The 114329-nt window shown below is 37.0% G+C and carries 104 protein-coding genes, 3 tRNA genes and 1 riboswitch; of the genes, 45 read left to right on the top strand and 62 right to left on the bottom strand.

Translation table 11 applies throughout. The features are described from left to right. Positions 1-581: 581 nt before the first annotated feature. From IW16_RS20195 to IW16_RS20175, 5 genes are all read left to right on the top strand, one after another. A complete protein-coding gene (locus tag IW16_RS20195; protein ID WP_131327947.1) occupies positions 582-1205 on the top strand; it encodes a toxin-antitoxin system YwqK family antitoxin in 624 nt (207 codons plus the stop codon). 172 nt (positions 1206-1377) lie between these two features. Beyond that, positions 1378-2283, top strand: coding sequence for an arginase family protein (locus IW16_RS20190; RefSeq protein WP_034748825.1), 906 nt, complete (start codon positions 1378-1380; stop codon positions 2281-2283). After that, positions 2283-2885: an HPP family protein gene (locus tag IW16_RS20185; RefSeq protein ID WP_034748822.1), complete on the top strand. Its 603-nt coding sequence runs from the start codon at positions 2283-2285 to the stop codon at positions 2883-2885. Before IW16_RS20190 ends, IW16_RS20185 begins: the two co-directional genes overlap by 1 nt. A gap of 6 nt (positions 2886-2891) precedes the next feature. Beyond that, the gene (locus IW16_RS20180; RefSeq protein WP_034748819.1) at positions 2892-3236 is read left to right on the top strand and encodes a hypothetical protein; all 345 of its coding nucleotides are present in this window, start codon (positions 2892-2894) and stop codon (positions 3234-3236) included. 25 nt (positions 3237-3261) lie between these two features. Then, entirely contained in the window at positions 3262-4167 is a 906-nt protein-coding gene (locus tag IW16_RS20175; RefSeq protein ID WP_034748816.1) for a TIGR01777 family oxidoreductase, read from the top strand. A 34-nt stretch (positions 4168-4201) separates the two neighbouring features. Here the strand turns inward: IW16_RS20175 and IW16_RS20170 are convergent, their stop codons facing one another. Next, a complete protein-coding gene (locus tag IW16_RS20170; protein WP_034748813.1) occupies positions 4202-4624 on the bottom strand; it encodes a MarR family winged helix-turn-helix transcriptional regulator in 423 nt (140 codons plus the stop codon). Between the two features lie 49 nt (positions 4625-4673). Between IW16_RS20170 and IW16_RS20165 the strand changes: the two genes are divergently transcribed. The 6 genes from IW16_RS20165 to IW16_RS20140 all read left to right on the top strand — a co-directional run bounded on the left by IW16_RS20165 (position 4674) and on the right by IW16_RS20140 (position 10330). Further along, a complete protein-coding gene (locus IW16_RS20165; RefSeq protein WP_034748874.1) occupies positions 4674-6929 on the top strand; it encodes an ATP-binding cassette domain-containing protein in 2256 nt (751 codons plus the stop codon). 156 nt (positions 6930-7085) lie between these two features. Further along, a complete protein-coding gene (gene nudK, locus IW16_RS20160; RefSeq protein ID WP_034748810.1) occupies positions 7086-7667 on the top strand; it encodes a GDP-mannose pyrophosphatase NudK in 582 nt (193 codons plus the stop codon). Positions 7668-7674: 7 nt separating this feature from the next. Beyond that, positions 7675-8358, top strand: coding sequence for a hypothetical protein (locus IW16_RS20155; protein ID WP_034748808.1), 684 nt, complete (start codon positions 7675-7677; stop codon positions 8356-8358). Positions 8359-8416: 58 nt separating this feature from the next. Further along, entirely contained in the window at positions 8417-9088 is a 672-nt protein-coding gene (locus tag IW16_RS20150) for a DUF2306 domain-containing protein (protein WP_051890510.1), read from the top strand. Between the two features lie 232 nt (positions 9089-9320). After that, the gene (locus IW16_RS20145) at positions 9321-9872 is read left to right on the top strand and encodes a hypothetical protein (RefSeq protein ID WP_034748806.1); all 552 of its coding nucleotides are present in this window, start codon (positions 9321-9323) and stop codon (positions 9870-9872) included. A 71-nt stretch (positions 9873-9943) separates the two neighbouring features. Further along, positions 9944-10330 (top strand): VOC family protein, encoded by a 387-nt coding sequence (locus IW16_RS20140; protein WP_034748803.1) that lies wholly within the window; start codon positions 9944-9946, stop codon positions 10328-10330. 8 nt (positions 10331-10338) lie between these two features. Here the strand turns inward: IW16_RS20140 and IW16_RS20135 are convergent, their stop codons facing one another. Further along, the gene (locus IW16_RS20135) at positions 10339-12795 is read right to left on the bottom strand and encodes an SEL1-like repeat protein (protein ID WP_034748800.1); all 2457 of its coding nucleotides are present in this window, start codon (positions 12793-12795) and stop codon (positions 10339-10341) included. A gap of 268 nt (positions 12796-13063) precedes the next feature. Here IW16_RS20135 and IW16_RS20130 point away from each other — a divergent pair, with 268 nt between their 5' ends. Then, positions 13064-13828 (top strand): hypothetical protein, encoded by a 765-nt coding sequence (locus IW16_RS20130; RefSeq protein WP_034748868.1) that lies wholly within the window; start codon positions 13064-13066, stop codon positions 13826-13828. A 76-nt stretch (positions 13829-13904) separates the two neighbouring features. Here the strand turns inward: IW16_RS20130 and IW16_RS20125 are convergent, their stop codons facing one another. Beyond that, a complete protein-coding gene (locus IW16_RS20125; RefSeq protein ID WP_034748797.1) occupies positions 13905-14366 on the bottom strand; it encodes an Lrp/AsnC family transcriptional regulator in 462 nt (153 codons plus the stop codon). Between the two features lie 153 nt (positions 14367-14519). Continuing rightward, a riboswitch (cobalamin riboswitch) is annotated at positions 14520-14704 on the top strand. A gap of 372 nt (positions 14705-15076) precedes the next feature. Here IW16_RS20125 and metE point away from each other — a divergent pair. Beyond that, complete coding sequence (gene metE / locus IW16_RS20120; protein WP_034748794.1) at positions 15077-17392, top strand: 5-methyltetrahydropteroyltriglutamate--homocysteine S-methyltransferase; 2316 nt, start codon at positions 15077-15079, stop codon at positions 17390-17392. A 355-nt stretch (positions 17393-17747) separates the two neighbouring features. Here metE and IW16_RS20115 read toward each other — a convergent pair whose 3' ends face one another. Beyond that, positions 17748-18125: a helix-turn-helix domain-containing protein gene (locus tag IW16_RS20115; RefSeq protein ID WP_034748792.1), complete on the bottom strand. Its 378-nt coding sequence runs from the start codon at positions 18123-18125 to the stop codon at positions 17748-17750. Positions 18126-18521: 396 nt separating this feature from the next. Between IW16_RS20115 and IW16_RS20110 the strand changes: the two genes are divergently transcribed. Continuing rightward, positions 18522-18968 (top strand): KTSC domain-containing protein, encoded by a 447-nt coding sequence (locus tag IW16_RS20110; RefSeq protein ID WP_034748789.1) that lies wholly within the window; start codon positions 18522-18524, stop codon positions 18966-18968. A 314-nt stretch (positions 18969-19282) separates the two neighbouring features. Here the strand turns inward: IW16_RS20110 and IW16_RS20105 are convergent, their stop codons facing one another. The 4 genes from IW16_RS20105 to IW16_RS20090 form a co-directional block, all read right to left on the bottom strand. Next, positions 19283-22471, bottom strand: a complete 3189-nt coding sequence (locus IW16_RS20105; RefSeq protein ID WP_034748786.1) for an efflux RND transporter permease subunit — start codon at positions 22469-22471, stop codon at positions 19283-19285. A 6-nt stretch (positions 22472-22477) separates the two neighbouring features. Continuing rightward, positions 22478-23539 (bottom strand): efflux RND transporter periplasmic adaptor subunit, encoded by a 1062-nt coding sequence (locus IW16_RS20100; RefSeq protein WP_034748783.1) that lies wholly within the window; start codon positions 23537-23539, stop codon positions 22478-22480. A gap of 9 nt (positions 23540-23548) precedes the next feature. Next, the gene (locus IW16_RS20095; protein WP_051890509.1) at positions 23549-24901 is read right to left on the bottom strand and encodes a TolC family protein; all 1353 of its coding nucleotides are present in this window, start codon (positions 24899-24901) and stop codon (positions 23549-23551) included. A gap of 96 nt (positions 24902-24997) precedes the next feature. Continuing rightward, the gene (locus IW16_RS20090) at positions 24998-25591 is read right to left on the bottom strand and encodes a TetR/AcrR family transcriptional regulator (protein WP_034748780.1); all 594 of its coding nucleotides are present in this window, start codon (positions 25589-25591) and stop codon (positions 24998-25000) included. 184 nt (positions 25592-25775) lie between these two features. On the opposite strand from IW16_RS20090, the gene IW16_RS20085 reads away from it, so the two are divergent. Next, positions 25776-29792, top strand: a complete 4017-nt coding sequence (locus IW16_RS20085; protein ID WP_034748777.1) for a DUF7948 domain-containing protein — start codon at positions 25776-25778, stop codon at positions 29790-29792. A gap of 39 nt (positions 29793-29831) precedes the next feature. On the opposite strand, the gene IW16_RS20080 is transcribed toward IW16_RS20085, so the two are convergent. Next, the gene (locus IW16_RS20080) at positions 29832-30656 is read right to left on the bottom strand and encodes a CvfB family protein (protein WP_034748774.1); all 825 of its coding nucleotides are present in this window, start codon (positions 30654-30656) and stop codon (positions 29832-29834) included. Positions 30657-30793: 137 nt separating this feature from the next. Between IW16_RS20080 and IW16_RS20075 the strand changes: the two genes are divergently transcribed. Continuing rightward, positions 30794-31243: a hypothetical protein gene (locus IW16_RS20075; protein ID WP_034748772.1), complete on the top strand. Its 450-nt coding sequence runs from the start codon at positions 30794-30796 to the stop codon at positions 31241-31243. Between the two features lie 47 nt (positions 31244-31290). Here the strand turns inward: IW16_RS20075 and IW16_RS20070 are convergent, their stop codons facing one another. From IW16_RS20070 to recQ, 8 genes are all read right to left on the bottom strand, one after another. Then, positions 31291-32133 carry an arylamine N-acetyltransferase family protein gene (locus IW16_RS20070; protein WP_051890507.1) on the bottom strand — a complete coding sequence of 281 codons (843 nt, stop codon included), beginning with the start codon at positions 32131-32133 and terminating at the stop codon, positions 31291-31293. Positions 32134-32303: 170 nt separating this feature from the next. Beyond that, positions 32304-33164, bottom strand: a complete 861-nt coding sequence (locus tag IW16_RS20065) for a DUF4476 domain-containing protein (RefSeq protein ID WP_034748771.1) — start codon at positions 33162-33164, stop codon at positions 32304-32306. 97 nt (positions 33165-33261) lie between these two features. Then, positions 33262-34665: a dihydrolipoyl dehydrogenase gene (lpdA, locus tag IW16_RS20060; protein ID WP_034748769.1), complete on the bottom strand. Its 1404-nt coding sequence runs from the start codon at positions 34663-34665 to the stop codon at positions 33262-33264. Between the two features lie 102 nt (positions 34666-34767). Beyond that, complete coding sequence (locus IW16_RS20055) at positions 34768-35250, bottom strand: hypothetical protein (RefSeq protein ID WP_131327946.1); 483 nt, start codon at positions 35248-35250, stop codon at positions 34768-34770. Positions 35251-35318: 68 nt separating this feature from the next. Beyond that, a complete protein-coding gene (locus IW16_RS20050) occupies positions 35319-35669 on the bottom strand; it encodes a hypothetical protein (RefSeq protein WP_034748763.1) in 351 nt (116 codons plus the stop codon). 77 nt (positions 35670-35746) lie between these two features. After that, positions 35747-36829: a glycosyltransferase gene (locus IW16_RS20045; protein WP_034748761.1), complete on the bottom strand. Its 1083-nt coding sequence runs from the start codon at positions 36827-36829 to the stop codon at positions 35747-35749. A gap of 9 nt (positions 36830-36838) precedes the next feature. Next, on the bottom strand, positions 36839-37156 hold the full coding sequence (locus tag IW16_RS26470) for a hypothetical protein (RefSeq protein WP_131327945.1): 318 nt from the start codon (positions 37154-37156) through the stop codon (positions 36839-36841). Positions 37157-37383: 227 nt separating this feature from the next. Next, a complete protein-coding gene (recQ, locus tag IW16_RS20035; RefSeq protein ID WP_034748757.1) occupies positions 37384-39588 on the bottom strand; it encodes a DNA helicase RecQ in 2205 nt (734 codons plus the stop codon). Positions 39589-39746: 158 nt separating this feature from the next. Here recQ and IW16_RS20030 point away from each other — a divergent pair, with 158 nt between their 5' ends. The 5 genes from IW16_RS20030 to IW16_RS20010 all read left to right on the top strand — a co-directional run bounded on the left by IW16_RS20030 (position 39747) and on the right by IW16_RS20010 (position 49145). Further along, complete coding sequence (locus IW16_RS20030; RefSeq protein ID WP_034748754.1) at positions 39747-40706, top strand: KpsF/GutQ family sugar-phosphate isomerase; 960 nt, start codon at positions 39747-39749, stop codon at positions 40704-40706. Positions 40707-40932: 226 nt separating this feature from the next. Next, positions 40933-41760, top strand: a complete 828-nt coding sequence (gene tatC, locus IW16_RS20025) for a twin-arginine translocase subunit TatC (RefSeq protein WP_034748752.1) — start codon at positions 40933-40935, stop codon at positions 41758-41760. Between the two features lie 570 nt (positions 41761-42330). Beyond that, complete coding sequence (locus tag IW16_RS20020) at positions 42331-45312, top strand: reprolysin-like metallopeptidase (protein ID WP_034748750.1); 2982 nt, start codon at positions 42331-42333, stop codon at positions 45310-45312. Between the two features lie 145 nt (positions 45313-45457). Then, positions 45458-47089 carry a M1 family metallopeptidase gene (locus IW16_RS20015; RefSeq protein ID WP_034748748.1) on the top strand — a complete coding sequence of 544 codons (1632 nt, stop codon included), beginning with the start codon at positions 45458-45460 and terminating at the stop codon, positions 47087-47089. Positions 47090-47288: 199 nt separating this feature from the next. Continuing rightward, positions 47289-49145: a M61 family metallopeptidase gene (locus tag IW16_RS20010; protein WP_034748746.1), complete on the top strand. Its 1857-nt coding sequence runs from the start codon at positions 47289-47291 to the stop codon at positions 49143-49145. 59 nt (positions 49146-49204) lie between these two features. Here the strand turns inward: IW16_RS20010 and blaIND are convergent, their stop codons facing one another. The 4 genes from blaIND to pepE all read right to left on the bottom strand — a co-directional run bounded on the left by blaIND (position 49205) and on the right by pepE (position 53461). After that, complete coding sequence (blaIND, locus tag IW16_RS20005; protein ID WP_034748744.1) at positions 49205-49936, bottom strand: IND family subclass B1 metallo-beta-lactamase; 732 nt, start codon at positions 49934-49936, stop codon at positions 49205-49207. Between the two features lie 188 nt (positions 49937-50124). After that, on the bottom strand, positions 50125-51276 hold the full coding sequence (locus IW16_RS20000; RefSeq protein WP_034748742.1) for a sensor histidine kinase: 1152 nt from the start codon (positions 51274-51276) through the stop codon (positions 50125-50127). A 9-nt stretch (positions 51277-51285) separates the two neighbouring features. After that, positions 51286-52656 (bottom strand): D-alanyl-D-alanine carboxypeptidase/D-alanyl-D-alanine endopeptidase, encoded by a 1371-nt coding sequence (dacB, locus tag IW16_RS19995; RefSeq protein ID WP_034748740.1) that lies wholly within the window; start codon positions 52654-52656, stop codon positions 51286-51288. Between the two features lie 112 nt (positions 52657-52768). Beyond that, positions 52769-53461, bottom strand: coding sequence for a dipeptidase PepE (gene pepE / locus IW16_RS19990; protein ID WP_034748737.1), 693 nt, complete (start codon positions 53459-53461; stop codon positions 52769-52771). A 195-nt stretch (positions 53462-53656) separates the two neighbouring features. Here pepE and IW16_RS19985 point away from each other — a divergent pair, with 195 nt between their 5' ends. After that, complete coding sequence (locus IW16_RS19985; protein ID WP_034748734.1) at positions 53657-54220, top strand: tetratricopeptide repeat protein; 564 nt, start codon at positions 53657-53659, stop codon at positions 54218-54220. 166 nt (positions 54221-54386) lie between these two features. Here IW16_RS19985 and IW16_RS25850 read toward each other — a convergent pair whose 3' ends face one another. After that, positions 54387-55841, bottom strand: a complete 1455-nt coding sequence (locus IW16_RS25850) for a serine hydrolase (RefSeq protein WP_051890504.1) — start codon at positions 55839-55841, stop codon at positions 54387-54389. 91 nt (positions 55842-55932) lie between these two features. On the opposite strand from IW16_RS25850, the gene IW16_RS19975 reads away from it, so the two are divergent. Continuing rightward, positions 55933-56766 (top strand): helix-turn-helix domain-containing protein, encoded by an 834-nt coding sequence (locus tag IW16_RS19975; protein ID WP_034748731.1) that lies wholly within the window; start codon positions 55933-55935, stop codon positions 56764-56766. Positions 56767-57269: 503 nt separating this feature from the next. Here the strand turns inward: IW16_RS19975 and IW16_RS19970 are convergent. The 4 genes from IW16_RS19970 to IW16_RS19955 form a co-directional block, all read right to left on the bottom strand. Continuing rightward, positions 57270-57680, bottom strand: coding sequence for a hypothetical protein (locus IW16_RS19970; protein WP_034748728.1), 411 nt, complete (start codon positions 57678-57680; stop codon positions 57270-57272). A gap of 1 nt (position 57681) precedes the next feature. Further along, positions 57682-58086 carry a hypothetical protein gene (locus tag IW16_RS19965; protein WP_034748725.1) on the bottom strand — a complete coding sequence of 135 codons (405 nt, stop codon included), beginning with the start codon at positions 58084-58086 and terminating at the stop codon, positions 57682-57684. A 9-nt stretch (positions 58087-58095) separates the two neighbouring features. Then, complete coding sequence (locus IW16_RS19960) at positions 58096-59460, bottom strand: hypothetical protein (protein ID WP_131327944.1); 1365 nt, start codon at positions 59458-59460, stop codon at positions 58096-58098. A 173-nt stretch (positions 59461-59633) separates the two neighbouring features. Next, positions 59634-60155 (bottom strand): hypothetical protein, encoded by a 522-nt coding sequence (locus tag IW16_RS19955; RefSeq protein ID WP_034748720.1) that lies wholly within the window; start codon positions 60153-60155, stop codon positions 59634-59636. A gap of 655 nt (positions 60156-60810) precedes the next feature. On the opposite strand from IW16_RS19955, the gene IW16_RS19950 reads away from it, so the two are divergent. Next, positions 60811-61176 (top strand): helix-turn-helix transcriptional regulator, encoded by a 366-nt coding sequence (locus IW16_RS19950; protein ID WP_034748718.1) that lies wholly within the window; start codon positions 60811-60813, stop codon positions 61174-61176. A 131-nt stretch (positions 61177-61307) separates the two neighbouring features. On the opposite strand, the gene IW16_RS19945 is transcribed toward IW16_RS19950, so the two are convergent. From IW16_RS19945 to IW16_RS19935, 3 genes are all read right to left on the bottom strand, one after another. Then, the gene (locus IW16_RS19945; RefSeq protein WP_034748857.1) at positions 61308-61517 is read right to left on the bottom strand and encodes a hypothetical protein; all 210 of its coding nucleotides are present in this window, start codon (positions 61515-61517) and stop codon (positions 61308-61310) included. A 167-nt stretch (positions 61518-61684) separates the two neighbouring features. Then, entirely contained in the window at positions 61685-62452 is a 768-nt protein-coding gene (locus IW16_RS19940; protein ID WP_131327943.1) for a hypothetical protein, read from the bottom strand. Further along, positions 62433-62921, bottom strand: coding sequence for a YdeI/OmpD-associated family protein (locus IW16_RS19935; RefSeq protein WP_034748715.1), 489 nt, complete (start codon positions 62919-62921; stop codon positions 62433-62435). The genes IW16_RS19940 and IW16_RS19935 overlap by 20 nt, the downstream gene beginning before the upstream one ends. A 187-nt stretch (positions 62922-63108) precedes the next feature. Between IW16_RS19935 and fsa the strand changes: the two genes are divergently transcribed. Next, positions 63109-63762: a fructose-6-phosphate aldolase gene (gene fsa, locus IW16_RS19930; RefSeq protein WP_034748712.1), complete on the top strand. Its 654-nt coding sequence runs from the start codon at positions 63109-63111 to the stop codon at positions 63760-63762. Between the two features lie 55 nt (positions 63763-63817). On the opposite strand, the gene IW16_RS19925 is transcribed toward fsa, so the two are convergent. The 5 genes from IW16_RS19925 to IW16_RS19905 form a co-directional block, all read right to left on the bottom strand. After that, a complete protein-coding gene (locus IW16_RS19925) occupies positions 63818-64684 on the bottom strand; it encodes a GLPGLI family protein (protein WP_034748707.1) in 867 nt (288 codons plus the stop codon). 27 nt (positions 64685-64711) lie between these two features. Continuing rightward, on the bottom strand, positions 64712-65269 hold the full coding sequence (locus IW16_RS19920) for a sugar O-acetyltransferase (RefSeq protein WP_034748704.1): 558 nt from the start codon (positions 65267-65269) through the stop codon (positions 64712-64714). A 96-nt stretch (positions 65270-65365) separates the two neighbouring features. Next, on the bottom strand, positions 65366-66271 hold the full coding sequence (locus IW16_RS19915) for a GLPGLI family protein (protein WP_034748701.1): 906 nt from the start codon (positions 66269-66271) through the stop codon (positions 65366-65368). A 63-nt stretch (positions 66272-66334) separates the two neighbouring features. Beyond that, the gene (locus IW16_RS19910) at positions 66335-68356 is read right to left on the bottom strand and encodes a M56 family metallopeptidase (RefSeq protein ID WP_034748690.1); all 2022 of its coding nucleotides are present in this window, start codon (positions 68354-68356) and stop codon (positions 66335-66337) included. A 6-nt stretch (positions 68357-68362) separates the two neighbouring features. Then, entirely contained in the window at positions 68363-68728 is a 366-nt protein-coding gene (locus IW16_RS19905; RefSeq protein WP_034748855.1) for a BlaI/MecI/CopY family transcriptional regulator, read from the bottom strand. A gap of 471 nt (positions 68729-69199) precedes the next feature. Between IW16_RS19905 and IW16_RS19900 the strand changes: the two genes are divergently transcribed. Together IW16_RS19900 and IW16_RS19895 are read left to right on the top strand one after the other, a co-directional pair. After that, on the top strand, positions 69200-70069 hold the full coding sequence (locus tag IW16_RS19900; protein WP_034748687.1) for an ATP-grasp domain-containing protein: 870 nt from the start codon (positions 69200-69202) through the stop codon (positions 70067-70069). Positions 70070-70391: 322 nt separating this feature from the next. Beyond that, positions 70392-70973: a hypothetical protein gene (locus IW16_RS19895; protein ID WP_034748684.1), complete on the top strand. Its 582-nt coding sequence runs from the start codon at positions 70392-70394 to the stop codon at positions 70971-70973. Positions 70974-71467: 494 nt separating this feature from the next. On the opposite strand, the gene IW16_RS19890 is transcribed toward IW16_RS19895, so the two are convergent. Continuing rightward, a complete protein-coding gene (locus IW16_RS19890) occupies positions 71468-71926 on the bottom strand; it encodes a GNAT family N-acetyltransferase (protein ID WP_034748851.1) in 459 nt (152 codons plus the stop codon). 88 nt (positions 71927-72014) lie between these two features. On the opposite strand from IW16_RS19890, the gene IW16_RS19885 reads away from it, so the two are divergent. From IW16_RS19885 to IW16_RS19875, 3 genes are all read left to right on the top strand, one after another. Continuing rightward, a complete protein-coding gene (locus tag IW16_RS19885; protein WP_034748681.1) occupies positions 72015-73463 on the top strand; it encodes an aminotransferase-like domain-containing protein in 1449 nt (482 codons plus the stop codon). Positions 73464-73547: 84 nt separating this feature from the next. After that, the gene (locus IW16_RS19880) at positions 73548-73790 is read left to right on the top strand and encodes an Ada metal-binding domain-containing protein (RefSeq protein WP_034748678.1); all 243 of its coding nucleotides are present in this window, start codon (positions 73548-73550) and stop codon (positions 73788-73790) included. Positions 73791-73859: 69 nt separating this feature from the next. Then, the gene (locus tag IW16_RS19875) at positions 73860-74630 is read left to right on the top strand and encodes a GLPGLI family protein (RefSeq protein WP_034748675.1); all 771 of its coding nucleotides are present in this window, start codon (positions 73860-73862) and stop codon (positions 74628-74630) included. Positions 74631-74703: 73 nt separating this feature from the next. On the opposite strand, the gene IW16_RS19870 is transcribed toward IW16_RS19875, so the two are convergent. The 3 genes from IW16_RS19870 to IW16_RS19860 all read right to left on the bottom strand — a co-directional run bounded on the left by IW16_RS19870 (position 74704) and on the right by IW16_RS19860 (position 75001). Further along, positions 74704-74776: transfer RNA gene (locus tag IW16_RS19870), tRNA-Met, on the bottom strand. Positions 74777-74815: 39 nt separating this feature from the next. After that, a tRNA-Met gene (locus IW16_RS19865) sits at positions 74816-74888 on the bottom strand. 40 nt (positions 74889-74928) lie between these two features. Continuing rightward, a tRNA-Met gene (locus IW16_RS19860) sits at positions 74929-75001 on the bottom strand. Positions 75002-75102: 101 nt separating this feature from the next. Here IW16_RS19860 and IW16_RS19855 point away from each other — a divergent pair. The 7 genes from IW16_RS19855 (at position 75103) to IW16_RS19825 (ending at position 80816) form a co-directional block, all read left to right on the top strand. Beyond that, complete coding sequence (locus tag IW16_RS19855; RefSeq protein ID WP_034748672.1) at positions 75103-75714, top strand: L-threonylcarbamoyladenylate synthase; 612 nt, start codon at positions 75103-75105, stop codon at positions 75712-75714. A gap of 44 nt (positions 75715-75758) precedes the next feature. Then, positions 75759-76460, top strand: a complete 702-nt coding sequence (locus tag IW16_RS19850) for a CPBP family intramembrane glutamic endopeptidase (protein ID WP_034748669.1) — start codon at positions 75759-75761, stop codon at positions 76458-76460. A gap of 4 nt (positions 76461-76464) precedes the next feature. Continuing rightward, positions 76465-77223 carry a peroxide stress protein YaaA gene (gene yaaA / locus IW16_RS19845; RefSeq protein WP_034748666.1) on the top strand — a complete coding sequence of 253 codons (759 nt, stop codon included), beginning with the start codon at positions 76465-76467 and terminating at the stop codon, positions 77221-77223. After that, positions 77224-78075: a peptide chain release factor N(5)-glutamine methyltransferase gene (gene prmC / locus IW16_RS19840; RefSeq protein WP_034748663.1), complete on the top strand. Its 852-nt coding sequence runs from the start codon at positions 77224-77226 to the stop codon at positions 78073-78075. A gap of 27 nt (positions 78076-78102) precedes the next feature. Beyond that, positions 78103-79122: a serine hydrolase domain-containing protein gene (locus IW16_RS19835; RefSeq protein ID WP_034748661.1), complete on the top strand. Its 1020-nt coding sequence runs from the start codon at positions 78103-78105 to the stop codon at positions 79120-79122. Between the two features lie 6 nt (positions 79123-79128). Then, positions 79129-79488 carry a DUF4180 domain-containing protein gene (locus IW16_RS19830; protein ID WP_034748658.1) on the top strand — a complete coding sequence of 120 codons (360 nt, stop codon included), beginning with the start codon at positions 79129-79131 and terminating at the stop codon, positions 79486-79488. Positions 79489-79568: 80 nt separating this feature from the next. Beyond that, a complete protein-coding gene (locus IW16_RS19825) occupies positions 79569-80816 on the top strand; it encodes a hypothetical protein (RefSeq protein ID WP_034748655.1) in 1248 nt (415 codons plus the stop codon). Positions 80817-80891: 75 nt separating this feature from the next. On the opposite strand, the gene IW16_RS19820 is transcribed toward IW16_RS19825, so the two are convergent. The 7 genes from IW16_RS19820 to IW16_RS19790 all read right to left on the bottom strand — a co-directional run bounded on the left by IW16_RS19820 (position 80892) and on the right by IW16_RS19790 (position 89600). Next, on the bottom strand, positions 80892-81884 hold the full coding sequence (locus tag IW16_RS19820; RefSeq protein ID WP_034748652.1) for an NAD-dependent epimerase/dehydratase family protein: 993 nt from the start codon (positions 81882-81884) through the stop codon (positions 80892-80894). Beyond that, positions 81881-82666 (bottom strand): SDR family NAD(P)-dependent oxidoreductase, encoded by a 786-nt coding sequence (locus IW16_RS19815; protein ID WP_034748648.1) that lies wholly within the window; start codon positions 82664-82666, stop codon positions 81881-81883. Before IW16_RS19815 ends, IW16_RS19820 begins: the two co-directional genes overlap by 4 nt. Before the next feature lie 142 nt (positions 82667-82808). Continuing rightward, entirely contained in the window at positions 82809-83918 is a 1110-nt protein-coding gene (locus tag IW16_RS19810; RefSeq protein WP_034748645.1) for a helix-turn-helix domain-containing protein, read from the bottom strand. A gap of 30 nt (positions 83919-83948) precedes the next feature. Further along, complete coding sequence (locus tag IW16_RS19805) at positions 83949-84602, bottom strand: rhomboid family intramembrane serine protease (protein ID WP_034748643.1); 654 nt, start codon at positions 84600-84602, stop codon at positions 83949-83951. Positions 84603-84613: 11 nt separating this feature from the next. Next, on the bottom strand, positions 84614-87202 hold the full coding sequence (locus tag IW16_RS19800) for a DNA gyrase/topoisomerase IV subunit A (RefSeq protein ID WP_034748641.1): 2589 nt from the start codon (positions 87200-87202) through the stop codon (positions 84614-84616). 7 nt (positions 87203-87209) lie between these two features. Then, positions 87210-87686 (bottom strand): hypothetical protein, encoded by a 477-nt coding sequence (locus IW16_RS19795; RefSeq protein WP_034748638.1) that lies wholly within the window; start codon positions 87684-87686, stop codon positions 87210-87212. Between the two features lie 30 nt (positions 87687-87716). Continuing rightward, on the bottom strand, positions 87717-89600 hold the full coding sequence (locus IW16_RS19790; protein WP_034748635.1) for a DNA topoisomerase IV subunit B: 1884 nt from the start codon (positions 89598-89600) through the stop codon (positions 87717-87719). Between the two features lie 220 nt (positions 89601-89820). Between IW16_RS19790 and IW16_RS19785 the strand changes: the two genes are divergently transcribed. Continuing rightward, entirely contained in the window at positions 89821-92679 is a 2859-nt protein-coding gene (locus IW16_RS19785; protein ID WP_034748631.1) for a sensor histidine kinase, read from the top strand. Further along, entirely contained in the window at positions 92648-93379 is a 732-nt protein-coding gene (locus IW16_RS19780) for a LytR/AlgR family response regulator transcription factor (protein WP_034748628.1), read from the top strand. Before IW16_RS19785 ends, IW16_RS19780 begins: the two co-directional genes overlap by 32 nt. A 26-nt stretch (positions 93380-93405) precedes the next feature. On the opposite strand, the gene IW16_RS19775 is transcribed toward IW16_RS19780, so the two are convergent. Further along, on the bottom strand, positions 93406-93942 hold the full coding sequence (locus IW16_RS19775; protein ID WP_034748848.1) for a DUF2867 domain-containing protein: 537 nt from the start codon (positions 93940-93942) through the stop codon (positions 93406-93408). Between the two features lie 299 nt (positions 93943-94241). Between IW16_RS19775 and IW16_RS19770 the strand changes: the two genes are divergently transcribed. Further along, on the top strand, positions 94242-95054 hold the full coding sequence (locus tag IW16_RS19770; protein WP_034748624.1) for a hypothetical protein: 813 nt from the start codon (positions 94242-94244) through the stop codon (positions 95052-95054). Positions 95055-95164: 110 nt separating this feature from the next. Then, entirely contained in the window at positions 95165-96313 is a 1149-nt protein-coding gene (locus tag IW16_RS19765) for a methionine aminotransferase (RefSeq protein ID WP_034748845.1), read from the top strand. 4 nt (positions 96314-96317) lie between these two features. Here the strand turns inward: IW16_RS19765 and cls are convergent, their stop codons facing one another. The 3 genes from cls to IW16_RS19750 all read right to left on the bottom strand — a co-directional run bounded on the left by cls (position 96318) and on the right by IW16_RS19750 (position 99762). Continuing rightward, positions 96318-97781, bottom strand: coding sequence for a cardiolipin synthase (gene cls, locus IW16_RS19760; protein ID WP_034748842.1), 1464 nt, complete (start codon positions 97779-97781; stop codon positions 96318-96320). Between the two features lie 179 nt (positions 97782-97960). Further along, positions 97961-98725, bottom strand: coding sequence for an SDR family NAD(P)-dependent oxidoreductase (locus IW16_RS19755; RefSeq protein ID WP_034748621.1), 765 nt, complete (start codon positions 98723-98725; stop codon positions 97961-97963). Positions 98726-98823: 98 nt separating this feature from the next. Then, entirely contained in the window at positions 98824-99762 is a 939-nt protein-coding gene (locus IW16_RS19750) for a helix-turn-helix domain-containing protein (protein ID WP_034748618.1), read from the bottom strand. A 133-nt stretch (positions 99763-99895) separates the two neighbouring features. Between IW16_RS19750 and IW16_RS26380 the strand changes: the two genes are divergently transcribed. The 4 genes from IW16_RS26380 (at position 99896) to IW16_RS19745 (ending at position 100899) form a co-directional block, all read left to right on the top strand. Then, positions 99896-100057, top strand: coding sequence for a bacteriocin (locus IW16_RS26380; RefSeq protein ID WP_117590667.1), 162 nt, complete (start codon positions 99896-99898; stop codon positions 100055-100057). Positions 100058-100248: 191 nt separating this feature from the next. Beyond that, positions 100249-100446 (top strand): bacteriocin, encoded by a 198-nt coding sequence (locus tag IW16_RS26375; RefSeq protein ID WP_073174502.1) that lies wholly within the window; start codon positions 100249-100251, stop codon positions 100444-100446. A gap of 17 nt (positions 100447-100463) precedes the next feature. Beyond that, on the top strand, positions 100464-100679 hold the full coding sequence (locus IW16_RS26370) for a hypothetical protein (RefSeq protein WP_117590666.1): 216 nt from the start codon (positions 100464-100466) through the stop codon (positions 100677-100679). A 52-nt stretch (positions 100680-100731) separates the two neighbouring features. Beyond that, positions 100732-100899 (top strand): hypothetical protein, encoded by a 168-nt coding sequence (locus IW16_RS19745; RefSeq protein ID WP_223878186.1) that lies wholly within the window; start codon positions 100732-100734, stop codon positions 100897-100899. Positions 100900-100981: 82 nt separating this feature from the next. On the opposite strand, the gene IW16_RS19740 is transcribed toward IW16_RS19745, so the two are convergent. The 13 genes from IW16_RS19740 to IW16_RS19680 form a co-directional block, all read right to left on the bottom strand. Continuing rightward, entirely contained in the window at positions 100982-102058 is a 1077-nt protein-coding gene (locus IW16_RS19740; RefSeq protein WP_034748612.1) for a hypothetical protein, read from the bottom strand. Between the two features lie 84 nt (positions 102059-102142). Beyond that, positions 102143-103234, bottom strand: coding sequence for a redox-regulated ATPase YchF (ychF, locus tag IW16_RS19735; RefSeq protein WP_034748608.1), 1092 nt, complete (start codon positions 103232-103234; stop codon positions 102143-102145). A 195-nt stretch (positions 103235-103429) separates the two neighbouring features. Next, a complete protein-coding gene (locus IW16_RS19730) occupies positions 103430-103981 on the bottom strand; it encodes a ferritin (protein WP_034748604.1) in 552 nt (183 codons plus the stop codon). 359 nt (positions 103982-104340) lie between these two features. Further along, positions 104341-105951 (bottom strand): glycoside hydrolase family 10 protein, encoded by a 1611-nt coding sequence (locus IW16_RS19725; protein ID WP_034748602.1) that lies wholly within the window; start codon positions 105949-105951, stop codon positions 104341-104343. A gap of 152 nt (positions 105952-106103) precedes the next feature. After that, complete coding sequence (locus tag IW16_RS19720; protein WP_051890498.1) at positions 106104-107516, bottom strand: MFS transporter; 1413 nt, start codon at positions 107514-107516, stop codon at positions 106104-106106. Positions 107517-107551: 35 nt separating this feature from the next. Then, a complete protein-coding gene (locus IW16_RS19715) occupies positions 107552-108877 on the bottom strand; it encodes a DcaP family trimeric outer membrane transporter (protein ID WP_034748599.1) in 1326 nt (441 codons plus the stop codon). 259 nt (positions 108878-109136) lie between these two features. Then, entirely contained in the window at positions 109137-110942 is a 1806-nt protein-coding gene (gene typA, locus IW16_RS19710) for a translational GTPase TypA (protein WP_034748596.1), read from the bottom strand. A gap of 179 nt (positions 110943-111121) precedes the next feature. Continuing rightward, positions 111122-111391 carry a DUF1294 domain-containing protein gene (locus IW16_RS19705; protein WP_034748836.1) on the bottom strand — a complete coding sequence of 90 codons (270 nt, stop codon included), beginning with the start codon at positions 111389-111391 and terminating at the stop codon, positions 111122-111124. A gap of 115 nt (positions 111392-111506) precedes the next feature. Further along, the gene (locus tag IW16_RS19700; protein WP_034748593.1) at positions 111507-112184 is read right to left on the bottom strand and encodes a YceI family protein; all 678 of its coding nucleotides are present in this window, start codon (positions 112182-112184) and stop codon (positions 111507-111509) included. A gap of 530 nt (positions 112185-112714) precedes the next feature. Continuing rightward, positions 112715-113053 (bottom strand): CRISPR-associated endonuclease Cas2, encoded by a 339-nt coding sequence (gene cas2, locus IW16_RS19695; RefSeq protein WP_034678328.1) that lies wholly within the window; start codon positions 113051-113053, stop codon positions 112715-112717. Beyond that, a complete protein-coding gene (gene cas1, locus IW16_RS19690; protein ID WP_034748590.1) occupies positions 113050-113943 on the bottom strand; it encodes a type II CRISPR-associated endonuclease Cas1 in 894 nt (297 codons plus the stop codon). Before cas1 ends, cas2 begins: the two co-directional genes overlap by 4 nt. Positions 113944-113948: 5 nt before the next feature. Beyond that, entirely contained in the window at positions 113949-114146 is a 198-nt protein-coding gene (locus tag IW16_RS27010) for a hypothetical protein (protein WP_034748587.1), read from the bottom strand. A 25-nt stretch (positions 114147-114171) separates the two neighbouring features. After that, positions 114172-114297, bottom strand: a complete 126-nt coding sequence (locus IW16_RS19680; protein ID WP_262485519.1) for a hypothetical protein — start codon at positions 114295-114297, stop codon at positions 114172-114174. Positions 114298-114329: the final 32 nt, after the last annotated feature.

Below are 114329 nucleotides of genomic sequence, written 5' to 3'. Positions count from 1 at the left end.
TGACTGCAATTCCGAGTTCTCGTGCGAGTTCCGAGATATTAGTTCGCTCATTACTTAATTGAACGGCTTTGGTTTTAAAAGCTGGATCGTAGATTTTTCGCTCTCGTTTCATAAGTTAAAATTAAGGTTTTATGCTTAACTTTAACTGGAAGCTAAATTAGGATATCCAGAATATCTTTAAACACAGGCACTTTCAAAAAAGGCACTTGGTATGAGTTTGATGAACAAGGAAATTTAATCAAAGAAACAGACTATGACCAACCATTTACATTCACTTTTGAAGATATTTTAAAATTCTGCGAAAAGCACGGAATAAAAATAGATATAGGCCCTATTTTACCGAATACAGGCTGGCATAATGATATTTTCAGAGATATACAAAATGGCAAACCCATCTGGAGGATCGAACATTTAAAAAAAACTAATCTGGTGGAAGTTATTAAAATAGATGGGGTCACGGGTAAGGTTTTAGAAACAAGCAGTTATGAATATATTAACAACTAATCTCATCATTTAGAAAAACAAAGATACTGCCTTTGGAAATGGCAATGGAAAACAGCAAATTCTAAAATAACAAGCTTATGAAAAAGTGTGTTTTTATATTAGTTCTGGCAATAAACATTTCCTGTAATGCCCAAAATAAACCTCTAATGATACCAGAAATAGATAATAAATTTGAAAAATTTGATAGTGTTAAATATAATAGTAGATCTAATCTGGATTCACGTGTTTTAAGGGAAAATAAATTAGATGGTTGTTATCTTGAAATGGATAAAGATAATACATATGGCTGGTATGGAATGACTCTAAAAGATTCTTATTATAGAATTACTAAAATATATTATCCCAATGGAAACATCAAAAAAAAAGGTTTATCTGCCAATACAGGAAACTTTCAAAAAGGTGTTTGGTATGAGTTTGATGAGCAAGGAAATTTAATCAAAGAAACAGACTATGACAAGCCTTTTACATTCACTTTTGAAGACATTCTAAAATTCTGCGAAAAGCACAGAATAAAAATAAACAAAGGTCCAATCTTACAAAGCACAGGCTGGCATAATGATATTTTCAGAGATATACAAAATGGCAAACCCATCTGGAGAATCGAACATTTAAAAAAAACTAATCTTGTGGAAGTTATTAAAATAGATGGGGTCACGGGTAAGGTTTTAGAAACAAGCAGCTATGGTTATATTAATAACTGATTAATTCGTAAAATCAAGACCATCTATTCTTTTAACAAAGGTTAAAAAAAATCATCAGGTATTCTCATCATTCAGATTGGTAATGGGTTGTTATCTGCAAGTTCCGATTTCGTATTGGATAAACCAGCCGTTTGCAAACGCATAATTCCGTATCTTTGTGCAAATATCTTGTATGAAAAGGGATATCAATATTTTTGAGTTTCCTCTCAATCTTGGGCTGAAAAAAAAGGAGCATGAACCCGAACCCGGTGTCAGAAAACTTCCGGACTGGCTCAGAAAATTGGGTTTTCATCAGGAAATTGACCCTGTCAGTATTTTAAGACTGGAAGCTCCACAGTACTCCATGAAACCTGATCGGGAATCAGGGGTTCTAAATGCAGAGGCTATCATTGCATATGCTCAAAAACAGTCCGATTTTATTTTAAGCCATCATCAGAAAAATACATTTCATATCGTGCTTGGAGGCGACTGCAGCATTTTGATCGGAACAGCTGTCGCTTTAAAAAAATTGGGCAGCTTTGGTTTATTTTATCTGGATGGACATACTGATTTTATTCCCGTCAGTCTTTCCGAAACCGCCGCTGCAGCAGGAATGGATCTCGCGATCATCACCGGAATGGGGCATGAAAAGTTAATCAATGTAGACGGCCTTCAACCCTACTTTTTAGAAGAAAACATCTACTGTGCAGGAAATGCAGAAACTGATGACGAAGAATATGTAAAGCAAATAATGAATTCTGATATCCATTATTTTGATCTGGAGCACCTGAGAAAAAAAGGATTTGAACATACCGCTGAGGATTTTCTGCAAATGATCAAAAGTAAAGGGCTGGACGGATTTTTCATCCACCTTGATGCAGACGTTCTGAAAGATGAATTGATGCCTGCCGTGGACAGCCGCATGGAAGATGGGATTGACTACCAAAATCTCAGAGAAATCCTGACACCACTGGTCCGGTCTCCTCTGTGCTTTGGAATAGAAATCACCGTCCTCGATCCCGATTATGATGAAACCGGAATTTATACGAAACCTTTTGTGAAGAATTTAATTCAAATAATAAAAAATAAAGAAGATTAATGAAGAAGACTATAAAAAGAACTTTCAGAGTATCAAAATATGTGATCTATAAGGAAACGCTCGTAGATTATAAGGAGCATTTCTGGTCATTTCTGGGAGCATTCGTTGGAATTGGACTTATTGCCTTCATCCAGTCCCATTCTGTATCGGCCACCGAAAATATATTTCTGATCGGTTCGTTCGGAGCGTCCAGTGTTTTGATCTACGGGGCTATCCAAAGCCCTTTGGCTCAACCCCGAAATTTGGTGGGCGGACATGTTATTTCAGCTATTGTAGGGGTTACCATTTATAAAATTGTTCCTGACATCATCTGGCTTTCTGCGCCCCTGGCTGTCGCCTTTTCTATCGTTATGATGCAGTATACCAAAACCCTCCATCCGCCAGGCGGAGCTACCGCCCTTATCGCAGTGAGTTCTGTAGGAAAGATTCCTGAGCTGGGATATTGGTATGTACTATCTCCTGTTTTGTCGGGATGTATTATCCTTCTGCTTACGGCTCTTTTATTCAATAATTTGACTCCGAACAGAAGCTACCCTTCCCACAGCAGATTCAAAAGGCTGTTAAGAAAAAAACATGAGCATACCCACAAAATGAAAAAATAAAAAACCATGAACTGTCTTGAATGTGGCGAAAAAATTATCGGAAGGTCTGATAAAAAGTTCTGCAATGATGCCTGCCGCAATGCCTATAATAATAAGCAGAATAAAGATTCTACCAATCTGATGCGGAATGTGAACAATAAGCTCCGCAGGAACTACCGTATTCTGCTCGAACTGAATACAGACGGAAAAGTAAAAATTGCCAGATCCAAGATGGATGGCTTGGGTTTTGATTTCGATTACTTTACCAATCTTAAAGTGTATAAAAATGGTTCTGAATACAGATTTATTTATGACTATGGATATAAACTTCTGGAAGAGGATTTTGTGCTGATCGTGAAAAATCAGACCTGATCTTAAATCAAAAAAATATAGTATTATGAAAGAAATCGTTCTGATCACCGGTGCCGGCGGCATGATTGCCCGAAAGCTCTCCAAAAAATTAGAGAATGAATACACCGTAAGATTCCTTACCCGAAAGAAAAAACATGACAATGATTTTGAATGGGATATCCAAAAAGGAACGATGGACGAGACTGCATTAGACCATGTTTCTCACATCATTCATCTGGCAGGAGCCAATATTTCTGAAAAGCGCTGGACCAAAGAAAGAAAACAGGAACTGATTTCCAGCCGTGTAGATTCTGCAGCCTTACTTCTGAAAACACTGAGAAAGAAGAATATAAAGCTTAAATCTTTCATTTCTGCATCGGGAATCAATTATTATGGTACTGTAACTACCGATAAAATCTATACGGAACATGATCCGCCCGGAAATGATTTTCTGAGCGAAGTTGTCGTGTTATGGGAAAGATCGGCAGATGATTTCAAAGAACAGAATCTGGCTGAAAGAGTGGTTAAGATCCGTACTGCTGTCGTTCTTTCGAAAGAAGACGGAGCCTTAAAGAAGATGCTTCCTACCATACAGTATGGCATCGGATCTGCCTTGGGAAGCGGAAAACAATATATGCCGTGGATTCACATTGATGACATCTGCTCTATTTATGAAACCGCTTTGAAAAACCCAGAAATCAGCGGAGCTTATAATGCTGTTTCACCTCAGCATACCACCAATGAAAACTTAACAAAGAAAATCGCTGAAGTTCTTGACAAACCCCTTTTCATGCCCAATGTACCTGCATTTGTTTTAAAGCTGATATTCGGTGAGCTTGCAGATGCTTTGTTGGAAGGTTCCAGAGCTTCTTCAAAGAAAATCGAGAACACAGGATTTCAGTTTAAATTTCCGGATTTGAAACAGGCTTTGGAACATCTGCTGAAAAAGTAGCTGGTACCAGAACTTTAAACTTCCTGAATGTATTTTAGATTTTAATCTGATGTAAAACTTTATTGAGCAAAACGGTTAGCGTCTCTAATTCTGCTTTGTCTAAAATAGCTGAAGCCTGATCAGCGACCGTTTTCCGGAAATCTTCAGAATTGTTGATTAAAAATATGCCTTTTTCCGTAGCGGAGAGATTAAATATTCTTCTGTCGGAAGAACTCTGTTTCTGTTCAATGAGACCGTTTGCAATTAAAAATTTAATTTGTTTGGATACAGCAGCCTGGCTTACTTTAAATGCCCCGGAGATCTCCTTTCCGGTGACCTCCGGCTTTCGGTAGACATATTCTATGATATTATAATGGGTTGCGGTAACTCCATTGATGTTTCCTTTATTCATATTGGCCAGAATAAAACACTGCAAATCTGTAAAGGCATTAAAAAATTGATCGTTATGTTGTTTCATGAAAAATACTTAACTTAGTTAACTGTTAACAAAGTTAATGAAAATTATCATGAAAGAAATTATTATTACCCATGCCAGACAGAATAATTTGAAGAATATTTCATTACGCATTCCGAAGAATAAAATAACGGTTTTCACTGGAGTTTCCGGATCCGGGAAATCATCTTTGGTATTTGAAACTATCGGAGCTGAAGCTCAACGCCAGATCAACGAAACTCAGAATAGTTTTATCAGAAACCGTTTACAGCATTTCGGTGTTCCTAATGTTGATAAAATCGAAAACCTGAATGTTCCCTTTATCATCAATCAAAAAAGATTAGGAGGAAATGCACGTTCAACGGTAGGAACCGCAACAGACATTTATGCTTCTCTCCGACTCCTTTTTTCCAGAATTGGAAAACCTTTTGTAGGATACTCCAATGTATTTTCATTTAACAATCCCCAGGGCATGTGTCCTGCGTGTGAAGGACTGGGGTATGTACAAACGGTAAATATTGACTGCCTTTTTGATAAGAACAAATCTTTGAATGAAGGTGCCATACAATTTCCTACCTTTCAGCCCGGTGGATGGAGACTGTCACGGTATATCCATTCCGGTTACTTTGATAACGACAAAAAACTTAAAGACTTTACCCAAGATGAATGGGAATTATTACTGAATGCAGAGGAGCACACTCCCAGGAATCCATCCGAAGAATGGGGGAAAACCGTGAAATATACCGGAGTGATCCCAAGAATTGAAAAATCATTTTTAAAAAAGGATTCTAAAGAGAATCTAACCCGAAAAGAAACCTTAAAGAGAGTCATCACAACAAAAGAATGTCCTTCCTGCAAAGGACAGCGTCTCAATTCAAAAGTTCTTTCCTGCAAAATAAACGGTAAAAATATTGCCGGCTGTACTGCCTTATCTATCGACGATCTCCTTTCATTTATACAGGAAATACCTGCCGGAAGCTATGCTTCTGTCATACAGGAACTGGAAAAGAAGCTTCTGAGCCTTATTGATATAGGCTTGCAGTATCTTACATTAGACCGACAAACCGATACGCTGTCGGGTGGAGAATCCCAAAGGATAAAAATGGTTAAACAGCTTGGAAACAGTCTTGTGGATTTACTGTACATATTTGATGAACCGAGTATTGGCCTTCATCCCAAAGACATTGATCATATTGTAGATATCATCAGGAAAATAAGAGATAAAGGAAATACAGTACTGATTGTCGAGCATGATCCTGACCTCATCAAAATTGCAGACCTCATCATCGATATGGGCCCTGACTCTGGCAAGAATGGCGGTGAAATTATGTACCAGGGAACCTTCAGGAATTTAAAAAATGCCAAAAGCAAAACAGGCAGCTATTTCAGTAAGGCAAGAACTTATAACAAATCTCCCAGATCCGCAAAAGGCTATCTCGAAATAAAAAACGGCCATCTTTATAACCTTAAAAACATCAGTGTAAGAATACCGAAAGGCATTATGAATGTTGTAACCGGAGTTGCCGGCTCAGGAAAAAGCACACTGATCAATAAAGTTTTACCACTATCCTATCCGGAGATTACGGTGATCGATCAGTCAGTTTTTACCGCCAGCAGCCGTTCAAATTTATTGACGTACCTCAATCTTTCCGATAAGGTCCGGAAGCTTTTCTCAACCACAAATAATGTCTCTGAAAAACTGTTTAGCCGCAACGGAGAAGGCGCCTGTCCCAACTGCAGAGGATTGGGTGTTGAGAAAATAGATCTTGCTTTTATGGATGATATCGAACAGCCTTGTGAAGTATGCCATGGATCAGGATTCAAACCAGAGGTTTTACAATATCAATACAAGGATAAAAACATCGCTGATATTATGAATATGACGGTTTTGGAAGCACTCTCCTTTTTCCCGAAATCTGATTTTGAACATGAACTCAGCCTCATGATCAAATTAGGCCTTGATTATTTAACGCTCGGCCAGCGGCTGGACAGTTTTTCGGGCGGTGAAAGACAGCGTCTGAAACTTACCAAAGAGCTGCATCATACCGATAAAATTATTGTATTGGATGAACCCAGTACCGGACTCCACCCTATTGACAATGAAAAACTGCTTTCCTTCTTTGACGAACTGGTACGCCAGGGAAATACACTTATCGTTATTGAACATAACCTGGATATCATTGCTCAGGCTGACTGGATCATTGATATTGGGCCTGGAGCCGGAAAATCAGGTGGTACAATCGTATTTGAGGGAACGGTAGAAAACCTTTTGTCTGATAAGCATTCTGCTACTTCAGCCTATTTGAAGAAACATCTGAACGGTAAATAAGAGTATAAACAAGGGCCTCAGCATCAACTGAGGCATTCCTCTCACACATCTCGGGATTTTAAAGGGATTTTAAAGGCTTGTTGAAAAAGAAATATTAATTTAGCATTCAGATAACCCCCATCCGGGGTATAACCATTAATACAGAAGATATTCCCAATGCAGAACCCTAACGTTAGTATTCTTTCAACAGAAATTTTATCAGATAACTGGTATACCTTAAATAAAGTCACTTACAACATCACAAAGAAAGACGGAACCACAGACACCCAAAGCAGAGAAGCTTATGACAGAGGAAACGGAGCTGTGATCCTGCTCTATAATAAAATTTCGCAAACAGTGATCTTGACGAGACAGTTCAGACTGCCGACTTACATCAACGGAAATGCCTCAGGAATGCTTATTGAAGCCTGTGCAGGACTTCTTGACAACGATAATCCTGAAGAATGTATCAAAAGAGAAACCGAAGAGGAAACAGGCTATAAAATCTCCAGGGTGGAAAAGATATTCGAATCTTATATGTCGCCGGGTTCCGTAACCGAGATTCTTTACTTTTTCATTGCAGAATATTCTCAGGAAATGAAAATCGCAGATGGCGGCGGTCTTGAAGAAGAGGGTGAGCACATTGAAGTCCTGGAACTTCCTTTTGAAGATGCGCTTGCCATGATCGATTCCGGAGAGATTAAAGATGCCAAGACGATCATGCTTTTGCAGCATTTACGCATTAAGAATATTCTATAAAAAACACATGAAAAATCTAGTCCCTGCATTAGCTTTGCTCAGCCTTGTTTATTGTAAAGAAAAACCTCAGCAGGAACAAAAAGCACCTGTACAAAAAGTGCCAGCAGAAGCTCCTCAAGCTGAACTTATCAAAGACACTGTATACACAGAATTTAAACCTGAAATCATTCGCAATTTAAATATCAAAGGTTTTGATGTTGGGCATGCATTTTCTCTTGAGGGATACAAAATTGCATCAGGAAATTACAAACCTGTTGATGGCAATATTACTTTACCTGACACTGAGGAGGACTGGGGAAACAGGCTTTTGCTGCTGAATGATAACAATCAAGTAACCTATCAATCAAAAGGATTTGGTGAAGCATATCTGTACGAGCCCTATTTTTATAAAAACAGCCAGAATGACAACATCATCATCGTCTGCCAGCAGGCTTTTGAATACTTTTTTGGGGGAGAAGCTTTTCTATTTGAAAAGGGAAAAATGAAGTATCTGGGAAATTTGGATATCGAGCCCAATAATATGGAAATCAAACTAACGGATATATTAAAAATCAAAGAATCAAAAGATGGAATTACGTTCACGTTTGATTCTGATTCGTTGGTCCTGCAGCCCGGAAGTAAAGATAGGGTGATCAAAAACAACAATGTGAAATATGTGTATGATCATCAGTCCCTGAAATTACATCAATAAAGACTGGACATTCTATATTATTGAAATTTAAATACAGCATTAATAGAATTTACAATCAATGAACCGGCTTCCTGGGACAAAAATCATCAGGGTACTTGCCATCCCTGCTATCTTGATTTTCAGTATACTGATGCTGAAGACAATTTCCCAATATACAGGATTCGATAAAAATGTGGGCTTCTTGATGTTTAAACAGAAGGTGGTTGGCAATCCTTACTGGCTTGTATTCTTCTACATCCATATATTTTCGATCACCCTTTGTCTTCTGGCTGGACTCACCCAGTTTTCGAAACGGTTTTTAACGGAAAACAGAAAACTACACCGCTGGATCGGAAGGATATATGTTTATAATATTCTGATCATCAATGTTCCGGCATGCTTTGTACTGGGACTGTTTTCAAATGGTGGAATGATCGGGATTACCGGATTTTTAGTACAGGACATTCTTTGGGCTTATTTCACACTTGCTGCTGTTTTCTTTATAAAAAAAGGAGATATTGCCGGACATAAAAAATACATGATCTTAAGCTACGCCGTAACGACCACCGCTATTACGTTCAGGATCATTAAAAATGTATTCTATCAGGAAAACCTGTATGATTATGAGCTTTTTTACGGACTGAATGTCTGGCTTTCGCTGGCAATACATCTTTCAGCAGCTTTTTTGATCATTAGAAATCAAAAACCATTACCTGCCCAAATTGACATTCATCATGAAGATAATAAATGAAATAAAAAACAGTAATGCAAAGGAACCAACAAAGATCAATACATTCCAGACTGTTTTGTATTGGGATTTTGAAGTCCACCGGTTAAAGAACCTCATCACAAGATAAGATATTCCCGCTAAGATCAGTAAAGTAAACACTAGAAAAAGTAATCCCCAGTCCATAGATCGTAATTTTTATCAAAACTATTATTTTAAAATTAAAAAACAATAAGAAACCTACAAATATTAAAACATGCCAGTACCTGAAAAAATAAAAGCATTTGTTTCAAAACCTTATATCATTCTTTTCGTTATATTGGCTCTGTTATTCTGTCTTGATGATTTCATTTTAAAACCTTTCATCACAGATCATTATTTAGAGGAGGATTTGATAAGCTTTAAAGATTTCTCCTGGAAATACTTAGCTATTATTGCCGTTCTTCTTGCTATTGTTTTAATCATCATTTCAAAAGCAAAAAAAATTCTCCCAATCCTTATTTTATTTGCATTTTCCGTATTCTTGGTCTTTTTTGGATTGATAACATTACTTACTCATATTCTGTTATATATTAACATTCAAACCGAAAAAGAAGATGTTATCAATACGTATGAAGTAATCCATCACCACGAAACCTTTTGGCTCCATGCGGGTGAGGAAAATTCTATCCATGGTAATAAAGCAATACAATTGATCGACAAGAAAAGAAAGGAAAAAAATCAGAATTCAATGCTTGAATATAAAACAGGTGATACTGTAAAGGTTACATTTAAAAAAGGTATTTTTAATGTAAATTATCTTGATTAGATATATGATCATGAACAAACTTTGCACCAGCCATTTCCTTATATTTCTAACCTCTTTTTTTAAATAAAATTATGGAAATCCAGAACATAGACCACATTGTACTTACCGTTGCAGACATTGATGCGACCGTTGAATTTTACACCCAGATTCTGGGGTTCCAGGCAATTACATTCGGTGAAGGCCGCAAAGCCCTCACTTTCGGTAACCAAAAAATCAATCTGCATCATAAAGGCCATGAGTTTGAACCGAAAGCAGAAAAACCAACCTGTGGTTCTGCCGACTTATGCTTTATAGCGAAAACAGATATAAACGAAGTCATGCAGGAACTGAAGCAGAAAAACATTCCCATCATAGAAGGCATCGTTGAAAGAACCGGAGCTATGGGAAAAATCAGATCCGTTTATTTCCGCGATCCTGATATGAATCTTATCGAAGTAAGCAATTACAACTTACAATAAATTAATTTTTAAATATCCATATCATTGTCTTTCGCGAAAGCTCTCCAGTACTCCCATTTTTCAGGATCTGCAAAAGAGGGATCATCCTTATAATAATAAAGAAGTCTTTCGAGGGCATAATAGTAAGTACTATGATCCAGGGCTTTTTCATAGTACCCCATTGCCTTTTTAGTATTCTGCTTTACACCATAACCATGGTCATACATAATTCCATAATAAATAAGAGAATAAGGTTCGTCTCTGTCCTTTTTCAGATATCTGTGAAGATCAGCATATGCTCCTTTTTGGTAATATATTTCTGATATATTCTGCCCGTTGAAACTGTATTTTTTTTCTGCCTGTTTGTAGTATTCGAGGGCCCGATCATAGTCTTTCAGCAATAGTTCCCCATAAAAATAGAGATCTCCAAGGTTTCCCATAGCAGTTGCGTTGCCCAAGTCTGCAGCTTTTTGATAACACTTCAATGCCTTTTTTACATTTTTGGGATATCCAATTCCATTCTGATAATGATACCCCAGGTTATTCCACGCATAGGACTGATCTTTCTGCGCTGCTTTTTCGTAAAGAGAGAGCCCTTTTTGCAGATCATAGAATTTCGGAATACCGGGATCGGTCAAAATAAAACTAAGTTCCAGCATCATATCTGCATTATCGCGGTCGGCGCCTAATGAATAAAGCCTTACCGCATCTCCTGTTTTGCCTTCTTTGAAACAGGCAGCTGCGGCAGACATTAAAGTCTCGTCATCAAAGTAAGCTTCGTATCCTTCTCCTTTTCTATTCTTCCATAACGTATAAAAATTCAGAAAATAAGCCTGATCTTTTCCCCTGAGATTATGTTTTTTTCCGTACATCATGCCCATCTGGAAATCAGAAACCTCATGTACCTTTCTCATTTTATCAAGAATAAACATATCCTCATTTCTGAAAAGACATAATAGCTGAGTTTCGTAATCCAATCCTTCACAGATATAATCATACTTCAGGCTTTTAGTGTCTGTTTTCTGATCATAATAAAACATTCCGTCCCTTACCGAGATCCTGAAAATTTCCTGATTGCAGGCTTCAATTTTTAGATTGCCGGCAGAAAGAGGAATCAGCCAAAATCCTTCACCGGCATCATAAAGCCCGGTCCCATCAGGTCCTGAGATCACAAACACGTTTTTCATAAACTGAGGATACCAACCCATATGAACCTGATCTAAAACCTCATCATCCAGTCTGAAACCGGAACTTACCATGTCATAGATTTTCCATTTCCTGTCTTTTAGGTAAGCCAGCGATGTGTAATTATCGAGAACAATGATTTTATCGATCTCAGAAGCTAAAAGACAGCCATCCGGTTGTATGATGCTTATCTTTTTCTGAAATTTATTTGGGCTTACCCAATAATATCCGTTGGTAATCTGAGTAAGAGTATCCTCCGGAAATTCTCCCAGATATATTCCTGTCAAGGTATAGTAAACTCTTTTGGAAGAACCCGGCTGTTTTCTGAAAATAAGTTCATGATAATCAAAATCAAATGTAGTTTCAGAACGGTCTGCTATGATTTCCCGGTTATGCACATCGATTACCCTGAAACCATCTGTTTTTTTAGCATTAAACAATCCGTCATACAGGAATTCGAGCTGATCATATTCATTGGGAACAGTCCATTCTCCGGTATTGATATCGATAATTCCCAAATGATTATCAGACTGAACAATTCCATATTCTCTGTCGTGTATTGATAAAGCATCAAAAGCATCCTGATACATACATTCTACCGCAATACTTCCATCGTTTCTTATATATCCGAACAACCCGTTCTTCTGAACGAGTGCTGTTCCTTCGTCACTGAATATAAATATTTCGTCATAGACCGCAGCAAGAATACTATTTCCTTTACTGTCTTTGAGTCCGAAAAGTCCATTTTCTTCAAAAGTTTCTGTGGTATCTTTATACGCTGCATCATTCCAATATCCTAATCCATAGTTGATCCAATCTGTTTCCAGCATTTCTAAAAATGAACCGTATCCGGATCTTTTCAAAATTTCCTCCTGAAGAATATTTACATCACCGCTTTCTATGGATCTTTGATAGAGCTGAATACTTTCCCTGATCTCTTCAATCCATTCTTTAGCCTGGCTGGTATGACTTTCTTCATTCATATTGAAAACATCCCAGGCATCCATTACGAAAGTATCATAAGGGAGTGATTCCAGAAACTCAAACATTTTACCCACCGGTTCCTCATAGAATTTTTTATGATGCAGCTCATGATGATCAGCGAGCAATTGATAAAACAGCCTTAGCTTTGAAACCCCTTCTTCTTTATCGAAATACATAAGTTTTCCTTTTGATCTCGGATTTCCTGAAAATAAAGGAATGAGTAAGGGAGGAATTTCATAACTCCATTCTCCAAGGTAGTGCGGATATTGTTCTTTAGTTTTTAAATCACTATTGTAGAGATAAATACGATGTGCCAAAGGGGTTTACTTTTGTTGTTGAAAATTATATTTTAACAAAGGCCTTGCTGCAGGGATGTATACTCTTCATATGTTAACCTTGCAACAAGGGAATGCAAAATAAAAAAACAAAATGGAAAATGGGGGTTGGTCTGTATAAAATCAGGAAAAATTAACACTGAAAAATATTTTATCAATCCGGATTTCAAATTTAAAATATTAATTTTGAGCCGTCAACCGGAAAAGCTGACGGATTACGATCTGTCTGATGAATTCCAAAACCCAATATATGAGAAAAGTAATCGTAACTCTTTCAGTGATTTTTTCTGTAACGGCCTGGGGACAGAAAAAAAACACGAAGACCAATAATCTGGTACTGTATACCTACCAAACCTTTAACTGTGAAAATAAAGGGTATTTCGATCCCGGAAAATATAAGAAGGAAGAAATAGACGGAGTTAATAAACTTTTGTATCAGTTCAGTAGCGGTTTGTTTGACAGTCACACTGTTTTTAAACTTTCTGATCTTGACGATGTCCGAAAAAATAAAGACATTTATCTTCAGAACCTGGAAAAACAATATCAGGAAAAGAAAAAAGAGCTGTACGGTATACAGGTTATCAATCTTCCTGAATGGAAAAAACTTCATCAGGAAACGATTCAGACTTTTGAAAACGAATATCAGCTGAAAAAAGAAGATCTTACCGCCTATTCTGATCCTGCATCATTAAAAAACAGCAAATATTACACTGCCTGCAAAGAATATATTGACGCGGTTTCTTCTCCTGACAAACAAAAAATGTACACCGTTTGGAAAACCTTTGTAGAAGCCAAAAGTAAGGATAACGCTGATCCTAAATTAGTCATGGATAAATTCAAGTCCCAATTCAGCGATCCAAGGAAAGATGATTATGCATTGATTCAGTTGATCGGCTTTGGATTCTATAACTGTGCCAACGGCAGTTTCAGACCCGATCCCAATGATGAAGGAGCACTCTATGAAAAATTTGATAAAGTCTTTGTCAAATTAAAGCAGGATTGTGACGAGCCATAACATTTTAGTGTAAAGATTTAATAATTTGAAAATGTAAATAAGATAACAGCAGTATCCATCGGGTACTGTTTTTTGTTTAGATACTTACGCCATGGATATTCTTCACTTCAGCCATTACAAAGGTACTGTGTGCACTTCCGATGGAATCCAGCGACCCCAGCTTATTGAATACAAAATCCTGATAATGCTTCATATCCCTTACCTGAACTTTGAGCAGAAAATCAAAATCTCCGGAAATATTATAGCATTCAGCCACTTCATCAATCTGTAGAATATCTTCAACAAACTGATTGCCAACGGAACGGTCGTGCATTTTAAGTTTAATCTGGCAAAAGACCGTGAAGCCTCTATTCAGTTTTTCAGCCTCTAAAACCGCTGCATAATGCTTGATATATCCTTCCTGCTCCAGTCTTTTCATCCGTTCGAAAACAGGTGAAGGAGAAAGGTTTACTTCTTTAGCAATCTCTTTTACAGTCAATTTCGCATTTTTTTGGAGGATCCTAAGCAATTGGAGATCCCTTTCGTCGAGCCTTTCCACAGAATAATATTCTTTTTCGGGTTATATTTTTTAAATATACAGAATGTTTAACTTTAAACAACCAGTTAAACCAAATAAAATTCTTAATTTATATCATTAAGCCAATCAATACACTTTAATCGATACCTTTACGGCAGATTTGTTCTTTAACATACTTCATCAAACAGAAGAGGTTTTACTTAAGGTAAATTAATAGGGAATCGTGTGAGAATCACGAGCTGTCGCGCAACTGTAAGTAACACACCAAAGGTTTTTGTCCACGAGTATCCACTGCCAAAGCGGGAAGGATGATAAAAACCGTTACAAGTCAGGAGACCTGCCTGTTCTGAATGGACGATGCTTTCGCGGTTTGAAGCTTTAGGTCATACAGATGATACTTTTTGAACGTTTAATTTTGAATAGCTTTGATTTTAAACGCAAAGATTTTTTATACTAATGCCTTATTTTAGGTTGCAAAGAACTGCGGTAAATCGCTGATGAGCTTATGGATAAAATATTAGCTTTATAAAATCAATTTATTGATTGCTCTTTGCTTTCTTAACATATAAAGGAATTTAAATTAAAACTTTGCATTAAAAACTTTAAACCAATTCTCAAATTACGTCCTTACTGTATCTACTCTATCCCTCAAAATTTCTCTCTTCGACAGCATTCCGAAGCATTAAAAAAGGACTTTACAATTAATATTTAATTAAAAAGTTGAAAAGAAAATGCAAACACACGTACTTGGCTATCCGCGAATTGGTAGCAACAGAGAACTGAAAAAAGCCTGCGAACAATATTGGCTGGGCAAGACTTCATTAAATGAACTTTCTGAGATCGGAAAAACCATTACCCTGCAAAACTGGAAACTGCAGCAGGAAGCAGGAATAGACCTTATTCCCTGCAACGATTTCTCGTATTACGACCAGGTTCTGGATATGACTTTGACCGTTGGAGCTATTCCGGAACGTTACCAGGAAATTGCGTTCAAAAAATCTGAACTTGATCTCTATTTTGCCATGGCAAGAGGGTTCCAGAAAGACGGCTTGGATATCACCGCTATGGAAATGACGAAATGGTTTGATACCAATTACCACTATATAGTCCCTGAATTTCAGAAAAACCAGGAATTCAAATTATTCTCCAATAAAATTATCCAGGAATTCATCAGTGCAAAACAGGCCGGAATCAATGCCAAACCTGTCATTATCGGTTTGCTGACCTATCTGTTACTGGGAAAAGAAAAAGAAGAAGGTTTCGACAAACTCGACTTAGCCCAAAACCTGCTTCCCGTTTATATTCAGATTTTAAAAGAACTTGAAAATCACGGTGCAGAATATATTCAGTTTGACGAACCTTTCCTTGCATTGGATTTAAATGAAAAAGCAAAAGAAACCTATCAGATAATTTACAGTGAAATCAGGAAACAGTTCCCTGATCTAAAGTTCATTGTGGCTACTTATTTTGACGGATTAAAAGATAATCTTTCTCTGGCAGCTTCTCTCCCGGTTGACGTTTTGCATATCGATCTGGTTCGTTCTCCGCAACAGCTGGATGATGTTTTAAATGCTATTCCGCAGACACTGAGTCTTTCCTTAGGTGTTATAGACGGAAGAAACATCTGGAAAAATGATTTTGAAAAATCTTTATCTTTTATAGAAAAAGCGGTTAAAGCCATTGGCTCTGACAGGGTCTTCATTGCTCCGTCATGTTCCCTGCTCCACTCTCCTTTTGATCTTGATCTGGAAACGAATGAAAAGACCTTATCTCCTGAGATCAAACAATGGATGGCTTTTGCCAAACAAAAGGTATATGAAGTGGTATCCTTAAAAAAACTGGCATCCGGAAATGCAGATTATCAGGCCTTGCAGCAATATGCAGAAAATAAAAAAGCCATCGACAACCGCAAGATTTCTACGCTCATCCACAATCAGAAAGTAAAAGACCGTGTAGAAGTTACAACAGAAGATGATGCAAAGAGAAACAGTCCTTTCAGCATCAGAAAGGAGGACCAGCAAAAGGTTCTTCAGCTTCCTCTGTTTCCAACCACCACTATTGGGTCGTTTCCGCAGACCAAAGAAGTAAGAACATGGAGAGCAAAATTCAAAAAAGGGGAACTGACCGCTGAACAGTATGATACTCTTCTTAAACAGGAAACAGAAAGAACAATACGCTGGCAGGAAGAGATCGGTATCGATGTGCTGGTGCATGGTGAATTTGAACGAAATGATATGGTGGAATATTTCGGGGAACAGCTTGCCGGATTCGCTTTTACTCAAAACGGATGGGTTCAGAGCTACGGAAGCCGTTGTGTAAAACCTCCGGTAATTTATGGTGATGTGCACCGACCGCATCCCATGACGGTTTACTGGTCTCAATATGCCCAATCACTCACTCAGAAATGGGTAAAAGGAATGCTTACAGGTCCTGTAACGATTCTTCAATGGTCTTTTGTACGGGATGATCAACCAAGATCTGTAACCTGCAAACAGATTGCACTTGCGATCCGTGATGAGGTAAAAGATCTTGAAAAGGCGGGCATCAGAATTATACAGATCGATGAACCGGCTATCAGAGAAGGACTTCCGCTCAGAAAGTCTGAATGGCAGCAGTACCTGAAGTGGGCTGTGGAAGCTTTCAGAATTTCGGCTTCCGGTGTGGAGGATACCACACAGATCCACACGCATATGTGCTATTCCGAATTCAATGATATCATTCAGAATATTGCAGATATGGATGCTGATGTAATTACTATAGAATGCTCCAGAAGCCAGATGGAATTGCTTCAGGCCTTTGCAGATTTCAAATATCCGAACGAGATCGGTCCGGGAGTTTATGATATTCACTCGCCGAGAGTTCCTTCAAAAGAGGAAATGATTGATCTGTTGAAAAAAGCACAGGCCGTAATTCCGGCACAACAGCTTTGGGTAAATCCGGATTGTGGTTTGAAGACCAGACATTGGGATGAAACGGAGAAAGCGTTGATTGCAATGGTGGAGGCATCAAAAGAAGCCGCTGCAGCTTATGTGTTGCAGGAAAGCTAAAGAATTCATTATTACAATTTGTAAGCAGGAGTTTTGGCTCCTGCTTTTATGTTTTGGCTAAAGCCAATGGCCTGGAATGGAATGGTAAGCGGTCTAAAGCCCGCTCCTGGTGAATGTGCAAGAGAAAACGTATTTCATTGGTTCAATCTGAGAAAGATTTAAGCAAAAGGATTAATTGAAAATTGATCGATCAAGCAAATGGGAAAAAGAACATCATAATATCAACCTCCATATTCAATAGAAATAGGCTTTATCCGATTTTAAAAAATTACATCAAAACCCGTACAATGGCGTTTATACGAATAAAAAGCGCACCAGAAATATGATGCGCTTTTATATTGTATTACTCTTAGAATTACTTCTTGGAGTTATTTTGCTTCTCGCTGAGCCTGCTGATTTCTTCTTTTAGCAGGACAATATATTCCTGTAAATTCTTAATTAAAGAAATGCTGAGCTCATTATTGAAGGTATTAATATTTGAACCGGCACCAGGGCTGTCATTAAATGTCGAATTATTATTATTAATGATCGTTGTCACTTCTTCCTCTTCATAGATCTCTTCTACTGGAACATCAAGAAAACCAGCAATCTTATCCCATTCCCGCTGTACAATTTTCACCTCACCACTTTCTTTTCTGCTATAATTGGAAACATCTGTAGCAATGATATCAGCAATTTGCTGCTGAGTGTAGCCTTTTCTCTTTCTTACTGTACGTAATTTTTCTTTTTGCATAATCTCTGCTTTTTACAAATATAAAAAAATAAGAACTTCTAAAATAACGAATTATTCCTATTTCAAGCAAATACCAATTATAATCTTTGTGGTAAAATAGTTAAAGAGAAACAAATAGAAAGTCTTTGTGAGTCACTTCATAAAATATTTCAAAGCGATATTATCTTTAGCTGTCAGCCATTTATCGTATTAAAAACATTCGATTTCAATACATTTTTGGGGAGCAAATAAATTAATAATGAATAAGTTATGATTTTTAAGATTAAATTGCCTAATTTTGCACCCCGAAATAAGGATTCAGATTATGAAATCGCCAATAGCAGTGTGGTACCAATCAATGCCCATAAAGATAGCGATTGCATATGACCCTAAAAATCAATAAATATCTATCTACATATGAAAAGAGTTGGTGAACACAGAAAGCTTCTTGGAGTTGATAAAAACGTTACTTTAAAGGAATTAAAGACCATTTACAGGAATACGATGAAAGATTCGCATCCTGATAAATTTGCTAATGACGAAGCCGGGAAACTGGAAGCAGAAGAAAAAAGCAAAGCAGTGATTGAAGCGTACCACTTTTTGGTAAGCATCAATGAAGAAACGCAGGAAAAGTATAAAGAGGAATACACGGAAACGATCACAAAATCTAATATTCAGGATTTTTATCTTGAGAAGGCGGTTTTAAAAGTTCAGCATCTTAACGGAAATATGTATGAATATATTGGTGTTCCAAGAAATACCTATATAAAAATGGTCAATGCTGATTCGCCAAGCCGTTTTGCAAGAAGACACATTTACGGAAGTTTTATCTACAGAAAAGCTGGTGAGGCTATGGCAGATTAATTTTCTGTATAAACAATACTAAGCAAAGGCTTTCAGTTCATTCTGGAAGCTTTTTTCATGACTGAACTTTAATTTTGAGGCTTAATTGTAACGCAGAGAACTCAAAGGTTTTGTTAAAATTAAATGAATGTATTTTCGGGCGCAAGGGTCCTTCACTCAGCAAAATCATATTCAACCCGTCATGCGGATGATTGTAGCAATACAGTATTTGGATCACTTTGAAATAACAATTGAGCGGAAAATATTTTATTATATGAAAATCAAAAAGCGCATCAGAAATCTGATGCGCTTTTGGGTTAATTAAGGTTGTTATATTAATCTACGTGTTTCGGAGTATATCCGTCTTCACTTAGTTCTTTGTGTACATATTCAGCTTTCATTTCAGCATCGTAGTCTACTTTTTCACCTTTGCCCATTCTTCTCAGAATAGAGTCAAATAACGAATAAACTACCGGTACAATGATCAGCGTCAGGAATAATGATGATGTCAGACCACCGATGATTACCCAAGCCAATCCGTTGTTCATCTCTGCTCCAGCTCCTTTTGCAATCGCAATCGGGATCATACCGAAGATCATCGCAATCGTTGTCATCAGGATCGGACGAAGACGTGCGTGGTTGGCCTGAATCAAAGCGTCATGCGTACTTGCACCTGCTTCTTTTCTCATATTCGCAAAGTCGACAATCATAATCGCGTTCTTTGCTACCAAACCAATCAACATGATCATCCCCAGCATCGTAAAGATGTTCAATGAATTTCCGGTGATGGCAAGAATGACCATTACCCCGATCAATGCCAGCGGAATGGAGAACAGTACCACAAACGGATAGACAAATGAATCATACAGTGAAACCATTACCAGGTAAACCAATACGATAGCGGCCATCAATGCAATTCCTAAGGTACCGAAACCTTCGGTCTGGTTTTCCATATCACCACTCCAGATATAGCTTACTCCTGCCGGTTTGGTCTTCGCGTTATCCATGAACTGAGCAGCCCATTCGTTGGCAACATCCCCTACAGGACGACCTACAACTTTAGATTTTACCTTTACAGAAGGAGACTTATCTCTACGTTCCAGTAAGCTTGGTCCGGAACCCATTTTCACATCAGCAAACTGGCTCAGTCTCACCTGCTCTCCTTTAGGATTGGTAAACATCAGATTTCTTACATCATCAATCGACTGCCTGTTAGCATCACCAAAACGGATGTTGATATCATATTCGTATTCTCCGGCTCTGAATTTCCCGTCTGTATTTCCACTGAATGCAGTCTGCATCGTTTGTCCTACACTGGAAAGATTTAAGCCTAAAGAAGCCATTTTATCTCTGTCTATATTCACCTGAACTTCCGGGTTTCCAGAGTCAGTTGACAATTCAGCATCTACAGATCCCGGTACTTTTTTAAGCAGTTCAAGAATTCTGTTTGCTTCTTTATTAGCGGTTTCGTTATCCTGAGCTGTTACCACCATTTCAATTGGTGCATTATCTGCTCCCATTAGTCCGATTGGTGCTGTTTTGAATTCAACTCCTGTGAATTTCTCTTCTAAAGCTCTCTTGATTTTTGCAGATTTGATATCTGTACTTTCGTTACGCTCAGATTTATCTACCAAAATCACCTGGATCTCTGACTGGTACAATGTAGCCTGTGCCCCACCAAAACCTGATGACTGCTGACCCACTGTGGTGATCATATCCACTACATCTTTATCATTTCTAAGGTATTTTTCTACCGCTAAAGTAATCTGATTGGTTTTTTCTACGGAAGCATCTTTTGGCAATTCCATCTGAACAAGGAACTGTCCTCTGTCCATTTTAGGGAAGAATTCCCCACCAATAAATCCGAAAGCGACCAACATGAAGGAAGAAATCAGGATAATGAACGTTACGATTACGGTCATCACTCTTCTTAAAGTAGATTTCAACGCCCATTCCAAAATTCCGGTGATCCAGTGCGTGAATTTTTCCAACTGCTTTTCAAACCAAAGGATAAATTTCTCAAAAGGATTTTTACCTGTCAAATGCACCAGTTTACCATATCTTGAAGATAACCAAGGAATGATGGTAAATGAAGCTAATAATGAAAATAGTGTCGCAATAACTACCGTGACACAGAACTGCGCCAGGATATCAGATACCAATCCGGAACTCATTGCAATCGGTAAGAATACCACCACGATTACCAGGGTAATAGCCGTTACTGTAAATCCAATCTCTGAAGCTCCATCGTAGGCTGCACGAATTCTGCTTTTCCCCATCTCCATATGACGGTAAACGTTCTCCAAAACTACAATCGCATCATCCACAAGGATACCTACCACCAGTGAAAGTCCCAATAAACTCATCAGGTTCAGGGTATATCCCATCAGGTACATCCCGATTACCGTCGCAATCAATGACATCGGAATAGACACCATTACGATAAATGCGTTTCTGATGTTGTGAAGGAACAATAACATTACTACCGCTACCAGGATAATCGCCAGGAATAAATCGAAAATTACGTGGTCTGCAGCTTCAAGTGTAAAGTCTGTAGTATCATCTACAATATTGATTTTAATATCCTGAGTCTTATAATTGTCCTGAACATTAGCAATTGTTTTCTGAATGGCTTCTGAAACAGAAACGGCATTGGCATCAGACTGTTTTTTAACCTGAAGCAAAATCGTTGAATTCTGATTGTATCTTGCCACTTTCTCTACATCTTTCTGTGTATCGAAAACAGTTGCAATATCAGACAAACGCACCTGAGCTCCATCCTTATTGGAAACCACAAGGTTGTTCATTTCCTCTACATTTCTGTATTTTCCCGAAAGTCTGATCGTAGATCTTGAAGTTCTCGTCTTCAAAGCTCCCGTCGGGAAATCTAAGTTGGATGAAAGAATCGCCTGCTGTACATCTGCGATGGCAAGACCATACCCTTGCATTTTCTTTTCATCTAAACTTACCTGAATTTCTCTCTCCTGCCCACCTACAAGGTCAACCTGAGCCACACCGTTTACACGGGAAAAAATAGGTTCTATTTTTTTATCTAAAAGGTCATAAAGATCTTTATTGTTCAGTTTATTACTGGAAATACTCAAAGTCATGATCGGGAGATCATCCAATGAGAACTTTTGCAGAGAAGGAGGATCTGCATCGTCCGGTAAATCTGCCAAAATAGCATTTACCTTTCTCTGTGCATCATTCAAAGCATAGTTTACATCGGCGCCGGTATTCAGCTGCACCATAATAACCGATAAACTTTCGTAAGATGAAGATTCTACTTTTTTTACGTTTTCCAGGGAACCCACGGCATCTTCAATCTTTCGGGTGACCGAAGTTTCCACCTCTGCAGGCGAAGCTCCCGGATATACCGTAGAAATGGTTACCATATTGGTTTCAAACTTCGGAATCAACTCGTACCCCATCATGGAGTAACTTAATAAACCACCCAGCGTAAGTATCGTAAACAATACGATAACAAGGGACGGCCTTTTAATGGATATTTCTGCTAACTTCATCTTCTGTTACTTTACGATATTGATTTTCGAACCGTTATCAAGGTTGATCTGTCCGCTGGTAATTACCTGTTCGCCGCCATTCAGTCCGCTTAAGATCTGAACTTTATCACCATATACTTTTCCGGTTTGTACTTTGATCAGTTTAGCAGTTCCGTTGCTTACGATAAATAATTGTCCAGAGCTTACTCCGTTTACAAAAGCTTCAGCAGGTACCGTCAGCATATTTTGAGTTTCGGCACCGTGATTGGTTTTAAACAAAGCCGTTGCATACATACCTGCCTTTAGATTTCCTTTGTTCTGAACTTCAATTTCAACCGGGAAATTCAAAGAGGCATCACTTTTAGGAGCAATAAATGTAATTCTACCGCTGAATGAATCTTCCGGTAAAACATTTACATTAATGGAAACTTCCTGACCTAATGCAATTCTTCCCACCTGGCTTTCGTCTACCAATACAGACAATTTAAGGCTGTTGATATTAACAATTTCAAACATCGAAGTTCCGATAGAAACTACCGTTCCCGGCTCGACCATCTTTTTGTTGATTGTACCACTTATTCCGGCACGGATGCTTGCATCGTTAACTCTTACTCCCTGAGCTCTTACTGCTGCCTGTGCATTTTTCAGCTGAAGTCTGGAGTTGTCCACCTGCTGTTTGGTAACACCTCCTGTTTTAAAGGCATTTTCATAACGCTGATTATCGATAATAGCATTCTGCAAGTTGTTTTGAGCCTGTGCTACATCCACTTCAATGGCATCTTTCTTAATGGTTGCCAAAGTCTGTCCGGCAGAAACTCTGGATCCTTCTTTCACCAAAACGTTTACGATACGTCCTGCAATTTCAGAAGACTGATTCATTTCCTGCTTTGGAATGAAAGTTCCGTTGGCTGAGTAATCTGTATCGATATTTTCTCTTGAAACCGTTACTACATTCACGTTGATCTTATCAACCTGTTTTGCAACTTCCTTAACTTCTTTGGTCTGTTTCTCTTTGTTATCTGCAATCTTGTAAGCCGCTAAACCGACTAAGACCGCTGCTACGATGATATATATTAAAGTTTTTTTCATTTTAGTTTATTATAAGTTTTGTAGTGTGTTCAGTTCTCCTTTAGCTTTGATCAACTTGATTTCAGCCTGTTTGTAATCCAGCAGTGCATTTGAATAGTTCTGTTTTGCCTGTGTTAAGGCATTTTCAGAATCAAGTACTTCTGTAAGTGTTGCTAAACCATACTGATAGTTTGACTGTGTATTCTTCTGAACTCTTTCTGCAAGTTCAACGTTATCTTTCATGCTCTGGATATTGATAATGGCATTCTCCATATTGGTAATAGCATTTTTATGATCCAAATCTAAAGTCAACTGTTTATTCTGGATATCCTGATCTAGATCCTGAATATCGATTTCTGCCTGCTGAATTTTAGCTTTTGTAGCGCCACCGGTAAAAATCGGCACATTGATATTCAGACCGATTGCAGAATAGTCACTCCAAAGTACGCCGTTATTAAGACCATTGGTTAAAGGAAATTTTTTCCCCATACCAGCCCAGCCATAGTTTGCTGTAAGGCTCACTGTAGGATAAAGATAGGCCTCTGTCGCTTTTTTGTTAAACTCCAGAAGTTCTCTGTTTTTATTCAAAACTTTAATTTCTGTACGGTTATCTAAGTTTAAAGTACTGGCTATGAGTTCAGGTTTTGGCTCTATTGTTTTTTCTTCAAGTGTGATATCAGTACTGATCGGAACTCCCATATAAAACTTCAAAGCATTCTTGGAAAGCTCTACCGAGTTAATCAACTGTTGTTTATTTGAACCGATATTGGTAAGCTGTACATTGGTACGGTCTAAGTCGATACCTTTTGCCAGACCATTATCTACCAAACTTTTAATAACATTTCTTACTCTCTCGGTATTGGCGTAGCTTGCTTCTACCGTTTTTAGGTTTTCCACCTGAACAAATACCTGATAGTAAGCTGTTGCTACATTTTCAATGATCTGTTCGTTGGTCAGCTGAGCATTCAGAACATAGAATTCTCTGGTAGATTTTGCGGCCTTAAGGCCTGTAAAAACTCTTTGATCAAACAAAGCCTGCTGAAGCTGTACAGAAGCGGTAGAACTCCATGGCTGTCCCAATTGAGCTCTGATTCTCTCTCCACCAAATTCAAGCAGAGACTCCTGAATAACAGGATTATAGGTTAAACCTGCCGTCGCAGTGATCTGTGGCAGAGCTCCTGCTCTGGCCTCATCAATCTTGTATTCAGCTTTTTTGATCTGCAATGCTGCTTTTTTGGCCTCTGCTTTATTCTGCAGTGCCTGCTTGATGGCTTCCTGTAAAGAAACCTGCTGCTGGGCAGATACCGATGAAAAGCCGAAAATCATAAATGCTGCAGCTATCCCAATTTTTAGCTTATTAGCAGTTATACGTTTTCTTTTCATAATAGTATACTTCGTTTATTTTTTTAATGTAATTTTTCCCGTCAAGGTTTTTGTTTCTAAAGGACGAATCATTTCCCAAAATACTTTAACATTTTTTTAATTTTTAAAAAGCATATCGATAATGATCTCTTTTCTTTCAGAAATAATCTGGTCATACTCTTTATCGCTGATCATAAGATTCTCCATAAAAAGAGGTCTTACAGCACTCGGGAATACGAGTAATGAAACCATATTCAGGATAAACTGAACCGGTGCCATTTTTACGATATTACCCAGTTCCATCTCTTTTTCGTATTCTTTATAAAGAGTTTCCAGTACATCTTCTTCTATCTCTCTCTGATGACAGTTTCCTTTATTGATCTGTGAAACGATATAGGTTTCCAGATAAGGATACTGAAGACTGGTAGATAAACTGCTTTCTACGAACTTGCTGATCTTTACTTTAAACGGAAGATCTGCATCCTGAATAATCTTGGATTTTTCCTGTTCCACTCTCTGAGCTTCATCGAAGATGATCTGAATCAGATTATCCCTTGATCGGAAATAATAGTTGATCAACGTTCTGTTTACTCCGGCTTCATCGGCAATCTCCTGGGTAGTAGCATCAAACTTCCCCTTCACAAAGAATAAATTCTTCGCTGTCTCCTTGATCAATTCCTGTGTTTGGTCTTTTTTCGCTTGATTTGACATTATTGTTAAACAATTTTGTGCAAATGTAAATCAAATTCTGTTTTTGACAAAATTGTTAAACAAAATAATTAAACAAAATTGTTATGATTTGCATCATGTTTTTGATGTTCAGTTTGAGATTATTATGAATAAATCATCAGCGGAAAGGGCATTTTTATATCTTTGCGGCAAAAATTAATAACTGATGCAAAAAATTTTATTTCTGTTCACAATCTTTAATTGTGCACTCTTATTTTCCCAAAACAAATCCTTAAAAGACACTGAGTATTTTTTTTACGAAAACAAAGGACAGATCATTGATCAGGATGGAAAGAATAATCCTGCCGTGAAATACCTTTTCCATTCAAATGGTCTTAATGTTCAATTAAAGAAAACCGGATTTTCTTATGATGTTTATCAGATAGAAAAGATAAAAGAAAATAATTCCGATAAAAAACAAAATTTATCTGATCAAAAGCAGGTAAAAGTAAAATACAAGTATCACCGAGTTGATATCGATTTAGTTAACTCAAATCCAAATGTTGAGATTGTTCCTGAAGATCAATCTCCCGATTATGAAAACTTTTATACTATTCCAGGCACGCCCAACGGAGTAACCCATGTTTACAGATTTAGAAAAGTTACTTATAAAAACATTTACAGTAACATAGATCTTGTATTTTTTAAGCCAGCAGATACTTTAAAACCAATAGAATATAATTTCATTGTAAAACCGGGTGGAAAAGTTTCAGATATTAAAATGAAATTTAATGGCATCAAAACATCGTTAAAAGATAATAAAATTGTGATGAATCTACGTTTTGGAGCAATGCAGGAAAACATTCCTCTTTCATGGCTCATTGATAACAATTCGAAACGGGAAACCACCATAAAATTCAGAGAAATAGAAAAAGACATTTATGGATTCCTGGGGACCCAGAATTCATATGACAAAACACTAATTATAGATCCTGTACCAACACCTTTGTGGATCAAAAATTTACCTAACTGGGTTTGGCATTCAGAGAATTCATATTATAAAATCTTTGCCAATGCAAATCAGGAAGTTTATACCAGTCTTACGACCATAGCAGCATTCAATGTAGCAACAAACACTTATACTGTCATGGACTTTAATTCTCAAAATTATGGTTATGTTTCTAAATTTGATTCATCAGGAAATAAAATTTGGGGAGTATTTTTAGGTAATCATCACTCCAGTGGTGACGAATCTAATGTGCTAAAGGATATGGCGATCAACAGCAATAACGAAATATATGTAGTAGGACATGCCAGAGATTCTCAAGGTGGTGTCAATACAATCACAACTCCTGGGGCACACAAAGAACACTCTACCTACATGGGCCCTTTCGCCAGCTATGCTAATATGGATGCTTTTATTATCAAATTAAATGATAGTGGTACAAGGGTTTGGGGCACTTATTTTGGAGGAGAGCAGAGCGAAACAATCAATTCTCTGGTTCTGGACTCTAATGAAAATTTAATTTTTGGAGGCCAAGCTAATGGCAATAATGGAATTGCTACTCCGAATGCCGCTGTTCCGAATAATTTAAATATATACAATGGAGTATCATTTATCGCAAAATTTTCGCCCAGTGGCAGCCAGATTTACGGATCGTATTTTAATTTAACAGCAGGCATCAAAAAACTTGACAGAGATAATTTCAATAATATTTATATAGCCGGAAATGTTGACAGAAGCTATAATACTTCCGGACAAGGAACAGCAGGCACGCATCAGCAAACTATCATTGGTGATGGAAACGCGTATTTAGCAAAGATGGACAGCAATTTTCAGTTTTTGTGGGCCACTTATTACGGCGGAAAAAATGCATACGGTCTTCAGCATAATTACAACGAAGGAAGAACTACAGTCAGCGATTTAAAAATAGATAAGGATAATAATGTAATTCTTTTAGGAGATACAGATTCTAACGAAAAAATTTCAACTCCCGGAACGCATCAGACTGTCCGTACCTCTAATCTTGGTAACGATATTTTTTTAGCAAAATTTAATTCCTCGGGAAATCAGATTTGGGGCACCTATTTTGGCGCCACCACTACTAATTCCGTTAGTGATGATTTATCTTTGGGGCTTTCAGTAGATGACAGCAATAATCTTGTATTTGCAGGACAGACATCAAACAACATTCAGATAGCGACTCCTAATGGCTTTCTTCCGAGTAATACGGGAGGTCACTCCGGTTTTTTCACTAAATTCAGTACAATAGGAAATCAGATATGGGGATCATATTTTTATCGTACAATAAACACAATTTATGCAAAAAGCAGTAACATTTACATTTTAGGAGGAGCTAATACAACTAATAATCTTGCGAAATTTTATGATTGTACTACCGGGATCTCAGTCACTTCCAACTCTCCTGTGTGCACCAATTCAACAGTCCAATTAAATGCAACAGGCGGTACAACCTACAATTGGACGGGACCTAACGGATTTACATCAAATTTACAAAATCCTACTATCCCAAATGCTACAACCACCCATTCGGGAATCTATACCTGTCAGGTTTCAGGTTCCGGAGCTTGTGATGGTAGTCTTACGGTCAATGTTGTGGTTGGAGATAATCTGGCTCCAGTTCCCAATATCACCAATCTTCCAATGATCACAGGTGACTGTAATACAGTTATCACTAATTTCCCAACTGCAACAGACAACTGCGCTGGAGCTATTATAGCTACTACTACAGATCCACTCGCTTATTCAGTTCCGGGAACTTATACCATCCATTGGAGTTATAATGACGGAAACGGAAATATTACAACGCAGAACCAAAACGTTACTGTAAATACTGTTCAAACTCCTACATCAAATGCAATTCAGACTTTCTGTGCAACAAACAATCCAAGGATCTCAGATCTTCAGATAACAGGGCAAAATATCAAATGGTATGATGCTGCAGGAAATGTTCTGACTTCCACTGCTCCTATTATTAATGGACAGACTTATCATGCTTCTCAAACGATCAGCGGATGTGAAAGCAGCAAAATAGCCGTTCAGGTAACCATTAACAGCACACCAAAACCAATTGCAAATGCTGCTCAGGATTTCTGTGCATCTGCATCACCGACGCTTAATAGTCTGGCTGCTGCAGGAACATCAATTATCTTTTATAGTGCTTCAGGTAGTATCCTTCCTATAAATACTCCACTTGTACATGGACAAACCTATTTTGCTACGCAAACCCTTAATGGATGTGAATCCGAAAAACTTGCTATATCTGTCACTCTTTCATTAAATAATGTTCCCGCAACGAACTATACAGAGGTAATTTGTAATAATACAACTGGAAACACAATGAATGTAAACCTTCATTCATATGAAAACAGCATAATCAATAATCCAGGAAGTTATATTTTCACATATACCGATAGTACAGGAAATATTATAACCAATCCGGCTAACCATATTTTAAATAACGGAACAACAGTTATTATAGTAAAAGTAGCAACTGCTGACGGATGCTTTAATAATGTAAGACTTACTTTAACGCTAAATCCCAAACCTATCATTGAACTTTCTGATAAAGTAGATTTCTGCGAAGGTAAAAACATTACACTGAATGCAGGTTCTGGTTTTGCGTCTTATCTTTGGAGCACAGGGACAACCAGCCAATCCATTACCGTTTCAGCACCGGGAACTTATACAGTAACCGTGAAAAATGCTTTTGGTTGTGAGAATACAAAATCAATTCAAGTAACCTATTCTGTCCTGGCAACAATTGTTGCAGTCAACATCAGTAACAATACAGCTACTGTGGTTCTTTCTGCAGTAGGCAACTACGAATATTCCTTAGATAATTTTACATGGCAGGATTCCAACATCTTTACCAATCTAGCCTCTGGAGAATATACAGCTTACGTCAGAACGAAATCAGGCTGCATCATCGGACAGAAAAAATTCTCTATTTTTAATATTCAGAATGCTATTACCCCGAACGGCGATGGAAACAATGATACATGGAAAATTAACGGACTGGAAAGCTATCCTGGAACAGAGATCTATTTATATGACAGAAAAGGATTTGTTATATTAAAAGAAATTATCACAAAGAAACCTTTCGTATGGGATGGAAAGTATCACCAACAGCCTGTAGCTACAGGAAACTACTGGTATACCATTAAAGTTTCGGATGGAAGGACATACAGCGGATGGCTTTTGGTAAAGAACAGAGATTAAAACAAAAACGGGCAGAAAATTCTGCCCGTTTTTTTATTTTTATACTAATTTGATTTTATCATCTGAAATATCAACGATCTTATCTTTATAAAGTCCACCGAGAGCTTTTTTAAAGTTCTTTTTGCTCATCTGAAGTTCACCTTTGATTTCTTCAGGAGAAGATTTGTCCGACAGATAAAGAAGTCCGTAATTCTCTTCCAGTTTGTCCAGAATTTTCTGTTTAAATTCATCGATACTCTCAAAACCTTCCGGCTGTAGTGAGACATCAATCTTACCGTCTTCACGGATCGCCTTGATATAGCCTCCCTCTTCAGACAATGGATATAATTTTTTGAAGACATCAGATGTATACACAAGACCGATGTATTTTTTATTGATCACGACATTCCAGCCCAGTTCGCTTTCATTCATCATGAGAAGGTCTACTTTATCTCCTTTTTGGAAAGGAGGATCCTGGTATTGAGGGTTTCTTTTGAATTTTGTAGTTCCTGTGATCAGATTCAGAGCTTCGTCTACATATAAGTGAACTAAATATCTTTTTCCTTCAATAATTTTTGATTTCTGCTGCTTGTATGGGATAAAAAGGTCTTTAATAATTCCCCAGTCCATAAACGCACCGCTCGGAAGACTTTCTACACAGCTCATCACCGCATACTCTCCTACTTCAGCCAATGGAATTTCAGTGGTCGCCTTTAATTTGCCGTCATCCTGATAGACAAAAACTTCAACATCATCATCAATTTCTTTATCATCGCTGGTGAAAACCTTAGGCAAGAAAGCTTTTTCGCCTGATTCATCTACCAGGATCCATCCTGAATGGTTTTTTTCTGAAATTTTTAAAGTCTGGGTTTTTCCGAGTTGCATTGAATATAAAATTAGCCACAAAGGTACGGAAAATTGAAGATTTTAAAACTACATATCCTATTTTACTCGAAATCAAAGAATTCTTTTGTCTCTGAAATGAGGATAAAATCAGTACATTTGATCAAAAAAATAGTGACATGAAATTATATTCTTTCATACTCATCTGCCTGTTTGCCATTCCAGCACATGCGCAAACATTAGATAAAACAGCCTTTAACATCGCCTACCGCTATACAGGAAGGAATGTATTACAGGGCGGTTTATCATACAAAATCAATAATTACACGAAACAGTCGTTTGTTGTGGGTACTTCCATATTGTACACTCCGATCGAAAGTCAAGCTAAATTTTTACCTGAAATCAATTTTAACTACACCAATAACCTGGGACAAGTTGGTCTTTCTGTAAATCCCTATTCCATTGAGCCCAGAGTGGGATTTTCGCTTTTAAATTTTATGTATCTCAATACGGGATATGCACTCCCTGTTCACAAAGAAAAATATTTTAAAGGATTTACTTTTGGAGTACAGTTTAATATTTCACCATCAAAAAGTTCCATCTTTTATAACCGCTTGAAACTAATGTAATAAAAAAAGAGAAACAGCTGCTTCTCTTTTACCTTTGGGACCTATTCTTATTGCGTTACACTAAAATGAGTTTGGACTTCTCTCAGTTTTCCATATATTTTTTCTAACAGCTCATCAGAGAGATGATGGAGATTAAAATAAGTTTTGAGCGTAAAAACCAATTGATCCATATCCTTAATTTCTGAACTTTCTTTTCTTCCGTCATTCCATCGGATGTTGAAGGTACTGTTAAAGAGAGCATATCTTGCTTCCTCATCCACTCTTGTAACCATCAGAAATTTATTAAATATAGATTCAGGTCCTGTCGCAATATACCAATTGGCCATTTGCAGGTCTGAGAATTCGACCTCTTCCCGCGAAAATTTATAAATAGGCAGCCATTCATTCTTCATGACCTCCAATGTGTAAAAATCTTCAGTATTCACCAGACGAAACAGTTCATTGGGTGTTTCCTGTTCTGTATCTGTCTTCAGTACAATGGGAGAAGTGAGGGTCATCGAACCGAAGCCTACATCTACAAGATAGGTCATACCATCAATATCCGTTGTAAGCATCATATGAGATCGGGCCGTTCCGGTTCCGTCTTTACTGCCCCAAAAAACTCTTGCCAGATGCATTTTTACGGTAAATCCTAAAGATTCCAAAACATCTTTGAACAACAAATTCTGTTCGTAGCAATACCCACCCCTTTTAAGTTGCACCAATTTATTAAAAACTGCATTGATTTGCAATGAAGGAGTTTCTCCAGTGAATGTTTCAATATTTTCAAATGTTATATTTTTAGGATGAAGCTGATGAAGCCTTTTCAGAAGTTCCAGTTTTCCGGTATTCTCTTCTGGCTTTTCTGCTTCTATCCTTTTAAAATAAAGGTCTAATTCCTGGTTTTCCATAATTCTGATAATTTAAATATAATCTTACTCAGATGTCTTGATGGTTTGCATCTCAAAAATAATTTAAAAGAGAGAATGATGAGGCCAAATCCATCACTATCCTATATCCAAGTAGAGTCTATGGTTTTCTTCCTATATCAAAGAAACTAAATTAATTTGTCTTTTATCTATCATGATTTTGCAACAAATTCCATGAGTTCCCTTTTACTATTTTCAAAATCAAATGCTTCGTATACTAAAAAGTATTTGTTTTTATCTGCACATCTTTTGTACATTGATTTGGCTAATGCCAACTTATTATTATCAAAACTCATATACTTCACCAGTTCTCTGATTTGTGCCGAAGTAAAAAGAGAATTTTGCATCTGCTGATTAATTAAAGCCAGTTTACCATCATCAAACTTTTCATTTTTCTGCAGCATATCAAAAAACTGGCGAAAAGTAGTGTTATCCATTACATTTCCAGAATCGTATCCATCTCCAGAATGATTTCCATAGGGGGTATTCCAGACATCATTCCAATCATTAAAACCATAAGACTGATTTTTTACAGGGTACAGATCTAATAAGTACAAACCTTTGTTCGTGAAAAAATCCAGTATCATTCTGTTATTATTCCGAAGCATTAAGGTTGTTCTGTAAATCAAAAATCCATTTTCATAAATCGACACAGAAGTTTTGCCAGACTGCAGATCAAAAAAACGATATTTCCCAGAACCGTTTGAAATTGCCTGATCATCAACCTCGACCGTGAAAAACCCCTGTTCGGGAATTCTCAGAAAAACTTCTGCGTATCCATAATTCTTGTTCCACTGATAATTCGGATTTTTATTTTTTGAAGGATTATTTTGATTCCCCCATTTATCCTCCTTTGAATAATCCAAAGCTTTGCTTCTTGCCGTTACATTTCCGGAAATTTGCATTTCAGATACAGACGCTTCATTCTTTAAAAGCTCACCTGCTTTTCCTGCTTCCTGAGCAAATGAATTAATTGCTGTAAAAAGCACTAAACCTATAAAAAATTTCTTCATACAATAAATTTACTCTGTGAGTTTCCATTTTTATGCCAAAAAAGAGAAGCAAATGCTTCTCTTTAATATTTAAATTTCTAAATCTTTCAATCAAAAATTACATGTGGATCGATCTCTTACCTGTCGCATCCAGTGCTGCTTCTTTAATAGCTTCAGCATAGGTTGGGTGCGCATGAGAACTTCTTGCAATATCTTCAGCGCTTGCACGGAATTCCATAGCAATGACTCCTTCTGCGATAAGGTCAGCTGCTCTTGCTCCGATGATGTGCATTCCTAAAACTTCATCAGTTTTTTCGTCTGCAATGATCTTCACAAGACCATCAATATCACCACTTGCACGGCTTCTACCTAGAGCTCTCATTGGGAAAGAACCTACTTTGTAAGCAACTCCTTCTTCCTTCAACTGCTCTTCAGTTTTACCAACTCCAGCTACTTCAGGCCAGGTATATACAACACCAGGAATCAGATTGTAGTTGATATGAGGTTTTTGACCTGCCAGTTGCTCTGCAACCAGAACACCTTCTTCTTCAGCTTTGTGAGCAAGCATTGCCCCTTTGATCACGTCACCGATTGCGTAGATATTGGCAACATTAGTCTGTAAGTGATCGTTTGTTTTTACTCTTCCTCTTTCGTCAAGTTCTACACCTGCTTTTTCAAGAGCAAGACCATCTGTGTAAGGTCTTCTTCCTACAGAAACCAAACAGTAATCTCCTTCTACTGTTACCTCTTCTCCTTTTTTATCTTTAGCTGTAATCTTTACTGTATCTCCGTTTCTTTCAACAGCAGAAACAGCAGTAGAAAGCATAAACTTCATTCCCTGCTTCTTAAGAACTTTAGTCAATTCTTTGCTTAAAGCCCCATCCATTCCCGGAATAATTTTATCCATGAATTCAACAACCGTTACCTGAGCTCCTAATCTTAAGTATACAGATCCTAATTCAAGACCGATTACTCCTCCACCGATTACGACCAGGTGTTTAGGAATTTCCTTAAGGTTTAATGCTTCTGTAGAAGTGATTATTCTTTCTTTATCAATTGTGATGAAAGGAAGTGAAGACGGCTTGGAACCCGTTGCGATGATCGTATATTTTGATTCAATTGTTTCAGAAGAACCGTCGTTTTTAGTTACTTTGATCTGAGTAGCAGATTCAAAACTTCCAAGACCTTCAAAAACAGTGATTTTATTTTTGTCCATCAAAAAATTGATACCCTTTGTTGTCTGATCTACCACTTCGTTTTTACGCTCAACCATTCTAATGATATCAGCTTGTGGCTCATTGATCAAGATTCCGTGGCCTGCAAAATTATGCTTTGCATTTTCGAAATGCTCAGAGCTGTCTAAAAGCGCTTTTGACGGAATACACCCAACGTTAAGACAAGTTCCGCCTAAAGTTGAATATTTTTCAATAATTGCTGTTTTGAAACCTAACTGTGCTGCACGAATGGCTGCCACATAACCTCCAGGACCAGAACCGATTACGGTAACATCAAATTGACTCATGTTATTTTATGAATTTGTTTATTATTATCTTTCTTAATGATTACAAATTTACTGATTAATTACCACGTGAGAAAGTGAGATTTGTCAAATTTTTCTTTAAACTCAAATATCAAGACCACGGATTTCTTTTCCTGTTTTGTCATGAATTACTTTTATTTTATCTGGTTTCTCAATATTAAGATCTCCTTTAACTTTTATAAGTAATTTTTTACTTTTTCCTTCGTAGTCGTATAACCAAATTGTATCACTGTTGTACTTTATAATTTTAATTTTTGAATTATAATTCATGAAAGTAAAAACTGAATCATCTGCAACTCCCCATCTGTAAATTGATTCATCATAAGGATAATCATTCCATGCCCATCTCTTATTTTCAACTTTGTTGAAAGACAGTTTTTGAAGTTTATTCTTTTTCATAAACTTAAAAGTAAAACCGTAATATTCAGCTCTTTCTCTTGGCCACTCATAATTCCAATATCCGATACTGTCCTGATAAAGTATATTATCTTCTACTTTTTCTTTGGGACTTTTACAGTTCATCAATAAGAGAATTCCAGCTAAAGAGAAGATCATTTTACTTATCATTTTTTATAATTTTAAATTATTAGTAAACAATCATGAATTTATCGAAATTATCAGCATAGGTAAAGAAATTATACATCTACATTAACCTTCCCTTCTCCAAATGTGCCGGTACTTTCGAAAAATGAACCTCCGTAAACATACCATTCAAGACTTTCCAAATAATCAACTGTATTTTCGGGGGTTATTTGCAAGCGGTCTTTTTTGGAAACGATTCCTTTGTACCATCTTCCTGAGTTAGAATAATGCTCAAATTCAACAAAATAACGAATCCATATTCTTTGACAAAGTTTACACTGTTGAATTGTTACTTCTGCATATCTTCCGTTAGTATGGTCTATGCCTAATTCTGAACTTCTGTACTCAGTATAATCCGAATTCGGTTTTTCACAGGCACATCCAATTTTGGGGATTTTATTCATTGATGAATATTGATTTTAAATAAAATTAATGAGGACCAAATGTAGAAAAATATAATACCATAAAGCAAATGTGCCCATTATTTCTTCACCAGATCCAACAGAACCTTCTCATATTTATTCAGAATAATGTCCTTTGAAAATCTCGATCTTATAGAATTTTTTATTCCATCACGGTTATAATTTCCCTGAAGAACTTTCATTATTTTTTGGGAGAACTCTTCATAGTCCTCAATATTGGCCACCTCACCGTTCACCTGATCCTGGATGATCTCATTGATGCCTCCGGGACAGTTATTAGCGAGTGAATAAGTTCCACAAGCTCCTGCTTCCAAAAGAACGTTCGGAAAGCCTTCATATCTTGAAGACAGCACGAAAAGATCTGCATACTTTAAAAACTGATAGGGATTATCCTGTCTGCCATGAAAAATAACATTCTTTAATCCCAGAAAATCCTTCATCTGAAGCAGTATCTCTTTATCTTTTCCATCTCCTAAAATATGAAGCTGGATATTTTCATTTTTAAGTCTTGAAAAAACCTTCAGCAGATTGTCAAACCCTTTTCTTGCCGACAAATTCCCTATAGCCACCACATTTTTATGATTATATTTAAAACATTCCGGTTTTGCAGAACCTGCTAATTTGCCATCAATAAAATCAAAATCTACAGGGTTATTTATCTTAACAATTTTCTTTTTCCTGATATTAAAATTCTCGATAAGATCACTCATCATATCATCACTTTGCGCAATGATCTTCTGATAGTTATTATAAAAATTATAGAAAAATTTGATCTCTTTGCGCGTTACATGTTCCGACACTACATTAGTTTCCCTTGCGATAAATTTTGTTCTTGGGAAAAGTTTGATAAACAGAGCCAAATAAGCGTTTACTTCCCCGAAACCTGAAAATACAATATCCGGTTTTCTTCTGTAAATCTCACCCAAAATGGGTTTTAAGGAATGTCTGATCCTTTCCGTATTAATATCAATGATTTCAACGTCTTTTTTTAGAAAATTAAGATATCCTCCCTGTTTGCGCAGAAGCAGGATTTTTGGTTCAAAACGGTCTCTGGAAAGGTGATTGGCAATAGTGGTAACAATTCTTTCTGCACCACCGGTTTCCAGATCCGGAAGGATAAATATGACAGAAATCTTTTTCATCAGTTAAAGTTAGTAAAAAGTTTTATTAACCTTTAATTTTAAGTTTTCGAAGATGGGAATAATCTCACTGATATTTTCAACACTTAAAAAGACATATTTGTCTTCATCAAAGTTCATCCCACTTCTTTTAAAAAAAGAAAAAGGTTCATCGTTTCTTCCAAAAATAGACTCAGGTTCACCAAAAATAATATTTCCAAAAAATTTATTATTCATTTCGATGTTGATCTGATCTATTTCTTCCAATTTTTTTTCCTTCAAAATTTCTTTAGTTGACTTTTCAGCAATAATAATTCGCTCATTGGTAATGATATAATAGTTATTTTTCAAATCTGAATATCTTAGAATCCATCTGAAAAAAGCTAAATACAACCCCGTTCCAAACATGAATATTGCAAAAAAGAAAAAGAAAGAAGTCATATTTATAAGAAATAGTGCGGAAATTCCCAAATAAAAAAAAGAGAAAACAATTCTCAGTTTCTCTGTCATATTAAAAAAGAAACCCTTCTTTGGAAGAATTTCTTTTAAAATTATTTCGTTATTCTGTAAATTCATTCTTAGTTAGCCACATCACTGATGAATTTTACTCTCAGCATTCTCACTTCTTCATCAGAAAGCTCGTCTCCAAATTCATCAAGAAGCACTTTCATGCTGTCACTTTCAGATTCGGTCATAAATTCCATAAAACCATCTACGATATCTTCATCGAAATTATCTTCGATATAATAATCAATATTCAACTTGGTTCCCTGGTAAACAATACTTTCCATTTCTTTCAGAAGTTCAGTCATTGAAAGATTTTTGGCTCTTGCAATGTCTTCAAGATCGATTTTTTTATCGGTACTCTGAATGATGAAAACTTTATGGCTGGATTTGTTCGCCACCTGTTTCAGTACCATATCCTGAGTACGTTCGATATTGTTTTCTTCAACGTAGGCTTTGATGAAGTCCGCGAATTCTTTACCGTATTTTTTTGCTTTTCCTTCTCCTACTCCATAAATTTTCGCAATTTCGTCTACTGAAACCGGATATTGAACCGTCATGTCTTCAAGACTCGGATCCATAAAAACCGTATAAGGTGGAATTCCATGTTTTTTGGCTACCTTTTTTCTTAAATCTTTAAGCAGACCAAACAGATTCTGGTCCAGACCGCTGCTGGCCTGCATTTGTACCTGTTCGCTCTCCGCTTTCGTCTGAGTAAGATCAAACTCTCTGTCCTCAGCAATTAAAAACGGTTCTTTAGGGTCAATATCTAAGAAATTCCTTGCTTTCTCAGACATTTTTAGAACGCCGTATGTTTCAATATCTTTCTGGAGAAATCCCTGAACAGTTGCCTGTCTCAGGATGGTTTTCCAATAGTTGTCTTTTTCCTCTTTGCCAAAACCGAAATGCGAAGTCTGTTCTAATTTATAGGATTTTGTAACGGCATTTTCTTTTCCTACGATTACAGAAATCAAATCCTTAGACTTGAATTTTTCTCCGGTATCTTTAATAAGTTCTAACGTTTTCGTCAGATCCGCTGTTGCATCTTTTAATTTGGGAGGGTCGGAAGAATTGTCACACATATCTGCTCCATCTCCTTTCACCGGATCAAAATTTTCACCGAAATAGCAAAGGATATACTGTCTTCTGCTCATTGAAGTCTCGGCATAACCAACTACTTCATTTAAAAGCTGCAGCCCAATCTCTCTTTCGGAAACAGGTTTTTGTGCGAGGAATTTTTCCAGTTTTTCAATATCCTTAGGGTCGTAAAATGCAAGACAATAGCCTTCACCACCATCTCTTCCCGCTCTTCCGGTTTCCTGATAATAACTTTCCAGCGATTTAGGAAAATCATAATGGATTACAAAACGTACATCGGGCTTGTCTATTCCCATTCCAAATGCAATGGTCGCTACGATCACATCAACTTCTTCCATCAGGAATTTATCCTGATTAGCCACCCTCACTTTCTGATCTAGACCCGCATGATAAGGAAGGGCGTTGATCCCATTTACCTGCAGCAGCTGGGCAAATTCTTCTACCTTCCTTCTGCTTAAGCAGTATATGATTCCTGATTTGCCTTTGTGGTGATTGATGAATCTTACGATCTCCTTATCTACATTGACTTTTGGGCGTACCTCGTAATACAGATTGGGGCGGTTGAAACTTTCTTTAAAAACCAACGCATCAGTCATTCCCAAAGTCTTCTGGATATCATCCTGAACTTTTGGTGTTGCTGTTGCTGTCAAAGCGATTACCGGAACATCGGCAATCCTGTCAATAATAGATTTCAGGTTCCGGTATTCCGGTCTGAAATCGTGTCCCCACTCTGAAATACAGTGTGCTTCGTCAATAGCGACGAAAGAAATTTTCACCTCTTTCAGGAAATCCAGATAATCATCTTTAATCAATGACTCCGGAGCTACATACAAAAGCTTGGTCTTTCCACCTTTGATATCGTCAAAGACCTGTTTTGTCTGCGTCTTGTTTAATGATGAATTTAAAACGTGCGCCACCCCGTCTTCAGATGAAAGGCCGTTTACTGCATCTACCTGATTCTTCATTAACGCTATTAAGGGCGAAACTACTATTGCCGTACCTTCTGAAATAAGTGCCGGAAGTTGGTAACATAATGATTTACCCCCTCCTGTTGGCATTAAGACAAATATATCCTTCCCACTGAGTAGGTTTTCTATAATTTCTTCCTGCTGGCCTTTAAATGTAGAAAACCCGAAATACTTTTTCAATTCGCCTGATAAATTGGCTTTTTTTGCGTTCATCTAATTTTCTATTGCTAAATTTGCATCCAATCCAAAGTTATAAAAATTCTGCTTAAAATAAAAGCGAACGAATTTATAAAAAATAAAACTTATATTAAATATTCTTTTTTAAATATAACGTTTTTCAGTGGATTTTTTGTATACCTTATACTTATAAAATGGAAAGAACCGACATTATTTCAATTGCTAAGAGCACTTTAGAGATAGAAATTTCAGAACTTGAAAAATTAAAGAACAGGATTGATGAAGATTTTGCAAAAGCAGTGGAGATTATTCATTCGGCAAAAGGGAAATTAATTGTAGTAGGAATCGGAAAATCGGCCCACGTCGGGAATAAAATTGTCGCCACCTTAAACTCCACGGGTACCCCATCGCAGTTTTTGCATGCATCGGAAGCGATCCATGGAGACCTTGGTGTGATTCAGAAGCAGGATGTCGTTTTATGTATTTCGAATTCCGGAAACTCTCCTGAAATAGCCAATCTTGTTCCATTTCTAAAAGACTATTCTTCTTCTCTTATAGGAATGACCGGAAATAAAAACAGCAAACTTGCAGAATTCTCCGAAATTGTCCTTGATACCCATGTAGATGTTGAAGCCTGCCCAAACAAACTGGCACCTACAAGTTCTACCACGATCCAAATGGCTCTGGGAGATGCTATGGCTGTTGCATTAATGGAGCTTAATGATTTCAGAGAGAATGATTTTGCGAAGTTTCATCCAGGGGGAAGTCTAGGAAAAAACCTTGTCTCGAAAGTAGATCAGTTCCTATCACCTCAGAAACCTCAGGTAGAACAAAATGCACCGGTAAGAGATGTTATTATCTCAATCAGTGCTTCAAGCCATGGAATCACAGTGGTAACTGAGGACGAAAAGATCATCGGAGTAATTACTGACGGAGATTTAAGAAGAATGCTGATGAAGGAAGATGATATATCTAAGGTACAGGCCAAAGATATTATGTCGGCGAACCCTAAGACCATTGAAAGAGATACTTTAGCAAAAGCAGCTATGAAAATTCTGAAAGAAAATAATATAGGCCAGCTTATTGTCACAGAAAACGGGCAGTATTTCGGGATCATTGATCTTCACACCCTTCTTGATGAAGGAATCAATTAGAGACAAACATATGAATGCTATTCATGAATAACAATACATCAGCCGACGGTATTTCTGGAAATACCGTCGGTTTTTTTTCTAAAAATCAAACATAGGGTGCTTCTCCTTATAAACTTAAACAAAATCATCTCAATAATTCTAAATACTGATTATTATTTCATAATTTCGCAGACTTAAAACAGCTTAACTTTTGACGAGTTTGCTATTTTAAATAGACTTGTAGTATATGGACGAAAAAAAAGAAATGTCCTTTTTGGGACATATTGGAGAATTAAGAGGTCATCTTGTTCGCTCAATTATTGCCATTATAATTGTAGCATTAGCCGTAGGATTCAATATCAACTGGATCATGGACCATATCTTTTTTGGCCCTACAAGAAATGATTTTCCAACTTTCAGAGTCGTCAACCATTTTTCGCGGATGCTTTTAGGAGAAGACAGTATTCATCTTCCTAAAGAATTTCCAGTTCGTGTACAAAGGCTTTATCAGCAGTTCAATGTCATGATGGCTGTTTCTGTTTTTGGAGGTATTGTAGGTGCTTTTCCTTATATTGTATGGGAGTTATGGCGATTCATCGGTCCTGCTCTTCATCCTAAAGAAAGAAAAAACTCTATCTTTATTATCAATGCAGTTTGGATCTTATTTATGACCGGAGTTTTGTGTGGTTATTTTTTAATTCTTCCATTCGCTGTTAATTTTGGAGTTATTTTTAAGATCTCAGATATTATCATTCCACTTTATGATTTGAGTGATTATACTACTTTATTTTTACAGGTGATCTTAGGAATGGGGATTATCTTCCTGTTTCCTATTCTTATTTATTTCCTTACCAGCATTGGAATTCTGACCCCTATGTTTATGAAGACCTATCGCCGTCACGCTATTGTTTTGATTATGGTGGTTGCTGCGATCATTACTCCTGCAGATGTCTTAAGTATGCTGATGGCAGCTTTCCCGCTTCTTATATTATATGAATTCAGTATTGTGATGTGTTCTTTCACGTATAAAAAAATACAGAAAAACACTGAAAACCTTCCTGTAATACAGAAATAATAGAATTACAGACCTTATCGGCTATTGACGAACTTAGCAGAAACCTTATGTCAATGATCCGCATATAGGGGCATTCCTTATGTTGTACTGCAGACGGATGGACGATTTTATTTTCAATAAAACTTAGAGTAAAACAGTCTTTTACGACCGGGATAAAAAGTAAAAATCCGTGTTCATTTTCTGATCATTATATGTTCTGTACGATCAGGTCTCTATTTACATTTTACCATCTTCGATTAATATTTTCGGAATTTTCATCTGTGAACAATCATTCAATTGAGCTTTTCTTACATGGCTCAGCTCATCGGTTTTGAAGTATCATCATTATTGTCAATTTAAAAATACTAAAAACTCACTAATAAACTAATAATCATAAACTTTAAATAAAAACACGTTTTTATTTAATTTAATTATAAAAACATATATAGTGTAAAAAAAACATAACAAAATACACCATTTATTAAAAACCATTTACAATACAGAAGAAAAATTATAATTAGATATTGTTAAATATTACTCTGTAGATTATTAAATTTATTTTATATTTGTCTGCAAGAATTAAATAATATTATGAAAAAGAGAATTATTCTTGTTTGTGCTTTGGCCTCTTGCTTTATAGGTCTTCAGGCACAAAACTGGGAACCTGTTTCCCAAAAAGTTGCTCCAATAAGAAAGGAAGTTAACGTACTATACAGCTACAAAGTAGATCTCAACTCTCTGAGAAGCCTTTTAAAAGATGCTCCTGAAGCAGGAAAAGGAGGTAGCCCTGTTATCATATCTTTACCTACCGCTGATGGAAAAATTGAAAGATTTTCCGTTTACAGTTCTCCCGTAGTAGAAAAATCTATGGCAGACCGATATGAACTGGGAGCGTATTCAGGGATCGGAGTAGACAATCCTCAAAGACAGATCAGGTTCAGCACAGCTCCTAATGACTTTCAGTCCATGATTTTTGATGCAGTCACCGGAAAATACGAATTTATTGAGCCTCTGAATAAAGAAAAAGATGTATACGGGGTATTCTTCAAAACCAATAAAACACAGAATGGGAATCCATTTGAGTGTAAAACATCTGAGCCTGAACGGTCAAAAAAGGAGATGAGTAAACTGCTACAGTCTAAAAACATTCTGAACGGAGCAGGAGGATTTAACAAGAGTAATGATTTAAAATACAGAACCTACAGAACAGCAATCTCTGTCAATGCAGAATATACTCAATTGGCAGGAGGTGTTGCCGGCGCAGCAGCCCGTATTAATGCTACAATGAATAGAGTAAACGGTGTTTTTGAAAAAGATTTCGGCATTCATATGGTTGTTTTGGATCTTCCACAGTTAATTTTCACCAATGCAGCAACGGATCCATACTCAAATGTTATTCAGAATGGTGCTAATTACAGCGCTCCTGACAGCTGGAACCTTGAGCTTCAGCAGACTCTTACTTCTACGATAGGAAATGCAGCTTACGATATTGGCCACTTCTTCGGACACAGAGGCGGCGGCGGAAGCGCAGGAGATGTAGGGAATGTATGTAGAAATCCAGTGAACAACAATGATGACACGTCAAAAGGGGCAGGAATTACCTCTCCACTTATCGTAGATCAGCCTTTTGGGGATACGTATGATATAGACTTTGTAGCTCATGAAATGGGGCATCAGTTTGGAGGAAACCATACAATGTCTGTTGCTTTACACGGAGCACACATGGAACCGGGATCAGGTTCAACCATTATGGGATATGCAGGTATCGTTAACGGAGCTAATGTTCAGATGAATTCAGATGCCTATTTCCATGTTAAAAACATAGAAGAAGTACAGGCTTATGTAAATTCTCAGGAATGTGGAACATTAACTACCATTACCACCAATACAGCCCCAGTTATTCAGCCACTTGCGGCGAAAGCAATTCCAAAAGGAACTGCATTTGTACTGACTGCATCTGCTGTTGATGCACAAAATGATCCTATGACTTACACATGGGAACAATATGATCTTGCTGCTGCAACTTTCGGAACCGTACTTTCAACCCGTAAACATGGAGCAGATTTCAGGTCTATAATGCCTACGGCATCTCCTACAAGATACTTCCCTCTTCTCTCTACTGTTGTTGGCAATCCTGGTGTTGCAGGTTCGGTATCGAACATTGCAGGTTGGGAAACCGTTTCCACTGTTCCTAGAGGAATGAGCTTTAAAGTAACCGTAAGAGACAACAACCCTGATATTACAAAACAACAGACTCAGAGTGCAAGGATCAATCTGGAAGTTGGTAACGATGGTCCTTTCAAAGTAACATCAACAACAGTTTATAACAATACCGCCGGAGCCATCACCTGGGATGTTGCCAATACCAACAACAGTACCTATAACGTACAGAATGTTAAAATTGACTACACTACTGATAACGGAGCTAACTGGACTGTAGTTACTCCTTCTACCCCTAACGACGGAGCTGAGCCATTTATGTTCTCTTCTCTTACTGCAGGTTCTAATGTAAAGATCAGAGTAAGCGCAATTGACAACGTATTCTATGCTGTAGGTAATGCTACAGTAAGCGCAAGTGCAGCAGCATGTTCTGTGGCAGAACCAACAGGAATCACTGTTTCAGGGATCACCATTTCTTCTGCAAACATCAACTGGGCAGCTCTTCAGGGAGGACAGTATACCATAAGATACAGAAAGGCAGGTGCTACTACCTGGACTTCTGCAACCATTGCAGCCAATTCTTCTTTTGTTTCAGGATTGGAAAGCGCTACGCAGTACGAATATCAGATTGCTAATATTTGCGGATCTACAACCGGAACATTCTCTGCACCAGCTACCTTTACAACATTAGGATATGTACTGTGTGTCAACAATACTTCAAGTCCGGCAGATGAATTTATTTCAAATGTTACTGTGACTCCTGCCGGAATGACACCTATGTCCAATAGCAGTGTAGGTTCAGCATATACCAATTATGCTACAGATCCTTCGAAGCTAATTACTCTTAAACAAGGAACTTCCGGGAATACTGTGAGCATCACCAAGCAATGGTCTAGCGATCTTTATAATGAGGGGGTTACTGCATGGATCGACTTCAACAGAGACGGAACTTTTGCTCCTTCTGAAATGATTTATACCAGTGCACCGAATACAATCACTCCTGTTTCAGGAACATTCTCTGTACCGGCAGATGCTTACTCAGGAACTGCAAATACTACGATGAGAGTGGTATTAACGTATGAGGATCAGCCTACCAGCGGATGTTCAAGCTTCCAATTCGGAGAAGTTGAAGATTATGCTGTTAAAATTCTTCCTGGTTCTTTAGGTACTGACGATGTAACAAAAGACAATACAGCGGTACAGATCTATCCTAATCCAGCTTATGATGTTCTGAACGTTACCAATATTTCTTCTAAAGCACAGTTCAGCATTTTCAATATGGCAGGACAGGCTGTAATGAACGGTACTGTTGCAGGTCAGAAAATCCCGGTATCTAAACTGAGCACTGGAGTTTATGTTATTACTATCGAAGATAAAGGAACTGTTTCAAGACTTAAGTTTATCAAGAAATAAACCTTTTATTTTTATCATACAAAGCCTGGTGTAAACCGGGCTTTTTTTATTGATATGACTTCTGTATTATAGTATATTTTTTCTATAGATGTCATCATTGTGCCATTAATTTTTCTATTTTTGATAGAATTTAATTTAGTTTTAAATGAAAAAGCTGACCTACACACTTTTATTTGCTTCGGGCATGGTCTTCGGACAATTCTCCGAGAAAGATCAAACCTTTACCAAGCAGGATACTTTGAAGGGTTCTGACACCCCATTCAGGAATTTTTGGGATGTCAAAAAATATGACCTTTCGGTGGAACCTGATTTCGCACAGAAAAGCATTAAAGGGTATAACAAGATCAGCTTTGAAATCACCAAAGATGTTACTGATCCAGTTTTCCAGATTGATTTGCAAAAACCAATGAAAGCGGATAAAATAGAAGGCAGTTTCCCCATTTCCGGCTTTAAACAGGATGGTGATTTTATCTTTGTCACAGCTAAAAAAAGCTTTCAAAAAGGCGAGAAATACACCATTGACGTGACCTATTCCGGAAAACCAGTGATTGCGAAAAATGCACCATGGGACGGCGGCTGGGTTTTTACCAAGGATGAAAAAGGAAACCCATGGATGAGTGTAGCTGACGAAGGAATCGGGGCCTCTATATGGCTTCCGACAAAAGATATCTGGAGTGATGAGCCTGAAAACGGGATTATTATGAAGATCATTACGCCCAATGACCTTGTAGGTGTAGGAAACGGAAGGCTCACCGACAAAAAAACGGAAGGTGGAAAAACAACGTATACGTGGGAGGTAAAAAATCCTATCAACGCCTACTCTATTATCCCTAACATCGGAAAATATGTTAATTTTAAAGATACATTCAGTGGTGAAAAAGGAAAACTTGATCTGGATTACTGGGTACTGGACTACAATCTGGAAAAAGCAAAAAAGCAGTTTCAGCAGGTAAAGCCAATGCTTTCTGCATTTGAATACTGGTTCGGACCATACCCTTTCTACGAAGATTCATATAAACTGGTCGATTCTCCTTACCTGGGTATGGAGCATCAGAGCAATGTAGCCTATGGAAACGGCTATCAGAATGGCTATCTTGGAAGGGATCTCTCAGGAACAGGCGTAGGTCTTAAGTGGGATTATATTATCATTCATGAAAGCGGCCATGAGTGGTTTGCCAATAATATCACGGCAAAGGATCAGGCTGATATGTGGATCCATGAGAGTTTCACAATGTATTCCGAAGTTCTTTTTACAGAAAAATATATGGATAAAAAATCAGCTGATATTTACGCCATTGGAATCCGCGGAAACATCCAGAATGACATTCCAATTATAGGAAAATATGGTGTCAGAAATGAAGGCAGCGGAGATATGTATCCTAAAGGAGCCAGTATGATTCACACCATCAGGCAGGTCATCAATAATGATGAAAAATTCAGACAGATCCTGAGAGGACTGAATAAGGATTTTTATCATCAGACCGTTACCACCAAACAGATAGAAGATTATATGTCCTCAAAATCCGGAATCGATTTATCCAGTATTTTTAATCAATATTTAAGAACAATAAAGATTCCTGTTCTGGAATATTCACAAAATGGGGCATCTTTAAAATTCCGATATACTGAAGGAGTTAAAGATCTTAAGCTTCCTCTCATTATCAACGGTAATCAAACCATCAATCCTACAGAAAACTGGCAGACTGTTAAACTCAAAAGCAATAATCCTGTAGAATTTAACAAGAACTACTACATCAACTACAATGAAGTTGAATAAAGAAAAGAGCAAATTTGTTACATAACGAATTTGCTTTTTTGTTACTAAAAAAACCATTGGAATGTGTTTTTCAAACCAACACCTCTGCTTTCTCTCTATTATACCTTTTTTTTCTTTCAAATTTTAAGAAAAGTTTAATACTTTATTCCGTAACAAAACGACTAAAAAAACTACTATTTAACTATAAAATTTAAACCTAATGAGAAAAACAGCAATCAGCCTGGGTCTATTCGCCGCTTTTTTGGCCAATGCCCAATCCATAAAAACAACGATTGATCTTGTCAATGTAAAAGACGACAAGGTAGCCGTTACTATGGAATTCCCTAAAATGAAATCCGGAGATATCAAGTTCCATTTTCCAAAAACAGTTCCGGGCACCTATTCCGTAGATGATTATGGAAGATTTGTGGAAGGTATCAAATTCTACGATAATAAAGGAAGAGAATTAACCTATACCAAAGTTAATGACAATACCTACTCATTAAAAAACGCAAAAGATTTAACCAAAGTAACCTATCTGGTCAATGACAGTTTTGATGATGAAATGGATAACTCTAAGCACAAGGCTGTATTTTCTCCATCAGGAACAGATATTGAGGAAGGCAAAATATTCATGATCAACACCCATGGTTTCGTTGGATACATAGATAATATGCAGGATGTTCCGTATCAGCTTATCATTCAGAAACCGGCAGGGTTCTATGGGACAACAGCATTGGTAGATCAGGATAAATCTGATGCTACAGATACTTTTACATTGGCTAATTATGCTAAGGTAACAGACTCTCCGCTGATGTATACCAAGCCGGATTACATCACCTTCAATGCCGGAGGAATGGATTTGGTACTTGGCGTTTACTCTCCAACAGGAAAATACAAAGCAGCAGATTTTAAAGACAATCTTGAAAAAATGGTATTGGCTCAGAAAAAATTCCTGGGTGATATGAATACCAATAAAAAATATGCGATCATGCTTTATCTTTCTGGAGGTGACGGACCGAAGATCAAAGGTTTCGGAGCACTGGAACATCACGAATCAACCAGTGTAGTGCTTCCTGAAATGATGCCGAAAGAAGCAATCGACAAAACAATCACCGATGTGGTTTCACACGAATTTTTTCATACGGTGAATCCTTTAAAGACGCATTCCGAAGAGATTCATTATTTTGATTATGCAGACCCTAAAATGTCTCAGCACCTGTGGATGTATGAAGGAGGAACAGAATATTTTGCGAATCTTTTCCAGATCCAGGAAGGCCTGATCAATAAAGATGAGTTCCTTCAGAGAATGAATGAAAAGATCACCAATTCAAAGAACTATGATGATACCATGCCATTTACGGTAATGAGTAAGAATATTCTGCAAGACCAATACAAAGACCAATACAGAAATGTATATGAAAAAGGAGCTTTGTTGGCCATGTGTCTGGATATTGAGCTGAGAAAGCTTTCTAACGGAGAAATGGGCTACCGTGATATGATCAGAAAACTCTCTCAGAGATTCGGGGAGAATAAGCCGTTTAAAGATGATAAATTAATCGATGAGTTGGTAACGGTGACCGGTTATCCTCAGGTAAAAGATTTTTATAACAAATATATTGCAGGGAACCAGCCGACACCTTATGCAGAATACCTGAATATGGTAGGCGTAGAAGCAAAGAAGAAAGATACACCTCCGTTGTTCTGGTTCATCAAAGATCCTAATCAAACAGGCTATAACGACAAAAACAATACGTTTGTATTTGATGAAAGTTCAGCACTTTCGCCTTTTGCAAAAAGCATAGGATTTAAAATCACAGACGAAATTCTTGCTTTGGATGGAAAAACAATCAATGTACAGAACATGCAGGATTTTATAGGATATGCCAAATCAATCAAAGAAGGGCAGAACGTTACCGTGACGATTCTTAGAAAGAATGGTGACAAAACAGATAAGATTGATCTTAAAGGAAAAGCTGTTCTGGATAAAATGACGATTGAGAGCCTTCAGTATAAAGCCAATCCAACCCCGGCAGAACTGAAACTTCAGACGCAGTGGCTTACTGGTAAGAAATAATAGAAATTCAAGAATTTAGATCATAAAAAAGCGGGAAAAATATCCCGCTTTTTCTATTTTTATTGAGCATTTTGCTTGTTTAAAAGTTCAAGAGTATGTTCTACATGTCCCTCTTTCTTCCATTCATCATGACCTGGAATCACCTTTGCATCAGCAGGATATTTGGCTTTAAGCTTTGCCATGGTAAGCGGCCATTCTTTTACATTGGCTTCTCCGGTATAGCCAAGATCAGTAGCGCTTATGCTTTTCACTAAACATCCACCGTCCAATACATTGTATTTTGGAAACCAAACCACAACATTATCTACCGTATGTCCTTCACCAAGAAAGTCTACTGTAAATTCCTCCCCTCCTATTTTATATTTTTTTCCAACTTCTATTATTTTACTCGAAGTAGCTTTTCCTTCCTTTTTTAAAAGTTCGTTGGTTTTAGCAGTGGCGTAGGTACTGATCCCTTTTTTATTATAAAAGCTAAGATCTCCCGCCCGGTCGTCATGAGAATGTGTTGCAAATAAAGCAATCACAGGTAGGTTATGACGTTTTTTTATAGTATCCATAAGTGTTTGATACTGGGTTTTCTGCCATGGAACATCAAAAAGTACCACTCCTTTCTTCGTGATCAGATAAAGACCATTAGCCGAATATTCTCTACCTCCAAAAACACCAAATGATTTATATACATAAAGTTTGGGACTAAGCGGAGGCTCAATAACAAAGTCTTTTACCTGTGCATTAAAAAAATTAATTAAGAGTACAAACAACATCGTAAAAACCTTAACACTTTTTCTCATAATTCTTATAGTATTTAATTGATAATCTTTAGCTTAACTATAACATAGGATCAATGAACCCATATCGGTATTGAAGAACCGCGAATCTACTTATAATTTGGGAAAAGGGATGATTATTAAAAGTACTTTAACTTTTTTTAATATAGAATGTAAACAGGAAAATAAGTTTTGCCGTAAAGTATAAATTTTTACGCTTTTTTGATCGTTATTCTGAATGTCGTCCCCTTGCCTACTTCAGTCTGGGAAATTTTAATATCTCCGTTGTGGTATTCATGAATCACCCTTCTTGCCAGGGATAGCCCCAATCCCCAGCCTCTTTTCTTGGTTGAATACCCTGGCTTGAAAGCATTTCTTGCCTGCTGTTTGGTCATTCCGCTTCCGGAATCCTTTACTTCAATCAGAATATTTTTGTTTCTTTCAAAGACGTACATATGCAATACTCCTTCTCCTTTCATGGCATCCACGGCATTTTTGACCAGGTTCTCAATCACCCAGCTCATCAGGATTTTATTGTGGGGAACCAGGATTTTATAGGTGGGAAGATGAAGACTGAAATCTATTTTCTTTGAGATTCTTGTCTTCAGATAGTCATAATTTTCTGAAATCGTTTCATTAAAATTCAGATCGTTAAGCTCAGGAATCGATCCAATTTTTGAAAAACGTTCAGAAATCGTTCTCAGTCTTTCAATATCTCTTTCGATCTCGTGTATTCCTTCAGATTCGGGATTATCCATTTTCATTATTTCCATCCATCCAATCATGGAAGACAGAGGTGTTCCGATCTGGTGAGCCGTTTCTTTGGCCAGTCCGGCCCACAAATATCCTTCATCGGTTTTCTTGATTGTTCTTAAAAACCAGAATGAAAACAGGAAATAACACAAAATAAAAAAACCTAGTATATAAGGTGAATACCTCAAATTATTAAGGATCTGTGAATTGTCATAATACACAAACTGATTATTCCCGTCAGGCACTTTAATTTCAATCGGGGGATAGCTTTTTGCCATTTTTTTCGCCAGAAGAGTTACCAGGACCGGATCATTTTCAATTTCCTGAGGAATATTTTTGTGAACCATCGGCCGGTCTTCTCTATCCAGTACAACCATTGGGATCGTCGTATTGGAGCTGTATATTTTCAGAATCAGTTCCTGAACTTCCAGACTGGGAGTCACTTCCTGCTGAAACTTTAAAGCACTTACCAAAATATCTACCCGTTTGATTTCTTCTTTTCTTAGAAAATTGATAAGAATAGTTGAAGCGATCACAATCGTCACGACGACCAGGGTCATCAGCAAAAATATGATCCAGTTATTCAGTCTGGCAAGTATGGATTTTCTCAAAGCTGTTTTTTATTTTAAGACATTCAGAATTTTCTGCAGTTCTGTACTTCCGCTTCCCTGATAGTTATTAATGATGATTGAAAAAGTATATTTTTTACCATCTTTTGCGGTGTGGTATCCTGCAAAAGATTTGGTATCTCTCATAGTTCCGCTTTTCATTTTCATTCCGTTGTCCTGAACCGGAAATCCATCATAATAAGCATCAAACCAGTTTTGTTTTTTGGCATATAACAAGGCCTGAACTTCAGCTTTGGCAGCGACATAGTTTTGAGGAGAAAGTCCGCTGCCGTCCGCAAAATTGATCATGTTTGGATGTATACCTTTTGATTTCCAGAATTCCTTTAAATAAGCAACTCCACTCTTAAAGCTGGAATTTCCTTTTTTCTCTTTTCCTAAAGTTTTAATGATGGTTTCGCCATAAAGGTTTACACTTTTTCTGAGAAACCAATATACAATTTTATCCAAAGTCGGTGACTCATAGGTAAGAATTATATTTTTCGGTGCACCCGGCACCTGCTTTCCCTGCAATTCCAGTTGTGAGCCTGTAACGGCTTCTCCGGAAATTTCAATTCCCGCCTCTTTAAGCCATTTCTGAGCTTCGGTCCCTAACTGCAGGGGTGGATTGGGCAAAGCTCCGGAAACTGTAACGGTTTTCCCCGCTGGCAATGTTCCATTGATCAAAGCTACATCAGAATGCGGAGCCGTAAAAATAAGACTCTGATCTGAGCTTCCACCTGCTTTCAGGTCATTCAGCCATTTTATATTGTCGAGGGGATAAGAAAATCCTTTAAACTCGGTTCCGTTAATATTGATGTCAAACTGATTTTCTCTCCAGTTGACTCCCCACACCCCCGCTCCGTAATAGTTGCCGAGATCATCCCAGGGCCATCCGCCGGGAATGGTCTGGTGGTCAAAATAAGAATCGTCAATCACAAGATTACCCGAAACCTTCGTTATCCCTGAGTTTTTAAGCGCTTCAATGAATTTCTTTTTAAAACTTTCCGGCTTATACGCTTCATACCGCCAGCTTCCCAAAGTAGGATCACCGTTTGAACTTATGATAAGGTCTCCGTTCAGGATTCCTGATGACAGCTTTCCCGAATATCCTGCAGTGGTTGTATAAGTGTAATTTTTCCCTAATGTTTCAAGAGCTGCGGCAGCTGTAAATATTTTCTGCGTCGAAGCTGTGGAAAGACCTTTGCTTCCTTGATATTCATAGATAAAAGTTCCGTTTTCATCCGTAACATAGAATGATAAGCCGGATGAAATCGCTCCTGAAGAATCCATAAGATCTTTGGTGGCTTTATCCAGCTTCTGCGCAATGTTCTGGGCAGACAGCACCTGAACCGACAGTATCAGAACGGTAAGTGTTTTTTTCATTGATATGTTTTATAGATCTATACTTACAGATGCTTTATGAACCGCACTCGTAAAGCATCCGTTATTCAATTGATGATCAAATATAATAAAAATAAGAGCTTCTTTCCATGACCTAAAGAACGCTTCCCGCTTCTATTTCATAAGGCTCCTTATCTTTTTCAAAAATCCTTGTCTGTTCACTTCCTTCTACTGTAATGGCATCTCCAATTCTTCTGATCCAGTTTCCTTCACGAAGTCCAACTACTTTAAGATCATTCTGCGTCAGGAATTCTCTGATCCTGGTTTCTCTGGTTTCCCCGTTGTGCTTCAAATCCGGGTTTGGATCAAGATAGTGTGGATTAAGGTTGAACGGAACAAGGCCCATACAATCAAAACTTGGTGGATAGACAATAGGCATGTCGTTTGTGGTTTTCATATTCTGCCCCCCAATATTACTTCCGGCACTGCATCCCAGATAAGCTTTTCCGCTTTCTACATTTGTTTTAAGCAAAGACATCAAGCCCTCTTCATGTAGAGTTTTAACCAGTAAAAAGGTATTTCCTCCGCCTGTAAAGTATCCCTGAGCGCTATTTAAAGCTTCTGTTTTATTGTCAAATTCATGAAGACCTTTTACCGTAATGTTGATTGTTTCAAAAAAAGATCGGGCCTTCGCGGTATAATCGTCATGGGAAATTCCACCCGGTCTTGCAAAAGGAACGAAAATAATTTCATCAATTCCTTTATATAATTCTACTAATTCTTCTCTCAGGTATTCCAGATATTCTCCACCGAAAATTGTGGACGTTGAGGCTAATATGATATTCATAGAGGGAAATTATGTTGATTATTAAAAAATATTTCAATTACAAAGATAAACTCAAACACCAACGAATCAAAAATTAAGCTAAAAAAAAACACGTATCCGTTAATATTCTCTAAAAAAACTTAAAGCTTCTAAAATTTCAGTCTTTGTGGAATTATTATTGAACTTTAGAAGTTAGAATTTTAAAAATGTAAGATTATGAAAATGACTAAAATTAATATTAAAAACCTATTTTTAGGATTAATACTTGTAGGAAGTGCAGGTTTTGTAAATGCACAAACCACTCAAACAGACAGTACAACCAGTACATCAACTACTGCTTCAACCACTCAGGCAGTTGATACTTCGACTATAGAGGGCCTTAAAAAACAAATTGAGGCTAATCCAAAGGATACAGAATCATTAGCAAAATTGGCAGCGGCTTATCAGGAAGCGTCAGACTGGACCAATGCAGTGGATACATGGAAAAAGATATCCGTTTTGTTACCAGACTGGGCTCCATCATATTACAGCCAGGCCTATGCTTATCAGTCTGCTAAAGATGATGCCAATGCAAAAATTGCTTATGAAAAATATATTGCGACTGTAAAACCTGCGGAAGTAGAACAAAATAAGAAAAATCTGGCTTACGCCTATTTCTACCTGGCCTTTACAGAACAGAAAACAGATCCGGGTAAAGCCAAAGAGCACATTGCTAAATCTATCCAGTATGATCCTACCAATCAGGATGCTGTAAAACTTAGCAAAGCTTTAAATTCATAAAAGAAAATACAGTATAGAATTTATAACAGACTGCCCCAAAAGTATTTAACTTTTGGGGCAGTTTATTTTACTCGGTAGAATTATTCAGACTCTTTTGAAAGGAGATGGATAATCAAGCAAGATGTACCTTATTTATGATTGATCTGTGTAAACCTCAAAACCTCTTTCAGTTTGAAGCTTTTTTTAAAATTCTGATTTTTTCCTTTACCTCAGCATCATCCGGTTCCAGTTTGAGATATTGTTCAAAAACAGCAACAGCTTCACTATTATTTCCAGTAAGACGGTAACCTTCCGCAAGATTGTACAGTGCATTGGAAGATTTTGGGAAACTGCGTGCATTAAGCAGGAACAGTGATAAAGCCTCTTTATTTTTCATGTCAAAGAGGTTATGATATGCCCATCGCTCTATGATACCTTCACGCAGCTCTAATTTGTCTTTATTTTCTCCAGCCCTTTTGATCCCAGCATCTACACCATTTTTTACAGTGGCTTCAATAACACTTTTAGTGAAAAAATAATGGTCTGTTGCCGATGAACGGCCAAACATTTTTGATTTAATAAAGTTGCTGATTTCCCAATAATTCTCTACCTCTCCGTTGGTCAGGATGACGACTGTATAACCTAAGTCGGGACAGATCATAAGCTCGTCGGCAATGCCGAGGTGCCCTCCCGTGTGGCCAAAAATCATGTGCCCGTTTATCGTATCAGTACTCATCCCGTAAGCATAACTTCCCTTTTCATACCTTACCTTTCCTTTGATGTATCGTTCAGTATTTTCCTGATTAAGTAAACTGTTGGACACAACGGCATTGGCAAAACGGAGCAGATCTGCCGCAGTGGCATAGCTGCCCCCTGCCGGTCCTCCCTTTACGACATTAGCATAAGTGTTGTTTTTCCAACTGCCAGGATGTTCCTGAGACATGGTATAGCCAGTCGCAATGCGTGGCAGCACATCATCCAATTCCAAAGCGTCTGTATCATACATCTTTGCAGGAAGAAAGATATGTTGCTTTACATAATCAAAATAGGTCTTACCACTCACCTGTTCAATGATCTTTCCCAAGAGCGTATAGCCAGAATTGCTATATAAGTAACGTGTACCCGGTTTAAGAAGCAACGGTTTGTTCACAAACAAAGGTAAATAGTCATCGACGGTTTTGTATTTTTCCTTGGCTACCTTATCATACTCCTCCCAAAAGCTGCCCATACCGGATGTATGGGTAAGCAACTGATGTATGGTAACAGAATCTGCTACCGTACGGTTCATGTAGTTTGGTAAATAACGGCCCACTGTTGCATCCGTAGAGATTTTGTCTGCCTGTACCAATTGCATGACTGCCATTGCCGTGAACATTTTATCCAGAGAAGCCAGGTTAAAACGGGTATCCAGCCTGTTAGGAATACTGTCGGAAAGGTTAGCAAAACCGTAAGCTTTACTGAAAATCGCTTTACCATCCTTGGCAATAAGTACAACCCCGCTGAAATGGTCATTTTCTGCAAGCTTTTTAAGATGATTGGCAGCTGCATCAACCAGCGGATCTTTCGATTGCCCCATCAGTATAACCGGCTGCAATAAAGAGATCATTAATAAAGATACAATCAGTGAGTACGTATGTTTCATATTTTAAATTTGATGCAAAGAAAATGCATTGCACCGTTTATTAATTGTACGGATGTAAAGTAGATATTTTATTGTTAAATTAGCACCGGATATGGAGATTACTATTTATAAACCACTTTCACCATTATTAAAAGCCTATATTGACTGCTTTTATATACTCACTCGTCAGCCAGAAGAACTTCCGAATACTTACCTGACTTTTCCCAGCATGCATCATATAGTCTGTCTCTATGCTGATGCAGTAACCGAGATCAACAATGAACTGATATCAATCCATCATGAACCCAATGGAATACTGCAAAGTCGTATCGTTGGAAAATTCAGTAAGGCGGTTTGTGCCAGATACGAAGGCCCGATCAGCGAGATAACTACCTTATTCAAGCCACTGGCTGTTAATGCCTTTCTCCCTTCCCCCCTAAAAGATTTTGTCAATGGGCATTTCTCCGTTTTTAACCCTTATCCTGATTTTTTACCTGCTATGCGTAAGATTCAGGACATACCGATTCTTTCAGAAAAAGTGGAAGCGATGGAAGCCTACTGGATCAGCAAATATCAGGGATTTCAGCACCCTTTCCTTCCTGCCATACTGGATGAAATGACAAACAGTGAAGCTCAGGAGCGCAGCATTACAGCCATATGCAAGAGTCATGCTATATCCCGTCAGACATTACACCAGCATTTTGATCGTTACCTCTGCAAAACCCCTTCGGAATTCCGAAAAACAATCCGTTTCCGAAGAGCGATAAACACCCATCGTTTGGATATAGATCAACACTCACTCACTACTCTATCCTTACTGGCAGATTACTTCGACCAATCCCATATGATCCGGGATTTTAAAGAATTGACAGGATATACCCCCAAATATTTTTTCAACCGCATTTCCCATTTAGGCGATGGCTCAGTCAACTGGTTGTTCCTCTAAAGGATATTTTCAACGTATATATTCCTAAACCTTTGCATCTATAAAATTCTTCCATGATAAATACTATTGTTTTTATGTTTAAACGCAAAGCTTTATTTTGAGAACGTTCGGTTTTAAGGAAAGCAAAGAAGGCGACTCTGTCGTTGATTAAGCTGCTGCATAAAACGTGCGCTTCATCCAATCAATTATGGATTGATTTTCTCTTTGATTCCTAAACTATATCATTACTTAAATAAACCTGTGCGTCTATAAAATTCTTTCACGATAAATCTCCTTGTTTTATGTTCAAACGCAAAGCTTTTATTTTGAGAACGTTCGGTTTTAAAGAAAGCAAAGAAGGCGACTCTGTCGTTGATTAAGCGAATGAATAAAACATGGATTGATTCTCTCTTTATTTCCTACACGATACAATATTAGCAGCTTAGGGTGTCTAATTGCGCATTAATTTTAATACTAAAAAAAATGATAGTATCATTCTAAAGATTTTAAATATATTTTTCATCTTACCGATATACCATAATATCTTTTACTATTTTACTCCCATAAAATACTCTTTCTTCAGTAGTAAAATAGAAGTTATTTTTCTGCTCATAATATTTTGTTTGACTTCTAGGAATTTCTTCCTGCCATGTAATGCGTAATGTGATCGCATTGTGAAAGCTATAATCTATATTACAAAAATTAAAAATAGATTCTTTGGTAACATTCTTTTTACTAGTAACAGGAACGAACCATACCGTTTTTGGTTGTATCTTGGTCATTTGCCCTAATAAAAAAGAAAATGGTTTATTGACATATTGTGCCTTGTTAGCTTCAAATTGTTTTAAATAATTTAAAGTATCTAATTGTGCATTAATTTTAGTGCTGGTCAAAAATAACAAGACAATGCTAAAGATTTTACAGATATTTTTCATCTTACCGATATACCATAATATCTTTTACTATTTTACTCCCATAAAATACTCTTTCATCAGTAGTAAAATAGAAGTTATTTTTTTTCTGGTAATAATCTACCTGAGAATAAGGTATTTCTTCTTGCCAAGTGATTCGCATTGTAATAGTATTACTATAACCGAGGTCAGAGAATTTTAATCTGGATTCTCGAATGACTGATTTTTTATTGGTTACAGGAACAGGCCAAATCGTTTTTGGTTGTATTTGAGCCATGTTTCCTAATAAATATGACATGGGTTTATTTATGTATTGGGATTTATTATCCTCAAATTGCTTTAAGTAACTTAGGGTATCTAATTGTGCATTAATTTTAGTACTGGTCAAAAATAATATGGTAATGCTAAAGATTTTAAATATATTTTTCATTCTAAATTTTTATAAATTACAGTCAGTAGTTTGGTTGTAGCTAGTATTATGGGAATTACTTTTCTCTTTCACAAATATGGTTTTAAACTTTCCATCTGTGTCCTTTTTGCTTATTGCCATTCCTGTATCATATTTTGTCAATACATAAGCATTAGCTAGAACATATGCATTATCCAATGTTTTACCTTGTGAAACAAATGTATCTAATACATGCATAAAATCTTTTTCAATGGAACTGCCATTTATCCATCCGTTATCTTCCCCTATACTCGTAGCTAGTTTATAAATACTTATAAAGTTTTTAAGTTTTACAGGGTCGGTAATTACTAAACTATACTCTGCTCCCGTAGCTCCAAACACAAACATCAGGTTGTAATTTGGATTCGCTTGCTGGTTAGCCCCCATACCGTAGAAGTCTAAAGGAGAAAAACTGTCAAAACTATCCAATCCAGTATGCGTATGCACGCTTCCTGTAACAGTGAAATTAGGGTCTGTTGCAGGAAGACTTACAGTACTGCTTGTTCCTGTTTTAACATCACCTGTTTTCAAATTTCCATTTGCATCTTTTCCAAATACATAACCTTTTTCAGGTCCAGGATTGGTAATTCCGTTTGTGGCTATAGCTTTTTTATCATTAAACTCAGAGCTTTCCGAGATTACATTTGCTGCATTATTTCCGTCTTGAGCCTTTTCACAGGGATTTGTAGTCGGAGTATTTGGATTAGTATTTCCACCTCCACCTCCACCTTCACCGTTGGTATACTCACTAGGTCCACCATCCATATCATGTCCAATACCACCTCCATTATCCCATGGATCAGGCTGTATTAATTGTGGTTTCTTAACGATAATGATAACATCACCCACATCAGTGGGATTATTACTGTCGTTTTTGGAAACTGCCTTGCTATCATAGTACTCCTGAAATGTTTTAATAAGATAAGAACGGTCAGGGTGTCCCTCCTGATATGCATCAAAATACAGATAGTCTCTTTCAGAATTAATTATTCCACCTATAACAGCAGTAACCTTTCCATCGGTAAGCATCGGAAACATCAAAAGTTTCCTTCCATTGTCCAAATCCAAGTCCTGTGAGGATATTTTTAGGTCTACAGTTCCATATTTATTCTCAAGCTCTTTTTTCTTTTCTGGATAGTTTTTAAAGAATGCAAGCATAGAATTTCCGAAAGGAACTGCATAGTTGGGTGAAACATTTCGGGAAAGAGTTTGATCTTTTTCAAGACGTTCAAAAAAAGCAATTTTTTCTTTTTGGGTCTGTTCTGTAGTTATTATAATCTCATCCGTCCTACAGGAATTGAGAGAAAAGGAAACGGTCATCAGCAATAAAAGCCGAGTAACTAAATTTTTCATCATATGTGTTTGTTTTTATCAGTTTTAAATATATTATATTTTTTTAAAATTTTAATGTAATTCTATTTTGAGTGATGTATTGTATTGACTCATTGTTACTAATTATCATAAAATTTCTATTCACTATTCACTATTCATTATTCATTTTTAATTTTTAATTTTTAATTCTTCATTATTTATTTCGCTCTCCTCTCAAGAATAAGGTGCGCTGCATCCAGCATCTTAGTAAGATGAATATACGGACTCACCATATTTCTTTCCGGGACATGGTCGTAAATTCCCAGTGAGAAATAGATCATCCCGGACATAAAATAATCGAACTCTTCTATGCTGTATTCTTTGAATGCATTTTTAAAAACCAGTAGAGGGTTTTGGAATTCCTTCTCTGAAAGCAAGCCGGGAAGCAGTGCAGAATTATTTTGCAACGGAGTATTGGTAATCCCTTTCTTTTTCTTCAATGTGATAAGATATCCTGCACGGACCAACGACTGCATCGACTGACGAAAAAGAAGGATGACGGAAGGATCTTGTTTTATCCTGATATTCCTTTTGACAGCATAATTCATAATGCTGTTTAATCTTTCTTTAGAGGCTGCCAGATCATTGGACTGGAAGAATTTCTCCATCAGCTGCAACCCAGAAGGCTTCTTACCCACTGCCCAGTACGGGCACTGAAAGTCTGTTATGTTCTTTTTCATGAGTTTGTATTTTTATAATGTGATTCTGATTGTTTCTTCTTATGATTTATTGTTTTTACCGGATTGGGCATAATGGTTTATGCATCATGAAAAATCCACGATACGGGTATTTGCTGAACTTTATCTGATTCTTCTGTAGCTAAATACTTTTTGCTTTCTGCAATGCAATTTTACTGGCTGCAAAGGAGGAAGTCCGGCCTATGCGCAGACTTCCGCCCATACAAACCAAAAATTGGATATTAATAGAATTTGTGTTTTTCTGAAAGCCCAAAGGCCGCAATGGATTGTACACCCCCATTGTAACATACAAGATACTTTATGTTGTGAGCAAACTTAGAAAAAGGGAATTGTAGAAAAGCAGAACTTCATGAAAATAAAAACGGCATGGGACTCTACAATATCTGTAATAGAGGTACTGGTATACCGTGCAACAGATAAGGAGAACCCACGCCTAGGTCGTGAGCTTCCTACTTATCACCTTGTTGCTTTAAAAATTACCAGTTTTCTATTACAAGATTCTAAGCAATAGCTTCTATATTTCTTTGAAGTATCGCAAAGCTACTTTATTGTAGCTTATTTTACAAATGTAGTAAAAATAATTATTCGATACAAATTTGTATCGAATAATATTATTTAATATTTCAATTTTTACTATATGAAAGAATATAGTAATGAAGAAATTTATGCTTTAGGTTTACAGATTGGTTGTATAATCAGAGTTAAACGACTCAAGAAAAAACTATCACAAGAAGATTTGGGATTACTTGTAGGATCTAATAGTACTACAATTGGAAGAATCGAAAGATATAAAAACAGTTCTAACTGGGAACTTCTCATTAAAGTTAGCCAAGCATTAGAAATTGATTTTTATTCATTGTTTAAATTACAGTCTTTAAATGATGTTTTATTTTTAATTAAGGAGTGTTTTGATCTTGAAAATAAATTAACTAAACAAAAAGAGAAATATTACTCTGATCTTAATGAAGCAGTAAAAAATGCATTTGAAAAAATAAAATCCTGACTTTAATTTAGAATGTCTATTATATAGAGCTTTCTGGAAGTCCTCAGCCTCCTGACTTTGGACTATGTTTAAAGAAATTATTTTTGTTTGTTTTATATCATAGAATACACCGCATGACTTCGCAACACAGGTTATAGTTGAATAGGTTGATAAGACAATGCTTTTTCAACTATTTCTTCTGCGTCAAGATCTTCGTATTGCACAGAAAAAAACAAGTTACCGGCATTGGGATCCGGTACGTTATCCAAAAATCTCTGCAACATTTCATCATGCTCTTCCACGCTCTTCCCGGCAGCATTCATGATTTCTTTTGCCAATTGTATTAATTCATTTTTATTCATTCTCATTGAGTGTAACGGATACTTTATCTTTTCTTTTCTCCAGCTCTCAGACTTCGGGAAAATGGAGATTTAAGCAATAACAACAAAAAAAACATTTGCGTTTATATTGTCCTTCTTTTCAATAATGTCTGTACTTCATCTTCTGTTGGTCCAATGTATATAGGCATCTAGTTATCCTCCGTTATTACATTTTCTAACCATTGCCCGGCAAGTGTTTCTACATAATCAACGAATGTCGTTACACCATTAATGGTATAAAATGTGTATTCTGCCTGACCATTTAAAACCTCTACATTTTCAAAACTATGGTCGGAAGCAAAAAGGAAAACCTGTTTTGTATTGGGATCATAAAAAACCTCATTGCCGTTTGCTTCTACAGCAAAACAAATCAAATCTGTTGTGTCCATTTGTTTTACATTTTCATCTGTACAAACCTGCTCATACAAATCGTTCCAATCACCTAAACCTTTAGTGAGTTCTGATTTGATAAAAATAAAATTCTGATTATCTGTCAGCATTTCAGTTTCTGTATCAAAATGGTGATAGGTTTCGCTTATTCCCCCCATTTCGCCTAAGAGTAACTGGTGTTCAGATAACACATCAATTTCTGAATGAATGTGTTCAGCCTTGCACAGCCAACCGCATTTTAAACCTTCCCTGTCCGTCCAGGTATATAAATAATAGTTTGATTTTTTGTTTTTAGAGGTTACGATATCAACACTCAAAATGGAACCAGATTGCTGCAATAGTTGGTATAAAGTTGGAAATGTCCTGATAAATTCGGGACTAAAAGTTTTACTAATGACAGGTCTGATTTCAACGCTATCATTTTGTCCGATCAACCAACTTACCTCTTGTTTAAAATTTTCAAAATCATTTTGGGCCATTGTCTTTATATTTAATAGCAATTTATCTTTAATTAATTCTTTTTCCAAAAAAATCTGTTTCACCATGCAAATGGCGGATGATTTTCCCGATATTTCTTTCTATGCTGCTATCCGTTTTCAGATTATTGATGTATCGGATCAGTTCGTTTTTTCTTGATGGGATCAGATTTTCAAAATTCTTCGTGGCTACAGGACTGGCTTTAATAGCTTCATCCAGTTTTGGGTGAATGGAAATACTTCTGTCTGAAGCATCATATTCTATGGAAACCTCAATAGTCTCTCCTATTCTTTTGGGCGAATTTTTCAGCATGAGAAGATTGACATACAATCTCCATTCCCCTAAATACTTCATCAGGTTCTGCTTAAATTCCTTTCCGTTTACGGTGCCCTTTACAGGTATAGGACTTTTGTCTTTCCCTGCAGCAATGAAAATACCGTCCAGGATCTCATCGGGAACGAAAACAAAAGGATTGATGCCTATAATCTCCAGTACTGCTGTAAAACTATTGTCTTTCATGTCTAACAAAGTTAATATTTTACCGCGAAAAAGAGGCAGATTAAAAGATCATGAGCTTCCTTTAAGTTTTTCCCGCCACATCTAACATCTAACATCTAACATCTAACATCTAACATCTAACCAAAATTAAAATTTTCCACTCACAAAGGGATTCATTATCTTTGCAGGAATAAATCTATCAAACAAAATGAAATTTTTTATTGACACAGCGAATTTAGAGCAGATTAAAGAAGCAAGAGATCTTGGAATTTTAGATGGTGTAACGACCAACCCTTCTTTGATGGCAAAAGAAGGAATTCAGGGAAGCGAAGCGATCAAAAACCATTATAAAACGATCTGCGAACTTGTAGACGGAGACATTTCTGCAGAAGTACTTTCTACTACGTACGAAGAAATGATCAAAGAAGGTGATGAGCTGGCAGCGATCCACCCTAATATCGTGGTAAAGATCCCAATGATCAAAGACGGTATCAAGGCATTAAAATATTTCTCTGATAAAGGGATCAAAACGAACTGTACACTTATTTTCTCTGCTGGACAGGCACTTTTAGCTGCTAAAGCAGGGGCTAATTATGTTTCTCCTTTCTTAGGAAGACTGGATGATATCTCAACAGACGGATTAAATCTTATCCAGGAGATCAGATTGATTTTTGACAACTATATGTATGATACAGAAATCCTGGCTGCATCGATCCGTCATTCTATGCACATCATCGACTGTGCTAAAATCGGAGCAGATGTAATCACTTCTCCACTTCCTCCGATCTTGAGCTTATTAAAGCATCCTTTAACAGACAGCGGATTGGCTCAGTTTATCGCAGACTCTCAGAAATTAGCTTAACAGCTGAAATCATTCAGATATAAAAAATCCCGAAACTAAAGTTTCGGGATTTCTTTTATTCTAAAAGGTCAAATTCCAGGATATTGTTTTGCCTTTTGACGTTGTCTTTCATTTTCTTTTCCTGATCCCTTCTTGATTTTTCCGGATCTACAACTTTGCCTGAGTTGTCTCTTATCTCAATGATGGCTCCCTGGGCCATCAACTGCCTTTCACTTTTCATAGGATCATTGCGGTAATCTTTATAAGCTTTCTTATATTTGGTTTCATTGACGGTGATAAGCGGATTGTAGCGTTCTTTATCTTTAACGCTTTTCCACTCATAGCTATCCGGAAGTTTTTTAATTCCCTTCAGTTCAAATGTATGCGTGCGGCTGGTATCTTCCAGTTTAACAATTAATCCGGGAAGTCCATGAAATTTATAGGGTCCGTCCTGAATCGGAAGTTCTGTGGTAAACCAGGCTGTCCATTTTCTGCCTGCAAAATCACAGGTTGCCTTCTGTGACATAAAATCCCCTACTTTTTCTTTCTCAGGGAGGATCTTCCAGTTTTGAGTTCGCCCCTCCTGCACCATATATTCATCGGATGCAAGGGTTGTAAAAAAATTAACGGCATAATCGGGATAATTCTTTTCAACACTGTACCTTATTTTGCCTTTGAATTTAATTCCGGAAAGATTAATGTCCGTATTTCCTCCTTTTGCCTGCCTCTTGAAGGTGTCCCTCATCAAAGAATCAGATTCAAAATAATCTTTGCTGTAAAATTTTGATCCTTTGGGAGCAATATCCAAAACCATCATTTCGGTTTCGACCTTATCTTTGGCTGTGGAATCAATAACATATTTATATTCATACGTAAAGCGCTGGTTCTGCGCATAAAATAATATTCCTGACATCAGGAAAAATAAAAAAGCTGTTTTCTTCATATTAATAAATAATGGTGTAACTATTTTCTATTCAATATTTTTGACAACCTTGCAGGGATTTCCTACAGCAACACTATTGTCAGGAATATCTTTGGTAACCACGCTTCCTGCTCCTACCACCGCATTATTTCCAATAGAAACTCCCGGCAGAACCACAACATTGCCTCCCAGCCATACATTATCTCCCACTGTGATAGGGCGGGCATATTCAAGACCTTCATTTCTCTGTTTGGCATCCAAAGGATGTCCGGCAGTATAAAAGCTGCAATTGGGACCGATAAAAACATTGTCCCCAAACTCCACTTTCGCACAGTCTAAAATAGTCAAATTATGATTAGCATAAAAATTTTCACCGGTTTCGATATTATAACCGTAATCACACCAGAAAGAAGGCTCAATACAGATGTTTTCTTTTGTTTTTCCAATAATCTTTTTAATCAGCTTTTCTCTGTTTTGGCTATCCGAATTTTTCAGCTGATTATACTCCAGGCAGAGATCTTTACAGGCAATCCGTTCATTTATAAGTTCCCTGTCATAATTCGCATCATACAAAAGTCCCGCGGCGCATTTTTCCTTTTCTGTCATAATATTTAGCATTAAAGCTTTAAAATTAAAACAATAAAAATAAAAACAGGATAGTCATTAATAACCATCCTGTTCTCTATTAAAAAATTATGCAGACTACTTCGTCATATCCGGCTCGATCGGATTATTGTTTTTCTGAAGTGTTTCTTTTGTTCTCTTCTCCATTTCTTTGAATACCTGATTGGGATCTGAGAGCTCTTTTCCATCAGCAGTTTTCATTTTAAATGCCACTTTGGTATTTGAATCCCCTCCGCTTTTCATCATCATTTCTCTCATATTTTTGGTAGGATCATTCACATAGGCTTTCCATACTTTTTTGTACTGGTCTTTCGTGATTTCGAGTTCTTTTCCGCCCATCCCCAATATCCGTACATTGTCCGGAAGCTGCATTTCTTTGTCCTGTGCAGGACCGTCTATTTTTTTATTTCCTACAAGGGTCATGATATGTGAACCTGTTGCGTCTTCTATTTTTACGATCAGTCCCGGAAGACCATAGAATTTATACGGTCCGTCCTGAAAAGGAATATCTGATGAAAACCAGGCCGTCCATTCTCTTCCGCCATAACTTGTTGTTGCTTTCTGCGTATTATATTCCCCGATCTTCTGTTTGTCCGGAAGAATCTTCCATTCCGGTTTTTTATCTTCCTTTATTTTATATTTATCTGTACTGATGTTTGTAAAAAGATACGTTTTAAAATCAGGATAGTCTTTAGTGATCTTATAAGAAACCTGGCCCGGCCGGTCTCTTCTGTTTACGCTGATGTTTCCGCTGCCGGAATTGATTTGTTTTTCCAGCTCTGCTCTTGACGTGGAATCTGCAACAAATTTGTCGTGACTGTAGTATGCAGAACCGTTTTTATTAATGTCCAGAAGCATCATTTCCTTCTTCACTTCTTCTTTATTGTTAGAATCCGGAATGAATTTGTATTCATAAAAAAACCTGTTAGTCTGGGCTCCTGCGAGAATTCCCACAAGTAAAAAGAATAAAACTTTAGTTTTCATAGTTTGATTTTAATGATAAAAAAAGCTTTGTCAATTTAAAATTGACAAAGCTTAATGGTACTTTTATTTCTTTGTCTGAATTCTCATTTCACTGCGTTTAAAACTCAGTCCATTTTCTTTATTAATGGTAATGCTTGCAATCTTTTCAGGTTTAAGCGTTTCAAATTCTTCTTTCGTGGCAGCCCTTCCATCAATGAAAATTTTTGCATCATCAAAACTGCTCAATTTCAATCTTTTAATGCCATTCATTGAAATTCCGGCAGCATCTTTTTTGATAAAATCAGCTTGCACCTCCATCACTTTTGGTACCCCTCCATATTTTTCTGAATTTGTATTTTTATATACATACATCCTGGAGTCGCCTTTTAGAAGCATACTATGTTCTGCTTCAAGTCTTATTTTTTCCCCTGCCTGTCTTGCTTTTTCACCCTCCAGTCGGGCTCTTTCACCTGCTATCCGGGCTTTCTCGCCTGCTGCTCTGCCAACCTCCCCTGCCTTCATGGCTTCTATCCGGGCATTTTCTCCTGCAATTCTTCCGATCTCACCAGCCTTCATTCCCTCAATTCTGGCTCTTTCGCCGGCTATTCTTGCAGCCTGCCCCTGAATTCTGGCTTCTTCTCCCATAATTCTGGCTTTCTCACTCATCTTCATGGCTTCAGCTCTGGCCTTTTCAGCTTTTTTTCTGGCTTCCTTACCTTCTTTCATGGCCTTTCGGACTTCTTTTTCTGTTGGTGGGGCCCAGTTCTGATAGCCATTATCGTTGAGCCTCATAACTCTTACTCCATAGGCATTCGGAGGGGTATTGGGAAGTTCTGAAAAATCAATATTCAGATCAGACAGATCAGGAAGTTCCACACCAAGGTTCTCAAGGGCTTTAGTTTTGTTTTTCCATTCGTCTGATTTGAAAAAATCATTGATTCTTTTTGCTTCGGAAGTGGAACGTGACATCGCTATTTTAAAATCATCAGAACTGGTAATTGTTCCCAATTCCCCTGAAAGTTCACTGATTTCATCAATTTTCTGTTGAAATTCTTTACTTTCAGGCTTTAAAGTTTTTAAAACCTTACTTTTTTCTTCAATCTTCTTCCCAAGCTCTGCAATTTGTTTCTCATTGACAGATTTAGGTTCTATAGCTTCGTTTATTTCAGATTTCTCAACTTTTACGGTATCTTTTTTGATCTGAGAAACAGCTTCTTCAATGGCTATATTTGTTTCATTAATCTCCTTATTCTTTGCGTTTACCATATAGGCAAAGGCTACTGAAAATAAAACCGGCAATGCGAAAATTCTACGCGCATATCCGAATTGGGTCTTTGGTTTTTGTAACATTTTGAGTCGTTTTTTTAGATTTGAACTTAGAAACGGACTGGTGGCAGGCAACTGTGTTCCGGAAAAGTGGCTTGCTAAAAGCATCTGCGCAAATGCTTTGGTGTCCGATTGCTTGACGGCCTTTTTGTCCGCCAGGTATTCGTGGATGAGACTGATCTCTTTTTTAATGATATGAAAAAATGGATTGAACCAGAAAACAGAAGTAATGATCTCAATAAATATCTTATCGAAAGAGTGTTTCTGCTCAATATGAACCATTTCATGTTTTAAAATCTGTTCTCCTACCTCAGAATTCAATGTGATGGTATTTTTCCAGAAGAGATTTTTAAAGTATGAAAACGGTGCTTCGGTAAGGTCTGTACGGTAGAAATTGATTCCGTCAAAACTTTCTTTCTGAAACTGTTTCTTAAGTTTTCGGATCTTGAGAATCCCGAACACCAACTTCCCTAAAAAATAGAGAGAAACCAGTCCCAGAGCTGAAAAAATAATCCTAAAATGAATGTAGCCATTGTCTATATTTTTATCTGTATTAAAATTCTGTATTTTATTAAGAAGCAAATACACATCGCTATTCACTTCCACTGTAAAATCATCTACCCTGATGAGGGGCAGCAGCAGCGATATCACCATTGAACCCAGAAGATAAAATCTGTTGTAATGATGAAATGTCTTGTCTTTTAAAGACAACTGATAGTACAAAAACATTACACCAGAACTTATCACCACTTTTCCAAAGTACAAAAGAACCGTTTCCATAGTATATTAGTTTTTCTTTTTGAGTTCGTCAAGAAGCATTTCAAGGTCTTCCACGCTCATTTCATTTTTTTCTACCAGAAAAGAAACCGCACTTTTATAAGAACCTTTAAAATAATTTTTCACCAGACTTTTCATGGTCTTCCCCGAATACTGCTCTTTGGTCACCAACGGGAAGTATTCATGCTGTCTTCCGTATACATTATAGTCTACGAATTCTTTATCCTTCAATACCTTCAAAATGGTAGAAACAGTATTCGTATGGGGCTTCGGTTCCGGAAACAAGTCCAGAACATCCTTCAGAAATCCTTTTTCCAGTTTCCATAAATACTGCATCACCTGTTCTTCTGCTTTCGTTAAATTCTGAATTTTCATATCCTTTTCTTTATCATTATAGTGACATACCATTGTAATAGAATTTCATATCACTAATAAATTAGTTATACAAATGTAGAAATAAATCTGAACCATACAACTATTTTTTTAGTGATAGAGATTAGAAAACAAATAACCCACTGAAAATCAAATAATTAAATTTACTTAAAATATGTTAAATTTTTAATTCAATGTATTAGAAGGTGGTTAATTAGCAGAAAATGTTCACATTAAATTGAGAATTTTTAAAATTTAGCCCGGAATGATACAATGTATATATTCTTTTCTGTCTTATGGGAAACAATTTAAAGGACAAACTGTATCTGCTTAAATAAGCCAAACTGTAGCTGTGCACATTGATGATGTTTGTTGAAATTTGTATGTACTGAAGTTCAATATCGAGAACATCTATGAATGTATGCTGCATAGATAAAGAACTGAAACCATAAAATTAATAAAAAAGACCACACAATGAAAATTGCATTAGTTAGTTACAAAAAACAGGAAAAGTTTGCTCAAGGGGTTACCAACGATGAAGATACAGAGCTTTTAAATTTTTTGACAGGAAAGGGATTGGATGTTGTGCCTGTCATTTGGAATGATAACCATGTAGACTGGAGCACCTTTAATGTTGCTGTCATTAAATCTCCCTGGGACTATCATAATCACCTGACTGAGTTTTTGACTTGGCTGAATACACTTGAAAAATTAAGCATCAAAGTATTAAACCCTGTAGAGATTATCCAATGGAACAGCCATAAAAAATATCTTAGGGATATTGCCCAAAACGGACTTCCTGTCATTGCCGCTGAATTCCTTGATAAAGGTTCCGACTTTGACAGTCGTTTCTTTGAGCTGTTTGGTACAGATAAACTGGTGGTGAAACCTTGTGTAAGTGCCGGGGCTCAAAATACGTTAACGGTAGATAAAAACAACCTAAAAGAACGTACGGAAGAAATTCAACAGCTTTTAAAAACAGAAGATTATATTGTTCAGCCTTTTGTAGAAGAAATAAAAAATGGAGAATGGTCTTTTCTGTTCTTCAATAGTCAATACAGCCATTGTTCACTGAAGACCCCTAAAAAGGATGATTTCAGAGTACAGCACTATCATGGTGGCAGTATCAGTTATCCAACTCCAGATCCTCTGCATATAGAACAGGCCGGAGCCTACTTAAAAACGCTGCCCCAATCCACTCTCTATGCAAGAGTAGACGGAGTACTCATCAACAATTCGTTTACCTTAATGGAACTGGAATTGATAGAGCCGTATTTATTCCTTAATGGTGACCGCAATTTACTGGAAAACTATTACCGGGCACTCATGGTTTTGATTTCATAGATGTTTTTCAAATGAAGTTCAGGATATTTGAAACCGATTAAAGCTGAATTTAGCTACAGGCAATTGATAATTTAGAATTTAATCCAAGTGATCACCTTTCAGTCTCAAAAAAGCCTTCAGAAGGATAACAAAAGGAAACATCAGTTGTTCACGATCATCAGTAATTCAGTTTAAAAATACTATCAATAAAGATCCTGTACCCATCATTTTTACAATAATGAACTCATAACATTATAGAATTGTTAAAATTTATTAAATAAAATTAAAATGAATTTGTTTAAAGTGAGAAAATATATTTATTTTAGTGCTTTAAAAATTTCTCATGAAAAGATATAATTTACTGATTGTACTATTACTGCTTATTTTTAACGTGACTACGGCTCAAAAGAAGAATTCTCCAGCTGCCGATCTTAGTATCTTAAAGGAAACGAAAACAAAGATCGAAAATACGGTTCCACTGGTGCTTAAACACCTGCAGACTATAGCCGATAAAGAAGGTGACAACAACATTGTTACTAACGGAAAGGTCGCTTTGGGAAAAGAGTACGGTATTTTAGAATCTGAATGGTTCCTGTACAGAAACAATATGAAGAACTGTATTCTTAATAATTCTTCCAAAAAAGCCAGAAAATGTATGGACTACCATACTCAATATCTGAGAAATACATTGATCAACTATGGTAATTATATCTCAAACCTTACAAGAAAGAACGGATATCTTGGTGTGGAAGGTGACACAAAATTTGATTTTAAACCGGCTGATATCACGACAAAACTAGGCGAAGCTTACTCCAATGCCAATGATGCGGCAGGAAGAATGAAAATGGATCAGAAAAAAGACTTTTTGGGACAGACAATGTCTGATGACAACAAACTGACTCCTTTCGCTCAATTGCCTCAATAATTTTAATCTAAACTATAATGAATCCCGCTTTTTTAAAGTGGGATTTTTATTTTAAAGGAGCTATTACTCTTTCAATGTTCTGCTAAATCCATGCTACAATTTTAATAAAAAAGAGAACCACAGATGCAGTTCTCTTATAAGTTAGAAGTATAGAGGATAAATTATTTAAGATATACAATTGAAAAAGATCCCCGCCGGGAAAGCAATTATGTATTAATCATAAAAACATTCGGGAAAAAGTAGAAAATGAGGCGGAGATCCTTAAACATAAATAAACTCCAGGCCAGTCTCCCGGCCAATAAGAGTATTACAAAAGTAATGTTCATATCTAACCCGCTGAAAAAAAAACTGTAGAATTAAATCGTATACCATGTAGAAGTAATACTACTTTTGAGACAATATATTGCTTTGATGATCAAGTGCCCTTTCCACAAAATAAAGAGACAGCCTTCGATAATACAGCTCCATAACTCTCCTCGCTGAACTTCTAAATTCTAATTTTCAGGCTCCAGCCACCAGTGATAATAATTGTGAAGCCCATCGTACTCAAAGCCGCATCTCGGATACAGGGCATTTCCAATATCGTTGGTTTTTTCTGTTTCAAGCATCAGTCCACAGGCACCTGTTTCTTTGCACCACTGTTTGCTTCTGTCTATCAGCCCTACAGAAATTCCCTTCCCTCTGTAATCCGGATGAACAAATAGATCACTTAAAAGCCATTGCTTCTGCAATTTGGTATAATGGAATAATTTATAGAGCTGTACAAAGCCTACTTCTTTCCCGTCAGCAAAAGCCAGAAATATATCTGACTCATTGTTCAGAAACCTTTCTTTAAGGAATGCTTTTCCTTTTTCCAGATCCGATTCCTGGCGGTAAAAAATACGGTAAAGATTAAATAATTCTGCAGCTTCATTCAGATCTTCAAGACCTGCTTTTTTAATAGTGTAATTCATTTCTGTCATTTTTTTTATTAACAGCACAAAAGTATTTTTAAATAGGACTACATTTGTACTCCAGATATTAAACAACCGGTAGTCCAGTATGCTTCCATTCGAACACCTTATCTTCATCAATAAAGAAAATAAAATTCCTGTCTACAGACAGATCGCCCACTCCATTATCATGGCCATCAGAAATGGTGTATTAAAACCGGGTTATCATCTTCCAGGGACCCGTGAACTTTCAAAAACTTTAGAAATACACCGCAAAACAGTTGTTGCGGCCTATGATGAATTGCACGCACAGGACTGGATCACGATCATTCCAAGAAAATACACCGCAGTATCCAACCGTATTCCCATATTAAAGCCTCAACAATGGAATGCTGCTAATGATCTGCCTTCTTATGAAAATAATTTCAGCCTTCCGTTTAGAAGTATTGGTGAAAATATACAAAAACCATTCACCGGACTTCTTCCAGAAATCATCATAGATGACGGACATCCGGACGTAAGAATCTCCCCCATTGACGAGCTGCTGAAGACCTATCGCTCCTACACATCCAAAAGACACACCATCAAAAATGCCAATACAGGGACAGGACAGGGCACTTTGAAACTTAGGGAAGAACTGGCGAAGTATCTTTCCGAAACAAGAGGTCTAACGATCAGTACAGACAATCTTCTGATCACCCATGGAGCACAAATGAGTATCTATCTTGCTGCACAGCTTATTCTGGGCCCGGATTCTCATGTTATTGTGGGATCCCCAAATTATCCGGCAGCCAATGCTGCATTTCTGCAAACCCAGGCGATGCTTACAGAAGTTCCGGTAGATGAAAACGGCATAGATACTGACGCCATTGAAATAATCTGCAGAAAGAAAAAAATCAATGCTGTATATGTCATTCCCCATCATCATTATCCGACAACCGTCACTCTCAGCCCGGCAAGAAGAATGAAGCTGCAGGAGCTGTCGATTACCTATTCTTTTGCTATTATAGAAGATGATTATGACTATGATTATCATTATACTTCTTCACCATATCTTCCTCTGGCGGGAAGCAGACACAATGGAAACATCATTTATATCGGATCTTTTTCCAAAATTCTGGACCCTTCTCTCAGGATTGGTTTTATGGTAGCACCCAAAAATTTCATTGATCAGTGTACCGCATTACGAACAATAGTTGACGTAGGAGGTGACGGATATATGCAAAATGCCTTAGCCTTTCTGATCAGGGAAGGAGAGCTAAAACGTCATCTTAAGAAAGCTAAAAAAATATACCATCAGCGCAGGGACTTTCTGGATATTCTATTAAAAGAAAAATTAAGCCCTTACATTTCTTATGTTCTGCCATCTGGCGGAATGGCTTTCTGGATCAGATTATCCCCTGAATATCCCATTTGCCGATTCACAAAAATTCCGAAATTAAACATTTTAAGAACGGATGAAAAACTGAATGCTTTCCGGTTTGGATTTGCTTCAATGGACGAGAAAGAATTGGAAACCACAGTAGATTTTTTGAAAAGAGAACTGGAAGGAATGTGATTTTCAAATGTTTTCAATTCAAAAAATAGCGGATACGATCTGTTTCGGATTTTATATATCCCGCTAAACCGGGATCTTTACCGTATGGAAAAGCATACTGAAATATCTGATCCTGTTTTGAGGAGCAAGATCAGAAAAGGAGAAATACAATTAGGAGGAAACAGGAAACTGAAAATTTATGGCTTACTTACCTGTGTTTCCGGTAAACGAATGAAAAAAGAAAACAGGGTCTTTTTTAGATCAGAAAAAGAAGCATTAGAAAAACAATACCGTCCGTGCGGACATTGCATGAAGGAAGAATACAGAAAGTGGAAAAAGAGCGCGTAATTATGGAATCCCCTCATTGAGAATACCATTTTTTTTAATACCATTGCAGAATCAATCGAATTTATCTGTATGAAAATTATAGCATCCACATTTCTTGTCTTCGGTTTTATGACTGCCTCTGCACAGAACGCGGTGATGGAGATCAATTATGAAACTAAAATTATTCAGGACAGCATCAACAAGAACCAGATTAATATCTACACTTCTACCTTATTATGTAATACTCTCGAATCATCCTATTACAGCCGCGAAGCCAAGGCCTTTTATAGCCGGAACTCTAAAGCAACTAATACCATCAGCACCAATTATGGAGCTATCGCAAAATATCCAAAATCAGTAGGCAGTGTATATAAAAGCAGGAATAGCCTATCCGTATCTATGCCTGTTGGCAGATATATTTTCACTTATGAAGAACCGGACCTGACATGGGAAATACTGAATGAGATAAAGGATATAAAAGGTTTTAAAAGCCGGCTCGCAAAAACAACTACCGATACAGGTCAGACATTTTATGCGTGGTTTACGGACGATATTGCTATTCCTGACGGGCCTTTCAGATTCAAAGGTTTATCAGGGCTGGTTCTGGAAGTGTACAATAAGAACAGAACCATTGAGATTTATGCGACCGGTATTAAAAAATCTGAAGAAATCATAGAACCGTTAAATTACACAGCTGACATAAAAACCAAATCAAAAAAACAATTCCTGGAAGCAAGAAAGACTTATCAGGAAAATCCGGCTGTATATAATGGAAATATGCGAGTATTTGATGAACATGGAAATGAAAGAACCAAAAATATGACCGACCGTGTAAAAAGCATGAATACTTTTCTGGATTAAAATCAAGAGTTTTGATCTCTCAAAATAAGACATAAAAAAAGAAGCAATAAAACTATTGCTTCTTTCGTCCTAGTAGCGGGAACCGGACTCGAACCGATGACCTTCGGGTTATGAGCCCGACGAGCTACCTACTGCTCCATCCCGCGGTGTATTTTTAGAGTGCTTACCGAAAGCACTTAACTTAGTAGCGGGAACCGGACTCGAACCGATGACCTTCGGGTTATGAGCCCGACGAGCTACCTACTGCTCCATCCCGCGGTGTATCTTTAGAGTGCTTACCGAAAGCACTTAAACTTAGTAGCGGGAACCGGACTCGAACCGATGACCTTCGGGTTATGAGCCCGACGAGCTACCTACTGCTCCATCCCGCGATATTGGATTGCAAAGATACGTCTATTTTTTAAAAATCCTAATTTTTCTTTTAAATAAAGGACTTTTATGAAAACTATTTTATTATTTGTATCTTTGTTTTATGGCAAAAATACTGAAAATATATCCTGACAACCCTCAGGAAAATCTTGTGAATGAGGTTATTAAAACCTTAAAAAATGGCGGACTGATTATTTATCCATCCGATACTATCTATGCCTTAGGATGTAATATTTTTGACATTAAAGCCATGGAAAAGCTGGCCCAGATTAAAAAACTGAAGCTGGAAAAGGCAAAATTCTCGATTATCTGTAATGATCTAAGCCATCTTTCAGATTTTACAAGACCCATTGATACTTCCGTTTTCAGATTTCTGAAAAGCCATCTTCCGGGACCGTTTACATTTATTCTTGATGCTAATAAAAGCCTTCCTTTGGCCTATAAAAATCATAAAACAATCGGTATCCGTGTTCCTGATCACCCAATTCCACAGCTTATCGTTGAGAAACTGGGCCATCCTATCGCTTCAACCTCTATCAAAGATGATGATGAAATCATTGAATATTCTACAGATCCAGAACTGATTGCAGAAAAATACGACCATCTGGTAGATATTGTCATTGATTCAGGATACGGGGATAATGTAGCTTCTACTATTGTGGATCTTACTTCCGGAGAACCGGAAATCATCCGTCAGGGTAAAGGAATTATTTAATTAAATACTAATCGTTGAGAGCCGAAAGCTGATCATTTGAGATTATGAGTTGGAACGCAAAATATGCAGTGGGAATTCTTTTGACCTTTATCCTCCTTGCTGCAGTAATGCTTTATGTTTTTCCGGTTATTTATTTTATTACAGGCGTAAAAGCATTTACACCCGCAAACTTCTCCTACACAAGGATCGCTCTCTGGACCGTTCTTGGGTTGATCTTTTTTTACAATATTTTCATCGAAAAAAATCCTTTTCTGATATGGAAAGAGAAGAAATACACTACCCTGTTCTATATTCAGGCAGTGATAGCTCTCTATCTTACCTGTTCTTTTGGTGGAGCTTTCCTGAATCTTATTATTCAGCTTTTAACCCATGAAGGGATGAGCAGTAAACTCGTTCAGATCTCTTCTGTTTTTAGAAATAATTATCTTTTGATTATCTTTACCTGCCTGACTGCAGGCGCTGTGGAAGAACTTCTCATGCGGGGATACATCCAGCCAAGGATTGAAAAAATATACAATAGCCCTTACGCCGCCATTGTTGGTTCCGCTGCGTTATTCGGGATTCTGCACAGCACGTACGGAACGATTGGACAGGTTTTAGTGCCTTTCTTTATCGGAATCGTTTTTGCCTTTTTTTATAAAAAATATTCAAACATTAAAATTCTGATCATCTGCCACTTTATGTATGACTTTGTGTCTATGATGGTAATGAATTTTATGGACATTAAACATTTATCTGCATTCTAACATTATGAAAATTATAACTTCTCCAGCGAAACTGATGAACGTTGAGAATTCAACAGACTTATTGAGATCTACCACTCCGAAATTCATCGAAGAAGCTGCATTGATACAGTCTTATTTAAAACATAAATCCCCAAAATACCTTTCCGAGCTCATGGAAATTTCTCCAAAACTTGCGGATGAGAACTGGGAAAGAAACCAAAAATGGAAGGATAAACCTACAGCAAAGGAATCTGCTCCTGCAATGTTTGCATTTACCGGTGAAGTTTACAGAGGGCTGGATGCAAAAACTCTGGACAAACATGCCGTTGATTATCTGCAGAAGAACTACAGGATGCTTTCCGGATTGTATGGACTGCTGAAACCTTCTGATAAGGTCATGCTTTACAGATTGGAAATGGGCCGTCATTTTGAATTTGATCAATACAAAAATCTATATGAATTCTGGAGAGAAAAGATCACAGAACAGCTGAATTCTGAAATGAAAAAAGGAGAAATTCTTCTTCATCTGGCCAGTAATGAATATGGAAAAGTAATCGACAGGAAAAAACTAAACCATAAAGTGATCGATTTTGACTTCTACGAAATGAAAGATGGAAAACTGAAAACGATTGTTGTCTATACAAAACATGCAAGAGGTCTTATGGTAAGGTTCTGCGCAGAATCTGATGCAAAAACCCTGAATGATGTAAAAGCATTCAACTATGAAGGGTACCTGATCGACGAAGAAAAATCTACAGACACGAAACTGGTTTTCACAAGATAAATGACAATATCAGAATTCAAAAAATATTTTAAAACTGAGCTTTCCGAACTGTATAATGATTCGGAAAGTGCTTTTTTATGCGCTGTTTTTATAGAGAAAATCGTAGGATTCGATTCATTTCACCAAAGAAGACTTTCCGATCAGGAACTTCTTATTGAAGATGAGAAACAACTCACTGAGGTTATTTCCATTTTAAAAACAGGCAAGCCTTATCAGCAGATTCTTGGTGAAACAGAATTTTACGGAATGGTATTTTTCGTGGACGAACATGTTCTGATTCCACGCCCTGAAACAGAGGAACTTCTTGAAATGGCCATTAATACCATTCATAATTCAGAGCTTCGGCCTCAGGATCTGAAGATTCTTGATATCGGAACCGGAAGCGGTGTGATCCCGCTGGTATTAAAGAAACATTTTCCTGAAGCACAGGTTTCATCGATTGACTTTTCTGAAAAAGCTTTGGAAACCGCCCAACGAAATGCAAAATATCATCAGCTGGAAATCAATTTCATTCATGCCGATTATCTCAATTTTAAATTAACGGAAAACTATGATGTTATCATTTCCAATCCTCCTTATATAGGAATGGACGAAGAAATTGAAATTGCTGATTCTGTGAAGGAATTTGAACCCACAATGGCACTTTTCTCACCGGTTCAGGATGCTCTGATCTTCTACCGGAAGATTGCTCAGGATTCTAAACAACACTTAAAAGACAATGGACTTCTGTTTCTGGAAATCAATCAAAAACTGGGTTCTGAAACATTAGACTTATATCATGAGCATTTTTCAGAGTCTCATTTAATTAAGGATTTATCTGAAAATGACCGTTTTATATTCGGAAAGAAATAAGTAATTTTATCTTCTTAACTCCAATTTATGCGGACTTCAATATTCAGTGTTTTGACAGGCCTTACCTTTATCCTGCAGCTTTCATCCTGCAAAGAGAATTCAAGTGAGGTGGTCAAAAAATATTACAGTAATGGGGAATTCAACGGCTCTGTTTTAGCTGTAAAAAATGGAAAAACAGTTTGTGATACCGCATTAGGGCTCAGCAATATTGAAAAAAATATAAAACTGGAGAAAACAACTCCCATTTATATTGCTTCTTTAAGCAAATCTTTTACTGCAGTTTCAATTATGCTTCTGCAACAGAAAGGGCTGCTCAATTTCGATGATAAGGCATCTCAATATATTGATCTTCCCGAATATGCCCGTGATGTAAGCATCAGACAGCTTTTGAACCACACATCGGGCGTAAAGGATTATGAATCTGTTATCTCTGATAAAAAAGGACTGACCAATCAGGAAGTGATGAGCTGGCTAAAGAGTTTAACCCAACTACAATTCCCCTCAGGAAGCAAGTTTGAATACAGTAACAGCGGTTTTATTATTCTTTCTTTAATCCTTGAAAAAATTTCGGGACAGTCTTACGGAAAGTTCCTCAATGACAATATTTTTGTTCCTGCCGGAATGAAGAATACCTGGGTTTATGATTCTTCAACTGCTCATAAAAGCAGGGCCGCAGGGTATAATAAAGAAAAGAAGCCGGATGATTATTCAATTCTAACAACCGGAGATGGGGGTATCTACTCTACTCCTGAAGATCTGTACAGGTATGATCAGACATTAAGGAATTTCAAGCTGATCAATAAAAGCAATACAGCTCTGATGTATACCCCATCTAAATTGTCTGACGGCAAACTTTCCAACTATGGTTTTGGATGGGTTATTGAAGAAGACGGAAAAACCGTAAGCCATACCGGTGGTCTGAATGGCTTCAGAGCGATATTCTGGAGGGATTTGCATCACAACAGCTGTATCATTGCATTAACTAATCAGGGCGATGCGTTTCCTCTGACGGATTTTTTAAAAGATATAAAAAAAACGATACAATAACACCATATGGAGATTATATCTCATGACATCAATACCATAAAAATTGCTGAAATCACTTCTGATAAAATCATTCTCCAGTCTGTCCAGGACGGATTGGATCTTTTGGGAAATATGTATTACCAGGGATTCGATAAAGTGATCATTTATGAGAAGAATATAACGCCTGATTTTTTTGACCTGAAGACGAAAATAGCTGGAGATATTTTGCAAAAATTCTCCAATTACCGTGTAGGTCTTGCCATTGTAGGAGATTTTGAAAAATATCAAAGTAAGAGCATCAGAGATTTTATTTTTGAAAGTAATAAAACGAAACATATCAACTTTACGGAAACGCTGGAAGATGCTTTAACCAGGCTTGGGAGCTGATTATAAATTGATATCTCCTACTTTAAAATAATGTGCAAATATTTACGTTATACAATTCAATTTAAGATTTTATTAACATAATGATCAAAAGAATAGTTATCGTCGCTGTTACTGCATTAAGCTGTTCTCTTACAGCTCAGGAATTCGCCACCTACAAAAATGGTTTCATTTATGGTGAAGAGACAATGAATAAGCTTGGGAAAATTGTTGATTCATTAAATTTAAAATATAAAACCTGTGATCTGAACCAGGTATTTGATTCTAAACTTCAAACCAAAGGCTATTCTGTTGTGCTAAAGTCCGGCCTTATCGCACAGGCTAAAAAAGATATGGATATGAATATTTCTTTTGATGACTTCATGAAGAAATATCCGGAAGCAGTGGTTAAAAAGGATCTGTTATTAATCAAGTCCAAAGCAAAAAATTACCAGGATAAAGATATCATAGAAATAACAGAAATATCTGTTAATGATGATTACGGGATGGAAATAGAGATTCCCTATAAAAAAGAACTGTACACCAAACCTGCAAAAAATAAATGGGTGTATTCTTACAGCAAAAAAACTTCATATTCCGAAGAATATATTGAAGCCTTTTATCTTTTGGATAATTTTAAAAGTATTCCCCTGGCTCCCAAATACTCCAGACAGATCATCTACTCCGACTGTCTTATTGATACTTCTTTACCCAAGTTAAAAAAAGATGCCAAAGAAGGCAGACTTCCCGATGGAATTCCTCAAAATATTAGAAAGCTATCTAAGACTGAGAAAGAAAAGCTCCTTGATGATTTTAGGTCTGTGCATGTTGTAGGATTGTGCAGCCAGGATAATTCTCCCAGAGTGCAGGGCGTATATTTAGCTTTGCTATCGGCAGAAACTGCAAACTGGCCTGTATTCCTTAAATCTCATCTGGATATTATGAATGACAGATTTGACAGAAGCTCAGACTCCAGCTATGCAAGAGAAAGACGGCAGACGTATATCAAAGAACTTGAAACGCTTAACATCAATGTACCCGACCTGATTTTAGGGACTTCTTTCAGAATAGAAAATCCCGCCAACAATCATTATTATGCCAATATTTCAAGATCAGGAAGAGCGGTTGCAGAATCTAAAGACCGGGAATTATTTCTGTCACAGCTTCTTTCCATGATGGGTGATGAAACACTGGATGATTATAACAGAATTATATCCTATTTTTTCTATGTGAGCTGCAATCATTATATTAAAAATGAAAGAGAGAAAAAGATCAACAACATCAAACTGATGAGCGCTGTACAAAAGCTTCCCAAATATCTTGCGGATCAAATTAAACCGAAAAAAATCTAAGAAATCTTTTATCATTTATACTCTGAGAAGAAAAATTAATCCCTGATGTTTTAACAAATATAATGGGATATCATTTTATATGGGTCTCGTGATCTTAACTTCATTATTTTCTCTTTCAAAAAAGCGAATCGCATCTTCAACCGCCTTATCAACAGGCTGATATCTAATCCCCAGTTCTTCAGATGATTTCCGGTTTGAGTAAAAATTATTGATTCTTAAAGCTTTCATATTCGATGAGCTAAGACTGGTTTTTATATTTAGTTTTCTCAGGCAATCTCCTATAATTCCCAAAACGACAAGTCCTGAATTCGGTATAGGAATCATAAAGGATTGATTTCCCGTTATCGTATTTATTTTTCCAAAAAATTCTTTATAGGTGAGATTTTCATTAGCCAGCAGATACTTTTCACCATGCTTTCCTTTCTCAATTGCTTTAATAACCCCTTCTGCAGCATCTTCTGCATGGACAAAGTTCTTTCCTCCTATCGGATAGAAAACAATTTTCTTTCTCCATGCCCAAAAGATGATTTTCCCTGAACTCGGTTTTCGGTCGTAGGCTCCGATCATAAAAGTAGGATTCAAAATAACAACCTTTGTTCCCCTATTCTGCTGTAAAAGGTAATTCTCCGTTTCAAGCTTGCTTTTCGCATAAAAAGAATGCGTAAAAGGATACAGCTGAGAATCATTTTCGCTTCCCAATACACCAGAATTTTCATATCCTAACGTATTGGCTGTACTTACGAACAGGAATCTTTCGACTTCCGCAGCTGCTGCCTGTGCAAACAAATGAACGACGGCATCATAATTAATCTTTTTATAATCTTCATAACGCAACAGATCCTGACTGGTTTCTGCAGCCATATGAATCACAGCATCTACCTCCTGCAGGTGTTCCGAAATATCCGAGAATAAGTCTCCTTCTATAAGTTTGAGGGTTTCGCTTTCTTCGCCCATCCAGCTGCTTTTCTTGCGCACCAGAGCAATAACAGAATAATCATATTGTAGTAATTTAATAATGGTATTGGTCCCCAGAAGCCCTGTGGCTCCGGTCACGAAAACTTTTTTCATGCTTCAATTTCTTTTCTAATAGCACTGGTCATGAGAGGCAGTTTAATCCATATCGGCAGGATCTTCATCACCAGCCAACTGATGGGATTCACCATAATAACGGAATCTTTTCTAAAAAGTTGCCTGATACAGTAAGCTGCTACTTTATTTGGATCCAGAAGAGTAAGTTTACCTAAAACACCTTGTTTTTCAATTCTTTTACAGACATCTACATTGGTCTTCATGGCGCCCGGATTCACAACGCTTACAAAGACATTGGTATCTTTCAACTCTTCGTGCAAACCTCTTGAGAAGGAATGGATAAATGTCTTGGAAGCAGGATACACTGTTTTGAAACCGATTGGTGAGAAAGCGGCCATACTGGAGACATTTAGAATATAGGCTTTGGGCTGTCTTAAAAGATTGGGAAGCAGCTGATGCGTTATGAGTGATGTTGCCGCAACATTAACCTGTAAGATCGTATTGATATAAGACGACGATGCATCTACAAATTTTTTGGTACCGCCAAGACCTGCATTATTGATCAGGATATGGATTTCAAAAGACCTGTTCAGCCATTCAGTGAGTTTCATGACATTTTCATTCACGGAAAGGTCGACTTCATAATAATGAGCTTTGATCTGATAGGTCTCTTCAATTTGCTGAGAAAGCTCTTTTAAATGCTGGCCCGGAAGACTTACCAGAATAACATTGATTTTTTTGCTGGCCAGGTTTTCTGCAAAAGCTTTTCCCAGTCCCTGACTCGCTCCCGTCACTACAGCATATGATTCTTTGGTATCCATATTACAATTTTATGGTACAAAGCTATCCTCAAAAGACTCCTGGAATGTTCAGGATTATCTGAGTGAACTCATTTTTAAAATAAAAAACAAGATCTAAAACTCATTGAAATACAGAATGTTAAATATAACCGAACGTTAAAATTTATAAACCCGAACCATTTTTATACTCAGAAGGAGTTTGATTGGTGAGTTTTTTAAAGGTAGTATTGAAAGAAGTTTTGGAATTGAATCCTGATTCATACGCAATTCCCAAAATTGAAAGTTTGCTATGAACATCCTTAAGGAGTTTTTTGGCAAATTCGATTCTGTATTCATTGACGTACTGGAAGAAATTCTTTTTAAATCCGGTATTGATCACATACGACAGATGATGCGTGGAAATAGATAAGAGTTCAGAAAGACGGATCAGATTAAGCTCGCTGTCCAGATAAGGCTTTTGTTTGTCCATGATGTCCTCCAGCTGTTTTTTGATCTTTATTACTTCTTCGTCAGAAATCAGTTTTTTCTTTATTTCTTCGGTCTCCGGATCTTCATCAATAGAAATCAGTTCCTCACGCTGTTTTTCTTCTAAAGGATAAATTTCTTTCTGTTTTAGCGAATAATAACCTACAAAATAAATAACCACCAGAAAAGCTCCGTTAATGAAAAAATTCAAAGCTTTGGAATCGTAGGACAAATTATAAACTACATAAGCAATATTGATGATGAAAATAATAATCGTGATATATTCCAGCCAGTTCAGATTGATTCCTTCTGTGTTGGCGGAAAACTGTTGGATCCTTTTCTTGTGTTTCCTGATGGTGAAGTATGAAAGACCGGTATAGAATAAGGCCTGGAAAAGAATTAAACCAATAAAGAGAACATTAAAAACGGTATTATCCTTAAATCCCCCGAAACGCTGTAACAGAATATTAACCCAAAAGATGACCGGAAGAATCAGGTATTTAAAGTCTGAAATTTTAAATTTAAATGTTGGATTGGTATAAAATAACACACTGAAATAAAACATGACCGGTGTCAGAAACTGGATCATCTGAACAGAAATAATGGAATGTACATCTACCTGGGAATCTGTAACAAGTGTCAGCACTTCATCAAGCCAGAAACTTGACCATAAAAAAAGAAATATTCCAAACCAGAAATTGGCTTTTCTGTTCACGCGTAAAGGGTTGGACAGCTTCAATAAAGAAAGCAAAACCAATGAACCATAGATTAATACAACGATGAAGTGGTTTAATTCTGATGTGTTCATTGGTTTTGATATTTTAAGTAAAGATAGCTTTTATCCTATTCTCTTCCTCACAAAAACTTCGTAGCCCAAATAGATCAAAGGCAACGACATGATCCCCAGATAAAGCGCGTTATGCATTGCTGTATCCGGAGCTGTAATAACGGCGTAGACCAATCCCAGGAAAGCTCCTCCAAGATGGGCAGCATGTCCTATATTGTCGTGCTGTCTCGGGTTCATCATCATGTAAACGGAATATGAAAAATACGCAAGACCGAAAAGATAACCCGGAATTGGAATAGGAATAAAGAAAAAGTAAATTCCAATCTGAGGATACAGTGCTATTGAAGCAAACAATATTCCTGAAACTCCTCCACTCGCTCCTACTGCAGAATACCAGGGTTGCTTTTGGTAGATATACATGGAGAGAAAATTTCCCAGCAAAATAGATCCTAGATAAATAATAACAAATCCCAGATTTCCAAATCCCTGGATAACAATAGGTCCAAAGAAATACAGGGTCAGCATATTAAACACCAGATGCATAATATCTGCGTGAAGAAATCCTGATGAAAGCAGTCGGATGTACTCTTTTTTATGCAGAATTGCTCCCACATTGAATTTATACTTTTCAGTAATACCTGGATTGTTAAACGCAACAAAACTGATAATCGCTGTAATAATAATACACAAGATTAAAATATTCATAATAATAATTCTTAGTTTTCAGGTTCGTCGGTTTCAAACAAATCACCGATCACAGTGCGGTCGTCATCTACAATACCGTCTCCCGTTTCCGGTTCTTCATAAACCTCAGGTTCTTCTTCAACAGGTTCTGGAATGGCAATATTAATTGCTTTTACTTTAAATTTCGTAAACTGGTTTCCAATTGCTTTTATTCCTTTTACCGTAATAAATTCATCAAGATGTATGATCTCGGGCTCACGCTCTTTACCTTTATCCTTAGCAAAGATAATCTCAGCAGAGGCGCCGTTTGCTACGATTACATTTTCAATAAATGATTTCGGATGTTCCGAAGGCATGAAAGTTTGCAGGTTTACCGTATTTTCCAGCAGGAATCTTTTGATAAAGTACATGTCTTTTTCCCCATCATAATAAATACAGGTTACCGGCTGTTGAGGCTTCCACTTTTCAAGGACCAGATATTCATCATCAAAACGGTTGCCCAGATCGAAAGAAACCAGCTTCACCTCACCATTTGTATTGATGGTTAGAATTCTGTCATCCCCTTTGAAATTACCCAGAAGAGTTCCTCTTCCATCCGCATTCAGCCTTCTTACCGTATCATCAAACCAAATCCTTCTTGGAGCCAACGTGGAAACACCTTCCTCCTTCATATCAACCTTTTTCACGGAATATTTGGTCACCAGATTTCCTTTGGAATCCCTTCCTTTGATGGCAAGGTCGGAGAAATCAATTTCCATTTTATTTTTCCTGATTCTTGGATTAGGTTTTAAAAGTACGCTTACCGTTTCTGCTTCTCCGTTAGGATTGGCAGAGAAATAAAGAACTTCAGAGCTTTTCTTATCAGAAGCCAGCGGATAATCTGTATTTCGGGTCACTGCCGTTACAGAAAAACGTTTCATATAGTATGGTCCGTCCCTGCCCTCACGGTAGATCATATTGTAAACTGTCCTTTTATCGTTCTTTTTCCATATAGCAACGCTGAGAAGGTCTTTTCCGACAAATGTTTTGGCATCTACTTTGACAACTTTCATGGTTCCATCCTTTCGGAATATAATGATATCATCAATATCCGAACAGTCAAACAGGTACTGGTCTTTTTTCAGTGATGTTCCGATAAATCCTTCTTCAAAATTGGCGTAGAACTTTTCATTGGCCACCGCTACCTTAGACGCATCGATGGTGTCAAAAATTCTCAGCTCGGTTTTTCTCTGTCTGTCTTTCCCGTATTTTTTCTGAATATTTAAATAGTAATCAATCGCATAAGCGATCAGATTGGCAAGGTTGTATTTTACCTGTTCTATTTTGCCTTCAAGGGCAGCTATATTTTCTTTAAATTTATCTAGATCGAATCTGGAGATCCTTTTGATCCTGATCTCGGTAAGCTTTAAAATATCTTCCTCAGTTACAGCTCTTAAAAGATGCCTGGTATGAGGTTTAAGACCTTTGTCAATTGTTTTTATAACATCTTCCCAGGTCTTTACTTCTTCAATATCATGGTAGATTCTGTTCTCGATGAAAATCCTTTCCAGTGAAGAAAAATGCCAGCTTTCCTGAAGCTCATGAAGTTCTATCTCCAACTCCTTTTTAAGCAGTGAAACAGTATGTTCCGTATTCATTTTAAGAATATCGGAAACATTCATAAACATGGGCTTATCACCTACAATAACGCAGGCATTGGGAGAAATTGTTACCTGACAGTCTGTAAATGCGTACAATGCATCGATGGTCTTGTCCGGTGATACATCATTATGGAGATGTACAAGGATTTCTACAGTATCTGAAGTGTTATCTTCAATTTTTTTTATTTTGATCTTTCCTTTTTCGTTGGCCTTCAGAATAGAATCAATCAGGTCACTTGTTGTTTTTGAGAAAGGAAGTTCAGAAATAACCAACATATGCTTGTCGGTATGGGTAATTCTGGCTCTGGCCCTTACCTTACCGCCCCTGTGTCCGTCATTATATTCGGAAACATCAAGATAACCGGCAGTAAAAAAGTCCGGAAACAGTTCAAATTTCTTTCCTTTTAAATAAGCAACCGATGCATTGATAAGTTCATTGAAATTATGCGGAAGAATTTTTGTAGAAAGTCCCACACCAATCCCTTCCACTCCCTGTGCCAGAAGCAGAGGAAATTTTACAGGAAGATCAATAGGTTCATTATTTCTGCCGTCATAGGATTTGGCCCATTCTGTGGTTTTCGGATTAAAGACCACTTCCAGTGCAAAAGGTGTCAGCCTTGCTTCAATATATCTTGCAGCAGCAGCAGAGTCTCCGGTATAGATATTCCCCCAGTTTCCCTGCGTATCTATTAAGAGTTCTTTCTGACCGATCTGTACCATAGCATCTGTAATAGAGGCATCCCCATGAGGGTGATATTTCATGGTATTTCCTACGATATTGGCTACTTTGTTGTAACGGCCGTCTTCCAGTTCCCGCATAGAGTGCATGATCCTTCTCTGAACCGGCTTTAGCCCGTCATAAACCGAAGGAATTGCTCTGTCAAGAATTACATAGGAAGCATAGTCCAGAAACCAGTCTTTATAAAGTCCTGAAACTTTTTTCAAGCTCTCACCTTCATGCGAGTTTTCTTCTGTCGTCATTTATATTTTAGTCGTTTTTCTCTTTATTCGTTTTCACTACTTTATTCAGAGAGAGTTTTAAATCGTTTACTTCTTTTTGGCTCAAATAAGATATTTCGTATTTGAGTATGGTAGAACCGCTGTTCTTACTTGAAATGGTAAGGTACAATCTTTTAACAAAGAAAAAACTGACTACCTCATAACTGATCAGTTTATATTTGGGAAACTCATCATGAAGAGGTTTGTCCATAAAAGGAATAATATTCCTGTTTTTAAAATTAAGTGCCTCTCCGTCACTGTCATATTCAAAGATCTGCCTGCCGTTAAGGTGAAAAATCACCAGCATAATAATGGGAACAACAAGAAATATATAACTTTCTTTTCCTACAGCATGAAACCTGTATTCGTTCAGTAAAAATGCAGCGATCCCAAATATCACCAGCATCAACAATAGTGTGTGCACAAAATTGTAAACTGAAGCTTTATTGCGGTTGCTAAGTCTCATTTTTGTTTTTATGTTTATTAGTTTAGTTTCTTACCCTGCAGCTTCATCCAATATCTCTTTCCTGTCAATATCTGTGTCTTCCACTACTAAGTTTTCAAGGATAAACACCTGCCTGTCCGGTGTATTTTTACCCATATAGAATTCCAGCAGCTGATCTATGGTCTGGTCTTTACCAATCACCACCGGCTCAAGGCGGATATCTTTTCCAATGAAATGTTTGAATTCATCAGGAGAGATCTCTCCAAGTCCTTTGAATCGGGTAATTTCAGGGTTTTTTCCAAGCTCATTCAAAGCCTTGACCCTTTCAATCTCGCTATAGCAATATCTTGTTTCTTTTTTATTTCTTACCCTGAATAATGGGGTCTGAAGGATATAAAGATGCCCATTCTTGATCAGATCAGGGAAGAACTGAAGGAAGAATGTAATCATCAGCAGACGGATGTGCATTCCATCCACATCGGCATCGGTAGATATAATCACCTGATTGTATCTGAGGTCTTCCAGACTTTCTTCTATATTCAAAGCAGCCTGCAGAAGGTTGAATTCTTCATTCTCGTACACTACTTTTTTTGTCAGTCCGTAGCAGTTTAAAGGTTTCCCTTTCAATGAAAATACGGCCTGGGTTTCCACATCCCTGGATTTTGTGATGGATCCGGATGCAGAATCTCCTTCGGTAATGAAGATCTGGGTTTCCCCTTTTCTTTCATTTTTCTGATCGTTATAATGCTGTCTGCAGTCTCTTAGTTTTTTGTTGTGCAGAGATACTTTTTTAGCTCTTTCCCTTGCCAGTTTCTGAATTCCTGAAAGTTCTTTTCTTTCTCTTTCGGAAATCAGGATTTTTCTCTGAATAGCTTCAGCGATTTCAGGATTTTTATGGAGGAAATTATCGAGTTTACTTTTTAGAAAATCAATGATAAAAGTCCTTACAGTAGGTCCGTTGGGTCCCATATCATTAGATCCCAGTTTTGTTTTGGTCTGAGATTCAAATACAGGTTCTTCTACATTGATAGAAATAGCTGCAATAATGGATTTCCTGATGTCTGAAGCATCAAAGTTTTTATTGAAAAATTCACGGATCGTCTTCACATAAGCTTCACGGAATGCATTAAGGTGCGTTCCTCCCTGTGTGGTATTCTGTCCGTTCACGAAAGAAAAATAAGTTTCAGTCTGCGATTTGTCAGAGTGAGTGATTGCCAGTTCTATATCTGTATCTTTCAGGTGAACAATGGAATACAGAATTTCATTCTCCATTTCTTCTTCCAACAGGTCTTTAAGACCATTCTCCGAATAATACGTCTCTCCATTGAAAATAATTTTCAGTCCGGGATTCAGATACGCGTAATTACGCAGCATCTTTTCAATATATTCTTTCCTATATTTGAAATGAAGGAAGATTTCACCATCGGGAATAAAGGAAATTTCAGTCCCATTTCGGTCTGAAGTATCTTTTTCCTCATAGTTTTCGGTAATCAGCCCGCGGCAGAACTCTGCCATCTTCATTTTTCCATCACGGAAAGATCTTACCCGGAAATACTCTGAAAGTGCATTAACGGCTTTGGTACCTACTCCATTTAATCCTACAGATTTCTTAAAGGCTTTACTGTCATATTTACCCCCGGTATTCATCTTGGAAACAGCATCAACTACTTTTCCCAATGGAATTCCACGGCCAAAGTCACGGATCGCAACTTTCCCGTCGTCCACCTTTATTTCAATTCTCTTCCCTGACTTCATTCTGAACTCATCAATAGAGTTGTCGAGAATTTCTTTCAGTAGAATGTAAATACCGTCGTCCGCAGAGGAGCCGTCTCCGAGCTTCCCTATATACATTCCTGGGCGTAGACGGATGTGTTCCTGCCAGTCGAGGGTTCTGATATTATCTTCGGAGTAGATTGGATTTATTTCTTGTGACATATATGATTTCAGCAAACATACAAAAGTACGAAATTGTATAAAAATATCCGAATTTTTTCGATTTGATTTTTTTCAATATTCAATCTTAACCATTGCATTATTATCAATCAAATTATATATTTACCATATTATTCAATATCATGTGAAAAAAATAACTCTTTTACAATTATTTTATTTCATTTTGCTGTCTCCATCATTATTTTTTGCACAAATTCCCGGAATGGTCAATTATAATGAAGAGGATGGCCTGAATAATTCATATACCTATTCGCTGAATCAGGATAGAAACGGATTTCTTTGGATAGGAAGTAATAATGGAATGTTCCGGTTTGACGGAAAGGAATTTAAACAGTTCAGCAACAAAAATGGTTTAAAAAATATAGATGTCCTGTCCTGCATACCTCTGCCTAACGGAGAAATCTTTGTGGCACCTTTTCTGAATGATTTTGCTTATCTGAAAAACGGGAAGATCATCAACTCTGATTCCAACAGCGAACTGAAAAAAATGTCGTTCAAGCATAATCCGGGTTATTACATTGATGGAAGTTCGCTTTACCTGCATTCCAGCTATAATCCTGCCAATATTTATATGTACAGGGATGAAAAAGTGAACAGGATTCCTTTGGCTGTTAAAACCGACAGCTCAGATGTTTATTATGTTTTCGGGCTCAGCATGTCCGACAAGATGCTGTATTTGTCCAATCAGGAAAGGAAAGAAAATATTCAGGCTTATAACATTACCACTAAAAAGAAAACGGCCTGCAATATTTTGGTTGATAAAAACACATCCATCTTCAGAAAGCAGGACATTTTTGTTTTCAAAAACAAAAGAACCATTGACATTTATAAACTTTACAATAAATTCTTCTTTAAGAAAATCAAAAGTTACACCACCCAGGAAGATATTCACCTTATTGTCCTGGACAATAATTACAGACTGTGGCTGTGTCTGGAAGAAGGAGGCGTGCTGTATTTTAAACAGCCGGTTGTGGAAAACAGTGAACTTTCCAATCCTGTAAAAATGATGGAAAGCTACATCATCAATGATGTTCTTGTTGATAAAGATAACAATACCTGGTTTTCTACCCGTAACAATGGGCTTTTCTTTATTGCTGACCGTTTTTTTAAAAACTATATCCAGCTTCCTATCAAAAATAATTCCTCCTACATTACGGCCATTGCCAAAAATGAGCGGGGGATCTATCTGGGCTACAACGAAGCAAGAAGCGGTATCTACCGTAATGGAAAGGTAACTGACCTTGTTTTTGAAAAAAATATTAAGACAGAGCATAAAGCCATTTTTTCTGAAGGAAATACAGTGATATTCGGACTTACCTGGAATCTTTTCCAGTACAACACTAAACTCAAAGACAAAAAAGTATTTAAAGGTTTTGTTTTGAAAAACATTGTGCCCTACTACCCTGGAGCGATTCTTCTCTGTACCTCTGACGGACTCATCGAATACAATTACCATAAAGCTCTTTTTAGGGATGTCCTCAGTAAAGAAAGAATTTATACAGCGCTTCCTTATGCAAAGGACAGCCTGTTTGCGGGAAATTTTAAAGATCTTTACAAAGTAAATACGGTCACAAAAAGGAAAACTTTATTCCTTGAAGGATATTATTTTACTGATGTTAAGCAACTCAGTCATCATCTGTATGCCGGAGCAACCAATCTCAATGGGATCATCCTTTTTGACAACTCAAAAGTGATCAGAAAAATTACAGAAAATATGGGTTTGCCTACTGGCCAGATTAAAAAGCTGGAAATTGAAAGCAGCAATGTATTCTGGGCAAGTACGAATTACGGACTGAGCAGAATTGAGCTAAAAGGACCGGATATACAGATCAATAATTTCACCCAGACCGACGGTCTGCCATCAAATGTCGTGGCCGGATGCACCATATCAGGGGACACAATTTATATAGGAACGTCAAAAGGACTGGGAATTCTTTCCATTAAAAATCTGATGAGCCAGAAGAAATTCATCAACAAAAAAGTGATCATCAATTCTGTAGTGGTTGGGGGAAAAGAAATTTTTGACACTCGTCAGCCCTTAACAGGTCAGACACCCGATAACAATATTATATTCAATGTCAGCTTTCCGGATTTTTCATCGCAGGGAAAGATAAGCTACCGTTATAAAATTGAGGGGCTCAGCGACGGCTGGCAGACCGGCAATTCCCAAAAGATCAGTTTCTATGCTCTGCCACCAGGCAGTTATACATTTAAAATTTTTGGGATCGGCTACAACGGAAAACGGTCTTATTCGTTTACGGAAGTCCACTTTGAGATCATTCCAAAATTCTGGCAGACCTGGTGGTTCAAGCTGATAATGATCGGCCTTGGTACTGCTTCCCTGTTTATTCTTATCACTGCTTATTTCCAGAAAAAAAGAAATAAAAAACTGGAAACACTTTATTACGAAAAAAAGATTGCCGAGCTGGAACTTCAGGCCATTAAAGCACAGATTAATCCGCATTTTATCTACAACTGTCTTAATTCTATCCAGTTTTTGCTGTACAAAAAAGATTATCTCGAAACGGAAAATTACCTGGAAACATTCGCTCAGATGATCAGAAAAACACTGCATTATTCTGAGAAAACATTTATGCCGATCAAAGAAGAAACTGAATATCTGTCTTTATATCTGGATATGGAGAAACTCAGACTCAAAGATTTATTTGAGTATTCGATTACTATATCAAAAAATGTTAATGAAAACTGGGTAGTCCCTTCCCTCTTGATCCAGCCTTTTGTTGAAAATGCCATAAAACATGGAATCACCGGGTTAAGGGACAGAAAAGGAAATATACAGATTACATTTGATCATACCGGAACTTCTTTGTGTGTCATCATTGAAGATAACGGGATAGGTATAGGCAGTGGAAAAAAGATCAGTGCAGATTCTTTCGGAGTAAAATTATCTCAGAAAAGAATTGAAACATTCAGGCAGCTTTTTGAGACTCATATCATACTGGAGATCTGTGATCTGTATGAAAAGGAACAAAGGCCGGGAACCCAAATCAAACTTTATATAAAACCCTATGAAAACCAAAATACAAGCATGCATCATTGATGATGAGCAGGACGGAAGAGACTATATCGCTCTTCTATTGGACAACGAATTTACTGATATCCATACCGCATTTCAGGCATCAAGCGTGGAGGAAGCCTATATTTATCTTTCCAAAAACACACCGGACATTATTTTCCTGGATGTACAGCTGAAAGACGGAACTGCTTTCGATCTTCTTTCAAAGTTCAGAGAGATCGATTCCAGGATTATTTTCATTACTGCATATGAAAATTTTGCCATTCAGGCGATCAAAAGCAGTGCGGCAGATTATTTACTGAAACCAATCAGGAAAATGGATTTCATTGTTGCGGTCAATAAAGTTTTGGAAAGCATCAAAAAAAGCAAAAGCTCGTCAAGTATTTCTTCTAATGAGAATAAGATCAGCCTCCCCACCCTGCAGGGTTTCAAATTAACCAATATCAGTGATATTATACGCTGTGAAGCAGATTCCAGCTATACCACATTTTTTCTTACTGATAAAACCAAGATCATTGTCTCCAAAACACTTCATGAATTTGAAGAACATCTTACTAAATATAATTTTTTCAGAATCCATCACAAACACCTGATCAATCTCTTTCATCTGAAAGAATACATCAAGGGTAAAGGCGGACAAGTGATCATGGCAGACCAATCTGTTCTCGATGTTTCAGTCCGTAAAAAGAACGATTTCCTGCAGAAGATTGAAAATCTCGACTGAAGAACGATGTACGCTGTCTTCCTGTTTTATAATCTGCTTTCCAATTTTCCAATCATTTTTTTCAGCATAACAGGGACAATGAGCTGGTGAAAAGGACGTACCGGCAGGAAATACAGTATTCCCATCCAGTTATGGTATTTTACGGTCGTTGAAATCGTCAGAAAGTTTCCTTTATTACCAGATGCTTTGTCATACAGAATAGATACTCTGAAATCAAGGTGCTTATCATTCTCTCCCAGGATAATTTCATTATTGGTTTGGTCAAATACTTTAAAAATTCCGACCTGCTCACCTACTTTAAGGTTAAAATTATCTGATGTGAGAGGCTTGCTGTTGTCTGTTCCGGTTTTCAGTCCAAACATTTTAACAATATTGTTTCTGAAAGCAAACATTTTCTTTCCCCATTGAGGGGTACTGGTGAAAAAGGCCTTGCTTATTTCTGCTGTACTGATGTTTCCCTGATTATCCAATACTTCTCCCTGAAAACTGTCTGTGTAATCGAATCCTGTTTCTTCCCGGGATAAGACAGATCCTTCTGGAAATTTAGTTTTTGTAATCTTCATGGTATTAGATTTTAAGTTTATTTTATTCTTATCATAACAAATGTAGGTGCCTTTGTCCAGAAAAGAAGTGAGTTTTCTCAGCTTTCCCATAAAATACATTCTAGTTATCCGATTACCTGATCACAAAATGTTGCACTTAACTGCAATATCGCTACACTTATTAGAAAAATAACCACACTTACCAATTCACATAGTTGGGAATTTTTAAACCTCTTAATTTTATTCAAAACTAAATGCCGGACTGATCTGTCATTTTATCACTCGGCAACAAAAGTGAACCAACCATAAAACTATATACTATGAAACTCAAAAACATTGCAATTTTAGGATTGTCAGCAAGCATTTTCCTTTTATCAGGATGCCGCGACAGCAACGAACAACTTGGAGAACCAGAAACAGCTGCTTCTGTAACTGCTTTAAGTAAGTCTGATCCTTCTAATTTACCGGATGCACCACCGGAAATCAGAGAAGAATTTGCTCAGGATGGTATTGACATCGATAAAGTAAGGGTGGAATATTTTTCAGACGGCCAACAGGTTGATATGATCCCGGATCTGGAAGGTAAATTTCCGGTAGCTTCTCTGGTGAAAAATCCAGCCGATCAGTCTGCTTTAATCACAGTAAGGACTTTCTCGAATGAAGCAAAATACCTCCAGTACGGTGATCAAAACGGTTTAAAATTCCGTGAGACCAAAGCCTTTAACGAATCCATACAGAAGTATGCAGAAGTGAATGGCTTGGTTCAAATGGCCGAAGCCGGAGAACAGCTTCCTGATAGCTATTATGCTTTTGAAAATCAACAGTATCAGACTTATTTTGGAGCTTTCGCTCCGGGATGGCTGCAGGTATTTGACGATATTGTGCCGTATGGCTCCAACAAATACATTATGTCTCCGTTTGTTCCTACACTGGGATTCTGGTTTTTCAATAACTGGAACAATAAAATAGGATGTTACAAAAGACAACATATTTACATGGTGGAACATCTCTATGATAAAAAATTCTTCAGAGGCCATTTAGTATCTCTTTCCGGATGGGGAGGCTCTACAGTTATGTTCTGGGGAATCCTTGGCTATGTCAACAACAGAGTAGAATCTATGATACTCTTTTAAATAGAGCAAAATAAGTAGACGGCTGTTTCGTAAGAAACAGCCTTTTTTGTGGACTACTGTTTGATGATAGCAAAAAATAAATTAAATTGGGATCAACAAAATTGATCTTCATGATACAACTTCCTTTATCCAAGCTTTCTAATGTGGGAACTACCATTTTCAGTCAGATGACACAGCTGGCCAACGAAAATGAGGCGATTAATCTTTCTCAGGGGTTTCCTGATTTCATGCCGGATTCTGAACTGCTGGACCATGTAGAATACTTTATTAAAAAGGGGTTCAATCAATATGCTCCGCTGGGAGGAATGATGCCCTTAAAAGAAGAGATCGCCAGAAAAATTGAAAACAGCCATAAAGCTATTTATCACCCGGATTCTGAAATAACGGTTACCGCCGGAGGTACTCAGGCTATTTTCACGGCTATTGCAACTTTTGTAAAAAAAGACGATGAAGTCATCATTTTTGAGCCGGCTTATGATTGCTATGAGCCTACTGTCGAACTTTTCGGAGGAATTGTAAAACGTTTTGAAATGACAGCTCCGGATTACGAGATCGACTGGAATACAGTGAAAGCTCTGGTAAGTGATAAAACAAAAATGATCATTCTTAATAATCCCAATAACCCCTCCGGAAAAATCCTGAAGGAAAATGATCTGCAGGAATTGATCAACATCGTAAAAAGTACGTCTATTCTTATTCTCAGTGACGAAGTATATGAAAATATTGTATTTGACGGAAAACAGCATTTAAGCATCTGCCAGTATCCTGAACTTAAAGAGAGGAGTCTGCTTGTTGCCTCGTTTGGAAAACTTTTCCATGTCACAGGCTGGAAAACGGGCTATTGTGCAGCTCCTAAAAATCTTACCGATGAATTCAGGAAAGTACACCAGTTTAATGTTTTCTGTGTGAATACGCCTATACAGCTGGCTTTAGGGGAATATATGAAAAACGATGACCATTATAACTACCTCAATGATTTCTTTCAGGAAAAAAGAGATTTTCTAAGAAATGGTCTTGCCGGAACATCTTTTGGCCTTCTGGACTGTGAAGGGACTTATTTTCAGGCGCTTACCTATGATAAAATTTCCGATAAGAATGATTTTGATTTCGCATCTGAACTGACTATCAATCATAAAGTTGCCAGTGTTCCTTTTTCATCGTTTTATAAAAACAAAAGGAATGATCATGTCATCAGGTTATGTTTTGCAAAAAAACAGGAGACGTTAGAAAGAGCCATCGATCATCTCTCTAAATTATAAATCTTTATATTAAAGGAGAAAGCAGTCTGGCCAGATGTTCGAAGAAAACTTTGTATTTTGGCCTTTTTCTCCATGATACCAGAGAAATTTCTTCGCAGTCATTCATATCTTCATGAAACAGGTCCTGGAGTTTCTCATTGATTTTTTTGTCGAAAACCAGTGCATTGACTTCAAAATTCAGTTCCTGGCTTCTGACGTCCATATTCGCTGTTCCTACAGATGAAAAATTGTCATCGATAATCATTGTTTTAGCGTGTATAAACCCTTTTTTGTAAAAGAAAATCTTCACATTATTCTCCATAAGTTCTTCATAATAAGAATATGCAGCCGCATTTACTATGACGGAATCACCCGATTTAGGAACCATCAGCCTTACATCCACTCCGGAGACTGCTGCCTGTTTGATCGCATTCAGTACGGTTTCAACAGGAATAAAATAAGGTGTAACGATGTATATCCTTTTTTTAGCCGAAAGGACAGCTGATGAAGTACTCAGCATTATCGAAGGTTTGGTATCCGGTCCGCTGGCTGCAGTCTGAATCAATGAAGTACCGTCTTCCTTACTTTTTTTAAAATAAAGCTGGGAAATCTCAGGAACCTTCTCAGTTGCAAATATCCAGTTACTGAAAAATAAAAACTGAAAATAGAACGCTGCCTCTCCTTTCATGTACAGGTGAACATCTCTCCAGTATTGCTGAGGATTAGGATTTATATATTTATCGGAAACATTAATTCCTCCTGTAAAAACTTCTGCACCATCTACAATAATGATTTTCCTGTGATCCCTGTAATTGACTCTGTTTGCCAGAAGCCTGAAGGTGATCTTATTAACAGGAGAAACTTCTACTCCACCAGTCTTCAGCCTTTTTAAAAGCTTCTTTCCTATTTTCCCCGAGCCCATATCATCATAGAGAAAACGAATGATCACTCCTTCTCCTGCCTTTTTGATCAGGAGATCTGCAAGTCTGTTTCCTATTTCGTCATTATCGTAAATGTAATATTCCAGATGAATGTGATGAACCGCTTTTTCAAGAACTTCAAAAACTTTTTCAAATTTACCTTCTCCGTTGATGAGTACCTCCGCATGATTTCCCTGCGATAATGGAGAATGACCTGCATTATAAAGAAAATTAACCGTTGTCAAAAACTGATCTATCTCTTCGTTATGGTTTTCCAGTGTTTTGTAATGAGTTTCTTTTATATAAGCACTCACAGCCTCATAAACCTGTTCGTTCCGCTCTATTTTAAAAGTGTAAAATTTATTTTTTCTGTAGTTGACTCCAAAAACAAAGTAGATAATAATTCCAACCACCGGAAGAAAGATGATCAACATGATATAAGCCAGAGTCTTGCTTGTGTTTCTGGTATCCATGATAATTTTACCGGCAAGAAAAATAATGCCTATAAGATACAGGACTTCAAGTCCAACGAGGATATAGGGGAACTGGTCAAAAAAATCTTTAATCATATGCATGAACTTTCTGGATATTAAAGATAGGTAAAAAAGGAAGCTGATTCGATGATCATTGATTGGCAAATACAGCCAATTAAACTCTGAGATATTCCAGAACAACAAATAGTAAAGTATCTCTAAAAAAGAACCAGTCCATTGTTTGAACTGGTTGTATTTTTTTATTGAAGCTTATTCTATAAAAACATTCCTCCGGAAGCTTCTATTCTCTGACCTGTAATCCATCCTGCATCTTCTGTACACAGGAAAGCCACTACCCCTCCGATATCATCCGGAAGTCCGGCTCTTCCAAGTGCCGTAATACTGGAAATCATTGAGTTGACATTTTCATCATCTCTGGTTCTTCCCCCTCCGAAATCGGTTTCGATAGCTCCAGGTGCAATAACGTTGGCTTTGATTTTACGAGCCCCAAGTTCTTTTGCCATATATTTTGTAAGCATTTCTACACCGCCTTTCATGGAGCCATAAACGGAAGAACCCGGTAAGGCAAATCTGGCAAGACCTGAAGAAATATTAACAATTCCACCACCGTTATTGATGAATGGAAGCATTTTCTGAGTCAGAAAGAAAACTCCTTTAAAATGAACATTCACGATATCATCCAGCTGTTCTTCTGTCGTTTCTGCAATAGGAGCATATAAAGCTGTTCCGGCATTGTTGATAAGAAAATCGATATTCGAACTTCCTCTTTCACTTTCCAGATGATCGGTGATGTTTTTTACAAATGCATCAAAGCTTTTCACATCTCTGGTATCCAATTGGTAAGCAAAAGCATTCTGACCAATGGCCTTTATTTCACTGACTACAGCATCAGCCTCTTCTTTGCTGCTCTTATAAGTAATAATGACATCAAGTCCTTTTTGAGCGATCTTAAGGGCCGAATTTTTTCCAAGTCCGCGACTTCCGCCGGTTACCAGTGCTATTTTTGTTTTTGTATTCATCTTTTATATTATTATTTTAAATATTTAATGGTACAAAGTTGGAAAATTCTCCCGTGAGAGCAGTTGCCCGAATCAATCTGAAATTTGCACAATTCAAATCATGAACGGAATTCCATCGGGGTAAATGATGTTTTCCTTTTGAAAAAGTTGGAAAAATGAGCTATTTCCTCGAACCCTAATGCATAGGAAACCTCAGAAACGTTCCATTTTGTCTGTCTTAACAAAATCTTTGCTTCCTGAATCATACGGTCGGCAATAAATTCGGTGGTTGTTTTACCGGTACTTTCCTTTAGCTTTTTATTTAAATAATTGACATGAACAGCAAGGCGGTCAGCATAATCTTTCGCTGTTTTCAGCTGCAACCTCTGCTCTGAAGATTCTATTGGAAACTGCCTTTCCAAAAGTTCTATGAATAATGAAACGACCCTTAATGAAGCATCATTTGAAGCAGAAAGTTTTGCAGCAGGCTGTAATTTCTGTCCGTAATGAACCAGCTCCAGAACATAGTTTCTGATCAGGTCATATTTGAAAACGTAATCGGAAGCTATTTCTTTTTTTATCTTCGTAAACAGACCTTCTATTTCGTCAGCCAGGTCATCTTCAATTTCAAACAACGGAATATTTCCGGGCTGAAATATCGGCAGCTCTTCCAATGAAAACCGGGACTGTGCTTTAATAAAAAAATCTTCAGTAAATACACAAAAACTTCCTGATTGATCGGGATCTTCAGGAATCCAGTGATAAGGAACTTTGGGAGTAGCAAAGAGTAAGGCATTTTTTTTAATCGCGATAATTTTATCGGCATATTCTGCCCTGTTCCGACCTCTGATAAGACTGATCTTATAGTACTTTCTCCTGTTGTAAGGCATTTCTGAAGTCATCTTCACCTTTTCGATCGTCTGTCGGATATCAAATACATTAAAGTGTCCAATATCCTTATGCAGTCCTTTCGGAAAAATACTTTCCAGATCTTTTCCCAGCTTGGCAGTCATCTCTTTATAAAAATCTTCAAGGGAAGCATGAGCAATCTTTTCCATAACTGACGATTTGTAAAATTCAAATATACGAAGTTAGTGTTTTCAGAAAATGAAATAAAATGGAAATTTTAAAATGATATGCAGCTCTTATTTTTTATACCTTAGTTCAACTAAACATCAACCATATATCATTATGAAAAATCAAAATTTAGAAAAAGGTAAAAAATTAAACAAGAAAGAATTACGGACCATTACCGGTGGTTTAATGATGTGTCTCGACCCAAAAACCAACCAATGCAGAATCTTTTCAAAAGGCTGCGCCGATCCTCAATGCCGTCCGTCTATACTGGACTAACTTTAAAAATGAAATGCCATTCCCATAAGGAATGGTATTTTTTTGTGGTCTAAATCCAAAATTGATGTCATTACAGAATTCATATTTTAAAAGCATTTTCGTTGTTTATTTTAATTTTTATCAACACAAAGTGATATAATATCAATTATTTTCTCTACTTTAGTTAAACTAACTTATTAAAAATCAAAACAATGAAAAACCTATTCTTACAAAGCGGGAAAAAATTAAGCAAAAAAGAATTGAAAACTATCGCTGGAGGTATGCTGAACTGTGTACAGCCGGTTCTCTGCCCAACTCCAGTATGTGAGCCTTCTTCAGATCCATACGGATGTACTATCATCTCTAAAGCCTGCGCACAAAAAGAGTGCAGACCACAACCTCTGGTTTAAATCCAAAATTTACATTAATGAAAAATATACTATTAAAGAGCGGAAAAAAACTCAGCAAAAAAGAGCTAAGGACTATTGCTGGAGGTAAGCTCAACTGTATGACGCAGGAAACTCTGTGTACAAACCCTCCCTGCGAACAGATCCCTTTTGGGACATGTACTAAAATTTCCAAAAACTGCGCCCAGGCAGAATGTAGACCGGACTACAACGGAAAACTATCGTCATTAGTATAAATCATAAAAATCTAATTCCATGAAAAATCAAAAATTAATTACTGGAAAAAAGTTGAACAAAAAAGAATTAAAGACCATTCTTGGAGGCAGACTCGACTGTTATGCAGGCCCGTGTATGATGGGTCATCCATGCGAACAGATTCCGGCAGGAGTTTGTATTAAAATCGATGTAGGCTGTGCTCAGGAAGAATGCAGGCCACGCCCTGAACTCATAGATTAATACCTGATAAAGCAGTAAAAATACTACTTTCAGAAACCGCTCTTCCAGGCGGTTTCTATTTTCAGGAGTATTAACGATTGTTCTAAATAACCGTTTGTCCAACGATCTTTATCAGCCATTTACCATTTTTATATTGTACAGAATAATCATTGGTGTAACTGCTCCCAGCCTTATAAATATAAAATTGATCAGGATCTTTATTATCCTTTTTTATTTTTGAAATGCTTTCTCCTATTACATCTGTCATTTGAATGTAATAGGTCTGCTTCCTCTCATTTTCAGGGGCAAATAAGACTCTGGATTCAGGATCGATCTGGTGAAAATAATCACAATCACTCTTATAAACTTCAAAAAAATAGTGAAGCTTCTTAAAATTAAGGCTCTCCTGGTAATTTGGCAATAGCATTTCATACAGTTGGGTAAACTTGTTTTTCTCCGACTTATACATAGGATTCAAATCATCAAAATCGTTTATACCATCCCTATCTGTATCTTTACTGTTTGGATTGAGGCCAAAGCTGCTTTCAAATATATCGTTATAACCATCATGATCAGAATCTTTCATTAAATCTTTTAAACTGATTTTGAATAGCTTCCCGTCTTCAATAGCTGAATAATCATCATATCCGGGAAGTCCCGGAACTTTTACAATTTTCACCAAGCTTCCTTCAACCTGAAAAAAGTCGTTTTTTATTATAGGGTTATCCTGAATTTTATTAATATAATAATGACTGAAACTTATTCCCAAAAAATAAGCAAACGGTTTATTATCCTCGATTTTCAACAACCAATACCCTAAATTGTTTCTGCCCAGAGCATACAGGATATTGTTTGCCTGCTGTTTATCAGAAAATTCAAACTGATCTGAAAATTTTTCCTGAAACATTTTAAATTCTTCGGCGTGAGCCTTCCACTTTTTTTCACTTTGTGCAGTTTCATCATAAGTGTGCGCTTCAGTACTGTCTTTTTTAAATGTTCTGTATTCTTTCATATCTCTGATTTCGAGATAATCAGGTTTATCACTAAGAATTTGTTTCACGGAATAAGACTTTTTTTCCACATAGCTTTCAAATACATTGTCTGTAAGGAAGCATTTTTCTTCTGTATTTTTTGAACAGGAAATCAATAAAGTAAATATCAACAGATATACATATTTCATATAGCAAATTTGAAAGTCGTATACAAAAAACGCTCCAGAGAGTACCCTGAAGCGTTTTTCTTTATAACTAACTTTAATATATTCTTATACGTTGAATCTAAAGTGCATGATGTCTCCATCCTGAACGATGTACTCTTTTCCTTCCACAGAAAGTTTTCCGGCTTCTTTTATTTTCACTTCAGAACCGTAAGTAACATAGTCATTATACTTGATTACTTCTGCACGGATGAATCCTTTCTCAAAGTCTGTATGAATCACACCAGCTGCCTGTGGAGCTGTCCATCCCTGTCCGATAGTCCATGCTCTAACTTCTTTGACTCCGGCAGTAAAGTATGTCTGAAGTTTCAATAAATCGTATGCTTTTCTGATCAAACGGTTTACTCCAGGTTCTTCAAGACCTAATTCTTCAAGGAAGATTTCTCTTTCTTCAAATGTTTCCAGTTCATTGATGTCTGCTTCAATCTGCGCGGCTAATACGACAACCTCTGCTCCTTCATTTTTTGCCATCGTTTCGATCTTTCCTATCCATTCGTTTCCGTTTTTGATAGAGTTTTCGTCTACGTTACAAACATATAAAACCGGCTTTTTGGTTAAAAGCTGAATATCATCAATAATCGCCTGTGTCATATCATTTACAGGGAATTCTCTTGCATTTTTTCCATCCTCAATAAACTTCTCCAAGTTTTGAAGTGTCTCATATACCAGGATATCGTCCTTCTTTCCTGACTTGATGAATTTTTTAGCTTTTTCAACAGCTTTTCCTACTGTTTCAAGGTCCTTCAACTGTAGCTCGATGTCGATAATTTCTTTATCTCTCATCGGATCTACAGAACCTTCAACGTGGATGATATTTCCATTATCAAAGCATCTTAAAACATGGATAATTGCTTCACACTCCCTGATATTAGCCAGAAACTGGTTTCCTAATCCTTCTCCTTTGCTTGCCCCTTTTACAAGACCTGCAATGTCAACGATTTCAACTACCGCCGGTAATACTCTTTCAGGATTAACTAATTTTTCAAGTTCAAACAGTCTCTGATCCGGTACAGATACCGTTCCTAAGTTCGGTTCTATCGTACAGAAAGGATAGTTAGCTGATTGCGCTTTAGCATTGCTTAAGCAGTTAAAAAGAGTTGATTTACCTACATTCGGAAGGCCTACAATTCCACATTTCATATTGTAAAATTCAAAGTTTAATGTTCAATGATACTGTTTCAGGGTTCAAGGTCTTATGTTTTAAGTTTGTTTCTTATCAACTGGGACCATTGAACTTTCAGCCTGCAAAGATAGTGATTTTAAAGGGAGATTCATAATAAAAAAATCTGCCAGAATTCTGACAGATTTTAATGTTTCTTTTCTTCAATTTGCTTTCTATGGGTTGTCTCCGGTAGCATCCTGAGCCAGCGGAACGTCATTCGGGGCATCCTGTAATGTTTTATCTAAAGTAAATAAAGATTCGTCTGTTGCTCTGTCTCCTCCTGCAATTTTCAGTTTATCGATCAGGTTGGCAGCCAGCGTTTCTTCTTCGATCTGTTCCTGAACAAACCACTGCATGAAATTCCAGGTTGCCCAGTCTTTTTCTTCTAACGACATATCAACAATTTTATAAATCGCTGTTGTATTATCTACTTCATGCTTAAAGACACCGTCAAAACAGGCCGTTAAAGAATCCGGATCGGCAGGAGGGGCCGGAATGGTATCAACTTTCGGTTTTCCACCTCTATTTAAAAAATATTCCATGAATTTAATGGAATGGTTTCTTTCTTCCTGTGAATGTCTGTAAAGAAAATTGGCAATTCCCTGATATCCTTTGTCATCTGCCCATATTCCATACGATAGAAAAACATGAGATGCATGGATTTCTTTGTTCATCTGGTCGCTAAGTGCTTTTTCAATAGTTGGGGAAAGTCTGTTGGTATTCATAATGGTATATTTTTGTGATTACGCAAATAATCATGCAAAAATGAGTCCGATACAGTTTCCCATTTCATTCCATTGCCGGAAATACAAGTTACAAAATATTGATTATAAATAAATTAAGCAAGTAATTTATAGTTATTCTAAAATAAAAACAGTTCTTTTGGGGAACTGTTTTTTATTTTTTTTGCTAAATGTAAAGTTGCGATTTCTTTTATTCTTCGCACTTTCTCAGACTATAAAGATTTTATCTTTTATAAAATGGGCTCTCACACAATCCTTTTATCTCAAACTTTAACCTCTTTTATTGTCAAATTCAAAAAAAAAAAGAACATTAAACTTTTAGATTAATAGATTTTGAGCACCTATTTTACCTTCTTTGCCATATAATCACTTTCATTTCCTAGTCTATCCACTGCTTTTACAGCCACTGCGTTTAATCTTTTTCCGTCTTTAAATTTCGGAATATCCTTTGAAAGGGTATCCAAAGTCAGGATTTCTGTTTCCCAAACTCCATTATACTGGGTGAAAAGTACCCATTGAAATACATCTCCAATATTTTTGCTACTCCAGCTGGTTCTGGCAGAAGTTCCATTATCTGCAACAAATATCGTGGGAGTCTGCAAGGCAACCGTCTTGATCCATGGTGTTTTCGGAATTAATGCTTTTTCTCTGTATGGACCATTTACCAGAACAGGCAGCATATTAGGATTTTTTGTAAGTCCGGCAATACTCCAGTGAATTTCTCCGGCATCATTCTTTAAGATCTGTCTTGAAATTTCAATCTGATTTTTGATTTCCGTTGGGCGGTCTGATACTTTGATCTCAACCGTGTTAAGTCCCGGCCATAAATGGCGGTTCATGGTATTTTCGGATTTCCACCAGTTTAATAGTGCCTCAAAACCCTGCCCTTTTGAATCAATCGGCCAGTAAAGCTGTGGTGAAAAATAATCTACCCAGCCTTTGTTTAACCATAATTTAGCATCCGCATACAATTCGTCATATTGAGAGGATCCTACAATTCCTGCCGGATATCCTGGTTTCCAGATTCCAAACGGGCTAATTCCAAATCTTACATAATTTTTCTCAGCATGGATTTCTTTATAGATTCTCTCAACGAATTTATTGACGCTGTCTCTTCTCCAGTCTGCTCTGGATAATGTCCCCCCACTTCTCAGATATTCGTTCCAGCTTGCATTATCGGGAAAGTCAGCTCCTCTGTTATAGGTTGCATATGGGTAAAAATAGTCATCGAAATGAATTGCATCGATGTCATATCTTTTGACAATATCTTTTACGACATTGGAAACATGCCCTTGCGTTTTAGGATTAGCCGGATCAAACCAGTACATCCCGTTCTTAAGTTTAACAACAATATCGGAAAGTTTGTTTGCCATAGAAAGGCTGTTTACTGCACCTCCGTTTGAATGATGAGCTCTATAAGGATTTAGCCAGACATGTAACTCCAAGCCTCTTTTATGGGCTTCCTCAATCCAAAACTGAAGAGGATCATAATTCGGGTAGGGAGCAGTTCCCGTCTGCCCGGTCAGAAAATACGACCAGGGTTCTATATTACTCGTATACAGCGCATCTGCTGAAGGTCTTATCTGAAATATGGCTGCATTGAAGTTATTGTCTTTCAATATATCAAGCATGCTTATTGCCTCTGCTTTCTGCTGATCAACCGTCAAATTATTTCTTGATGGCCAGTTGATATTGGCTACACTTGCAATCCATGCACCACGAAACTCTCTTTTGACTTCCGGAAGAACAGTTCTGAAGTTTTCATCAGTGGGAGGTACTGTTGTTACAGGTTTTGCTGCGGTTGTAGTCTCTTTAGGCTTTGATATATTGCTGTTTGACTTTGTTGTACTTTTTGTCGTCGCTGTTTTTACGGTATTGCTCTGTACGGAGCAACTGGCATATGATGCAAAGACTCCGGTTAAAACAGTAAGCTTTATAATATTCATTCTCATCGTGTGCAACTACTTTTAATTTATTTTTGGGAGATTAAAATGCAAAACTAATGATATAAAGATTATTTATCCGAATTTGAAAAGTTATTTTTTTACTAAAAATAACTTTTCAAATAAAAATATCTGGACTGTTCAGGATGACTCTGTATTTTTTAAACTTTACCTGAATCAATCGTATGCAGCTGATTTTCACCAGCATCATCCTTATGATCTTCTGTAAGATCTGTCCGGTAGGTTTCAGGAATAAACAGGATATTGACAATAATCGCCAAGCCTACAAGAAATATCGGATAAATCAATCCGATAAAAGGAGCCAGTACAGCACTCACCATGAAAGAGGTCTTAATGAATTCTGTTACGAATGTTGTCGCACCACCTATAAAACCATTTCCCATATTCTGAGCAAAACCCATACTTGTATATCGTATTTTTGTTGGAAAGATTTCAAGCATAAATGCCCCAAGTGGACCATACGTAGCAGCTCCTGCTATAGAAAGCAGAAAACTCACTCCCATTATCTGTAAAACCGCTATATTACTTATCTCGTGTACTGTTGTAAGCCTATCCGGATTTCCTATTTCCATAAAAAGGTAAAAAGAAATTGGAATTAAGATGAGACTTGAAATTAACCCGCCAATCAAAACTTTTTTCCGCCCGATTCTATCGCTCAACGCACCAAAATACTGATAAAAGTAAGCACTAAAAAGTGTTACAACTCCAGTGATCATCAAAACTGTAGTTTCTTCCAGCTTTACTGCACGCTGCATAAAAAATAACGTCACAAAAAGACTGGTCTGCATGACTGAACTTTGCGCAGCATTACCTCCAAAAATAGCTTTTAGCATTGTCTTCACATTCCCTTTTGTCGTAAAAGCTTCTTTTACAGGTGATTTACTGGTTTTTCCTGCTTTTTTCAATTCTTCGAACACGGGACTTTCGTGAAGTTTTTTACGTATAATGTAACTTAAAATTACCAAAACAGAACTTAACAGGAATGGAATTCTCCAGCCGTAGCGGGTAAAATCTTCTTCACTCATACTATTTCTTGTAATAAAAATAACACTTAGGCAAATCAAAAGACCTATTGGAACAGTAGCCTGAATAAATCCCGTATAAAATCCTCTTCTATTCGTTGGAGCGTGTTCTGCTACATAAATGACGGCCCCTGCATATTCACCACTGATGGCCAGCCCCTGCATCAACCTGCAGATCAAAAGGAGAATTGGCGCAGCCCAGCCAATACTTGAAAAGCCGGGAATACACCCAATCAAAAATGTTGAAGCCCCCATTAAAATTAATGAAATGAGAAAAGAATACTTCCTTCCTATTCTATCTCCAATATTGCCGAATATAAGAGAACCAATGGGTCTGAACATAAATGATGATGCGACTACTGCAAGTGTTTCCAAAAAGTGTGAGCCCTCTGCGGGAAATAAATTAACAGCCAGAGAACCGGCAAGAATTATCGCAAGAAACATATCATACCATTCAATCAGAGTTCCTGCAGATGAAGCAATAATTACGGTCAGTATATTATTTTTTGGTTTTGTCTGTATTGTATCCATATTATTTTTTACTTAAGCTTTTTATTATTTTAATTTTAGAACATAAAAAAGGTCGCCAGATGAAATCGGTTATTTTTTGCGGTAAACTCATTTCCGATTCCTCTGCCGGTATTTTGGGCATCGCCCCAAACCGCCACTGTATTTTCAACTTCAAATCTTAACTTGATGGCATTGCTTAGGGACCAGTCTACACGTGGAACCATACGCCAGAGATGATCCACACTTCTTCCACCCTGAGTTGCCGAAACAGCCCCCCAGGATGAAGTCACTCCGTAACTTGCAGCAGCTCTTCCATCAATGGGATCATTTGTTCCCTGATTTTTCACTATTCCTGCAAAAAAACCAAATGTAACTTTCTTATTTGTCAGCTGTTGAAAATCGATCCATGCGCTTTGGGTATTCATTGTACGAAAAAGGTCTGCCTCGCCGGGTACCGAATATCCAACAAAGCCCCCCAGCATTACAAATGAAGCTGCATTCTGAGCCATCATGGCAGAGGCACTAATCATTAAGGGTTTAGTAATTATTCTGGCATAGGCCAGCGTACTAAAACTCTTTAACCTGTTGTTATTTACTACAGGAGATGTTCCTGAGGATAACTGAGGCCGAAGAACTTCATATTGCCCTGCTATACCTGCAACAAATTTTGGTGATTTATACTGAAACTGAAGATGAGAGGATGGCATACCGCTATCTCTGTAAGGAGAGGTATTGGGGGTGAAATCCCGTTGTGAATTAATGGCGGCAATTACTTTTAACCGATCAGTAATTTTTTGCGTGAGTCTTATCTGAGGATTTCTGTTAAGTGCAAAGATAGGAGAACCTGTACTGTAGTTGACCACATTGGGTAAGCAGTCTAAAATCACCAATGGATGCCAGTACTGCCCTATTCCCAACTGTGTTTTCTCCCAATCAAGAGTTATATAGGCGTGTCGAAGCCGCAGTTCATTGATCCCGGCTTCGGTAGAGCCAAAGAATTCAGCTTCTAATATTCCTGCCGTTTTCGCATGAAGTACGTCAGGTCCTTTTACATTGATTCCCACCCTTGAAATAACTGAAAGCATGTGAAATTTCGAAGCATTATTGACATCTTTTCCATTGACATCAAGGAGGCGGTCTCTTGGATATAAAGGGACTATATTTTCACCAGCACCTATATTTTGTCTGGTGTCATAAAATATATCATTTCTTATAAATCCATAAAAGTTCACTTTTACCCTGTCTTCTTTTACTTCTTTCGGAAGAGCGGATGGCTTTACAAATGACATAGTATCAGATTCTACCCTGGCATCGGCTTGAGCCGCTGTCTGAGCTGGGGATAATGTTCCCACAAGGGAAAATAGAAATAAAAATTTTCTCATTGTATGTTTATTTAAGTTCGTATCACTTGGTAACAAACATACAATTAATCTAAACACTAACAATCGTTAGTTAGTGTATTTTAATGAAATAAATAAATTATCCTAATTAAAACATCTAAAATAAAATAGATTATTTAAATAAATAACCAAAAAACACAAAATAATGTAAAAGTTAAATTTGTAATCTGAGAAAAGGGCTTCCTAAATAACAAAAAAAGCCCCGAAAATTCGGGGCTTTGATTTATATAGAAAAAAGTTATTAAGCTTTTCCTGATCTTTCTACTCTTTTTCTTTCTTCTTCAGAAAGAATTTTCTTTCTCATTCTGATGAAGTTTGGAGTTACCTCGATAGCTTCATCACCCTGGATATATTCCATACATTCTTCAAGAGAGAATAAGATTTTTGGAGCAACTCCAGTATCTTTATCTTTTCCGGAAGCACGCATGTTGTTCAACTGTTTTGCTTCAACGATGTTTACCACTAAGTCACCCGGCTTGTTTTGCTCACCGATCACCATACCTGCATAAATCTCCTCACCCGGATCCACATAGAACTTACCTCTATCCTGTAATTTAGCAATAGAATATTCTGTAGCCGGTCCTTGAGTTTTGCTGATCAATACACCATTACTTCTTCCAGGAATAGCTCCTTTGAAAGGCTTGTATTCTGTGAAACGGTGTGCCATAATAGCTTCCCCAGCTGTAGCTGTCAACATTTGAGAACGCAATCCGATCAAACCTCTTGAAGGAATTTCGAATTCCATATGCTGCATTTCACCTTTAGTTTCCATAATGTGAAGGTCACCTTTTCTCTGAGTAGCTAAGTCGATTACTCTTGAAGCATATTCTTCAGGAACGTCAACTACTAAAGATTCATAAGGCTCACATTTTTCTCCATCAATTTCTCTCAGGATAACCTGTGGCTGACCAATTGTCATTTCGTAACCTTCTCTTCTCATCGTTTCAATTAAAACTGACAAGTGAAGAATACCTCTACCGAATACCAGGAACGTGTTTGCATCATCAGTTTGTTCAACTCTTAATGCTAAGTTTTTCTCTAATTCTTTTGTTAATCTTTCTTTCAGGTGGTTAGAAGTTACATATTTACCGTCTTTACCGAAGAAAGGTGAATTGTTGATAGAGAATGTCATGTTCAATGTAGGCTCATCAATTGCAGTTCTTGGCAATGGTTCAGGATTTTCAAGATCTACGAATGAATCTCCGATCTGGAAAGCATCAAAACCTACAACAGCACAGATATCACCTGCTTTTACTTCTGTAACTTTTTTCTTACCTAATCCTTCAAAAACGTAAAGTTCTTTTACTTTTCCTTTTAAAACTTTACCGTCTGCCTGAGCAAGACCAATCCACTGAGATTCTTTGATCTCACCTCTGATCACTTTTCCGATCGCAATTCTTCCTAAGAAAGAAGAGAAATCCAGAGAAACAATCTGCATCTGTAAGTTTCCTTCTTCAACTTTAGGTTCCGGAACGTACTGTAAGATACCATCTAATAATGGGAAAATATTGTCTGTCTGCTCTAATGAAGTATTGAACCAACCTTGTTTAGATGAACCATAGAACGTTGGGAAATCCAATTGTGCTTCGGTAGCTTCAAGGTTAAAGAACAGATCAAATACCTGGTCATGAACTTCGTCAGGACGACAGTTTGGTTTATCAACTTTATTGATAACAACCAATGGTCTTAATCCTAATTCCAAAGCTTTCTGAAGTACAAATCTTGTTTGAGGCATTGGCCCTTCAAAGGCATCCACCAATAAGATTACTCCATCCGCCATTTTTAAAACTCTCTCTACTTCCCCACCAAAATCGGCGTGACCGGGAGTATCGATTACATTAATTTTAACGTCTTTATAAGTAACAGAAATATTTTTAGATAAAATGGTAATACCTCTTTCTCTTTCAAGATCGTTATTATCCATTATTAATTCTCCACTTTCCTGATTTTCTCTGAAAATGTTTGTAGCATGAATAATCTTGTCAACCAAAGTCGTCTTCCCGTGGTCAACGTGTGCGATAATCGCAATATTTCTAATGTTTTGCATGAATGATTTTTACGGGTGCAAAAATAGTGATTTCTAATGAATAATAAGCAAGAATATAAATTAATTAACAATTTCATAATGAGTGTGTTTACCACTCTGCCCTGTTAAAGCTTTAAAATTGAATCTTTTATCAATCTATTTAAATTGAAGATTAAGAAGCTACCATTAGGTTTTCATGATTAATCCATCCAATATTTTACAAAAAAACAGATGCCTAATGCCTGAATCAAAATAATTCCCGCAAACTTCAGCAAAAAAGATTTTTTTGAAATTTTATGCCTGAACAGCAGCATTCCCAGACCAGCTCCTGCTGTGCCTCCAATAAAAGTTAATCCTAGAAGCGTATTTTCTGGAATTCTTCTTTTATGCCTGACAGCAAGTCTTTTATCCCATCCAAAATTAATAAAAGTAAGCAGGTTGATGATCAGGAGAACATATATCATTATCATAGGTGCAAAAGTAATGAATTGTGAGCTGCCTGATGTACTCAAAAACCATTTACATTCCATAAAAAAAGCTGCTTTTATAAAAAAGCAGCTCTACGGTATGTATTGTATCTAACAATTATTTTTTAGCCTTTACATCCACTGCAATCTCGATGTCTTTGCTGATCATCCATTCTGCAGGATCTGATTCTGAAGTACCAAATTTGATTCCCCAATCTGCTCTGTTTACTGTAAATTTAGCATTCACAGCAGCTGAATTATCTGTTACATCCACTTTAGCAGGGAACGTTACATTCATTGTTTTTCCCAGTAAAGTAAGATTACCGCTTACCGTTTTATTAGCTCCAGCTATTGCATCTGCCGGTGCTTCTTTTAAGTCTGCCACGCTTGTGATTTTAAAATCAGAAACAGGGTTTTTCTCCACGTTGAAGAAATCCTGATTTTTCAAGTGTGCTTCTAAATCTGCTGGTTTTTTATCTTTTTCTGTTACAGAAGCAGGATCAACTTTGATAGAGTTCATATCAATCACAAAATTTCCGGCAGTCAGCTGACCTCCTTCAATGCTAAGATCTCCCGACTTTACGTTAAGCGTTCCCCAACGAGGAGCCATACCTCCTTTGTGAAAAGCTTTCCAGTTTACCACAGAAGTCGCTACATCAACCGGCAAAACTTCACCTTTACTTTCAGCTACTTTCTGTTCTGTAGCCGTAGCCGCAGTCTGTGCTGATTTGTCTTTATTACATGATGCTGCAAGCAATCCAATTCCTACTAATGCAATTACACTAAGTTTTTTCATATTGTTTGTTGTTTAGAAAAATTTAATTAAAATCTTAAATTTAAGTTTCAAAAATATAAAAACCATATTAATTATCATCTTAACATACATCAAGAAATGAAAATTTTTATTTAAAATCTTTAATTACAGAAGAAAAAACACGAAGTTGTTGGGGGCTAAAAATATCTTTCTCAACAGAAAAATTGTCTGTTAAAAGCTTTTTAAGATTATTCTATTTTTTGAAATAAATTAAATATTGACTATAAAAATTTAAAGGGAATAATTGAAAAAGGTATAGTGTAAGGTTGAGACTCCCAGATGCAGACACTGAAATGCAGTAATCAAAATAAGAAAATACTTCTGTTAATAATTTATGGATTTCTTTCAAAAATTATTATCTTAGTGATTGATCACAGCTAACGGTATTGAAACGGCAAGAGGTTGGATGTTGTGAATTGCTTTCAAAAATTATTATCTTCGTGATTAGTCACAGCCTCAAAAAACAATCTACTGAAAACCAGCAGATTGTTTTTATTTTTAGGATTCAAAATTTAGAATAATTCAAGCTGTTGAAAAGTTGGAGGTGGTTCTTCTTTATTTCTGGCAAAGAATATTTCAATATCTCCAAACTGCTTATCAGTGATACACATAATTGCTACTTTTCCGGCTTTTGGAAGCATAAACTTCACTCTTTTAATATGAACTTCCGCATTTTCACGACTTGGGCAATGTCTTACATACATTGAAAACTGAAATAAAGTAAAACCATCATCAAGCAGAGATTTACGAAAGCGGTTGGCATCTTTCATATTGGCTTTAGTCTCTGTCGGTAAATCATATAATACTAAAACCCACATAATCCGGTAAGCATTAAACCTTTCGGCATTCATATCATTTCAGGATAAGAGATCAGTCGTTTTTCTCCTGTATAACATTTATACAGTGATGTCGCCGTTGTTTTCACCGCAACCAATAAAGGTCTTGTTTTATCGTCTATTCTTACATCTTTGGTCGCAATCTGTAAAATGAAAGCTTTAAATTCTTTAGTCAATTCTTCAGTTTCTGAGTTGATTGCAAGCCATTGCATTACTAATAAATCGATAAAAGGGCGATAAGGTTCCATCAGATCGTCGGCCAGACAGTAAGGGTTGTATTTATTCTTATGGAAAATTCCAAGGACAGGAAGTAATCCGGTCTCAACAATTGATCTTGCTACAATACTTCTGAGAACCGAATACCCGAAATTGAAAAACTGATTGGGCGAATCTCCAAAACGCTGTCTCAGAAAATCCAGACTGATGAGATACTTCCAATAATGTTGAGCTGCGATGCCTTCCATATTCGTAATATCACCGCTTTTCACATTATTCTGATAATCAATCATTGGTTCATAATAATTCCCGAACCGTTTTAAAACTTCTTTTTGGTTTTCAATTTTAGATTCCACGGTTTGTTTCCAAAGTTGTTTTTTGAGTGGCTCACTGGCTTCTAATTGGTCTTTTATCCGATCAGAATGCTCAGTATGCCCATACAACGGAAGCATAATTCCATGTGGTAGATGATGGCCGTCACAACTGACCACAACCACATTATTTCCCATCATTTTTTGGATCAATTGATGTGATATGGTAATCTGAAAATGATCCAACATGAGCAACCCCAAATCTTCCACCGGAACTTTACCTTTCACTTCTTTAGTGGAAGGTTCTAAAATATACATTTGCTCGTCTTTGAGCTTAAGATAAGCAGGATTGCCGATGTAGATTGAGCGGGTGATCATAATTATTATTCTCCTATTTTGGTAATTTCTCCTAAATGATTCAATCTGACTTTTATTGGATTTAAAGAAAACAAAGAGCTCAAACTTCTAATATTATAAAGTCTTTTACTTTCTTTAGCACCATCGGTTTTCTTTAAATCAGAATTTTTAGTTTCTAAATGATGCCTAAACCAATAATTATTTTCAGAAATACTCCATACCAAATACAAATATTTACTTAGAGGCTGTTTAAATTTTATTGAGTAATAATTTTATGGCAGATAATTTGACCATGTTTTCAGAACTTTCCATTAGAAGTTCATAATTCCTGCATAATCTTCTATCATTATCAAACCAAGAAAAAGTACGTTCTATAATCCATCGTTTATGAATGGGCTCAAATTCTC

This window comes from Chryseobacterium vrystaatense (genome assembly GCF_000737765.1).
GTDB lineage: Bacteria > Bacteroidota > Bacteroidia > Flavobacteriales > Weeksellaceae > Chryseobacterium > Chryseobacterium vrystaatense.
Note: the sequence above shows the minus strand (reverse complement) of the source record. Positions and strands in the feature narration are given on the sequence as shown.

What these genes read in the sequence shown, in the direction of transcription:
- IW16_RS19880 (WP_034748678.1), top strand. Translation starts at nt 73,548, where the DNA reads ATGGAAAAGCATACTGAAATATCTGATCCTGTTTTGAGGAGCAAGATC.
- IW16_RS20190 (WP_034748825.1), top strand. Translation starts at nt 1,378, where the DNA reads ATGAAAAGGGATATCAATATTTTTGAGTTTCCTCTCAATCTTGGGCTG.
- cas2 (WP_034678328.1), bottom strand. Translation starts at nt 113,053, where the DNA reads ATGAATGCCGAAAGGTTTAATGCTTACCGGATTATGTGGGTTTTAGTA.
- nudK (WP_034748810.1), top strand. Translation starts at nt 7,086, where the DNA reads ATGCAGAACCCTAACGTTAGTATTCTTTCAACAGAAATTTTATCAGAT.
- IW16_RS19830 (WP_034748658.1), top strand. Translation starts at nt 79,129, where the DNA reads ATGGAGATTATATCTCATGACATCAATACCATAAAAATTGCTGAAATC.
- IW16_RS19945 (WP_034748857.1), bottom strand. Translation starts at nt 61,517, where the DNA reads ATGAATAAAAATGAATTAATACAATTGGCAAAAGAAATCATGAATGCT.
- ychF (WP_034748608.1), bottom strand. Translation starts at nt 103,234, where the DNA reads ATGAAATGTGGAATTGTAGGCCTTCCGAATGTAGGTAAATCAACTCTT.
- prmC (WP_034748663.1), top strand. Translation starts at nt 77,224, where the DNA reads ATGACAATATCAGAATTCAAAAAATATTTTAAAACTGAGCTTTCCGAA.
- IW16_RS19820 (WP_034748652.1), bottom strand. Translation starts at nt 81,884, where the DNA reads ATGAAAAAAGTTTTCGTGACCGGAGCCACAGGGCTTCTGGGGACCAAT.
- IW16_RS20085 (WP_034748777.1), top strand. Translation starts at nt 25,776, where the DNA reads ATGCAAAAAATTTTATTTCTGTTCACAATCTTTAATTGTGCACTCTTA.
- IW16_RS20070 (WP_051890507.1), bottom strand. Translation starts at nt 32,133, where the DNA reads ATGGAAAACCAGGAATTAGACCTTTATTTTAAAAGGATAGAAGCAGAA.
- IW16_RS20130 (WP_034748868.1), top strand. Translation starts at nt 13,064, where the DNA reads ATGAGAAAAGTAATCGTAACTCTTTCAGTGATTTTTTCTGTAACGGCC.
- IW16_RS19765 (WP_034748845.1), top strand. Translation starts at nt 95,165, where the DNA reads ATGATACAACTTCCTTTATCCAAGCTTTCTAATGTGGGAACTACCATT.
- IW16_RS19985 (WP_034748734.1), top strand. Translation starts at nt 53,657, where the DNA reads ATGAAAATGACTAAAATTAATATTAAAAACCTATTTTTAGGATTAATA.
- IW16_RS19810 (WP_034748645.1), bottom strand. Translation starts at nt 83,918, where the DNA reads ATGAACACATCAGAATTAAACCACTTCATCGTTGTATTAATCTATGGT.
- IW16_RS19955 (WP_034748720.1), bottom strand. Translation starts at nt 60,155, where the DNA reads ATGAAAAAGAACATAACAGACTTTCAGTGCCCGTACTGGGCAGTGGGT.
- metE (WP_034748794.1), top strand. Translation starts at nt 15,077, where the DNA reads ATGCAAACACACGTACTTGGCTATCCGCGAATTGGTAGCAACAGAGAA.
- IW16_RS19885 (WP_034748681.1), top strand. Translation starts at nt 72,015, where the DNA reads ATGCTTCCATTCGAACACCTTATCTTCATCAATAAAGAAAATAAAATT.
- IW16_RS19835 (WP_034748661.1), top strand. Translation starts at nt 78,103, where the DNA reads ATGCGGACTTCAATATTCAGTGTTTTGACAGGCCTTACCTTTATCCTG.
- IW16_RS19900 (WP_034748687.1), top strand. Translation starts at nt 69,200, where the DNA reads ATGAAAATTGCATTAGTTAGTTACAAAAAACAGGAAAAGTTTGCTCAA.
- dacB (WP_034748740.1), bottom strand. Translation starts at nt 52,656, where the DNA reads ATGAAAAAAACACTTACCGTTCTGATACTGTCGGTTCAGGTGCTGTCT.
- IW16_RS19920 (WP_034748704.1), bottom strand. Translation starts at nt 65,269, where the DNA reads ATGACAGAAAAGGAAAAATGCGCCGCGGGACTTTTGTATGATGCGAAT.
- IW16_RS19790 (WP_034748635.1), bottom strand. Translation starts at nt 89,600, where the DNA reads ATGTCACAAGAAATAAATCCAATCTACTCCGAAGATAATATCAGAACC.
- IW16_RS19770 (WP_034748624.1), top strand. Translation starts at nt 94,242, where the DNA reads ATGAAACTCAAAAACATTGCAATTTTAGGATTGTCAGCAAGCATTTTC.
- IW16_RS20185 (WP_034748822.1), top strand. Translation starts at nt 2,283, where the DNA reads ATGAAGAAGACTATAAAAAGAACTTTCAGAGTATCAAAATATGTGATC.
- IW16_RS19705 (WP_034748836.1), bottom strand. Translation starts at nt 111,391, where the DNA reads ATGATAATGATATATGTTCTCCTGATCATCAACCTGCTTACTTTTATT.
- blaIND (WP_034748744.1), bottom strand. Translation starts at nt 49,936, where the DNA reads ATGAGAAAAAGTGTTAAGGTTTTTACGATGTTGTTTGTACTCTTAATT.
- yaaA (WP_034748666.1), top strand. Translation starts at nt 76,465, where the DNA reads ATGAAAATTATAACTTCTCCAGCGAAACTGATGAACGTTGAGAATTCA.
- IW16_RS20090 (WP_034748780.1), bottom strand. Translation starts at nt 25,591, where the DNA reads ATGTCAAATCAAGCGAAAAAAGACCAAACACAGGAATTGATCAAGGAG.
- IW16_RS20180 (WP_034748819.1), top strand. Translation starts at nt 2,892, where the DNA reads ATGAACTGTCTTGAATGTGGCGAAAAAATTATCGGAAGGTCTGATAAA.
- IW16_RS19730 (WP_034748604.1), bottom strand. Translation starts at nt 103,981, where the DNA reads ATGAATACCAACAGACTTTCCCCAACTATTGAAAAAGCACTTAGCGAC.
- IW16_RS19720 (WP_051890498.1), bottom strand. Translation starts at nt 107,516, where the DNA reads ATGGATACAATACAGACAAAACCAAAAAATAATATACTGACCGTAATT.
- IW16_RS20095 (WP_051890509.1), bottom strand. Translation starts at nt 24,901, where the DNA reads ATGAAAAGAAAACGTATAACTGCTAATAAGCTAAAAATTGGGATAGCT.
- IW16_RS19715 (WP_034748599.1), bottom strand. Translation starts at nt 108,877, where the DNA reads ATGAGAAAATTTTTATTTCTATTTTCCCTTGTGGGAACATTATCCCCA.
- IW16_RS20050 (WP_034748763.1), bottom strand. Translation starts at nt 35,669, where the DNA reads ATGAATAAAATCCCCAAAATTGGATGTGCCTGTGAAAAACCGAATTCG.
- cls (WP_034748842.1), bottom strand. Translation starts at nt 97,781, where the DNA reads ATGATTAAAGATTTTTTTGACCAGTTCCCCTATATCCTCGTTGGACTT.
- typA (WP_034748596.1), bottom strand. Translation starts at nt 110,942, where the DNA reads ATGCAAAACATTAGAAATATTGCGATTATCGCACACGTTGACCACGGG.
- IW16_RS19910 (WP_034748690.1), bottom strand. Translation starts at nt 68,356, where the DNA reads ATGGAAACGGTTCTTTTGTACTTTGGAAAAGTGGTGATAAGTTCTGGT.
- tatC (WP_034748752.1), top strand. Translation starts at nt 40,933, where the DNA reads ATGGACGAAAAAAAAGAAATGTCCTTTTTGGGACATATTGGAGAATTA.
- IW16_RS20065 (WP_034748771.1), bottom strand. Translation starts at nt 33,164, where the DNA reads ATGAAGAAATTTTTTATAGGTTTAGTGCTTTTTACAGCAATTAATTCA.
- IW16_RS19875 (WP_034748675.1), top strand. Translation starts at nt 73,860, where the DNA reads ATGAAAATTATAGCATCCACATTTCTTGTCTTCGGTTTTATGACTGCC.
- IW16_RS20080 (WP_034748774.1), bottom strand. Translation starts at nt 30,656, where the DNA reads ATGCAACTCGGAAAAACCCAGACTTTAAAAATTTCAGAAAAAAACCAT.
- IW16_RS20030 (WP_034748754.1), top strand. Translation starts at nt 39,747, where the DNA reads ATGGAAAGAACCGACATTATTTCAATTGCTAAGAGCACTTTAGAGATA.
- IW16_RS19905 (WP_034748855.1), bottom strand. Translation starts at nt 68,728, where the DNA reads ATGAAAATTCAGAATTTAACGAAAGCAGAAGAACAGGTGATGCAGTAT.
- IW16_RS19775 (WP_034748848.1), bottom strand. Translation starts at nt 93,942, where the DNA reads ATGAAGATTACAAAAACTAAATTTCCAGAAGGATCTGTCTTATCCCGG.
- IW16_RS19925 (WP_034748707.1), bottom strand. Translation starts at nt 64,684, where the DNA reads ATGAAGAAAACAGCTTTTTTATTTTTCCTGATGTCAGGAATATTATTT.
- IW16_RS19815 (WP_034748648.1), bottom strand. Translation starts at nt 82,666, where the DNA reads ATGGATACCAAAGAATCATATGCTGTAGTGACGGGAGCGAGTCAGGGA.
- IW16_RS19950 (WP_034748718.1), top strand. Translation starts at nt 60,811, where the DNA reads ATGAAAGAATATAGTAATGAAGAAATTTATGCTTTAGGTTTACAGATT.
- IW16_RS19960 (WP_131327944.1), bottom strand. Translation starts at nt 59,460, where the DNA reads ATGATGAAAAATTTAGTTACTCGGCTTTTATTGCTGATGACCGTTTCC.
- IW16_RS20195 (WP_131327947.1), top strand. Translation starts at nt 582, where the DNA reads ATGAAAAAGTGTGTTTTTATATTAGTTCTGGCAATAAACATTTCCTGT.
- IW16_RS19825 (WP_034748655.1), top strand. Translation starts at nt 79,569, where the DNA reads ATGATCAAAAGAATAGTTATCGTCGCTGTTACTGCATTAAGCTGTTCT.
- IW16_RS19915 (WP_034748701.1), bottom strand. Translation starts at nt 66,271, where the DNA reads ATGAAAACTAAAGTTTTATTCTTTTTACTTGTGGGAATTCTCGCAGGA.
- IW16_RS20055 (WP_131327946.1), bottom strand. Translation starts at nt 35,250, where the DNA reads ATGATAAGTAAAATGATCTTCTCTTTAGCTGGAATTCTCTTATTGATG.
- IW16_RS19700 (WP_034748593.1), bottom strand. Translation starts at nt 112,184, where the DNA reads ATGAAAAAACTTAGTGTAATTGCATTAGTAGGAATTGGATTGCTTGCA.
- IW16_RS20105 (WP_034748786.1), bottom strand. Translation starts at nt 22,471, where the DNA reads ATGAAGTTAGCAGAAATATCCATTAAAAGGCCGTCCCTTGTTATCGTA.
- IW16_RS19965 (WP_034748725.1), bottom strand. Translation starts at nt 58,086, where the DNA reads ATGAAAAATATATTTAAAATCTTTAGCATTACCATATTATTTTTGACC.
- IW16_RS19785 (WP_034748631.1), top strand. Translation starts at nt 89,821, where the DNA reads ATGGTCAATTATAATGAAGAGGATGGCCTGAATAATTCATATACCTAT.
- IW16_RS19935 (WP_034748715.1), bottom strand. Translation starts at nt 62,921, where the DNA reads ATGAAAGACAATAGTTTTACAGCAGTACTGGAGATTATAGGCATCAAT.
- pepE (WP_034748737.1), bottom strand. Translation starts at nt 53,461, where the DNA reads ATGAATATCATATTAGCCTCAACGTCCACAATTTTCGGTGGAGAATAT.
- IW16_RS19895 (WP_034748684.1), top strand. Translation starts at nt 70,392, where the DNA reads ATGAAAAGATATAATTTACTGATTGTACTATTACTGCTTATTTTTAAC.
- IW16_RS19890 (WP_034748851.1), bottom strand. Translation starts at nt 71,926, where the DNA reads ATGAATTACACTATTAAAAAAGCAGGTCTTGAAGATCTGAATGAAGCT.
- IW16_RS20100 (WP_034748783.1), bottom strand. Translation starts at nt 23,539, where the DNA reads ATGAAAAAAACTTTAATATATATCATCGTAGCAGCGGTCTTAGTCGGT.
- IW16_RS20010 (WP_034748746.1), top strand. Translation starts at nt 47,289, where the DNA reads ATGAGAAAAACAGCAATCAGCCTGGGTCTATTCGCCGCTTTTTTGGCC.
- IW16_RS20045 (WP_034748761.1), bottom strand. Translation starts at nt 36,829, where the DNA reads ATGAAAAAGATTTCTGTCATATTTATCCTTCCGGATCTGGAAACCGGT.
- IW16_RS19740 (WP_034748612.1), bottom strand. Translation starts at nt 102,058, where the DNA reads ATGAAATATGTATATCTGTTGATATTTACTTTATTGATTTCCTGTTCA.
- IW16_RS19795 (WP_034748638.1), bottom strand. Translation starts at nt 87,686, where the DNA reads ATGAGACTTAGCAACCGCAATAAAGCTTCAGTTTACAATTTTGTGCAC.
- lpdA (WP_034748769.1), bottom strand. Translation starts at nt 34,665, where the DNA reads ATGAGTCAATTTGATGTTACCGTAATCGGTTCTGGTCCTGGAGGTTAT.
- IW16_RS19850 (WP_034748669.1), top strand. Translation starts at nt 75,759, where the DNA reads ATGAGTTGGAACGCAAAATATGCAGTGGGAATTCTTTTGACCTTTATC.
- IW16_RS20110 (WP_034748789.1), top strand. Translation starts at nt 18,522, where the DNA reads ATGAAAAGAGTTGGTGAACACAGAAAGCTTCTTGGAGTTGATAAAAAC.
- IW16_RS20175 (WP_034748816.1), top strand. Translation starts at nt 3,262, where the DNA reads ATGAAAGAAATCGTTCTGATCACCGGTGCCGGCGGCATGATTGCCCGA.
- fsa (WP_034748712.1), top strand. Translation starts at nt 63,109, where the DNA reads ATGAAATTTTTTATTGACACAGCGAATTTAGAGCAGATTAAAGAAGCA.
- IW16_RS20165 (WP_034748874.1), top strand. Translation starts at nt 4,674, where the DNA reads ATGAAAGAAATTATTATTACCCATGCCAGACAGAATAATTTGAAGAAT.
- IW16_RS19750 (WP_034748618.1), bottom strand. Translation starts at nt 99,762, where the DNA reads ATGGAAAAGATTGCTCATGCTTCCCTTGAAGATTTTTATAAAGAGATG.
- IW16_RS19800 (WP_034748641.1), bottom strand. Translation starts at nt 87,202, where the DNA reads ATGACGACAGAAGAAAACTCGCATGAAGGTGAGAGCTTGAAAAAAGTT.
- recQ (WP_034748757.1), bottom strand. Translation starts at nt 39,588, where the DNA reads ATGAACGCAAAAAAAGCCAATTTATCAGGCGAATTGAAAAAGTATTTC.
- IW16_RS19970 (WP_034748728.1), bottom strand. Translation starts at nt 57,680, where the DNA reads ATGAAAAATATCTGTAAAATCTTTAGCATTGTCTTGTTATTTTTGACC.
- IW16_RS26375 (WP_073174502.1), top strand. Translation starts at nt 100,249, where the DNA reads ATGAAAAACCTATTCTTACAAAGCGGGAAAAAATTAAGCAAAAAAGAA.
- IW16_RS20140 (WP_034748803.1), top strand. Translation starts at nt 9,944, where the DNA reads ATGGAAATCCAGAACATAGACCACATTGTACTTACCGTTGCAGACATT.
- IW16_RS19755 (WP_034748621.1), bottom strand. Translation starts at nt 98,725, where the DNA reads ATGAATACAAAAACAAAAATAGCACTGGTAACCGGCGGAAGTCGCGGA.
- IW16_RS20015 (WP_034748748.1), top strand. Translation starts at nt 45,458, where the DNA reads ATGAAAAAGCTGACCTACACACTTTTATTTGCTTCGGGCATGGTCTTC.
- IW16_RS20020 (WP_034748750.1), top strand. Translation starts at nt 42,331, where the DNA reads ATGAAAAAGAGAATTATTCTTGTTTGTGCTTTGGCCTCTTGCTTTATA.
- IW16_RS20115 (WP_034748792.1), bottom strand. Translation starts at nt 18,125, where the DNA reads ATGCAAAAAGAAAAATTACGTACAGTAAGAAAGAGAAAAGGCTACACT.
- IW16_RS20170 (WP_034748813.1), bottom strand. Translation starts at nt 4,624, where the DNA reads ATGAAACAACATAACGATCAATTTTTTAATGCCTTTACAGATTTGCAG.
- IW16_RS19725 (WP_034748602.1), bottom strand. Translation starts at nt 105,951, where the DNA reads ATGAGAATGAATATTATAAAGCTTACTGTTTTAACCGGAGTCTTTGCA.
- IW16_RS26380 (WP_117590667.1), top strand. Translation starts at nt 99,896, where the DNA reads ATGAAAAATCAAAATTTAGAAAAAGGTAAAAAATTAAACAAGAAAGAA.
- IW16_RS20155 (WP_034748808.1), top strand. Translation starts at nt 7,675, where the DNA reads ATGAAAAATCTAGTCCCTGCATTAGCTTTGCTCAGCCTTGTTTATTGT.
- IW16_RS20150 (WP_051890510.1), top strand. Translation starts at nt 8,417, where the DNA reads ATGAACCGGCTTCCTGGGACAAAAATCATCAGGGTACTTGCCATCCCT.
- IW16_RS20145 (WP_034748806.1), top strand. Translation starts at nt 9,321, where the DNA reads ATGCCAGTACCTGAAAAAATAAAAGCATTTGTTTCAAAACCTTATATC.
- IW16_RS26370 (WP_117590666.1), top strand. Translation starts at nt 100,464, where the DNA reads ATGAAAAATATACTATTAAAGAGCGGAAAAAAACTCAGCAAAAAAGAG.
- IW16_RS19805 (WP_034748643.1), bottom strand. Translation starts at nt 84,602, where the DNA reads ATGAATATTTTAATCTTGTGTATTATTATTACAGCGATTATCAGTTTT.
- IW16_RS25850 (WP_051890504.1), bottom strand. Translation starts at nt 55,841, where the DNA reads ATGAAACATACGTACTCACTGATTGTATCTTTATTAATGATCTCTTTA.
- IW16_RS19975 (WP_034748731.1), top strand. Translation starts at nt 55,933, where the DNA reads ATGGAGATTACTATTTATAAACCACTTTCACCATTATTAAAAGCCTAT.
- cas1 (WP_034748590.1), bottom strand. Translation starts at nt 113,943, where the DNA reads ATGATCACCCGCTCAATCTACATCGGCAATCCTGCTTATCTTAAGCTC.
- IW16_RS19780 (WP_034748628.1), top strand. Translation starts at nt 92,648, where the DNA reads ATGAAAACCAAAATACAAGCATGCATCATTGATGATGAGCAGGACGGA.
- IW16_RS19855 (WP_034748672.1), top strand. Translation starts at nt 75,103, where the DNA reads ATGGCAAAAATACTGAAAATATATCCTGACAACCCTCAGGAAAATCTT.
- IW16_RS20075 (WP_034748772.1), top strand. Translation starts at nt 30,794, where the DNA reads ATGAAATTATATTCTTTCATACTCATCTGCCTGTTTGCCATTCCAGCA.